The organism is Streptomyces sp. H39-C1, assembly GCF_027158125.1.
Taxonomy (GTDB): Bacteria; Actinomycetota; Actinomycetes; order Streptomycetales; family Streptomycetaceae; genus Actinacidiphila; species Actinacidiphila fildesensis.
In genome coordinates this window covers 1-115,343 of the sequence record NZ_JAPVLS010000022.1, presented here as the reverse complement: position 1 = coordinate 115,343, position 115,343 = coordinate 1, and the positions used below count along the sequence as shown (strand labels likewise).

Annotated in this window: 94 protein-coding genes and 3 pseudogenes (1 of these 97 running past the window's edge); 54 read left to right on the top strand and 43 right to left on the bottom strand. The window is 70.6% G+C overall.

Features of this window, described 5'->3' with window-relative positions:
• The 11 genes from O3W51_RS17170 to O3W51_RS17120 all read left to right on the top strand — a co-directional run.
• Nucleotides 1-1,144: the 3' portion of a class I adenylate-forming enzyme family protein gene (locus O3W51_RS17170; RefSeq protein ID WP_269286497.1), read on the top strand. The gene continues 509 nt to the left of window position 1, outside the view; the window shows 1,144 of its 1,653 coding nt (coding positions 510-1,653); its start codon lies off the left edge, out of view; its stop codon occupies nt 1,142-1,144.
• Nucleotides 1,141-2,430: a beta-ketoacyl-[acyl-carrier-protein] synthase family protein gene (locus O3W51_RS17165; protein WP_138356979.1), complete on the top strand. Its 1,290-nt coding sequence runs from the start codon at nt 1,141-1,143 to the stop codon at nt 2,428-2,430. Before O3W51_RS17170 ends, O3W51_RS17165 begins: the two co-directional genes overlap by 4 nt.
• A complete protein-coding gene (locus tag O3W51_RS17160) occupies nt 2,423-2,929 on the top strand; it encodes an L-2-amino-thiazoline-4-carboxylic acid hydrolase (protein WP_138356980.1) in 507 nt (168 codons plus the stop codon). The genes O3W51_RS17165 and O3W51_RS17160 overlap by 8 nt, the downstream gene beginning before the upstream one ends.
• Nucleotides 2,930-2,984: 55 nt before the next feature.
• Nucleotides 2,985-4,055 carry a 4-hydroxyphenylpyruvate dioxygenase gene (hppD, locus tag O3W51_RS17155; RefSeq protein WP_138356981.1) on the top strand — a complete coding sequence of 357 codons (1,071 nt, stop codon included), beginning with the start codon at nt 2,985-2,987 and terminating at the stop codon, nt 4,053-4,055.
• 47 nt (nt 4,056-4,102) lie between these two features.
• Entirely contained in the window at nt 4,103-5,026 is a 924-nt protein-coding gene (locus O3W51_RS17150) for a phytanoyl-CoA dioxygenase family protein (RefSeq protein WP_138356982.1), read from the top strand.
• A gap of 7 nt (nt 5,027-5,033) precedes the next feature.
• Nucleotides 5,034-5,930: a prephenate dehydrogenase gene (locus O3W51_RS17145; protein ID WP_138356983.1), complete on the top strand. Its 897-nt coding sequence runs from the start codon at nt 5,034-5,036 to the stop codon at nt 5,928-5,930.
• Between the two features lie 82 nt (nt 5,931-6,012).
• Nucleotides 6,013-6,720 (top strand): 3-oxoacyl-ACP reductase FabG, encoded by a 708-nt coding sequence (fabG, locus tag O3W51_RS17140; RefSeq protein ID WP_138356984.1) that lies wholly within the window; start codon nt 6,013-6,015, stop codon nt 6,718-6,720.
• Nucleotides 6,721-6,828: 108 nt separating this feature from the next.
• The gene (locus tag O3W51_RS17135) at nt 6,829-8,088 is read left to right on the top strand and encodes an acyltransferase domain-containing protein (RefSeq protein ID WP_269286492.1); all 1,260 of its coding nucleotides are present in this window, start codon (nt 6,829-6,831) and stop codon (nt 8,086-8,088) included.
• A 99-nt stretch (nt 8,089-8,187) separates the two neighbouring features.
• Nucleotides 8,188-8,976, top strand: coding sequence for a DUF3050 domain-containing protein (locus O3W51_RS17130; RefSeq protein ID WP_138356986.1), 789 nt, complete (start codon nt 8,188-8,190; stop codon nt 8,974-8,976).
• 50 nt (nt 8,977-9,026) lie between these two features.
• A complete protein-coding gene (locus tag O3W51_RS17125) occupies nt 9,027-9,806 on the top strand; it encodes a maleylpyruvate isomerase family mycothiol-dependent enzyme (RefSeq protein ID WP_138356987.1) in 780 nt (259 codons plus the stop codon).
• 5 nt (nt 9,807-9,811) lie between these two features.
• Complete coding sequence (locus O3W51_RS17120) at nt 9,812-10,636, top strand: maleylpyruvate isomerase N-terminal domain-containing protein (RefSeq protein WP_269286488.1); 825 nt, start codon at nt 9,812-9,814, stop codon at nt 10,634-10,636.
• Between the two features lie 54 nt (nt 10,637-10,690).
• On the opposite strand, the gene O3W51_RS17115 is transcribed toward O3W51_RS17120, so the two are convergent.
• From O3W51_RS17115 to O3W51_RS17075, 9 genes are all read right to left on the bottom strand, one after another.
• Nucleotides 10,691-11,704 carry a helix-turn-helix domain-containing protein gene (locus O3W51_RS17115; protein ID WP_138356988.1) on the bottom strand — a complete coding sequence of 338 codons (1,014 nt, stop codon included), beginning with the start codon at nt 11,702-11,704 and terminating at the stop codon, nt 10,691-10,693.
• A 50-nt stretch (nt 11,705-11,754) separates the two neighbouring features.
• Nucleotides 11,755-12,873 (bottom strand): alpha-hydroxy acid oxidase, encoded by a 1,119-nt coding sequence (locus tag O3W51_RS17110; protein ID WP_269286484.1) that lies wholly within the window; start codon nt 12,871-12,873, stop codon nt 11,755-11,757.
• Nucleotides 12,874-13,074: 201 nt separating this feature from the next.
• Nucleotides 13,075-14,142 (bottom strand): methyltransferase, encoded by a 1,068-nt coding sequence (locus O3W51_RS17105; RefSeq protein ID WP_138356989.1) that lies wholly within the window; start codon nt 14,140-14,142, stop codon nt 13,075-13,077.
• The gene (locus tag O3W51_RS17100; protein ID WP_138356990.1) at nt 14,139-15,758 is read right to left on the bottom strand and encodes a DHA2 family efflux MFS transporter permease subunit; all 1,620 of its coding nucleotides are present in this window, start codon (nt 15,756-15,758) and stop codon (nt 14,139-14,141) included. Before O3W51_RS17100 ends, O3W51_RS17105 begins: the two co-directional genes overlap by 4 nt.
• A gap of 13 nt (nt 15,759-15,771) precedes the next feature.
• Nucleotides 15,772-17,451, bottom strand: coding sequence for a 2-succinyl-5-enolpyruvyl-6-hydroxy-3-cyclohexene-1-carboxylic-acid synthase (menD, locus tag O3W51_RS17095; RefSeq protein WP_138356991.1), 1,680 nt, complete (start codon nt 17,449-17,451; stop codon nt 15,772-15,774).
• A gap of 106 nt (nt 17,452-17,557) precedes the next feature.
• Nucleotides 17,558-19,042, bottom strand: a complete 1,485-nt coding sequence (locus O3W51_RS17090) for a UbiD family decarboxylase (protein ID WP_138356992.1) — start codon at nt 19,040-19,042, stop codon at nt 17,558-17,560.
• Nucleotides 19,043-19,722: 680 nt separating this feature from the next.
• Nucleotides 19,723-21,306, bottom strand: coding sequence for an APC family permease (locus O3W51_RS17085; RefSeq protein ID WP_269286480.1), 1,584 nt, complete (start codon nt 21,304-21,306; stop codon nt 19,723-19,725).
• 194 nt (nt 21,307-21,500) lie between these two features.
• Nucleotides 21,501-22,331 carry an SGNH/GDSL hydrolase family protein gene (locus tag O3W51_RS17080; RefSeq protein WP_269286478.1) on the bottom strand — a complete coding sequence of 277 codons (831 nt, stop codon included), beginning with the start codon at nt 22,329-22,331 and terminating at the stop codon, nt 21,501-21,503.
• On the bottom strand, nt 22,318-22,887 hold the full coding sequence (locus O3W51_RS17075) for a PadR family transcriptional regulator (protein WP_269286476.1): 570 nt from the start codon (nt 22,885-22,887) through the stop codon (nt 22,318-22,320). Before O3W51_RS17075 ends, O3W51_RS17080 begins: the two co-directional genes overlap by 14 nt.
• A gap of 109 nt (nt 22,888-22,996) precedes the next feature.
• Here O3W51_RS17075 and O3W51_RS17070 point away from each other — a divergent pair, with 109 nt between their 5' ends.
• A complete protein-coding gene (locus O3W51_RS17070; RefSeq protein ID WP_138357007.1) occupies nt 22,997-23,434 on the top strand; it encodes a nuclear transport factor 2 family protein in 438 nt (145 codons plus the stop codon).
• A gap of 26 nt (nt 23,435-23,460) precedes the next feature.
• Here O3W51_RS17070 and O3W51_RS17065 read toward each other — a convergent pair whose 3' ends face one another.
• Nucleotides 23,461-26,373 carry an AfsR/SARP family transcriptional regulator gene (locus O3W51_RS17065; protein ID WP_269286474.1) on the bottom strand — a complete coding sequence of 971 codons (2,913 nt, stop codon included), beginning with the start codon at nt 26,371-26,373 and terminating at the stop codon, nt 23,461-23,463.
• 290 nt (nt 26,374-26,663) lie between these two features.
• Between O3W51_RS17065 and O3W51_RS17060 the strand changes: the two genes are divergently transcribed.
• From O3W51_RS17060 to O3W51_RS17050, 3 genes are read left to right on the top strand one after another with little or no spacing between them, the layout of a single operon-like run.
• Nucleotides 26,664-27,479: a hypothetical protein gene (locus O3W51_RS17060; RefSeq protein WP_269286472.1), complete on the top strand. Its 816-nt coding sequence runs from the start codon at nt 26,664-26,666 to the stop codon at nt 27,477-27,479.
• 17 nt (nt 27,480-27,496) lie between these two features.
• Nucleotides 27,497-29,728, top strand: coding sequence for a serine/threonine-protein kinase (locus O3W51_RS17055; protein ID WP_138359447.1), 2,232 nt, complete (start codon nt 27,497-27,499; stop codon nt 29,726-29,728).
• The gene (locus tag O3W51_RS17050) at nt 29,725-31,869 is read left to right on the top strand and encodes an outer membrane protein assembly factor BamB family protein (RefSeq protein WP_138359445.1); all 2,145 of its coding nucleotides are present in this window, start codon (nt 29,725-29,727) and stop codon (nt 31,867-31,869) included. The genes O3W51_RS17055 and O3W51_RS17050 overlap by 4 nt, the downstream gene beginning before the upstream one ends.
• 42 nt (nt 31,870-31,911) lie before the next feature.
• Here the strand turns inward: O3W51_RS17050 and O3W51_RS17045 are convergent, their stop codons facing one another.
• A complete protein-coding gene (locus O3W51_RS17045) occupies nt 31,912-33,330 on the bottom strand; it encodes a family 2B encapsulin nanocompartment shell protein (protein WP_187144764.1) in 1,419 nt (472 codons plus the stop codon).
• Between the two features lie 384 nt (nt 33,331-33,714).
• Here O3W51_RS17045 and O3W51_RS17040 point away from each other — a divergent pair, with 384 nt between their 5' ends.
• Complete coding sequence (locus O3W51_RS17040; protein WP_269286467.1) at nt 33,715-34,902, top strand: family 2 encapsulin nanocompartment cargo protein terpene cyclase; 1,188 nt, start codon at nt 33,715-33,717, stop codon at nt 34,900-34,902.
• A 142-nt stretch (nt 34,903-35,044) separates the two neighbouring features.
• Nucleotides 35,045-35,911 (top strand): geranyl diphosphate 2-C-methyltransferase, encoded by an 867-nt coding sequence (locus tag O3W51_RS17035; protein ID WP_138355513.1) that lies wholly within the window; start codon nt 35,045-35,047, stop codon nt 35,909-35,911.
• 93 nt (nt 35,912-36,004) lie between these two features.
• Here the strand turns inward: O3W51_RS17035 and O3W51_RS17030 are convergent, their stop codons facing one another.
• From O3W51_RS17030 to O3W51_RS17015, 4 genes are read right to left on the bottom strand one after another with little or no spacing between them, the layout of a single operon-like run.
• Entirely contained in the window at nt 36,005-37,018 is a 1,014-nt protein-coding gene (locus tag O3W51_RS17030; RefSeq protein ID WP_138355512.1) for a GNAT family N-acetyltransferase, read from the bottom strand.
• A complete protein-coding gene (locus tag O3W51_RS17025; protein ID WP_138355511.1) occupies nt 37,015-38,289 on the bottom strand; it encodes an MFS transporter in 1,275 nt (424 codons plus the stop codon). The genes O3W51_RS17030 and O3W51_RS17025 overlap by 4 nt, the downstream gene beginning before the upstream one ends.
• On the bottom strand, nt 38,286-39,542 hold the full coding sequence (locus O3W51_RS17020) for an ATP-grasp domain-containing protein (RefSeq protein ID WP_138355510.1): 1,257 nt from the start codon (nt 39,540-39,542) through the stop codon (nt 38,286-38,288). The genes O3W51_RS17025 and O3W51_RS17020 overlap by 4 nt, the downstream gene beginning before the upstream one ends.
• A 3-nt stretch (nt 39,543-39,545) precedes the next feature.
• Entirely contained in the window at nt 39,546-40,799 is a 1,254-nt protein-coding gene (locus tag O3W51_RS17015; protein WP_138355509.1) for an ATP-grasp domain-containing protein, read from the bottom strand.
• 218 nt (nt 40,800-41,017) lie between these two features.
• On the opposite strand from O3W51_RS17015, the gene O3W51_RS17010 reads away from it, so the two are divergent.
• The 3 genes from O3W51_RS17010 (at nt 41,018) to O3W51_RS17000 (ending at nt 45,193) form a co-directional block, all read left to right on the top strand.
• On the top strand, nt 41,018-42,487 hold the full coding sequence (locus tag O3W51_RS17010; RefSeq protein WP_198358064.1) for a coproporphyrinogen-III oxidase family protein: 1,470 nt from the start codon (nt 41,018-41,020) through the stop codon (nt 42,485-42,487).
• The gene (locus O3W51_RS17005; RefSeq protein ID WP_269286460.1) at nt 42,484-43,551 is read left to right on the top strand and encodes a DUF1152 domain-containing protein; all 1,068 of its coding nucleotides are present in this window, start codon (nt 42,484-42,486) and stop codon (nt 43,549-43,551) included. Before O3W51_RS17010 ends, O3W51_RS17005 begins: the two co-directional genes overlap by 4 nt.
• Before the next feature lie 226 nt (nt 43,552-43,777).
• Nucleotides 43,778-45,193: a cytochrome P450 gene (locus O3W51_RS17000; protein WP_138355506.1), complete on the top strand. Its 1,416-nt coding sequence runs from the start codon at nt 43,778-43,780 to the stop codon at nt 45,191-45,193.
• A gap of 16 nt (nt 45,194-45,209) precedes the next feature.
• Here O3W51_RS17000 and O3W51_RS16995 read toward each other — a convergent pair.
• Both O3W51_RS16995 and O3W51_RS16990 read right to left on the bottom strand, forming a co-directional pair.
• A pseudogene (locus O3W51_RS16995) lies at nt 45,210-45,374 on the bottom strand (M24 family metallopeptidase); the annotation flags it as partial.
• Between the two features lie 103 nt (nt 45,375-45,477).
• Nucleotides 45,478-46,779: a hypothetical protein gene (locus tag O3W51_RS16990; protein WP_244809003.1), complete on the bottom strand. Its 1,302-nt coding sequence runs from the start codon at nt 46,777-46,779 to the stop codon at nt 45,478-45,480.
• Between the two features lie 460 nt (nt 46,780-47,239).
• Between O3W51_RS16990 and O3W51_RS16985 the strand changes: the two genes are divergently transcribed.
• The 11 genes from O3W51_RS16985 to O3W51_RS16935 all read left to right on the top strand — a co-directional run bounded on the left by O3W51_RS16985 (nt 47,240) and on the right by O3W51_RS16935 (nt 66,781).
• Entirely contained in the window at nt 47,240-48,430 is a 1,191-nt protein-coding gene (locus tag O3W51_RS16985; protein ID WP_138355505.1) for an MFS transporter, read from the top strand.
• Between the two features lie 551 nt (nt 48,431-48,981).
• Nucleotides 48,982-51,804, top strand: coding sequence for an ATP-binding protein (locus O3W51_RS16980; RefSeq protein ID WP_138355504.1), 2,823 nt, complete (start codon nt 48,982-48,984; stop codon nt 51,802-51,804).
• Between the two features lie 444 nt (nt 51,805-52,248).
• Nucleotides 52,249-52,467, top strand: coding sequence for a type A2 lantipeptide (locus O3W51_RS16975; protein ID WP_164296912.1), 219 nt, complete (start codon nt 52,249-52,251; stop codon nt 52,465-52,467).
• 149 nt (nt 52,468-52,616) lie between these two features.
• On the top strand, nt 52,617-53,423 hold the full coding sequence (locus tag O3W51_RS16970; RefSeq protein WP_138355502.1) for an HlyD family efflux transporter periplasmic adaptor subunit: 807 nt from the start codon (nt 52,617-52,619) through the stop codon (nt 53,421-53,423).
• 53 nt (nt 53,424-53,476) lie between these two features.
• Nucleotides 53,477-55,705 carry an NHLP family bacteriocin export ABC transporter peptidase/permease/ATPase subunit gene (locus tag O3W51_RS16965; RefSeq protein WP_198358071.1) on the top strand — a complete coding sequence of 743 codons (2,229 nt, stop codon included), beginning with the start codon at nt 53,477-53,479 and terminating at the stop codon, nt 55,703-55,705.
• Nucleotide 55,706: 1 nt separating this feature from the next.
• Nucleotides 55,707-58,622 (top strand): NHLP bacteriocin export ABC transporter permease/ATPase subunit, encoded by a 2,916-nt coding sequence (locus tag O3W51_RS16960; protein ID WP_198358061.1) that lies wholly within the window; start codon nt 55,707-55,709, stop codon nt 58,620-58,622.
• A gap of 99 nt (nt 58,623-58,721) precedes the next feature.
• The gene (locus tag O3W51_RS16955) at nt 58,722-60,341 is read left to right on the top strand and encodes an APC family permease (protein ID WP_438817426.1); all 1,620 of its coding nucleotides are present in this window, start codon (nt 58,722-58,724) and stop codon (nt 60,339-60,341) included.
• 183 nt (nt 60,342-60,524) lie between these two features.
• The gene (locus O3W51_RS16950) at nt 60,525-62,747 is read left to right on the top strand and encodes an RICIN domain-containing protein (protein ID WP_138355500.1); all 2,223 of its coding nucleotides are present in this window, start codon (nt 60,525-60,527) and stop codon (nt 62,745-62,747) included.
• An 874-nt stretch (nt 62,748-63,621) separates the two neighbouring features.
• Nucleotides 63,622-64,890 (top strand): ABC transporter substrate-binding protein, encoded by a 1,269-nt coding sequence (locus tag O3W51_RS16945; RefSeq protein WP_232485512.1) that lies wholly within the window; start codon nt 63,622-63,624, stop codon nt 64,888-64,890.
• Nucleotides 64,887-65,870 carry a carbohydrate ABC transporter permease gene (locus O3W51_RS16940; protein WP_138355498.1) on the top strand — a complete coding sequence of 328 codons (984 nt, stop codon included), beginning with the start codon at nt 64,887-64,889 and terminating at the stop codon, nt 65,868-65,870. Before O3W51_RS16945 ends, O3W51_RS16940 begins: the two co-directional genes overlap by 4 nt.
• A complete protein-coding gene (locus O3W51_RS16935; protein WP_138355497.1) occupies nt 65,867-66,781 on the top strand; it encodes a carbohydrate ABC transporter permease in 915 nt (304 codons plus the stop codon). The genes O3W51_RS16940 and O3W51_RS16935 overlap by 4 nt, the downstream gene beginning before the upstream one ends.
• 55 nt (nt 66,782-66,836) lie before the next feature.
• Here O3W51_RS16935 and O3W51_RS16930 read toward each other — a convergent pair whose 3' ends face one another.
• Together O3W51_RS16930 and O3W51_RS16925 are read right to left on the bottom strand one after the other, a co-directional pair.
• Nucleotides 66,837-68,483: an amidohydrolase gene (locus O3W51_RS16930; protein ID WP_198358059.1), complete on the bottom strand. Its 1,647-nt coding sequence runs from the start codon at nt 68,481-68,483 to the stop codon at nt 66,837-66,839.
• Nucleotides 68,484-68,542: 59 nt separating this feature from the next.
• On the bottom strand, nt 68,543-70,027 hold the full coding sequence (locus tag O3W51_RS16925; protein WP_203218425.1) for an APC family permease: 1,485 nt from the start codon (nt 70,025-70,027) through the stop codon (nt 68,543-68,545).
• A gap of 102 nt (nt 70,028-70,129) precedes the next feature.
• On the opposite strand from O3W51_RS16925, the gene O3W51_RS16920 reads away from it, so the two are divergent.
• Together O3W51_RS16920 and O3W51_RS16915 are read left to right on the top strand one after the other, a co-directional pair.
• Nucleotides 70,130-70,873, top strand: coding sequence for a TetR/AcrR family transcriptional regulator (locus O3W51_RS16920; RefSeq protein ID WP_138355494.1), 744 nt, complete (start codon nt 70,130-70,132; stop codon nt 70,871-70,873).
• A complete protein-coding gene (locus O3W51_RS16915) occupies nt 70,870-71,418 on the top strand; it encodes a putative glycolipid-binding domain-containing protein (RefSeq protein WP_138355493.1) in 549 nt (182 codons plus the stop codon). Before O3W51_RS16920 ends, O3W51_RS16915 begins: the two co-directional genes overlap by 4 nt.
• A 63-nt stretch (nt 71,419-71,481) precedes the next feature.
• On the opposite strand, the gene O3W51_RS16910 is transcribed toward O3W51_RS16915, so the two are convergent.
• A complete protein-coding gene (locus tag O3W51_RS16910) occupies nt 71,482-72,363 on the bottom strand; it encodes a YegS/Rv2252/BmrU family lipid kinase (RefSeq protein ID WP_138355492.1) in 882 nt (293 codons plus the stop codon).
• 31 nt (nt 72,364-72,394) lie between these two features.
• A complete protein-coding gene (locus O3W51_RS16905; protein WP_269286505.1) occupies nt 72,395-73,990 on the bottom strand; it encodes an FAD-binding oxidoreductase in 1,596 nt (531 codons plus the stop codon).
• A 74-nt stretch (nt 73,991-74,064) separates the two neighbouring features.
• Here O3W51_RS16905 and O3W51_RS16900 point away from each other — a divergent pair, with 74 nt between their 5' ends.
• Both O3W51_RS16900 and O3W51_RS16895 read left to right on the top strand, forming a co-directional pair.
• Complete coding sequence (locus O3W51_RS16900; RefSeq protein ID WP_138355491.1) at nt 74,065-74,664, top strand: TetR/AcrR family transcriptional regulator; 600 nt, start codon at nt 74,065-74,067, stop codon at nt 74,662-74,664.
• A complete protein-coding gene (locus O3W51_RS16895) occupies nt 74,661-76,265 on the top strand; it encodes a glycerol-3-phosphate dehydrogenase/oxidase (protein ID WP_269286447.1) in 1,605 nt (534 codons plus the stop codon). Before O3W51_RS16900 ends, O3W51_RS16895 begins: the two co-directional genes overlap by 4 nt.
• A 593-nt stretch (nt 76,266-76,858) precedes the next feature.
• On the opposite strand, the gene O3W51_RS16890 is transcribed toward O3W51_RS16895, so the two are convergent.
• Nucleotides 76,859-77,539 carry a TetR/AcrR family transcriptional regulator gene (locus O3W51_RS16890; protein ID WP_269286445.1) on the bottom strand — a complete coding sequence of 227 codons (681 nt, stop codon included), beginning with the start codon at nt 77,537-77,539 and terminating at the stop codon, nt 76,859-76,861.
• A 124-nt stretch (nt 77,540-77,663) separates the two neighbouring features.
• Between O3W51_RS16890 and O3W51_RS16885 the strand changes: the two genes are divergently transcribed.
• The 3 genes from O3W51_RS16885 (at nt 77,664) to O3W51_RS16875 (ending at nt 83,165) form a co-directional block, all read left to right on the top strand.
• Nucleotides 77,664-78,326, top strand: a complete 663-nt coding sequence (locus tag O3W51_RS16885; RefSeq protein ID WP_138355489.1) for an O-methyltransferase — start codon at nt 77,664-77,666, stop codon at nt 78,324-78,326.
• Between the two features lie 253 nt (nt 78,327-78,579).
• The gene (locus O3W51_RS16880; protein WP_269286443.1) at nt 78,580-79,974 is read left to right on the top strand and encodes an MFS transporter; all 1,395 of its coding nucleotides are present in this window, start codon (nt 78,580-78,582) and stop codon (nt 79,972-79,974) included.
• A gap of 92 nt (nt 79,975-80,066) precedes the next feature.
• Nucleotides 80,067-83,165: a hypothetical protein gene (locus O3W51_RS16875; RefSeq protein WP_138355487.1), complete on the top strand. Its 3,099-nt coding sequence runs from the start codon at nt 80,067-80,069 to the stop codon at nt 83,163-83,165.
• Nucleotides 83,166-83,222: 57 nt separating this feature from the next.
• Here O3W51_RS16875 and O3W51_RS16870 read toward each other — a convergent pair whose 3' ends face one another.
• The 5 genes from O3W51_RS16870 to O3W51_RS16850 all read right to left on the bottom strand — a co-directional run bounded on the left by O3W51_RS16870 (nt 83,223) and on the right by O3W51_RS16850 (nt 88,824).
• A complete protein-coding gene (locus O3W51_RS16870; protein ID WP_269286441.1) occupies nt 83,223-84,428 on the bottom strand; it encodes an MFS transporter in 1,206 nt (401 codons plus the stop codon).
• 83 nt (nt 84,429-84,511) lie between these two features.
• The gene (locus O3W51_RS16865; protein WP_269286439.1) at nt 84,512-85,009 is read right to left on the bottom strand and encodes a GNAT family N-acetyltransferase; all 498 of its coding nucleotides are present in this window, start codon (nt 85,007-85,009) and stop codon (nt 84,512-84,514) included.
• Nucleotides 85,010-85,012: 3 nt separating this feature from the next.
• Nucleotides 85,013-86,350, bottom strand: a complete 1,338-nt coding sequence (locus O3W51_RS16860) for a DUF6271 family protein (RefSeq protein ID WP_269286504.1) — start codon at nt 86,348-86,350, stop codon at nt 85,013-85,015.
• 14 nt (nt 86,351-86,364) lie between these two features.
• Nucleotides 86,365-87,471: a phytanoyl-CoA dioxygenase family protein gene (locus tag O3W51_RS16855; protein WP_269286437.1), complete on the bottom strand. Its 1,107-nt coding sequence runs from the start codon at nt 87,469-87,471 to the stop codon at nt 86,365-86,367.
• A 123-nt stretch (nt 87,472-87,594) separates the two neighbouring features.
• The gene (locus O3W51_RS16850) at nt 87,595-88,824 is read right to left on the bottom strand and encodes a type III PLP-dependent enzyme (protein ID WP_269286434.1); all 1,230 of its coding nucleotides are present in this window, start codon (nt 88,822-88,824) and stop codon (nt 87,595-87,597) included.
• 811 nt (nt 88,825-89,635) lie between these two features.
• Between O3W51_RS16850 and O3W51_RS16845 the strand changes: the two genes are divergently transcribed.
• Entirely contained in the window at nt 89,636-90,103 is a 468-nt protein-coding gene (locus O3W51_RS16845) for a hypothetical protein (protein ID WP_138355482.1), read from the top strand.
• Nucleotides 90,104-90,423: 320 nt separating this feature from the next.
• Nucleotides 90,424-91,242, top strand: coding sequence for a substrate-binding periplasmic protein (locus O3W51_RS16840; protein ID WP_269286432.1), 819 nt, complete (start codon nt 90,424-90,426; stop codon nt 91,240-91,242).
• 76 nt (nt 91,243-91,318) lie between these two features.
• On the opposite strand, the gene O3W51_RS16835 is transcribed toward O3W51_RS16840, so the two are convergent.
• The 6 genes and pseudogenes from O3W51_RS16835 to O3W51_RS48855 form a co-directional block, all read right to left on the bottom strand.
• Complete coding sequence (locus O3W51_RS16835) at nt 91,319-92,743, bottom strand: serine/threonine-protein kinase (protein WP_138355480.1); 1,425 nt, start codon at nt 92,741-92,743, stop codon at nt 91,319-91,321.
• A gap of 328 nt (nt 92,744-93,071) precedes the next feature.
• On the bottom strand, nt 93,072-93,449 hold the full coding sequence (locus O3W51_RS16830; protein ID WP_138355479.1) for a hypothetical protein: 378 nt from the start codon (nt 93,447-93,449) through the stop codon (nt 93,072-93,074).
• Nucleotides 93,446-93,961 (bottom strand): DUF317 domain-containing protein, encoded by a 516-nt coding sequence (locus O3W51_RS16825; RefSeq protein ID WP_138355478.1) that lies wholly within the window; start codon nt 93,959-93,961, stop codon nt 93,446-93,448. Before O3W51_RS16825 ends, O3W51_RS16830 begins: the two co-directional genes overlap by 4 nt.
• Before the next feature lie 146 nt (nt 93,962-94,107).
• The gene (locus O3W51_RS16820) at nt 94,108-95,094 is read right to left on the bottom strand and encodes an IS481 family transposase (RefSeq protein ID WP_198358053.1); all 987 of its coding nucleotides are present in this window, start codon (nt 95,092-95,094) and stop codon (nt 94,108-94,110) included.
• Nucleotides 95,095-95,275: 181 nt separating this feature from the next.
• Complete coding sequence (locus O3W51_RS16815; protein WP_269286428.1) at nt 95,276-95,497, bottom strand: hypothetical protein; 222 nt, start codon at nt 95,495-95,497, stop codon at nt 95,276-95,278.
• 101 nt (nt 95,498-95,598) lie between these two features.
• Nucleotides 95,599-95,760: pseudogene (locus O3W51_RS48855) on the bottom strand (DUF317 domain-containing protein); the annotation flags it as partial.
• Between the two features lie 33 nt (nt 95,761-95,793).
• Between O3W51_RS48855 and O3W51_RS16810 the strand changes: the two are divergent.
• Together O3W51_RS16810 and O3W51_RS16805 are read left to right on the top strand one after the other, a co-directional pair.
• A complete protein-coding gene (locus O3W51_RS16810; RefSeq protein ID WP_269286426.1) occupies nt 95,794-96,393 on the top strand; it encodes a hypothetical protein in 600 nt (199 codons plus the stop codon).
• Between the two features lie 57 nt (nt 96,394-96,450).
• Nucleotides 96,451-97,077, top strand: a complete 627-nt coding sequence (locus O3W51_RS16805; RefSeq protein WP_138355474.1) for a DUF6000 family protein — start codon at nt 96,451-96,453, stop codon at nt 97,075-97,077.
• Nucleotides 97,078-97,085: 8 nt separating this feature from the next.
• Here O3W51_RS16805 and O3W51_RS16800 read toward each other — a convergent pair whose 3' ends face one another.
• Entirely contained in the window at nt 97,086-97,490 is a 405-nt protein-coding gene (locus tag O3W51_RS16800) for a hypothetical protein (protein WP_138355473.1), read from the bottom strand.
• Nucleotides 97,491-97,623: 133 nt separating this feature from the next.
• On the opposite strand from O3W51_RS16800, the gene O3W51_RS16795 reads away from it, so the two are divergent.
• Both O3W51_RS16795 and O3W51_RS16790 read left to right on the top strand, forming a co-directional pair.
• Nucleotides 97,624-98,238, top strand: coding sequence for a flavin reductase family protein (locus tag O3W51_RS16795; RefSeq protein WP_198358051.1), 615 nt, complete (start codon nt 97,624-97,626; stop codon nt 98,236-98,238).
• A gap of 136 nt (nt 98,239-98,374) precedes the next feature.
• The gene (locus tag O3W51_RS16790; protein WP_138355471.1) at nt 98,375-99,577 is read left to right on the top strand and encodes a CapA family protein; all 1,203 of its coding nucleotides are present in this window, start codon (nt 98,375-98,377) and stop codon (nt 99,575-99,577) included.
• 50 nt (nt 99,578-99,627) lie between these two features.
• Here O3W51_RS16790 and O3W51_RS16785 read toward each other — a convergent pair whose 3' ends face one another.
• Nucleotides 99,628-100,371 carry an alpha/beta hydrolase gene (locus O3W51_RS16785; protein ID WP_269286423.1) on the bottom strand — a complete coding sequence of 248 codons (744 nt, stop codon included), beginning with the start codon at nt 100,369-100,371 and terminating at the stop codon, nt 99,628-99,630.
• Nucleotides 100,372-100,554: 183 nt separating this feature from the next.
• On the opposite strand from O3W51_RS16785, the gene O3W51_RS16780 reads away from it, so the two are divergent.
• The 3 genes from O3W51_RS16780 (at nt 100,555) to O3W51_RS16770 (ending at nt 103,600) form a co-directional block, all read left to right on the top strand.
• Complete coding sequence (locus O3W51_RS16780; RefSeq protein WP_198358049.1) at nt 100,555-101,457, top strand: hypothetical protein; 903 nt, start codon at nt 100,555-100,557, stop codon at nt 101,455-101,457.
• Between the two features lie 110 nt (nt 101,458-101,567).
• Nucleotides 101,568-102,224: an ArsR/SmtB family transcription factor gene (locus O3W51_RS16775; RefSeq protein WP_198358048.1), complete on the top strand. Its 657-nt coding sequence runs from the start codon at nt 101,568-101,570 to the stop codon at nt 102,222-102,224.
• Nucleotides 102,221-103,600: an MFS transporter gene (locus O3W51_RS16770; protein WP_138355468.1), complete on the top strand. Its 1,380-nt coding sequence runs from the start codon at nt 102,221-102,223 to the stop codon at nt 103,598-103,600. The genes O3W51_RS16775 and O3W51_RS16770 overlap by 4 nt, the downstream gene beginning before the upstream one ends.
• 16 nt (nt 103,601-103,616) lie before the next feature.
• Here O3W51_RS16770 and O3W51_RS16765 read toward each other — a convergent pair whose 3' ends face one another.
• Nucleotides 103,617-104,021, bottom strand: coding sequence for a winged helix-turn-helix transcriptional regulator (locus O3W51_RS16765; protein WP_138355467.1), 405 nt, complete (start codon nt 104,019-104,021; stop codon nt 103,617-103,619).
• 137 nt (nt 104,022-104,158) lie between these two features.
• Here O3W51_RS16765 and O3W51_RS16760 point away from each other — a divergent pair, with 137 nt between their 5' ends.
• Entirely contained in the window at nt 104,159-105,133 is a 975-nt protein-coding gene (locus O3W51_RS16760; RefSeq protein WP_232485523.1) for an NADP-dependent oxidoreductase, read from the top strand.
• A gap of 48 nt (nt 105,134-105,181) precedes the next feature.
• On the opposite strand, the gene O3W51_RS16755 is transcribed toward O3W51_RS16760, so the two are convergent.
• From O3W51_RS16755 to O3W51_RS16745, 3 genes are all read right to left on the bottom strand, one after another.
• Nucleotides 105,182-105,943 (bottom strand): hypothetical protein, encoded by a 762-nt coding sequence (locus tag O3W51_RS16755; RefSeq protein ID WP_138355519.1) that lies wholly within the window; start codon nt 105,941-105,943, stop codon nt 105,182-105,184.
• A gap of 174 nt (nt 105,944-106,117) precedes the next feature.
• A complete protein-coding gene (locus tag O3W51_RS16750) occupies nt 106,118-106,492 on the bottom strand; it encodes a hypothetical protein (protein WP_138355466.1) in 375 nt (124 codons plus the stop codon).
• 234 nt (nt 106,493-106,726) lie between these two features.
• Nucleotides 106,727-106,885 (bottom strand): hypothetical protein, encoded by a 159-nt coding sequence (locus O3W51_RS16745; RefSeq protein WP_164297396.1) that lies wholly within the window; start codon nt 106,883-106,885, stop codon nt 106,727-106,729.
• A 116-nt stretch (nt 106,886-107,001) separates the two neighbouring features.
• On the opposite strand from O3W51_RS16745, the gene O3W51_RS16740 reads away from it, so the two are divergent.
• The 3 genes from O3W51_RS16740 (at nt 107,002) to O3W51_RS16730 (ending at nt 109,746) form a co-directional block, all read left to right on the top strand.
• Complete coding sequence (locus O3W51_RS16740) at nt 107,002-107,658, top strand: HAD family hydrolase (RefSeq protein ID WP_244809000.1); 657 nt, start codon at nt 107,002-107,004, stop codon at nt 107,656-107,658.
• Between the two features lie 241 nt (nt 107,659-107,899).
• Nucleotides 107,900-108,721, top strand: a complete 822-nt coding sequence (locus O3W51_RS16735; protein WP_138355465.1) for a hypothetical protein — start codon at nt 107,900-107,902, stop codon at nt 108,719-108,721.
• 155 nt (nt 108,722-108,876) lie between these two features.
• Nucleotides 108,877-109,746, top strand: a complete 870-nt coding sequence (locus O3W51_RS16730; protein ID WP_138355464.1) for a pentapeptide repeat-containing protein — start codon at nt 108,877-108,879, stop codon at nt 109,744-109,746.
• 44 nt (nt 109,747-109,790) lie between these two features.
• Here O3W51_RS16730 and O3W51_RS16725 read toward each other — a convergent pair whose 3' ends face one another.
• From O3W51_RS16725 to O3W51_RS16710, 4 genes and pseudogenes are all read right to left on the bottom strand, one after another.
• Nucleotides 109,791-110,258: a PPOX class F420-dependent oxidoreductase gene (locus O3W51_RS16725; protein ID WP_138355517.1), complete on the bottom strand. Its 468-nt coding sequence runs from the start codon at nt 110,256-110,258 to the stop codon at nt 109,791-109,793.
• A 378-nt stretch (nt 110,259-110,636) separates the two neighbouring features.
• On the bottom strand, nt 110,637-110,795 hold the full coding sequence (locus O3W51_RS16720) for a hypothetical protein (RefSeq protein ID WP_187144761.1): 159 nt from the start codon (nt 110,793-110,795) through the stop codon (nt 110,637-110,639).
• 157 nt (nt 110,796-110,952) lie between these two features.
• Nucleotides 110,953-111,468, bottom strand: a pseudogene (locus O3W51_RS16715) (undecaprenyl-diphosphate phosphatase); the annotation flags it as partial.
• Nucleotides 111,469-111,626: 158 nt separating this feature from the next.
• Nucleotides 111,627-112,334 carry a TVP38/TMEM64 family protein gene (locus O3W51_RS16710; RefSeq protein ID WP_138355462.1) on the bottom strand — a complete coding sequence of 236 codons (708 nt, stop codon included), beginning with the start codon at nt 112,332-112,334 and terminating at the stop codon, nt 111,627-111,629.
• A gap of 428 nt (nt 112,335-112,762) precedes the next feature.
• Here O3W51_RS16710 and tuf point away from each other — a divergent pair, with 428 nt between their 5' ends.
• The 3 genes from tuf to O3W51_RS16695 all read left to right on the top strand — a co-directional run.
• Nucleotides 112,763-113,935 carry an elongation factor Tu gene (gene tuf, locus O3W51_RS16705; protein WP_138355461.1) on the top strand — a complete coding sequence of 391 codons (1,173 nt, stop codon included), beginning with the start codon at nt 112,763-112,765 and terminating at the stop codon, nt 113,933-113,935.
• Nucleotides 113,936-114,099: 164 nt separating this feature from the next.
• Nucleotides 114,100-114,942 carry a patatin-like phospholipase family protein gene (locus tag O3W51_RS16700; RefSeq protein ID WP_138355460.1) on the top strand — a complete coding sequence of 281 codons (843 nt, stop codon included), beginning with the start codon at nt 114,100-114,102 and terminating at the stop codon, nt 114,940-114,942.
• Nucleotides 114,943-114,968: 26 nt separating this feature from the next.
• Nucleotides 114,969-115,343 (top strand): spermidine synthase (locus O3W51_RS16695; RefSeq protein ID WP_443048292.1); only part of this gene is annotated, 375 nt, incomplete at its 3' end.

Sequence of the window (115,343 nt, the reverse complement as noted above, 5' to 3'; positions counted from 1 at the left end):
CGACGCCGCCGTCATCACCCACTCCTCCGGGACCACCGGGCTGCCCAAGCCGGTGATCGCCACCCACGCCAGTCTGTTCGCCGCCTCCCGGCACCGGCTTTCGCTGCCCAAGCCGCGCACCATCGACCGGATGCTCAGCGCTCTGCCCGCCAACCACGCGGCGATGGTGATCGCGGTGACGCTGGCGCTGTGCAGCGGCACCGAGTTGATGCTCGTGTCGGAGCAGGACGGTCTGAAGGTCCTGGAAGCGGTGGACCGCTGGAAGCCGTCGTGCGTCTTCGGTTTCGCGGCCACCTGGCCGCAGCTGGTCAACCGGGACCTGGGCGCGTACGACCTGGACAGCGTGCAGATGTGGTGGAACACCGGGGACGCCGCGCACGAGGCGCACATCAGGAAGCTGGTCGCGGTCGGCCACCGGCTGGTCGCCCAGCGCGGCGGCGGGATCGCCCGCAAGGAGGGCGCCACCTTCATGGACGGCCTGGGCTCCAGCGAGATGGGCCACTCGATGTTCTTCATCACGCACACCGCCGAGACCGGCCGCTACAACCGGTGCATCGGCAAGCCGCACGCGTTCGCCGAGGTGGCCGTCCTCGACGAGCTGGGCGAGCCGCTGCCGCCCGGCCGGATCGGTGAGCTGGGCGTGAACGCCCCCACCGTGTCGCCGGGGTACTGGAACGACTCGGCCACCACCTACCGCACCCGCAGGGCCGGCTACTTCCTCACCGGGGACCTCGTCTACCGGGACGAGGCCGGCTACTACTACCACGTCGACCGGGTCGTGGACACGGTCGCGCTGTCCGGCGGGCGCTATCTGCACACCGCGCAGTCGGAGGAACAGATCCTGGCCCGCTGCCCGGAGGTGTCCGACTGCACCGTCATCGCGGTGCCGGGCCCGGACGGTGCGGTGACCACCGAGGTGCTGGTGAGTATCCTCCCCGGCGCGAAGGCGCCAGGGGATCTGGACGAGCAGGTGCGGGCCGCGCTCGACGAGCATGTCGCGGCCACCGTACGGAGCGTCGTGGTGGTCGACGACGAGGACATCCCGCACGGGCCGACCGGCAAGGTCCGCAAGGTCATTCTGCGCGAGCGCTACAGCCAGGCGAAGGCAATGCCCGTGATCGAGCAGGGAGTTGAGACGGTATGAGCGTACGGTCGGAATCGGGTGTGGTCGTCACCGGCATCGGTGTGGTCAGTTCCCTGGGGCGGGACCTCGTGGACACCTTCGACGCCCTGTGCGAGGGGCGCTCGCAGCTCTCCCGGCCCACCCCGGAACTGGGGGAGCAGTCCCTGGTCGAGGTGGTCTCACAGGCACCCGACATCGACCCGGCCGAGGTGCTGAAGCCGCCGATCGACCCGGGCGTCGACCGCTTCCTGATCCTCGCGCTCGCCGCGGCGGAGCAGGCGATGGCGGACTCCGGGCTGCGGGTCGGCGAGAACGCGGACCCGGAGCGGGTCGCGGTGATCACCTCCACCGCCGGCGGACCGCTGCGGACGTACGAGGAGCAGGCCGCGGCGCGCCGCGAGCGCGGCCGCAGCGCGGTCAGCCCGTATCTGTGCCCGGGGATGATCCCCAACATGTCGGCCGCCCGGATCGCCATCAAGTACGGCATCCGCGGCTACAGCCTGCTGCTGTCCACCGCCTGTGCGGGCGGCGGCCAGGCCGTCGCCGAGGCGTTCCGGCTGATCCGCGAGGGTGAGGCGGACGTGGTGGTGTGCGGCGGCTCCGACGCGCCGCTGCATCCCACGGTCGCGGCCGCCTTCGTCAACGCCCGTTCGCTGGCGAACGGTTACGACGACCCGACGAAGGCGAGCCGGCCGTTCGACCAGGACCGCAACGGCTATGTGCTCGGCGAGGGCGCCGCGATGTTCATCCTGGAGCGGGCGGAGCACGCGGACGCCCGCGGCGCCGCCGGATACGCCGACGTCATCGGCTGGGGCGCGACCACCGACGGGTACCACGTGACCAAGCCCCGTCCGGACGGCTCGGGCGCCGCGGCCTGCATGCGGAAGGCCGTCGCGCGGGCCGGGCTGCGGCCCGAGGACATCGGTTACGTCAACGCGCACGCCACCAGCACCGGGCTCGGCGACATCGCCGAGGCGCGGGCGATCCGGGCGGTGTTCGGCGACGAGACCCCGCCGGTCAGCTCCACCAAGTCGGTCACCGGCCATCTGATGGGCGCCTCCGGGGCGTTCGAGGCCGCCGCCACCGTGCTGGCCGTCGCGCACGGCACGCTGCCGCCGACGTTCAATTTGGACCAGGTCGGCCGGGGCTGCGAGCTCAACCACGTGCGCGGAAAGGCGTACCGGACCGAGGTGCGGGCGGCGCTCTCCAACTCCTTCGGGTTCGGCGGCCACAACATCTCGCTGGCCATCGGCACCCCCACCACCCGGGGCCGGCGCCTCGCCGACGGAACGCGCAGCGATGGCTGAGCGGGCAGGCGACCTGCCGCTGCACAAGTTCTGGTGGCTGCACGACGCCCGCTGGTACCAGGGAGTGATGAAGCGGTACGGGCAGGAGGCCGCCAACGAGATCAACGCGGAGGCGATGCTCTTCGTGGCCCGCCGCGTCGCCCGCTGGTACACCGCCCGGCACGACGTCGACTTCGAGAAGCTGCCGATGGACGAGTTCGTCGACCGGTTCAAGGAGATCCCCCGGGTCATGTGGCCCGAGGACATGACCAACTACCAGCACCACGCGGTTGGTCCCGACACCTTCGAGACCGTGGTCACCGAGCACTTCGCGCTGAAGATGCTCAAGGCCGCCCGGTCCTTCGACAGCTACCGGTGCCCCTGCCTGGAGATGCGGGCCGGCTGGTTCGAGGGCATGGGGCTCACCGTCGAGGACAGCCGCAGCGAGTGCATGACCAGCGGCTCGGAGGTCTGCCGCTTCCGCGCGACCGTGCGTCGCACCGACCCGGATCCGGCCTGAACGCACGCGCGAACGCGCCCTGCCGGAACGTCCCGTCCAAGGGAGATCCACACCCATGATCGCAGGTATTGACCACGTCGAGTTCTTCGTGGGCGACGCCCAGCAGTCGTCCTTCTATCTCTGCGGTGCCTTCGGCTTCCGGCTGTGCGCCGAGGGCGGCCCGGAGACCGGCCTCACCGGGCACCGCTCGCTGCTGCTGCGCCAGGGCGGGGTCCGCCTCGTGCTCACCTCGGCGCTCACCGCGACCGCCGAGGCGGCCGGATACGTCAGCCGGCACGGCGACGGTGCGGCGGTGATCGCCTTCGGCACCGATGACGCCAGGGCCGAGTTCCACGCCGCCGTCGAGCAGGGCGCGGCCCCCGTGCGGGAGCCGGCCGTGTACGCGGACGCCGGAGCCCGGGTGGTGGTCGCCGAGGTCGCAGGGTTCGGCGATGTCGTCCACCGCTTCGTGGAACGGCACGGCGACCCGGACGCGTTCCTGCCGGGCCGGATGCAGACCCTGGCCCCGGACCCGGAGGACGGGGAGTCGCTGTTCGAGCTGATCGACCACGTCGCGGTGTGCGTGCCGGCCGGGGAGCTGGACCGGACGGTCGCCCACTACGAGAAGGCCTTCGGCTTCGCCCAGGTCTTCGAGGAGCACATCGAGGTGGGCGAGCAGGCGATGAACTCCAAGGTGGTGCAGTCCCCTTCGGGCGGCGTCACCTTCACGATCCTGGAGCCCGACACCACCCGCAGGCCCGGCCAGATCGACGACTTCATCGGCCGGCACGGCGGCGCCGGAGTGCAGCACCTGGCCTTCCTGGCGCCGGACATCTTCACCGCCGTGGACCGGCTGCAGCAGCGCGGAGCCCGCTTCCTGGCCACCCCGGACGGCTACTACGACGGCGTCGCGGGACGGGTCGGGGCCACCACGGTCGACGCGGCGGAACTGCGCCGCACCAACGTCCTGATCGACCGGGACCACTGGGGCGAGATCCTGCAGATCTTCACCCAGTCCATGCACGTGCGGCGCACCTACTTCATGGAGGTCATCGAGCGGCGCGGGGCGCGCAGCTTCGGCAGCGGCAACATCAGGGCGCTCTACGAGGCCGTGGAACGTGACGGTTCGAGCGCCGCGGCAGTCTGAGCGCCGCGGATCCGAGCGGGAGAACAGGACAGCGGGGAAGGCAGTTCATGGACGCGGGACAGACGGAATTCAAGCTCACCGACAAGGAAGCGGCACTGCTGCCGACGGACGACGAAGTACGGCAGTACGCCGAGCGCGGCTGGTATCTGTCGCGCAAGCTGTTCACCGACGACGAGATCGACGTACTGACCTCGGCGAGCGACCGGTACTACGCGGGCCACCGGGACCGCACGCTGCCGGTCCGGCCGGCCAGGCTGGCGTACTGGACCCCCGAGGACGGGCCGGTCCAGCGGCACAACGACTACATCCACTACGAGGACGACCGGATCGCGGCGATCCTGCGCAAGCCGCTGCTCGGGGCGGTCGCGGCCCGGCTCGCCGAGGCCGACGAGATCCGGGTCTTCCAGGCCACGATGATCTACAAGCCGCCGCGGCCCGACGAGCGCACCAACCTGGTGCCCTGGCACTTCGACAAGCACTACTGGGCCACCTGCACTTCGGAGCGCATGCTCACCGCCTTCATCCCGTTCCACGACTGCGGAACCGGGATGGGCACCATCACGATGATCGACGGGAGCCACCGCTGGCGCGAGGCCGCCGTCGTCGACAGTGCCACCCGACACTTCGCCGAACGCGACCGCTCGGAACTGGACCGGATGCTGGCCGAGAACGCCACGTACAACAGCACCCAGGTCACCAAGGTCCCGATGGAGATCCCCAAGGGCCATGTGAGCTTCCACCACTGCCGGACGTACCACGGCAGCGGACCCAACCTCAGCGACCGGCCGCGCCGGGCGATCTCGCTGCATCTGCAGGACGGCGCCAACCAGCACCGGCCGTTCCAGCTGTCCGACGGCTCACCGGTCGAGTACAACCACGACGTCCTCGTCCGCCGTACGCCCGCGGGCGAACCCGACTACTCCGACCCCGCGTTCTGCCCGGTCGTCTGGCGTTCCGGCACGGGACGCTGAGCCGCCGATGCGAACGGTGGCGGTGGTGGGCGGCGGGCTGATCGGCACCTCGATCGGTATGGATCTGCACGGGTGCGGGGTGCGGGTGCATGTCATCGACCGTGACCCGGTGACCCAGACGGTGGCCGCGGAACGCTGCCGGGGGTACGAGGGCGCACCACCGGAACCCGCCGACCTGGCGGTGATCGCGGTGCCGCCGGGCGCGGTCGCTCCGGTGCTGCGCGAGTGGCAGTCCCGCGGCCTGGCCCGCTGCTACACGGACGTGGCCAGCGCCAAGGAGTCCGTGCACCGGGCCGCCACGGCGGCGGGCTGTGCGCTGGACGCCTTCGTCGGCGGCCACCCCATGGCGGGGAGCGAGCGGCCGGGACCGTACGCGGCGCGCGCCGGGCTCTTCACGGGCCGGCCCTGGGTGCTCACCCCGGACCGGCACACCGGGACAGCCGCACTGTCCGCGGCCCTCGCGCTGGTCGAGGCGTGCGGGGCGCGGCTGGTGGTGATGGGCCGCGCCGAGCACGACCGGGCGGTCGCGACGACCTCGCACGCGCCGCACGTGGTAGCGAGCGCACTGGCCTCGGCGGTGGGCGCGGCTCCGCAGGAAGTGGTCGAACTGTGCGGGGCGGGGATCCGGGACGCGACCAGGATCGCCGCGGGCGAGACCGGACTGTGGAGCGACATCCTCGGCAGCAACGCGAGTGCGGTCGCGGCGGCACTGGAGCCGCTGATCACCGAACTCACCGCCGCCCTGGTCCAGTTGCGGGAGGTCGCGGGCGCTCCGCCCGGATCCCCGCCGAGGGCGCTGGCCGGGCTGCTGGACCGCGGCGGGGAAGGCCGCGCCCGCATCATGACGGCCCAGCCGGCCGCGGCCCCCGCGCCGCCACCGGTCGCGGTCCCTTCCTACGCCTAGCCGCGTCCTGCGCGCGGTCCCGTCCCGAGCCCGGTCCCGTCCTACGCCCAGCCATGAACGACGAGCGGAGAGGAGACAGCAGATGAGCCGGTCGGTCCTGGTCACCGGGGGCAATCGCGGTATCGGTCTGGCGGTCGCCAACGCCTTCCTGGCGCAGGGCGACCGGGTCGCGGTGACCTGTCGCGAATCCCCGCCGCCGGACGGAAAGCTGTTGGCCGTGCGGTGCGATGTGACCGACTCCGGGCAGATCGACGCGGCCTTCGACGCGGCCGAGCGCGCCCACGGGCCGGTCGAGGTACTGGTCTCCAACGCCGGGATCATCGACGACGTCCTGCTGCTGCGGATGCGCGAGGAGCAGTTCACCCGGGTCGTGGACACCAACCTCACCGGCGCCTACCGGGTCGCCCGGCGGGCCGCGCGCGGCATGGTGCGCGGCGGCTGGGGACGGATCGTGCTCATCTCCTCGGTGGCCGCCGTGCGCGGGGCTCCCGGGCAGGCCAACTACGCGGCGAGCAAGGCCGGTCTGGGCGGGCTGGCACGGGCCGTCGCGCGCGAGCTGGGCTCCCGGGCGATCACCGCCAACGTGGTACTGCCCGGTTTCATCCCCACCGACATCAACGCGGACCTGCCGGAGAAGGTCCGCCGGGAGGCGCTCGCCCAGATCCCGGCGGGCCGCTACGGGCGGCCGGAGGAGGTCGCGGCGGCCGTCACGTTCCTCGCGTCGGATGCCGCCGGCTACATCACGGGGGCCCTGCTGCCGGTGGACGGCGGACTCGGCATGGGCCACTGACACCGCAGGTCACGTCGGACCGGATCACGTCAGGCCGCAACAGGTCACGTCGGACCGGATCACGTCACGTCAGCTCTTGGAAACCGCAGACGACCGGGGGAGGACCCCTTGCACGCCACCCGCACCGTTCCCTGTCCGCTCGGCGCCCAGTCGCCCGACGCGCTCGGCGCACTGGCCCGCGAGCTCGTCGCGAAGCTCACCGCCGACCCGGGGGTGTCCCCGGCCCAGGCGGCGCGCGGTCTGGCCGGCAGCCCCGCCGGGCCGCACCGCGCCGTGGTGCTCGCGGAGGACCAGGCCGGGCTGCTCGACGGCCTGTCCGCGCTGGCCGCCGGCCGGCCCGCCGACCACCTCGTCACCGGACAGGCCGTTACCGACGCCGGAACGGCCTTCGTCTTCCCCGGCCAGGGCTCCCAGTGGCCGGGCATGGCGACGGAGCTGTACGCGAAGTCGGAGGTCTTCCACGACCGGCTCGACGCCGTGGCCGCCGAACTGGGCCGGTGGAACGACTGGAACCTCCTCGACGCCATGGCGGGCGCGGAGGGCGCGCCGGGTTTTGAACGGGTCGACGTGGTGCAGCCCGCGCTGTTCGCGATGATGGTGTCGCTGGCCGCGCAGTGGGAGTCGTACGGTGTCGTCCCGACGGCCGTGATCGGTCACTCGCAGGGCGAGATCGCCGCCGCGCACGTCGCCGGGATCCTCAGCCTCCAGGACGCCGTACGCATCGTGGTGATGCGCGGGCGCGTCCTGCGGAAGCTGACCGGGCGCGGCGGGATGCTCTCGGTGCCGATGCCGTACGAGTGGGTCGAGCGGTACGTGGCGGAGCACTCGGCGCGGCTGGCGCTCGCCGCCGAGAACGGCCCCGGCAACCTGGTCGTCTCCGGCGATGTGCCCGCCCTGGAGGAACTGGTCCAGCGGTGCGCGGAGGAAGGCGTCCGGGCCCGGATGGTGAAGGTCGACTACCCCTCCCACTCGCCGCAGATCGACGAGATCCGCGACGAGCTGCTCGCCGGCATCGCCGGCGTGGCCCCCGGCCCCGGCCGGATCCCCTACTACTCGTCGGTGGCCGCGGGCCGTATCGACGGCACCGAACTGGATGCCGACTACTGGTTCCGGAACCTGCGCCGCACGGTGCGCTTCGAGTCCGCGGTGCGCGCCGCGGCGGACGACGGCCATCTGCGGTTCGTGGAGAGCAGCCCGCACCCCGTGCTGGTGCGGGGAGTGCAGCGCACGCTCCGCGACGTGCCGGACGGCCGGGTGATCGAGTCGGTGCGGCGCGGTGAGGGCGGCCCCGACCGGTTCCTGCGCTCGGCGGCCGAGGCGTACACGCACGGTGCGGACGTCGCCTGGCCCGGCGCGCTGTTCAGCTGAATCCGTGGATCCGGAAGAGCCCGGATCCCCGGCGCCCACATGCTCCGGGAACCCAAGAGTCACGGCGGTCTCACGAGTTGTCCCACTCTGGAGGAACAGATGTCACGCTACGACTGGGAAATCGACAACCCCGGCATCGCCCGCCTTGAGCAGGCCGTGGAAGGCGCCCGCAGCCGGGTGGTCGGCCACCCCGTCTACCACAGCCTGGACAGCCTGGGCGCGGTGGTCACGTTCATGGAGCACCACGTCTTCGCCGTCTGGGACTTCATGTCCCTGCTGAAGTCGCTGCAGCGGAACCTGACCTGCGTCTCCGTGCCGTGGATCCCGAGCGGCCCGGCCGCGAGCCGGCGGCTCATCAACGACATCGTGCTGGTCGAGGAGAGCGACGAGATCGGCGAGGGCTTCATCAGCCACTTCGAGCTCTATCTGCAGGGCATGGCCGAGGCGGGCGCCGACACCGGGCCGATCGACTCCCTGGTGGCGCTGCTGCGCGAGGGCAAGCCGGTGCTGCCGTCCCTGAAGGAGGCGGGCGCGCCCGCCTCGTCCATCGAATTCGCCACGAAGACCTGGGAGTTCATCGAGAACTCCCCGGTGCACTGCCAGGCGGCGGCCTTCGCCTTCGGCCGCGAGGATCTGATTCCGGACATGTTCGACAAGGTGGTCGCCGTCAACCGCGACCAGGGCAACCGGCTCGGTTCCTTTGTCGACTATCTGGAACGGCACATCGAGGTGGACGGCGAGGAACACACCCCGATGGCCATGCAGATGCTCGCCGATCTGTGCGGCGACGACCAGGACAAGTGGGCGGAGTGCGAGGAGGCCATCAACGGGGCACTCGACGCCCGGGTCCGGCTGTGGGACGGCATCCTCGCGGAAGTCCGTGCCTGACAGCCATCATTGAGGTCACGTCACTTCAGCCAGCAGCGACGGAACTTCACATGACTCCCGCTGAATCCCACCAGGAGGACGACGTGCCGACGCAAGCGACAGAGGCATTATGGGCGGACCGCAGCGCACTTCTCGATCTCTGCGCGGGCCTGTGCGAGGCGGACTGGAAGACGGAGAGCGGCTGCCCCGGCTGGTCCGTACAGGATGTCGTGGCGCACATGGGCGCACTGTTCACCTCGGTGGTCGCTCCGGGGACGCTGCCCGACACCGCGGGCCTCGCGACCGAGCGGGCGCAGGACGTCCATGTGGAGTTCCGGCGCTCCTGGTCGGCCGCCCAGGTCGTACGGGACTACGCGTCGGTCAGCACCCAGGCCATCGGGGCGCTGGAGCGCCTCGCGGCCGTCGACCGGCAGCTGGACCTCGGTGACCTCGGGACGCATCCGGCGGCGCTGCTGCCCAACGCCTTCGCCTTCGACCACTACACCCACATCCGCGCCGACCTGTTCGCTCCGCGCGGCCCGCTGACCGGGACGCCGCCACCCTCCGACGAGCTGCGGCTCACGGCCGCGATCGACTGGATCGAGGCGGCCCTGCCGCAGCAGAACCGGGAGCTGCTCGCCGGGCTCTCGGGCTCGGCCGACCTGGTGCTCGACGGGCCCGGCGGCCGCACCATCAAGCTGGGGGCCGGCGGCCGGACGCTGCGGGTCGCCGGCGACACCACCTCGTTCGTCCGCTGGATCACCCAGCGCGGCAGCTGGGAGGAACTGGACGTCACCGCGTACGGCGATCCGGAGCAGGCGGCGCTGCTGCGCCGGCTGCGGGTGTGGTGACGCGGATGTTCCCCGACTTCACCACGACCCCGGAAGACCTGCGGCGGGCCGCGGCCCGCACGGCCGCGCTGCTGCGGACCGTGCCGGAGCCCGGCGCGCCCGTGCCGGGCCTGGCGTGGACCATCGGTGAGACCGCCGCCCATCTCGTCGTGGAGCTCCAGCACTACGCGGGCTTCGCCGGCGGCGAACTGGACGCCCGCACCGTGCTGGACGTCCTGCCCACCGGGCCGGGAGTGACCCCGGGCGAGCTGAACGCCGCCGCCAATACCCATCTGCTCGCCGGGTTCCCCGAGCGGGACCCGAAGGTGCTCGCGGACCTGCTGGAGTCGGCGGCCGCCGACGTCGGTGCGGCGGCCGGCCGCCGCCGCCCGGACGAACCCGTCCTCACCACCAACGGCCTGCACATGACCGTGCCGGTGATGGCGGCGACCCTGCTCGGCGAACAGGTCGTCCACGGCCTGGACATCGCCCGCGCCCGGCGGACGCCCTGGCCGGTGGACCGCCGGGACGCGCTGCTGATCGTCGAGGGCGTGCTCGCCATGGCCCCGGAGTACGTCGACCGGAAGCGGGCCGCCGGGATGCACATCGCGTACGAGCTGCGCTTCCGCGGCGGCCCGGGATACCGGTTCGCGGTGGACGACGGGACGGCCGAGGTGACCCCGGCGGGCGCCCGCGCGGACTGCCGGATCACCGCCGACCCGGCGGCCTTCGTGCTGATGGGCTACGGCCGGGTCGGACAGTGGGGTCAGGTGCTGCGCGGCCGGATCGTCGCCGGGGGACGGAAGCCCTGGCTCGCCTCGGCGTTCGGGTCGCTGCTCACCCCCGTCTGACCGTACGGCCGGGCGCGACGGCGGGACCGGTGGCTCGAGGTCGGAGGGCGGGGGTCAGAAGAGCTCCACGCCGGGAAGGTGCGGGCCTGGCTGGACGGGCAGTTGCGCGACCAGGGTGGTGATCCGCATGGACGGGTGCAGGGCGGCGTGCGCGCCGGCCGTACTCAGCGCGAGGGGGGAGCGGCGGCAGATTTTGATCAACTCGGCCGTCGCCTCCTCCTCGGCCACCACCCTGCTGTGGCCGAGCAGCACCTCCAGCGAGGCCCGGGCGTCCTGGAAGGAGAGCACATCGAGGCTGACCGGGTGCGCCCCGTGATGAGCCACCAGGCTGACGAGCTTGCGGCGGCTGGTCACCAGCGTCAGACACCCCGCGGCGCCCGGCAGCAGCGGCGACACCTGTTCCGCGGACTGCGCGTCGTCCAGCACCAGCAGCATCCGCTTGCCGGCCAGCAGGCTCCGCAGCAGCGCCGACCGCGCGGGCAGCCCGGCGGGCACCTGGTCCGGCTGCACGCCGAGCGAGTCGAGGAAGTCCGCGATCGCCTCGTCCGGCCCCAGCCGGGCGGGCGTGCTGCCGCGCAGGTTCACATAGAGCTGGCCGTCCGGAAAGCGGTCGGCGTGCTGATGGGCCCAGCGCACGGCGAGGGCGGTCTTGCCCACCCCCAGCGGGCCGTCGATCACGGCGAGACCGGCGTGCCGGCCCTGGTGTTCGAGCAGCGCGGTGAGCGAGCGCAGCTCGCGGTCCCGGCCGGCGAAGTGGCGGGCCGCCATGGGTATCTGCTGCGGGACCACCACCTGGGCGACGGGCTTGCCGGGCGGCCCGGGCACCGCCGCGGGGTCCCCGTCGGGGGCTCGCCCGGAGGCGAGCCGCGCCATGTCGCTCGGATCTAACTCCAGTGCGGTGGTGAGGAGTTGCAGGGAGCGGGGATGGGGTTTGCGGGTCCTCCCGCGTTCCAGGTCACTGATCATGCGGACGCTCAGCCCGGTACGCCGGGCCAGGTCCTCCTGAGTGAGGCCCATGGCCTCCCGGCGCTGGACGAGAAGTTCGGTCGAGTCACTGCTGATGTGCACGGTGTTCCCCCGTTGTGAAAGTACTGGTCCGCTGGCGGATGGCGCTGTTCCTAGGCGGGGCGTCCGCCGGGCGGCCGGTCGTGCGGATGGAGCAGCGTCCGGTCGACCGGGTTGAGTTCCGGCAGACCGCAGAGCAGCATCGCCTCGGCCAGCTCGTCGCGCAGCAGGCCGAGTACCGCCGCCACCCCGGTGGACCCGCCGCAGGTGAGACCCCACAGCGCGGGCCGTCCGATCAGGACGGTGTCGGCGCCCAGCGCCAGCGCTTTGAGGACGTCGGAGCCGTGGCGGAAGGCGCCGTCCACGAGCACCGCGCACCGTCCGCGCACTTCGGCGGCGATCTCGGGCAGCGCCGCCACCGCCGTGACGGCGCCGGGCAGTTGGCGGCCGCCGTGGTTGGAGACGACGACGCCGTCCATGCCGTGCTCGACCGCGAGCCGGGCGTCCTGGGCGGTCAGTACGCCCTTGAGGAGCAGCGGCAGTTTGGTGCGCCCGCGCAGCCAGGCCAGGTCGGCCCAGCCCACCGAGGTGTCGAACTGCTCGGCGGAGTGTGCCGCGAGCGCCGACGTACCGGCGACGGCGCGATGGGTGGTGGTCATGACCGAGGAGTCCAGGTTGACCGCACGTACGTCCGCGGGGACCGAGAACGCGTTGCGCAGGTCCCGCGGTCTGCGGGCGACCACCGGGGCGTCCACCGTGAGCACCAGCGCGCCGAATCCGGCCTCCTCGGCGCTCGCGACGAGCTTCTCCAACTGGTCGCGGCGGCGCAGCCAGTACAGCTGCAGCCACAGCGGTCCGGACGCCGCGCCGGCCATCTCCTGCAGTGTCCGGTTGGCGAAGATGCTGGCGATGAACAGGGCGCCGGCGGAACCCGCCCCCTGGGCGGTGGCCACCTCGCCCTCGGGGTGGAACAGCCGGTGGTGCGCCATCGGCGCCACTCCGAGCGGCACCCGCAGCGGGCGTCCCAGCAAAGTGGTGCCGAGGTCGGGCCCGGCGGTACCGGTGAGGACCCGAGGATGCAGTCCCAGCCGGTCGAGTACGGCCTGGTTGGCATGGACGGCGGATTCATCGCCGCTGCCTCCGGCCAGATAGTCCCACACCGGCGGGGAAAGGCGCCGGCGAGCCTCTTCTTCGAAATCCCTGACGTGCAATAACGCGCGTTCTTGGGTCACGAGTTGCAGTCTCTCAGTACTTGGTTCGGATGCGGGTAATATCTTTTCCAACTCACGGTGTCACCGTCCGGAAGTCCTGGCTTTCTGCGCCGGGAGGAAAACGCGGAAGCCGCCGCGGTGCGGGCGGCGGTTCGGCGATCGATGAATTGCGGTGAGTTCCGGTGGGTTTCTCAGGACATCACGGGCAGTACTCCTCACGCGTCAGACGGCAATGACCTCGATGGCGCCTTCCCCGTTGGGGTCGGTGGCCGGGGCCGGATGGACGGCGGTGACCTCGAAGCCCGCTTTCTCGGCGAGCGCGCGGTACTCCGGTCCCGTCCTGTTGCGGCCCTCGACCATCGCCAGCATCAGCAGGTCGTACACCTTGGCCTGGCTGGGGCCGGGTCCTGAGGGGATGATCTTCTCCAGGATCACCAGGCGGCCGCCTGCCGGCAGGGCCGCGCGGGTGGTGCGCAGAATGGCCAGGGCCTTCTCGTCGGTCCAGTTGTGCAGACAGCGGGAGAGCAGATAGAGGTCGCCGCCGGTGGGGACCTCCTCGAAGAAGCTGCCCTCCACCAGCGTCGTCCGGTCGGTGAGGCCCGCTGCTTCCAGCCGCTGCCGGGCCTGGCTCACCGCCTCGGGCAGTTCGAGAAGCACTCCGTGCAGTTCCGGGCGGTCCGTGAGCACCTCGGCCAGCAGGTTCCCGTTGCCGCCGCCGATGTCCACGACCGTGCGGACACCGTCGAGTGAGCACTGCGCGAACGCGGCGGGCACCGCGCCGCGGCTGCCCAGCGCCGCGTTGAAGGTGCGGGCGACCTCCTTGTGCTCCTGCAGATACGTGTACATCGGCATGCCGTGCACCTCGTCGAAGGCGGGCGTTCCGGTGCGTACGGCGTGCACGAGCGCGCCGAACGAGCGGAACACCTCCTCGCCGAGCATGATCGCGCTGTTCCGCATCGAGTTGGGCACATCCGAGCGGAGCAGGGCGGAGACCGGAGTGAGCGAGAACCTGTCCTGCTCGTCCTGTTCGAAGATCCCGACCGAGGCGAGCGCCCGCAGAATGCGGTGCACCCCGTCCGGATGCGCATCGCATTCCGCGGCTATCTCCGCCGCCGCTTTGGGGCCTTCGGCCAGGACGTCGGAAATTCCGAGCACCGCGGCCGTATAACAGGCCTGTGCCACCCAGGATCCGGTGAGCGCACCGAGCAGTGTGCGGCTCGCGGCCGCCCTTTCCTGATCCGACGTCGATTCCTCGTCCACCGGGCCGTGCGTCCGGTCATTGCCACTCATTGCGTCATCGCTTTCTTTCGGTCTTCCTTTTCGACGGCGGGCCTTACGGCCGGCCTCTTGACGGCCAGACAGGTGAGGGCGGCGAGCGCGGTCACGGCCACGGGCAGGGCGATCGTCGCGTGCATCGCGTCGATGAATCCGTGGGCCAGGGCCTGTCGCCCGGCCTCCCTGAGTTGACCGGCCAACTCGGCGGGCACCCCGGCCGGCGGCCCGGGTGCGCTGCCCGCCCCGACTTCGAGGCCGCGTTCGGCGGTGGAGCGCAGCCCCGACATGAAGGAGGCGCGGTACTGCTCCGGCAGCGCCAGGGAGCGGCTGTTCGCCTGGTCGCCGATCGACGCGACGAGCCGGTTCTGCAGCAGCGCACCGACCGCCGCGGTGCCGATGACCGCGCCGAACTGCCGGTTGGAGTTGAAGACCCCGGAGGCCGCCCCGCTGAGTTCGGGCCGTACCCCGCGCATCGCGATGGTCGGCATCGGCGCGAACGTCCCGCCCATGCCGGCTCCGGCGACGAGCAGCGGGGGCAGGAAGTGGTACCAGCGGGAGTCCGGTTGGGCGATCGCGGCCATCCACCCCATCCCGGCCGCGAACAGCAGCAGCCCGGAGACCAGGATGTAGCGGCCGTCGATCCGGTCGGTCAGCCGCCCCGCCAACGGCGCCAGGACCATCGACACCATCGCGGCGGGCGCCAGGGTGAGCCCCGCCCGCAGCGCGCTCATCCCGGCCACCGACTGCAGATAGAGGTTGAAGAGCAGCAGGAAGCCGAGCATGCCGATGTTGACCGCACCGCCGACGACGTTCATCAGCGCGTAGTCGCGGTCCCGGAACAGGGCGAACGGGATCAGCGGATCCCGTTCCTGCGAGCGGGCTTGCAACCCGAGGAAGACGGCGAGGAGTACCACTCCGACGCCGAGCACCAGCGGAATGCTGATGAACGAGACCACCGTTCCCCAGTCGTAGCGCTGCCCCTCGACCAGCCCGTAGCAGAGCGCCAGCAGCGCCAGCGTGATCAGCAGCACGCCGAGCGGGTCGAGCCGGCGCGATCTGCTCTCGCGGACCTCGGTGACGACCGCGAACGTTCCGGCCAGCACGACGATCGCGATCGGCAGATTGATGAAGAAGATCCACCGCCAGCCGAACGCGGTGACGAGCAGACCGCCCACCGTCGGCCCGGCGATCGCGGCGATGCCCGCCACCGCGCCCCAGATCCCGAAGGCGGTACCGCGCCGCTCGGGCGGGAAGCTGTGGGTGAGGATGGTCAGGGTCTGCGGCATCAGGATCGCCGCCCCCAGCCCCTGCACCGCCCGGAACGCGATCAGCTGACCCGGATCGGTGGCGAACCCGCAAGCCATCGAGGCGAGCGTGAACAGGACGACGCCGGCCGCGAAGGTGCTGCGCGGGCCCCACAGGTCGCCGATGCGTCCCGCGGTGATCAGCAGCGCCGCGAGCACCAGGGTGTAGCCGTTGATGACCCACAGGATCTGATCGAGCGAGGCACCCAGGTCATCGACCACGTCCGGGATGGCGATGTTGACGATCGTCAGGTCGAGCAGCGTCATGAAGTAGCCGAGCGAGATGACGATCAGCGTGGCCCACGGGTTGCCGCGCAGGTTCCTCATGGCAGCCCCGCCTTCACTCCGCCTCGGGTGCGGGACCGGTCAGCGACTCGCTGATCGCCTGGCCGACGGCGCCCGCCAGGAAGCGGTGGAACTCGGCGTTGCCCCGCCGGTCGGTGACGACCTCGACGAGCCGGGGGCCTGGCGCCCGGACCGCGTCCAGCAGCTCCGTCATCGAACCGGCTCTGGTGTACGGCCAGTCGGCGGCGCGGGCGACGGCGTCGAGCCGCACGTTGTGCGGCGTGCCGAAGAACGTCTCGAAGCCGTCGATGGGTTCGCTCTGCGGGGTCATCGAGAAGATCCCGCCGCCGTTGTTGTTGACCACGACGATCACCAGGTCCGGCCGGGCCGGAGCCGCCCCGGTGATCAGCCCGTTCTGGTCGTGCAGCAGGGACAGGTCACCCAGCAGGGCGTACGCGCGCCCCGACGTCTCGGCCTCATGGGCCAGTGCGGCGCCGATCGCGCTGGACACCGCCCCGTCGATCCCGCTCAGCCCCCGGTTGGCCAGGACGCGCAGATCGCCGCGCGGCCGCAGGGTCCGCTCGACATCGCGTACCGGCATGCTGGACGCGGCGAACAGCAGCGATCCGGGTGGCAGCGCGGCCGCCAGGTCACGGGCGATCCGGGGCTCGGTGACCCCGCCCGCGTCGAGCGTGCTGTCGAGCGCCTCCAGGGCCGCCTTGTCCGCGTCCCGCCACAGCCGCAGCCAGTCCGGATCCGTCTTCTCCTGCACGGGCTTCCCGAGCCGGGAGATCACCTTGGTCGCGGTGCGCGCCGGATCGGCCCAGTCCTCCGCCGGATCCACGACGATCAACTCCTTGACGGAGCCGAGGTAGTTGAGCAGTGCCAGGTTCACCCCGGCCCGGCCGACGGCGACCACCGCCTCGGGGTGCGCCACGGCGCGGAACCCGGGGTGCGACAGCAGATAGCCGTACGTCGTGATCGCGTTGCCGCCCTGGCGGGCACCGCTCTGCGGTTCGGCCAGCAGCGGCCAGCCGGCCTGCTCGGCGAAGGCCACGGCGCCGGCCGGGTCCACCGCGGCGTCGCCGACCACGACCACCCCGCGCGCCGGGACCTCCAGCGCCTGCGGTTCGGGCAGGCTGCGCACCACGCGTATCCTCGGGCGCGGTTCCTGGTTCGCGACGCCCGCCCGACCGGCCTCGGCGTCGGCGGTGTTCTCCAGCGGGTCGGGCAGCATCAGATTGAGCTGGACGGGCCCTCCGGCCGCGGCCGCGACGGTACGGGAGAGCACCGAACGCCAGTACCCGGTGGTCGCCTCGTCGCCGGGGACGGACTCCAGCTCGGCGAAGAACCCGGTCGAGGTGCCGAACATCCGCACCTGGTCGGTCGTCTGGTTGGCGCCCGTGCCGCGCCAGACCGGTTTGCGGTCGGTGGTGATCACGACGAGCGGCACCCGGGCGTGCCGCGCCTCGAGGACCGCCGGGTGCAGGTTGGCCGCCGCGGTGCCGGAGGTGCAGGCGACCGCGACCGGGCGGCCACTGGCCCGGGCGAGCCCGAGCGCGAGGAATCCGGCGGAGCGTTCGTCGATCCGTACGTGCAGCCGCAGGCCCGGGTGCCGGTACAGGGCGGAGGCGAGCAGCCCCGAGTGCAGTCCGGGGGAGATCACCGCCTCCGTGACCCCGCACTGCGCCAGTTCGTCGGCCACGGTGGCGGTGAGCTGGTCGGAAAGGTTCATGGTGTCCCGGTCTCCAGATCGGATCGATACGGCGAGGGGCTGTTCGTGGCAGCGGCCGGTCGGGCGGGCCGGTTTCCGGTGCGGCGGCCGGCCGTCGCGGGACCGGTCAGCTGCCCGGCCGGTCCCACAGGGCGCGCGCCCGCCGCTTGATGTGCTCGGGGAAGTTCTGCTCGAAGGCGGTGCTCACGGGCCGCTTGTCCGCGTCCGGGGAGAGCAGGCAGTCGTACGCCATCTTCGGGCCGCTCAGGCTCTGCATCTCGGCGGCGGAGTAGATGATGTGCAGCGGGGTGAACAGCTGGTCCTCGATGAGGACCTGCCCCTGCACCGGATGGCAGCGGGTGGCGAACCCCCAGGCCAGATCGCGCAGATCGGTGGGGTCGAGGTCGTCGTCGAGCACCAGGATCCGGGTGATCCAGAAACCCACCTTGGGCCGGAGCACCACATTCGCGATGGCCCGGGTCAGCATGCGGGTCGTGGTGTGGATGCCGCCGCCCCACTGCCGCCAGCCGCGCGGCACGGTGATCGCGGCGAGCGTGCACGAGCCTTCCGGGATCAGCCACGCGGCGGTCACCGGCAGCCCGGCACCGCGCAGATTGCGCAGCACCTCGGCGGCGTGCGTGGGGCCCACCACGGTGTGGACCTCCTCGACCGGCTTGCCCGCCGAGACCACCGGCAGGATCGGGTCGTCCCGGTGGGTGATCGCGGAGATATGGAAGACCGGCCGCTGTCGGGGCTGCCCGGATATGTAGCCGAAGAACTCGCCCATCGGCCCCTCCGGCAGGGTCTCGTCGAGCGAGACATGGCCCTCGACGACGATCTCCGCGGAGGCCGGCACCTGCAGATCGACGGTGCGGCAGCGCGTCACCTCCAGCGGTTCGCCGAAGTAGCCGCCGAGGTACCCGGACTCGTCACGGCCGGAGGGCAGCGCCATCCCGCCCGCGAACGGGATCGCCGGTTCGCTGCCCTGGACCAGCGCGGCGGGCATGGGTTCGCCGCGCTCCTTCCACATCGCGTAGATCTTCCCGATGTCCTGCGGCGGGTTGATCATGACGACCAGCGTCCGGCTGTCGGCCGCCATCACCCGCGTGATGGCCCAGTTGGTCCACGAGCCGTCCGGGCTGCGCACGATGATGACGCCCCAGGTGTTGAGGTAGCGCCCGGCGTCGCCCGCGTGCACCAGCGGCACCGGGAACGCGTCCAGCGTGGCCTCGTCGCCGAGCAGCACGTTCTGCTGGCAGGGTGCGTCGGTGATCTCCACCGGCGGGATGGGTTCGGCGTCGAGCGCGGCCGTGAGCTGGTCCACGATGGCCAGCGGATGGGTCCCGGGCTCCAGCCCCAGCGACAGCGCGACCCGTGCCCAGCGTGCCTCGGGCAGCGAGCTCAGTGCTCCCGGTGCTCCGAGGATCCGATAGCCCGGCGGGTGTCCGGCGAGCCGGTTGAACAGGGGGGCGGGCAGTTGGTTCTCCACGGCGTAACGGATCACCGCGCCGGCCTCGAGTTCGGTACTCACCTCGTCGTCGATTTCGCGTAAGTCGCCTATTTCCCGCAGTTCCTCAAGATATGCCCGAAGACTGGTCAAGTGCTTCTTCATTCGGAGCTGGCACCTCGTGTAAACCGGTTGATGAACCGGCAGGAGAGCCGGTATGGGATGGCGTGTCAATGCGTGCGGATACCACTGATGAAGGCAAGGGGAAAGGAGGGCCGGCCGGTGCTGTCGTCATCGCCCGGGCGGCCGAATATGAGCCCCGCGTCCCCGGGGAGTCCCTCTCCGGGAGGGCCGCCCGCGCCCGAGGGGCCGTGCAGGGCCTGTGCAGAGTCTGTGAAGGTCGGGAGGGGTGGCCGGCGGCACTGGAGGACGTCAATTCGGAATATTGAATTCCGCTCATCTCTCAGGCTTGCTCCTCCCGTGAACAGCTTCGGCGGGTCGGCGGTGTGGCGGGCGGGAGAACGCATTAGCGTTTTCCTGACGCCTACTGCTCAGGTACTTCGCGCGAGTCATGTCTTTGAGGCGAGCTGTGTTCAAGTGGCACTTGAGGGCAACACTAGCCTGCGCCCGGAGCCGGTTCAAGGGCGGCCAATTTTACGCAGGTAAAGTGCCGGAAAGCCGCGCGAAGACCCCCGAGAACGGTTGGGCGAGTTCTCGCCAATTCCGTTCGTACGGTGCGTGGCGGCAGGCGAACCACTGGGTGAACCGTGCCCCACAAGGCCCGGCCACGGCTCCTGGACAGCCGGACCGCTGTCCTGCCGGGCCGGCGCCGATCGGCGGAATCCCTACCGCGGTTCCCGCTCCGGGAGGGGACCGTCGCCGGGTTGATGGGCGGAGACGGCGATGGTCTCCTTGCGGAAGAACGCGGGGCGGATCACCCGGTAGACGAGCATCAGAATGCCGCCGAGCACCAGCGCGCCGATACCGGTGACGAAGACTCCGCCGAACGTCCAGTGCGGCGGGAACGGCAGGGTCCACGAGGTGCTGCCGTAGTCCGAGGCGGAGTACACCACGCAGGCGTTGATGAAGAAGTACAGCAACAGGACGCCGCCGATCCCCGGCATGATCCCCTTGCCCCACAGATCGCGCGGGCTCCGGGTCAGCACCTTGCGGTAGTACCAGACACAGGCGAACCCGGTGAGCCCGTAGTAGAAGGCGATCATCAGGCCCACCGAACCGATGGAGTCGGCCAGCACGTTCTCACTGACGCGGGTCAGCATCACGTAGAAGGCGATGGAGGCCAGTCCCATGCCCACCGTCGACCAGGTCGGGGTGAGGAACCGGGGGTGCATCCGGGCGAACCGGTCCGGGATCGCCTTGAACGCGGCCATCGAGAGCGTGGTGCGCGCCGTCGGCAGGATGGTGGTCTGGGTGGAGGCCGCGGCCGAGGTGAGCACCATGAAGATCAGGAGTTTGGTGGCGAAGCCGCCCCAGCCCCCGGTACCGAAGACCTCGTTCCCGAGGCTGGACAGCACGTCCCCGGAGTTGTCGGGGTTGGCGAGCCCGATGCCCTTGTCCCCGACCCCGGCGAAGGCCTGCGCGGACACGGTGACCACGACGTAGACGAGCAGCAGGATGACGGTGGACATGACCGCGGCCCGGCCCGGGGTGCGGCCGCGGTCCTTGGTCTCCTCGTTGACCGACACGGCCGTGTCCCAGCCCCAGTAGATGAAGATTCCGGCGAGGATGCCCTTGGTGAGGGCGTCCAGCGAGTCGATCTTGGCGGGGTTGAACCACGACCACGAGATCTCCGTCGCCACGCTCGGCGCCGTTCCCCCGTACACCTTGACCAGCGCGGTGATGGCCAGCAGGAAGAGCACCACGATCTCGATGGTGAGCAGCACCTTCTGCAGGTTGGCCGAGAGCTCGATGCCGATGTAGCAGATCAGCGTCATCACGGCGATCCACAGCACGCCGACCACGGTGACCCACGTGGTGTTCTGGGCCAGCCCGTCGGCGCCGATGAGCTGGAAGCCGTAGGCCCCGGCGATCTGGGCCAGATTCGCCATGACGATGATGTCGGCGGCGATGATGCCCCAGCCGCCCATCCAGCCGGTCCGCGGGCCGAAGGCCCTGGAGGCCCAGGTGAAGGTGGTGCCGCAGTCCGGGTCCGCCTCGTTGAGCTGCTTGTACGCGTAGGCGATCAGGAACATCGGGATGAAGGCCAGGATGATCACGATCGGTGACTGGAACCCGACGACCGCGACGATGACCCCGAGGGTCGCCGCGAGACTATAGGCGGGCGCCGTCGAGGCCAGGCCGATCACCATGCTGGAGAACAGCCCCAGCGCGCCGTCCTTGAGCCCCTTCTCCGTCGATCCAGGTCCCGACGGAGGCCGGGCCGCGGGAGGGACAACAGGTACACCCATAACGGCCGCCTCCGGTCAAAGAAGCACACCCCACGCATTTCCACAATGGACCGCTTCCCCGCAGGTCCGCAACCCAAAGGCGCTAGGCCGGGTCTGACAAATACCGGCGTCCGCCCGAAGAGCGTGCGTGCCAGGCGCCCCGGGCTGGGGGCACCTCCCAGCCGTAGCTGGGGGAGGGATTTGCCAGACCCGGCCTAGGCCGGGTCCGAGGGCGCTTCGCGTCGGCCGGTGTCCGCCGGGGCGTCGTGCGGGGCGCTCAGCGGCAGCAGCCGGGGGCGTTTCGCCGTGCGGCCGTCGCCGGAGGACCGGCCGCGCAGCCGGCGTCCGAGCCAGGGGCCGAGGAACGCGGTCGCCCAGCGCAGTTCGGCCGCCGCGGTCTGCCGCCGGGTGGGGGCCGCCTGGGGCGGCAGCGGGTGGGTCCACGCGTCGCTGCTGCCCGGCAGCCGGACGGCGTCGGCGATGGCCGCTGCGATCCGCTCGTGGCCGAGGGGGCTGGCGTGGAGCCGGTCCACGGTCCACATGCGCGGGTCGGTGGTGACGGGAGGCGCGGCGGTTTCGGCGACCGAGACGCCGTGCCGGGCGGCCGCGGTGCGGATCCGGTCGTTGAGGTCGAGGACGCGGGACGCGAGGGGCCGGGCGAGCGGTGCGATCTTCCCGATGTCGGGGAAGGTGAGGGTGACCACGTGGGCTCCGGCGGCGGTGAGCGCGGCGAACATCTCCTCCAGCTGCCCGGCCACCTCCGCGGCGTCGAACCGGGGCCTGAGCAGGTCGTTGACCCCGGCGACCACGGTGGCCAGGTCGGGGCGCAGAGCCAGGGCGGGCTCCAGCTGTTCGGCGCGGACCTGGCCGGCGACGCGTCCTCGTACGGCCAGATTCGCGTACTGAAGGCCGGGGTTGACGGCCCTGAGGTGCTCCGCGAACCGGTCGGCGAAGCCCCGCAGGCCGACGGTGTCGTCCCCGTCGCCGAGCCCTTCGGTCTGACTGTCACCCAGCGCGACGTAGCGCAGGTATTCACCGTTCGGCATGGGTCGACTCCCTATCCCGCAGCACGGCTGCGATCCGCAGGCACCAGTCCCGGTGGTCCTGCTCGAAGGCCAGGCCGCGCAGGCAGGTCAGATAGGGCCCGATCCGCTCGCCGTGGCGCAGGAACTCCTCCTCGTCGGCGTCGCCGCGCAGCTGGTGCAGCAGTTTGCCGAGGAGCTCGATCTTGGCCTCGGCCGCGGCGGCGCGCTCCTGGAGCTGTTCGAGCACGGGCGCGGTGCCGACGCGGTCGACGGCCTGGACCTTGACGAGGAGGTCGTCGCGGATCACCGAGGGCTTGGACGGGGCCGCGGCGAAGGCCTCCAGTTCGGCGAGGCCGGCGTCGGTGACGTGGAACATGCGCTTGTTGGGCCGGGACTCCTGGACCACCTGCCGGCCCGCGACCAGTCCTTCCTTCTCCAGCTTCGTCAGCTCGGCGTAGAGCTGCTGGGGCAGGGCGTGCCAGAAGTTCCCGACGCCGATGTCGAACGCCTTCGCCAGCTGGTATCCGCTGTACTCGCCGTCCAGCAGCGCCGCCAGCACGGCATGTCGCAAAGCCATCGAAGCGGCCCCTTCCCTTTCTCCGTCCGGCACCGCATCCTACCCAAGAACATGATTAGTCATATCCTTGAGTATCCGAGCTCGGGGCACCTGCGTATCTGGAGGGGTCATGGAGACTGCCGAACGCTTCCGTACCGCCGTGGAGAAGCGCGATCTCGCCGCACTGGACGACCTGTTCACCGACGACATCCGCTTCTACAGCCCGGTGAAGTTCACGCCCTTCGAGGGCAAGGCCATGGTGTTGGGGCTCTTCGGCGTGCTGCTGCGCACCTTCGAGGACTTCCGCTACGTCGGACGGTTCGACGGCACGGCCGAGACCAGTACCGACGGCGCAGAGGCCCCGTCGGAGATCCTCGTCTTCCGGGCCACCGTGGACGGCAAGGAGATCCACGGCATCGACATGCTCCAGTTCGACGAGGCCGGCCGGGTCAAGGAGTTCACGGTGATGGTCCGTCCCCAGTCCGCCGTACAGGCCCTGGGCCAGGCGGTCCTCGCCGGCCTGGTCGCCGACGGCCTGGTCCCCGGGGGCGCCGCCCCGACCTCCTGACGCCCGGCCCCCTGACGCCCCGCCGTTCAGCAGTCCCGCAGGCCGGCCAGGGCCATGCCGTGTTCCCGGGGGTGGTCCATGGCCCCGGCCATGGCGAGGGCGGTCCGGAACTGCTGCTCCGCCTCGGTGCGGCGGCCCGCTGCCGCGTAGGTGCTCCCGAGGCGGCTGCGGACCTCCATCTCCAGCGCCGTGCTGGTGTGCTCGTTGAGGGTGGAGAGGGCTTCGTGGTGGAGGGCGACGGCCGAGGGCAGATCGCCCTCGCCGTGCTCCGCGGCGCCGAGCCGCGACAGGCTCACCGCGCGCAGCGGCAGGTCCCCGACCTCCCGGGCCAGTTCTGCCGCCCGCCGGAGCAGGCCTCTGGCCTCCGCGTGCCGTCCGAGGTCGAGATGGACCTCGGCGGCGTGACACAGGGTCTTGCTGATCATCCTGGGCCGGTCGATCTTCTCGGCGAACGCGAGGGAGGTGGCGAAGTACGCGAGCGCGTCCTCGTAGTGCCCCTGATGGTGGTGGATGGCGCCGAGGTTGCAGGTCGACATCCCGCCCAGCCAGTCGTCGTCGAGCCGGGCCGCCAGCTCCACCACCTCACTCAGGTGGGCGACCGCCTCCCCGGTGCGGTCCAGCGACCGCTCCGAGGCGCCCATCCCGGCCAGCGCCCGCGCCTGTTCCCGCAGATCGCCCAGGCGGCGGGCGATGCGCAGTGCGTCGGTGAACCAGGCGTGCGCCTGCCGGAACCGCCCCTGGTAGATGTCGACGATGCCCATACAGCTCCGCAGGGAGGAGGGCATCCGCCGGTCATCGGCCGTGTCCGCGCAGGTCAGCGCGAGTTCCAGGGCCGACCGGCACTCGTGGTAGCGGCCCTGGCGGACCAGATGGTCGACCAGGCCCTCGGCGATCCAGCAGGCGTGGTCGGCCTCCCCGGCGGTCACCGCGCAGGCCACCACATCGACCAGTTGGCAGGCCGCGGCGTCCAACCAGGCAGCGGCGGCCTGCCAGTCGGCGAACGGCGAGCCGGTGACGTCCGGTCCCGTCGGGAAGCCCTCGGGGCCCCAGTCGCTGGCGATCCGGCCGGCGGCCGTGTAGAGGTGCAGCACGGCGGAGCGGGCGGCCGCGGACTCCTCGGGCTCCGCGGCGGCGAGCCGCAGCGTGTGGTCCCGCACCAGGTCGTGCAGCCGGTAGCGGCCCGGCCGCGGCTGCTGCAGCAGACTCGCGTCGACCAGTTGCTCCAGGACGTCCTCGGCGTCCTCGCGGGAGCAGCCCAGCATGACGGCCGGGGTGAGCGCGTCGAACCCGGCCGTCGGCGACAGTCCCAGAGCGCGGAAACCGCGCTGCAGCCCGGGCGCGAGCTGGTCGTAGGACATCCGGAAGGCCGCCTCCACGCTGCGGTCCTCGGCCCGCAGTTCACCGAGGCGGCGCTCGTCGTCCGACAGCCGGTCCACCAGGTGGGCCAGCGTCCAGGACCGGCGGTTCTGCAGCCGGGCCCCGGTGATCCGCAGCGCCAGCGGCAGTCCGCCGCAGCGCCGGGCGAGTTCCCGCGCGGCCTCCGGCTCCCGGTCCGCGCGCGCCTCGCCGAGGAGGTGCCGGAGCAGCGCGACCCCCTCGCCCGTGCCGAGCGGCTCCACGGTGAGCCGCAGGTCGGCGTCGAGCCCGGACAGCCGCTGCCGGCCCACCACCAGCACCCTGCTGCCCGGCCCGGCGGGCAGCAGCGGGCGCACCAGCTCGGCGCTGGGAGCGTCGTCCACGACCAGCAGCAGCCGCAGCGAACTCGTCGCCGCACGCCAGGCCGTCACCAGCTCGTCCAGCTCGTCCGGCAGTTCACCGTCGGCGCTCCCGACCGCGCGCAGCAGCCGGTGCAGCGTCCGCTGCGGTCCTGTGCTCTCCTGGCCGGTGCCGTACGCGTGCAGGTCCACGAACAGGCAGCCGTCCGGGTACTGGTCGCGGAGCGTCCAGGCGGCGCGGACCACCAGCGCGGTCTTGCCGACACCCGCCGTGCCGTCCACGGCCGCCACGGACACGGCCCCGGCGGACGCGGGCGCGGTGAGCAGGGCGAGTTCGGCCTCGCGGCCGACCAGGCAGGCGGTGTCCCCGGGCAGTTCGTTCCGCTGCGGCGCGGGGCGCGCGGGCGCCGACCCGGCCGCGCGCTGCCGCACCACCCGGCCGAGCAGCAGCCCGTCGTCCCGGCGCAGGACGCCCTGGTGCACCCGACGCAGTTCCTCGCCGGGCTCCACCCCCAGCTCGTCGAGGAGCCGGTCCCGTGTCTCCCCGTAGACGGCCAGCGCCTCGACCTGCCGGTCGCTGCCGTACAGCGCGCGCATCCGCAGCGCGGCGAGCGGTTCGTCGTACGGCCGGGCCGCGGCCGGCACCACGAGGCCGTCCAGGGCGTCCGTGTACCGGCCGAGCAGCACCAGACACTCCAGCCGCTCCCGTTCGAGCGTGCGCCGGTGCTGCGCCAGCCGCTGCCGTTCGGCGTCCGCGAACGGCCCCAGCAGACCGGTCAGCGGCTCGCCGCGGAACAACCCGAGAGCCAGGGCGAAGTTGTCGAGGGCGGCCGCGGGATCGCCGGCGGCCTGCGCGCGCCGGGCGCCGCCGGCCCGCTCGGCCAGTTCGTCGACGTCCCTCCGTGCCCCGCCGGCCACGAAGCGGTAGCCGCCGCGCTCGCTGCGGATCAACGACTCGGCAGGACCGGCATCCCGCGTGTCCAGCAGCTTCCGCAGCGGATAGACGTAACTCGGCAGGACCCGATGGCCCGTTCCCGGAGGATCGGCCCCCCAGACGTCGTCGAGCAGCTGCTGGTGGGTGACGAGGGTGCCCGGCCGCAGGACCAGCGCGGCCAGCACTTCCTGCCGCCGTACCGGACCGAGTTCGAGCGGTGCGTCGCCCCTGGTGGCTCTGACCGGCCCGAGCAGGTCGATCTGTAGCCACCCCGTTGAATCTGCGCCCACCCCGTAGTCCTCCGCGTCCCCCGATTCAGCAAGATTTCATCAGCATTGCAGCGCCTCGCGGAAGACTTTGGCAAGTGCGTGGGATACCGGTGCGCCTTCGTCCCGGACCCGGCCCACGGGACTGGCCTGCGCCGTTCCCTATGCCGAGAACCGGACGGAAAGCGAACTGCCCCGTGAGTGAGACCCCGCAGAACCCCATGGACCCCCGGCAGGGCCCTTACCGGACCGACCCCACCCAGCCGCTCGGGCAGGGGACGCCGGCAGGGCAGGGGATGCCGGGAGGGCAGGGGATGCCGGGAGGGCCGGGCTGGGGACCGGCGGCGCAGCCCCCGGGGCAGCTGCCGCCGCCGGTCCCGGCCCAGCCGCCGGGCGCGCCCTCGGCCTGGTCGCAGCACCTCCCGCCGACCCCGCCGCAGTACGGACCGCCGAACGGGGGGCGGCCGGGCGGGAGTGGGAAGCCCTGGCTGATCGGCGGCGCCGTGCTCGTCGTGGCCGCGATCGTCGGCGTGATCATCGCCACATCCGGGGGCGATGACAAGAACGCCGCGTCGGGGAGTCCGTCCGGTGCCCCGGGCGGCGGCAAGCTTCCGTCGCGGGCCCCGGCGGGACGGACGTTCACCCACGTCCCCGATGGGTGCCGGCTGATCAAGGCGGCCACCATCGCGAGCATCGCGCCCGGAACCGAGTGCAAGCCGTCGCAGTTCGACAACACGACCATGGCAGCGATGATCACCAAGATGCCGAGCTGGGACACTCCCTCCGGTTCCGGCGGCCGGCTGCTGCATCTGCGGGTGCACCTCACGGTCAGCCCCGGAGCGAAGGGCATGTACGACATGGACAAGTCGACCGCTCTCAACGCCCTGAAGGACATGCGCACGACCACCGATTCCCGGTCGCTCACCGGTCTCGGCGAAGAGGCCTACGTCGTCCACGCCGTCGACAAGGACATGGGGGGCCTGGCAGAGGCAACGGTGATCGTCCACGAGGGCAACGCCGCGTTCTCCGTGAGTTTCGGCTATGACACCTCGGACTCCGGCCCACGCCAGCAACAGTCCGAGGACGCCGCCGTCGCCGCCGCCCGCGACGTACTCGGCTCCCTCAGCTGACCCTCCGTCACGACACCGTGCAGACACCGGCGTACGGCGCCAACGACCCCACCGCCCCGCGACAGCGCACCACCATCCAGGAACAGGGGCAGGAACAGCGGCAACCGCAGTCGCAGAGCCCAGGCCGGATCGGCCCCTACGAGGTCCTCCAACTCCTGGGCGAGGGCGGTATGGGCAGGGTCTTCCTGGCCAGATCACCGGGATCGCGGCTGGTCGCGCTGAAGGTGATCCGGCCCGAGTACACCGAGGCGCCGGACTTCCGCGGGCGCTTCCGGCGCGAGGCCGACGCCGCCCGGAAGGTGAGCGGGTTCTTCACCCCGCCGGTGCTCGACGCCGACGCGGGCGCCGAGCAGCCGTGGCTGGCCACCGCCTACATCCCCGCGCCGTCCCTGCACGACGCCGTGGCGCGCTTCGGCCCGCTGCCCGAGCCGGCCCTGCGGACCCTCGGCGCCGGACTCGCCGAGGCGCTGCTGACGATCCACGCCGCCGGCATCGTCCACCGCGACCTCAAACCGGGGAACGTGCTCCTGGCCCACGACGGGCCCCGTGTCATCGACTTCGGGATCAGCCGGGTGGCGGAGGCGACCCAGGTGACCCGGACGAACGCTGTGATGGGAACGCCCGGATTCATGGCTCCGGAGCAGATCGCGTCGAGCCGCGAGACCGGACCGGCGGCCGATGTCTTCTCCCTCGGCTGCGTCCTGGCGTTCGCGGCCACCGGCGGGGGTCCCTTCGGCACCGGGAGCACGCCCGGGATCCTCTACCGGGCCGTCCACGCCCCGGCGCGACTGGACGGGGTACCCGACGCTCTGCGTCCCCTGGTCGCGGCCTGTCTGGACAAGGAGCCCGCCCGCAGGCCGTCCGTCACCGCGCTGCTGACCGCACTGGGTCCGGTCGAACCCTCCTCACTGCTCACCCCGGGCCTGCTGGCGGACATCGCCGCACGGGAAGCGAGCGCCGCCGCCCTGCTGGCCGTGCCTCCGATCCCCGTCGGCCCGCCGGACACGGCGGCCCCGGGCGGGCCGAGCCGCCGCCGCTTCCTGTGGATCGCCGCCGGCGGCACCGCCGTGGCCGCCGCGAGCGCCACGGCCCTGATCGACCGGAGGTCGAAGCCCGGCCGCTCCCCGGGCGGCGCCCCCGGCAGCGCGGGCACCACGATCCGGCCCGGCGCCAAGGTGGCGGCGGGACCGAAGCCGCAGTGGTCGATGCCGCTGCAGCAACTGCAGGCCGGCGCGCACCTGGAGCTCCTCGGGGGCACCCTCGTGCACTGGGACAAGACCACCGCGACCGGCTACGACTCCGCGACCGGACAGAAGCGCTGGACGGCCGACCCCCGGGTGCCGTCCGACGTCTCCGGCAAGCTCGAGTGGCTCGGCGTGCGGGGATCGACGCTGTTCGCCTCGGCCTGGGGCGGCGAGCGCGGCCATCTGCTCGGCGTGGACGGCGGCGGCACCCTGCGGTTCACCCACGCGGTCACCGGGCCGGAGGACGGGGACTCCTACGCCGACTCCATTCACGACGTCTTCTTCGTCGCCCGCTCGGTCGCCCTGATCGGAACCAGCGGCGACAGGGCCTACCAGGTGCGCGCCGTGGACCTCGTCACCGGGAAGCTGCTGTGGTCCCACAAGGTGAAGGGCAGCGACTTCCACGCCTACTCCGACGGGGTCGGCTGCTTTCTGCACGACGGCAGTGACGTCCACGGAGTGGATCTGCGGAGCGGCGCGGTGCGGTGGACGGTCCGTGACGTCGTCAGGCCCGGCGACTACCCGGGCCTGGCCAGCGACGGTAAGGCACTGCTCCTCACCAGCGTCAAGGTGCAGGCGTTCCGCGCTTCGGACGGCCACCGCCTGTGGACCGCAGTCAACTCGACGACCACGCTCAACCCCACCACGGTCCTGGGACAGCGGGCCTACGTGGTCGCCGAGGGCCAGGGCACCGTCTTCGCCCTCGACACGGGCAGCGGCGACCAGGTGTGGCACACCGCGAGTCCGCTGACCCTCGACCCGCAGAACTCGCTGAACCCGGGCCCCGCCGTCTCCACGTCCCTGGTGGCGGTCCCGCTGTTCGCCGCAGGCGACACCCCGGGCTTCCTCGTCCTGCGCGCCTCCGACGGCAAGCTGCTCTGGGCGCACCAGCCCTCCGGCGCCGAATCCGCGAGCAAGAACGCGTGGTTGCTGCAGGCCGTCGGCAGCACCGTCTACGCCGCGTCCGACACCACCCTCTACGCGTTCCGGAGCGACACCTCATGACCAGCCCGATGGCCACGCCGGCCACCCCGGCCCCCGGCTCCGCCCCGCACATCGGGCCGTACCGGGTGATCCGGGAACTCGGCGCGGGCGGCATGGGCCGGGTGTACCTGGCCGCCTCGCGCAGCGGGCGCGCCGTCGCCGTCAAGGTCGTCCGTCCCGAGCTGACCTCCGATCCCGGCTTCCGGCGGCGCTTCACGGCAGAGGTGGACGCCGCCCGCGCGGTCGGCGGCGCCTTCACCGCGCCCGTCGTCGACGCCGACCCCGAAGGACCGCAGCCCTGGCTGGCCACCGAGTACATCCCCGGCCCCTCGCTCAGCGAAGCGATCCAGGCCCATGGGCCCATGCCGGAAGCCACCCTGCGCGTGCTCGGCGCCGGTCTGGCCGAGGCGTTGGCCGCCATCCACCGCGTGGGGCTGATCCACCGCGACCTCAAGCCGTCCAACATCCTGCTGGCCCGCGACGGGCCCCGGGTCATCGACTTCGGCATCAGCCGGGCCGTCGACGGGACGGTGCTCACCGCGGACGGCCAGATCATCGGGTCACCCGGCTACATGTCGCCCGAGCAGTCGACGGGGGCCGAACTCACCCCCGCCAGCGATGTGTTCTCGCTCGGCAGCGTGCTGGCCTTCGCCGGTACCGGAGCCCCGCCCTTCGGTACCGGCGCGGCGCACGCGCTGCTCTACCGCACATCCCACGAGGAACCACGGCTGGAGGGCGTGCCCTACGCACTGCTCGGCATCCTCACCGCCTGCCTCGACAAGGACCCGGCCCGGCGCCCACCCGTCGGGCAACTGCAGGTGTGGCTGCGTACGGTGACCACCGCGGGCTGGCTCGGCGCGGTCGAGCTGCAGGTGAACGCGTCGGAGCGGTACCTCCACGAAGCGGTGAGGGCGCCCCTGTTCAGCAGGCGCCGGCTGCTGGCCGGCGGCGGGGTGCTCGCCGTGGCCGCGGCCGCCGGAGGCACCGCGCTGCTGCTCCGCTCAGGCGGCCGGGGCGCGACCGCCACTCCCGAACTGTCCTGGAGCGCGGACCTCCCGCAGCCCGACATGGCCCTGCGGGCGGTCACGCCGTCCGCGCTGCTCTGCGCCGGGAAGACCTCGGGCGCCTGCTACGACCGGAGCACCGGCAACGCGCTCTGGAAGGACCTGAGCGGCCAGAACACGGCCGCCATCGCGGACGACAGACACGTCTACACGGTACGGACCGACGGAAAGATCCACGCGCTCGACGTCCGGTCCGGGAAACAGCTGTGGGAACGGCCCGCGACCGCGACCGGCGCACCGCACCTGGAGTTCGCCAATGGTTCGCTGCTCGTGGCCATGGTCGACAGCGGGCACTTCCAGGGCCTCGACGCGTCGACCGGCGCCGAGCGGTGGAAGTCGCCGGAAGGTGACGGCATCGCGGTCACCGGCACCACCCGGGCGGGCGGCCTGGTCCTCTGGGGCAGCACCTCGCAGACGTCCACGACCGCGAGTCTCCGCGGATACACCACCGTCGCTCCGGACACAGGCGCCCGGCTGTGGGCGAAGGACCTCGTCGCCCTCTACCCGCCGTCCGAGGGCGATGTGCTCTACGCCCTCGACGGCGCCATGAACCTGCTCGCCCTCAAGCCCGCCGACGGCGCCACCCTCTGGAGCCGCGCCACCAGCCTGCCGCCCACGAACAGCCAAATCCTCGCCTATGACGGGTCCTTGGAGCTGCACCAGGGAACTCTGTACTGCTACCCGGGCACCGATGCCTCGGGAGCGGTCAGCGGACTGCTCGCGGCCTTCGACCCGTCGACGGGAAAGACCCTGTGGAGTGTGCAGACGGCCGCCCGCGGAAACCGGGGCTACGACCGGTCCGGCGCGACCGTCTGCTACCTCGACTCGACCCTGCACGCCGTCGACGCGCTGACCGGAGCACCCCGCTGGACCGCGGGCTCCGGCCTCGGCACACTCCAGTTCCTGGGCTCCGCACGCGGCCTCTTCCTCGCCGCGGCACCGGGAGGCCTCTACGGTTTCCACGCCGGCACCGGAAAACAGGTCTGGCACTACCCGGTCAGCGGCGGATCCGGCTACTGGGCGGCGTTCCCCGTCGACGACCACCTCTACGTGAGCAGCTCAGGCAAACTCCTCTGCTTCTCGGTACCGGAGGCGTGACCGGGCCCGTGTGACGGGCGGGCCCGGCCACCGGGACAGTCCTCAGCGCCAGTTGGCGATGTTGACGTTCTCCAGGATGCCGAGGGCGTCGGGGACGAGTACCGCGGCGGAGTAGTAGGTGCTGACGAGGTAGCTGATGATGGCCTTCTCGCTCAGCCCCATGAACCGCACATTGAGTCCGGGTTCGTACTCGTCCGGGATGCCGGTCTGGCGCAGGCCGATGACGCCCTGGTTGTCCTCCCCGGTACGCACCGCGATGATCGAGCTGGTGCGGGCCTCACTGATCGGGATCTTTCCGCAGCTGAGGATGGGCACGCCGCGCCAGGCGAGCACGCTGCTGCCGTCGACTTCGGCGTTGCCGGGGTAGAGGCCTTTGCGGGTCCATTCGCGGCCGATGGCGGCGATGGTGCGGGGGTGGGCGAGCAGGAAGCGGGTGCCGCGGCGGCGGCTGATGAGTTCGTCGAGGTCGTCGGGGAGCGGGGGGCCGGCGTGCGGCTGGATCCGCTGGTCGTAGTCGGCCGCGTGCAGCAGTCCGAACTCGCGGTTGTTGATGAGTTCGTGTTCCTGGCGTTCGCGCAGGGCTTCGATGGTGAGTTTGAGCTGCTGCTCGATCTGGTTCATCGGTTCGTTGTAGAGGTCCGCGACGCGGCTGTGGACGCGCAGTACGGTCTGGGCGACGCTCAGCTCGTATTCGCGGGGTGCGACTTCGTAGTCGACGAACGTGCTCGGCAGGTCCGCTTCGCCCTTGTGGCCGGAGGCCAGTTCGATGGCGGCCTCGCCGCGTTTGTTGACGCGTTGGCGGGGGATGGCGCGGTAGGCCTCGATGTGGGCGCGCAGGGCGGGGGACTGGTCGGCGAGGGTCTGGAAGTCCTGTCGGGACAGTGCCAGCACGGTGGTGGTGGTCGCGGCGCGGGCGGTGAAGTCCCAGGGTGTTTCCGGGTCGAGCAGGCCCTGTTCGCCGAAGTGGGCGCCGTCGGCGAGGACGCCGAGACGATTCTGCTCGCCGAATTCGCCCTCGCTGAGCTTTTCGACCTTGCCGTGGGCGAGGAGGAACAGGGTGTCGACGGGCTGGCCGGCTTCGGCCAGGAGCTCGCCGGGGGCGAACTCGCGCTGGGTGAAGCGGTCGGCGAGCGCGGTGAGGACCGCGGTGTCCTCGAAGGAGCGCAGCAGGGCGAGTTCGCCGAGTTCGGCGGGGACGACCCGTACCTGTGATCCGGTTTTGACGAAGGTCACCTTGCCGTCGCCGACGGAGTAGGTCAGCCGGCGGTTGACCCGGTAGGTGCCGGCCGTGACTTCTACCCAGGGCAGCATGCGCAGCAGCCAGCGGGAGGAGATTCCCGCCATCTGAGGTGCGGACTTGGTGGTGGTCGCCAGATTCCGGGCAGCAGCCGTATCAAGGCTCGTATGGGAAGGGCTGTTTCCCTGAGCGGGCGCGGATTCCGGACGGGCTTCGATCGACATGGATGGAGTCCTTTGCCGTGGCGTTCTTTTATGTCCGTGGATTGCTTTTCCACACGAAGTACGGCGTCAGTTCCTGAATGCGTATGCCATGGTGACTCGGAGGAATTCCTGTCGCCGGGGCCGGCGGCCGACCTGGTGCCGTCTTCGGCCCAACTCTCTTGATTGCAGGGGAACTCGCCGGTTGAAGTATTGCTGATCTTCCTCCGCCGCGCTATCACTCGATCGAGTGAGTGTCAGATGCAGCCATGACGGTAATGATTCAGCCCAGGCGCTGCGCCCACATGGCTCAGAATCAACTTATTCATTGGGTTACCGCGAAGGATTCCGGCGTGGCGCGTGAACGGCATCGAACCTATCGCCACGTCAGGCAGGGAGAGCCACGCAATGACCACCACCGGCCGGGGTCAGCCCCCGGCCGAAGCGCTGGAACGAGTCCTCGCCGGGCCGACCGGTCTGGGAAGCGCCGCCAGCCGCTTCGCACGTCCGCCCCACTCCCCGGCCCGCCCGGCACAGCCACCGGCAACGGCGCCGGCCCACCCGGCACCGGCGACGGCACAGCCACCCGCACTGGCCCCGGCCCCAACGCCTACGTCGGCACCTGCACCTGCGCGGATCGAGGGCCTGCACTGCCCGCCCGCGGTCCGCGACGACCGAACGCTCGCCGACCTGATCAATGAGCAACTTCTCCAATGGGCCGACGACGTGGACCTGTTCCGGTCCCCGGACCTGCGCGCCGGTCTGCTGAAGTTCGACCCGGGCCGTTCCGTCGTGCTGTGCCACCCCGACGCCCCCACCACCGGCCACCTTCTGACCGCCGCCAAGCTCCTGGCCGGCGAGAACGCGGTGGACGACTACTTCTGCGAACCCGAGTTGGGCGGCACACCCGACGGTCTCGGCGCCCGTCTCGCGGTCGCCCAGTCCGCGATCGACCCCAGCCACATGCCCGCCCCCTACGACGCCGACTGGCGGGCGGCCCTGGCCGCGCATCCGGCGCTGCGCGCCATGCACTCGGCCATGGAGTCCTTCACCCAGCTCGCCACCCCCGCACAGTCCCACCGGTACCGCCATGAGATCGCCAGCCTGTACCTCGGCTACGAGGCCGAAGCCGCCTGCGTCCAGGAGGAACGCACCCCCCGGGTATGGGAGTACCTGGTGCAGCGCCAGCTCAACTCCTTCCGCCCGTGCCTGGCGATCACGGACGCGATCGGCGGTTACGAACTGCCCGCGGAGCTGTTCGCCCTGCCGTCCGTGCAGCGCGCGACCGCGCTCGCCTCCACCGCGTCCACGGTCCTCAACGACCTGTACTCCCTGCGCAAGGAACAGGCGTCGGGCCGCTTCCACTACAGCCTGCCGACCGTCATCGCGGAGGAGGAGGACTGCGCGATCGAGGACGCCTTCACGAAGGCCATCGAAGTGCACAACGAGCTGGTGCGCGCGTTCGAGACCGAGGCCGCCGCGCTCACGGCTCATCCGGTCGCCGCCCGGTACGTGGCCGGGCTCTCGAACTGGATGGGCGGCAACCACGAATGGCACGCCGGCCACGTCGGCGGCCGGTATGCCACCTCGCCCTGAGAGCGGAACCCGCCCCGACGAACGACGCCGCACTCCCGCATGCGTCCTGCCCAGCCTGCCCGGCCCCTGAGCCGAGCCGCTGAGCCCAGACCTTGAGCTCAGCCCCTGAAGTGACCTGACGATCAAAGGAGCAAGCCCGCACATGACCATCGACCACATCACCGCCCCCGCCCCTCTCCTCAACACCAGCCCTTACCAGCGGTCCGTCGCCGCCTACTGGAACGCTGAGAAGAACCCGGTCAACCTGCGCCTGGGCGACGTGGACGGCATCTATCACCACCACTACGGGATCGGTGACGTCGACTGGTCGGTCCTCGACGCGTCGGAGGACATGCGCGAGAACCTGGTCACCAAGGAACTCCACCGACTGGAGTGCAACCAGACCGAGTTCCTGCTCGACCAGTTCGGCGCGATCGGTCCCGAGGACCGGCTGCTGGACGCCGGATCGGGCCGCGGCGGGGGCAGCATCGTGGCGAACCAGCGGTTCGGGTGCTCCGTCGACGGGGTGTCCATCTCCCAGTCCCAGGTCGACTTCGCCAACGACCAGGCCGTCAAGCGGGGTGTGGACGACAAGGTGCGGTTCCACCTCAAGAACATGCTGAGCACCGGCTTCGACTCGGGTACCTTCCGCGGGATCTGGAACAACGAGAGCACCATGTACGTCGATCTGGCGCAGCTGTTCGCCGAGCACTCCCGGCTGCTGGCACGCGGCGGGCGGTACGTCACCATCACCGGCTGCTACAACGACACCTATGGACTGCCCTCCCGGGCGGTGAGTCAGATCAACGCGCACTACATCTGCGACATCCACCCCCGCAGCACGTACTTCAAGGAGATGGCGGCCAACCGCCTCGTCCCGATCAGCGTCGTGGACCTCACCTCCGCGACGATCCCGTACTGGGAGCTGCGCGCCAAGTCGTCGCTGGTCACCGGCATCGAGGACCCGTTCCTCACCGCCTACAAGGACGGCAGTTTCCAGTACCTCCTCATCGCCGCCGACCGCGTCTGATCACTCAGGCCCTCACTGCCCCTCTGCCGGACCGTCGCGCGACGGTCCGGCAGAGGTCCTTCCGTACGGACAGCCGCGTCCAGGGATCCCCGGTCAGCGTGGCGGGTCGGCCAGCGCCCACAGCGGCGACGTGTGTGCTCCACGGGCGCGCTTGGCGGCCAGGGACTTCATCCCGGCGTGGAGATGTGTGCAGCCGTGCCGGTACGCGTCCTCGATCGGCAGGTAGTAGGCGAGGTTGAAGTACTCGAACGCGTCCCCGGTGTGCTGGGGATCATGGCCGACGGCCCGCAGCCACGCGGTGTTCCCGAAGTGGTAGACGAGGGAGAAGGCGACCATGGTCGCGCCGTCGTAGGCCGCGGTGACCTGGGCGTCCTCGCCCATGGCCTGGGCCTGGCGGCGCATGACGCCGGTCATGGCCGCGGTGTCGGTGACATGGCCGTGGCGGCACTGCAGGATCGCCAGCAGCCGTCCGGCGTCGTCCACGCAGTTCGCGAGCGGTTCGGTGCGCACGGTCAGGGCCCGGGCGTCGAACGCGCGGCGTTCGCCGCGGATGCCGCTGCGCCGCTTGGCCGGGAGCGCGGCGAGGTAGTCGTCGAAGCCCGTGCCGGGCAGCGAGATGGTGGCGTCGTCCTCGATCCGGCGCGGCGCCGTGCCATAGGCATCGCCGAGTTCCGTGGCGGCCCGGTCGGTGAGGTAGGGCCACCAGTGCCAGGTGCTCTGCCGGGCGGCGTGCTCACGTGCGGCGTCGCGCAGCATCGTCAGGCAGCCGGCACGTTGCCGGTCGTCCAACCCGGGGGCCAGCAAAGGGGCGTTGTGGTACCCGCGCCTGGCTCCGGCGATGACGCGCGGAGCTTCGTCCTGCCCCACGTCCAGATGGTGCTCCGGCCGGTAGTTGGTATTGGGCTCGTCGTGCACCAGGTACAGGGGGGCGGCGGCGGTCAGCCGGCCGTGCGGGTCCCGGACGAGGAGGTAGGTGCAGGTCGCGCTGGGGTCGGTCTCCTCGCCCGCCAGCCAGCGGTGGGAGAGGTAGAAGCTCGTGTCGCGGGCGAGGTGGTCCCACTCGGCGGCGGGGACGGCGGCCAGCGTGGGGACGGATTCGAGGTTCACCGAGTGCGCTTTCGACGGGGGCGGCTGGACGGGAACGCTGACCCCGAGGGGACCAACGGGAGGACGGCCAGGGCGGCGAGGACGCAGAGGATCGCCTCGAAGGCCCACGGCAACAGCGACGAACGGTGCAGCAGCACGGTGAAGAGCACGGGCGCCGCCGCGCCGCCGACGGACCACGACATCTGGAACAGCGCCTGGTGGGATCCCCGGGCGGCCGCCGGACCGAGCGTGGTGGACAGTTCCGCCATGGCCGGTGAGCAGAGGATCTCCCCGACGGTGAACAGCACGATGCCGACCGCCAGCGCGGGCCAGGCCAGTGGGCGCAGGCCCGGCAGGGCCGGTGCGGCGAACGCGGCCATCGACAGGGCGAGCACGGCGTAGGCGACGGAGACCGCGTGCCGGGCGGCGCGCGGGGCCAGGTGTGCGGTCACCGCTGTCGCGGTGAGGGCGACGGCCACGGTGTTGACGAGCAGCAGCACGCTGGCGGACCAGGCGGACAGCCGTAGAGCGCTCGTGGCGTAGAGCGCGAGCAGGACCGACAGGATCGCCTGGGCGAACACGTAGGGCAGGTTGCACAGGACCAGGGCCAGGTAGCGGCGGTCGATGGACCATGTCGTGCGTCCAGGAGGTGCGTTGGGGCGTCCGGACGCCACGTTGAGGGTCGCGAACAAGGTGGCGGCGAGGCAGTAGCTCGCCGCGTCGGCGACCACCAGAGCGGTCAGTGCTCCGGTGCCCCACAGGGCGAGGGCCGCGGCGGCGATCGCGGCTCCGGCGGCGAGACCCGTGTTGCGCAGCGAGGAGGTGAACGCGAACCAGGTACGCGGTTCGTCCCCCGCCGCCACCAGCAGGGTCAGCGACCGCTGGCTGGTGTAGTAGCCGTTGATGCCCGCCTGGACCGTGAAGTACGCGGCCGCGATCTGCCACGGCCGTTCCGCGACGAGAAAGCCGCCGAAGCCCGCCGCGCAGACCAGATTGGAGGCGACGGCGAGGTACTTCGGCCCGGCGCGGTCCATGATCCGGCCCGCGAGGGCGGTGAGCGGGAGGGCGGCCAACTGGCCCGTGCTCGCCGCCGCGCCCGCCGTCGCGGCCGGGATGTGCCGGACGGTGATGAAGAACAGCAGCCCCAGCGGCAGCAGCAGCCCGTTGCCGATGGAGTCGATGACGTGGGCGACGACGAACCGGCCTCGTCCGCGCAGCTCGGGCAGACCGGCGACACCGGCGATCCGGGCGGCCCGGCCGCGGCCCGCACGGCGGCCGGTCGCTCCGGTCACAGGCCGCACAGCAGAGCGCGGACCTTGCCCATCATGACGGGGGCGAGGATGCCCGAGTGGGAGTTGATCGTGTCGAGTTCCTTGACGGTGCGCTGCTCGTCACCTTCCTCACAGGTGAAGGTGACGATGTCGCCGTGGCTGGTGCCGTCGATGACCAACTCGTGCGCGGTGACCAGGCCGAGGCGGTCGCGGAGTTCGTCCGCCGCCTGTCCGACGGGCCGGTCGGCCAGGAACTCGATCGCCCAGCGCTTGCGCCGGGTGTCGGGTCGCGCGGCGTCCGGGTACCGGCCGCGTGCCATGTCGGCGAGCGTCGCGAAGGTGTTGGTGCCGGAGGCGGCGCAGGACAAGGTGGTGGCTCCGCCGATGCGCGGATTGATCTCCAGGACGACGTAGCGGCCGTTGACGTGGATCATGTCGACGTTGACCGAGCCGTACACGCCGAGGCTCTCGCACAGCCCGACGAGACGCTCGGCGACCGGGGCGAAGTCGGCGTCCGCCTGCGGGCGCGGTCCGCACCAGCGTAGGTCGGCGAAGGTGAACGCGGCCCCGCCGCCCGCCTGTCCGGTCCAGCACAACGGCAGGACGCTGTAGTTCCCGGGCGCGCCGACGATGTCGACGGAACACAGCTCGCCGGTCAGACACTCCTCCAGCACGGCGCTGACCGGGGGCGGGTCGGCGAGATAGGCGTCGAGCGCGGCGCGGTCCGGAAGGAAGCGGATGCCCATGCTGGTGGAGTCCCACAGCGGTTTGGAGAGCAGCGGGTAGCCGATCTCACCGGCGGCGACGAGCAGGCTCTGACGGTAGGCGGGCACGGGCAGACCGCGCCCGGCCGTCAGATCGCTGTCCGCCCGGATCCCTCGGGCGACATCGAGTCCTGCGGCGATGAGGGCCTGCTTCGTCTCCCACTTGTCGCAGAGCAGCCAGGTGGCGGCCAGCGGGGTCATCACGGTGGGGATGCCGCGTGCGTCCAGGAATGCTTTGGCGGTCGCGTCGCGCAATGCGTTCTCGCAGGGCAGCGAGACGGAGACGGCGGTGTCCGCTCCCCACGCGCTCACGGCGTCGGCCAGTTCCAGGGGTGTCACCGCGGGGTCGAGGTGCTCACCCCCGGCGGGGAAGTCGGCCGGGCCGCACGTGCCGTGGGTGTAAAACAGCCGGGATTCGATGCCGTCGGCGGTCAGTTCGCGGACGGCCTGCTGGATGTAGGGGTCGGCGCGCTGGATGTCGACGGAGCGCAGGAACGCGATCTTGTGCACGGGTCAGGCCACCTCGATAGTCGTCTGGGATATCGCCCGGTCGGCCAGCAGTTCGGCCTGGGCGGAGTTCGGGGCTGTCGCGATGACATGGCCGATCCGGCAGGAGTTGTCGACCGGGGCGCGCAGCGGATCGCCGGGTCGTACGGTGAACTCGCTGTACACACCTGGGAGGTCGGCGGTGCGCAGGGTGCGCAGAATGCCCGCTCGGGGCGGGACGAGGAAACGGATCGCGCAGGCGGCATCCCGCAGGGCCGTCGTCTCCGGGGCCTGGCCGAGGACCACGCGCAGATAGGCCCGGGCCTCGCTGATGCCGGTGGCGTGCTCCACCACTTCGCAGATGTTCCCGCCGGGCAGCCGTGCCCCCGTCTCGATGACGACGGGGCGGCCGCTCCCGGGGGGAACCTTCAGTTCGGTGTGGGCGACGCCGTTGCGTATCCCCACCGCGAGCGCGGCGCGGGCGGCGACGGCCTGGATCTCGTGCGCGGCGGCGTGGGGGAGCGGTGCGGGGCAGGTGTGCCCGATCTCGATCCGATACGCGTCCACGGTGGTGTGCTTGCGGACCACCGGCAACGGGAACGGCCGGCCGTCCTGGACGACCGTGTCGGCGCTGTACTCGGGGCCGTCGACGTACTCCTGCACGATGACGCGGGGGTCGAGCGACAGGCCGTGCGGGGCCGCGACGGTGTACTGCTGGGCGGCGTCGACGGCCGCCCGGACCTCGTCAGGACCCCCGACGACGCTCACGCCCCAGGAACCGCCCTGCTCGGCCGGTTTGATCACCAGAGGGAAGGCGAGATCCGCGGCGCCGATGAGGTCGAGTGCCTCGTCGCCGGTCCCGGCGACGACGGTGCGGGGAACGGAGACGCCGGCGTGTTCCAGCGCGGCGGCCATGGCGATCTTGTTCCGGGATGCCGCGGCCCGGTCGGGGTCGTTGCCGGGGAGGCCGAGGCGGTGCGCGAGCCGGGTGGCGAGCGGAGTGAGCAACTCCCAGCAGGCGGCCACCGCGTCGACGCCCTCGGCCCGGCAGTAGGCCTCCATCTCGTCCAGGGCGCGGTCGGGGTCGGCGAGATCGGTGCGGCAGACACCCGCGAGCTCCGCGCGCAGACCGGCCGGGTAGCTGTCGTAGATGTCCTTGTGCGTACCCGCGTGGACGACCGCGCCGAGGTCCCGGGCGGCCGCGGTGAGAAAGCGGCCGGAACTGCCGAGCGGCTCGACGACGAAGATCTTTGCTGTGGCGTTCCCCCAGGTGCGGTGCATTGGACCACTAAAACCGGGATGCGGTCCGGCGGTCCATCGGGACGTCGTCCGAAAGATCGTGCTCGTCCGACCGGGGTTGTTGGAGATACCTATGAACAACTCGCCAGTAGGGCAGGCCAAGTTGGGCCATGCCGCCTATGGAGGAACCGGTCGCCGGTGAGGTGGAGTGGAGCGCACAAGGTCAACTTCGATGACCTCACGCCCAGGAGAGGGAATCCGTGAGCAATCCGACCGACCAGCTCGCCGACTGCATAGCCCAAGGTGTGATTCCGCCCTACAACTACTCCTATCCGCCGCGGTCCACCTATCGCCCGCTGGCTCCCGGCCAGTGGGATCTACAGGAACTGTGGGCACAGGATCTGACGAAATATCAGGTACCCGAGCTCAATCTGTACCTGCACGTGCCCTTCTGCCGCTACAAATGCGGCTTCTGCAATCTCTACACCGTTATCTCCACCGATCAGGACCTCTACGACGCCTATACCGACGCGCTGTGCACCCAGATCCGTGACCACGCCGAGATCATCCAGGCGCGCCGCCTGCGGACCGTCTACATCGGCGGCGGCACCCCGGCGCTGCTGTCCCTGCGGCACTTCGAGCAGATATTCGCCACGATCGCCGAGGTCTACCCCAACTGGCGCAGCACCGTCGAAGAGGTCGCCGTCGAGGCCACGCCGGACTCGATCGTCGCCGACCCGGACGGCTTCGAGGGGCTGATACGCCTCGGGCTGACCCGGGCGAACATCGGCATCCAGTCGCTGGTGCCCCAGGAGATCCGCGAGGCCGGGCGCGGCCAGGCCGGGCAGGACGTGATCCGCGAGGCGATCCGGATCGTCCAGGACAAGGGGCTGCCGGACCTGTCCACGGACCTCATCATGGGGTTCGCCGGACAGACCGACGAGAGCTGGCGGCACTCGGTCGACGAGCTCGCGGCGCTGGCGCCCACCACGATCAGCACCTACTTCCTCACGGTGCGGCCCGACGCCTGGTTCTCGAGGACCGGCGCCTACCAATACATGTGGAAGCCGGAACTGTACGACCGCTACGACTACGCCCGCGAGGTCTTCACCGAGCACGGCTATGTGCAGGAAGGCTCCGTCCGGTACAAGACACCGGGCCGGGGCGGCTATGTGCAGAAGGTGCTGACGTTCCACGGGGTGCCGCTGCTCGGGCTCGGGGTGGGAGCCCGCTCCTACACCGGCGTGCTCGACTACATGACCGGTTCGGTCAAGCCGTCGATGAGTGAGGTCGCCGACTACATCACGCAGGCCAGGAACCACTCCCTGGTGCCGACCACCGGGTTCGCGCTGACCCCGGAGGAGATCGTCCGCAAGCGGCTGGTCCTGGACAGCTTCGACCTGGATCTGGGCGAGTTGGACGCCATCGGGCTCGCCGGGCTGCGCGACCGCATCGACCCCGTTCTGGAGGCGGCGGAGGCCAACGGGCTGATCCACCGTGTCGGACCGCGCAGGATCCAGCTCACGCCCAAGGGGTTCAAGTACCGCGACATCCTGTCGTGGTCGTTCTTCTCCGACCGGGTCATCGAACTCGACCGCGAGCACTACGAGAACCTCCACGACAGGAACAGCCGCGCGAAGAAGAACATGGGCACTCCCGTGCGGATCACCGGCGTCACCACGCAGGAGAACTTGCAGGAGAAGAACGAGCAGCGGGAGAAGTCCGCTTGAGCGACCTGCTGATCGCCGCGGGAGGCGGCGGAGATCCCGTCGGCACCGCCATCGTGCACGCCGCCACCTCCCGCGACCCGCACGCGGTCATCGCGACCTACGCATGGGAACGGCTCGAGGTCGACCCCACGCCCGGCCCGCTGGGGCCGGCCGCCTTCACCGGGTGGGGAGAGAGCGCCGGCGGACACCGGTTCACCGGGCGGACGACCGCCGTTCCACCGGCCGGCTCCACCTTGCCGCGCCTGTCGGAGAGCCTCGGTCCGTCGCTCCTCCTGCTCGATCCGTACCAGGGGGTGCCGGGACTCGCCCGGCAGATCCGCCGTGCGGCCGACGCCTCCGGCTGCGGGCAGGTCAGGATCGTGGACATCGGAGGCGACATCCTCACCCACGGCGACGAACCCACTCTGCAGAGCCCGCTTCCCGACGCACTGACGCTGGCCGCCTGCGCCACCGCCGGGGTCACGGCGAGCGTCCATGTCGCGGGTCCCGGCTTGGACGGTGAGATCCCGGAAGGGGTTCTCCTCCCTCGGCTCACCGGCGGACACCTGACGCCGACGGACCAGGACGTCCGGGCCGCGGCAGCGGCACTCGCCTGGCATCCCTCGGAAGCCTCCGCCCTGTTCGCCGCGGCGGCCACCGGCCGGCGCGGCACGGTACGGACGGTGGGCGACGAGGTCCGGCTCACCCCGGCGAGCGGGCAGGTCCACCACCTCACCCTGGACCAGGCGCTCGCCCACAACCCGCTGGCCCGGGCCCTGTACCAGGAACAGCCAGGAAGCCTGGAGGACGCGGAACGCCTCGCTCTGCGGACGTGCGGCTTCTCGGAACTGGCCCGCGAACGCGAGGCTGCCGAACGCCTTTCGGCCACCGCGCCCGCCTCGCGAGCGGTCCCCGTACCCACCAGCAGGGACCAAGTCCTGTACATGCTCTGGCAGTCCGCACCGGGAGCCGGCTGCGTCACCTTCCGGTACGCGGCGCGCGTTCTCGGCCTCTCCTGGCGGGACATCCCACGGCTGCGCGAACTCACTAAGGCCGACGGACCGTTGCTGCCCCTCGTGATGTGAACCGTCAGGGGTTCCTCCTCCTTCGAGTGCTCTGCGGCCCGGCGACGTAACTTCGGTTTCCTTGGAGAGTTCTCACCTCGTCCGACCGATCCGCAGTCGGTCCGAAGGCTCCCGCCGCGAGGAACCGTATGTCCCAGCACCACCGCACCGCCCCCCGGACCCGCAGTGCCGAGCACGCGGCACCGCGGACGGCAATGTCGCCGGCTCCGGCCCGCCGCGTGCTCGCGTGACCGGCGCGGCACACGGCGGGCACCAGGAGGCGAAGGCCTACACGACGGGCACGGCGCCCGGCAGGTGGTGGCTCCTGGGCCACGCGCCGCGCATCATGAAGGATCCGCTGGCGTTCCTGACCTCGCTGTCCGCCCACGCGGACCTGGTCCGCATCGGCATCGGTCCGTGGCACGGCCTGGTCGTGTGCCATCCGGACCTGGTGCACCGGGTGCTGATGGACGACCGGACCTTCGACAAGGCCGGACCGATCTACGAGCAGAGCAAGCGCACTCTGGGAGAGGGCCTGGTGACCTGTCCCCACCAGGCTCACCGGCGCCAGCGACGCCTGCTGCAGCCCGCCTTCCGGCGCGATCGCCTGCCGGCCTACGCCGCGACGATGACCGGGCACATCGACACCATGACCCGCTCATGGACGGACGGGCAGACCATCGACGCCTTCTCGTGCATGCACGCGAACTCGGCGCGGGTGGCCACCGCGACGCTGTTCGCCGCCGGGCCGGACGAAGCGGCGATCGCGGAGATGGTGCGGTGCATCGACATCATCGTCAAAGCCGGGTTCTGGAACATGTTCGCGCCGCTCGGCAGGCAGCTGGCCCCGTGGAGCCGGCGCTGCGCGCGGGCCCAGGCCACACTGAACGCGACGATCGACGGGATCATCAGCGACTACCGCCGACGCGGCCAGCGCCACGAGGACATGCTGTCCCTGCTGTTGGAGGCCAGGGACGACGACAGGGACGGGGACCGGGATGGCTCGGACGAGGACGGCACGGACGGCCTGGCCCTGTCCGAGATCCATGACCAGGTCATGTCCTTCCTCATGGCGGGCATCGACACCACCGGATCGACCATGGCCTGGGCCTGCCACCTCCTGGCCGGCAACCCCGGGATCCAGGAGCGCGTACGCGCCGAGGTCCACACCGTCCTGCGCGGCAGAGCGGCCGAGTGGCACGACCTGCCGCGGCTGGAGCTGACCGGCCGCGTCATCTCCGAGGCGCTGCGTCTGTACCCGCCAGGCTGGCTCTTCACCCGCAATGTGACTCAGGACAGCCGACTCGGCGACACGGTCCTTCCCAGGGGTACCACGGTGATCTTCAGCCCCTATCAGATGCACCGTCAGGAAGGACTGTTCCCCGACCCCGAGCGGTTCGACCCCGACCGCTGGCTCACCACCCCCGCGAGCCGGTTGCCGCGCGGGGCGTACATCCCCTTCTCCGCCGGCGCCCGGCAGTGCATCGGCAACGACTTCGGACTCACCGAGGCCACCCTCACCCTGGCAACCGTCATCGACCGGTGGCACCTGAACCCCCTGCCCGGCTCCCCTGTCCGCCCGGTCCCCGGCCTGGCCCTGCGCCCCACCCCGATTCCGCTGCGCCTGCACCGCACGAGCCACGACGCATCGACCGGCGCATGAGGGAGGACCACCGGCGTCACGCCAGGTCGAGCAGCTGCTCGTAGAAACCGCCGAAACCGTGCTGCTCGTCGATCAGATGGATCTCCAGGATCCAGTGGCAGCGCCGGCCCGCGCGGTCGGTGCGGCGGATCGGGGTGTCGTTGTCCGGGGCGATGTACGACTCGGCCTTGGCGCCACAGATGCGAGTCGGGTGATCTGTTCGTTCCTCCGGAAGGACTGCCAGGCTTCGGGCCAGTGGTCGGGCCAGGCTTCGGGCCAGTGGTCGGGCCAGGCGTGGGACGGACTCAGCCTGCTCGATGCCCGGCGTCGTCCGGGCGCGCGCCGGTGGTGCGGCCGGTCGCGGCCAGCAGGGCGAGTACGGCGAGTACGGCGAGGAGGATGAGCACCAGCAGCAGGACGGTGAGCACCGTGGGGTGGTTCCAGAGGGCGAAGATCAGCGCGAGCAGCAGCAGCACGCCGGTGGTGAGCCACTTCCGGTAGCGCACCGTGAAGGTGCCGGCCTGGCCGGTACGCACTCCGTGGGCGGCGCCCCAGCGCGCGGCGGAGTCCGCTGTGCGTTCGGCCGCGCCACGGACGGCACGCGGCAGCCGCCCCATGCCGGACAGGTAGGCACCGAGCGCGACGACCACGCCGAGGACCAGCGCGGTGCGGATGCTGACCTTCAGGAAGTGCAGGAGGGTGTCGAAGACCGCTGCGGCCGCGGGGGACTGGACCTGTGCGGGCAGGTGGTCGAGGTAGTAGTGCCGGGCGGCGGCGAGGCCGATGGCGAAGATCAGGCAGATGCCGGCGGCGCCGAGCATGACGGTCACCAGTGCGCGGCGGCGTCGGCGGGCGAGCAGCACCCCGGCGGTGCCGAGCAGGGCGGTGAGCACGGGCAGCCAGTTCCCGACGACGTCGAGCAGATGGGCCGCACCGCGGACCTTGGCGATCTTGTCGGACTGCAGGAGCACCATCTGCTTGTCGACGTCGGGGATCTTCGCAGCCGGTGCGAGGCCGGAGTCGACGAGTTCCTGCTTGACGCTGTCCACGGCGGCGCCGACATCAAGGGTGACGGTGCCGTCGTCGACGCCGACCGCACCGCGCCCTTCGCCGGTGAGGGCGTGCACGATGGAGGAGTGGGCACGCCGGTTGGTGTTGGTCCAGATGGTGGCGAACTTGTCGCTCCGCACGAACTTGCCCGCCACCTTTTCGACGACCTGCTGTGCGGCGTCGTCGATCTTGGGACCGAGCGCCTTGAGAGCATCGCCGGCGCGGGGCGGCAGGCCCTGGGATTCCAGCCAGGCGGCCAGGTCGGAGGCGACCTGCTTGCCGTCGACCCGGACGCCCACGGCCTCGCCGATCCGGTTCACGGCGGCGTCCTGGATCGCCGGGTTCTCCGCGAGCGGGGCGACCGTGGAGACGTACCGGTCGGTGTCCAGCGCGATGTCGTGGACCCAGACGGCGATCAGTGAGACCGGCACGAGGATGCAGGTGAGCGTGATCAGCACGATCGAGAGGGTGCTCTTCACGATCCGTCCGGCGCGCGAGCCCCCCGTCCGGTCGGCTGCCCGCGGATCGGGCATGGGCGTCGCGGGCGGGGTGCTCATAGCGCTCCAAAGGCAAGTGCGGCCAGCCTGCCGCTACCTACCATTGGCAGGCCGGGCCACCGTCCCCGCATCCGGGGCTAGGCCTCCCGGGCGACTGGCCGTCCCGGAGGAAGCGGGCGCGGGGGAGTGCGGCCGGTCGGTGCTCGCGTCGGCGTTGGGGAGCAGGATCACGGTCGCCGCGAGAACGGCCGCCGCGGTGCCGGCGATGATTTCGGACCGCTTGTTCGCCTGTCGGTGGCTCATCTCGCTGACCTCCAGCTGGATCACGAAGAACGCCCACGGGTATCCGGCACGGTGCTGCCCCGCAACACCGTCGACGGTTGCTACGTGGTCCTACGCGGCCGGTCCGCACGGGACTCACGACCACTCACTCTTTGACAACCGCCGAGTGGTGCGGCGGCGCGGCGTGTCGGTCTTGCCGCGCAGGCCCGGGGCGGGGCGCGCGGTTACCGTCGGTGGCATGGTCGGTGATCGCCAAGGGTGGCGCCTGTGTTTCCTCGGCGGGGCGGTGTTCGCCGTGTGCATGGCCGGCACCACGTTGCCGACCCCTCTCTACGGTCTCTACCAGGAGAAGTTCGGGTTCTCCGAGCTGACGGTGACGGTCGTGTACGCCGTCTACGCCCTCGGGGTCATCGGTGTGCTGCTGCTGGCGGGCAATGCCTCGGACGTCGTGGGCCGGCGGCCGGTGCTGCTGGCGGGCCTGGGATTCGCGGTGGCGAGCGCCGTCTCCTTCCTGTGCGCCGTGGGGCTGGGCTGGCTCTATGCCGGCCGGCTGTTCTCGGGACTCTCCGCCGGCCTGTTCACCGGGGCCGCCACGGCCTACGTGATGGAGCTGGCACCGGAGGGTGGCACCTCCCGGGCCACGTTCGTGGCGACGGCCGCCAATATGGGTGGACTCGGCTGCGGCCCGCTGCTCGCCGGAGTGCTCGCGCAGTACGCCGCCTGGCCGCTGTACCTGCCGTTCATCGTGCACCTCCTGCTGGTGGCGGTCTCGGCGGCCGCGCTGCTGCGCCTTCCCGAGACCGTACGAGAGCGGCGACCGCTGGCCGCTGTACGGCCGCAGCGGCCGGGACTGCCGCAACAGGTGCGCGCGGTGTTCGGGCCGGCGGCGATCGCCTCGTTCGTGGGGTTCGCCCTGTTCGGGGTGTTCACATCGGTCAGCCCCGCTTTCCTCTCGCAGTCCCTGGGCGTGGACAACCACGCAGTGAGCGGGCTGGTCGTCGCGCTGGCCTTCTTCTCGTCGACCGCAGGTCAGCTCGCGGTCGGCCGGGTCGGGGTGGAGCGATCGCTGCCGCTGGGCTGCGCCGGGCTCTTCGCCGGGCTGGCGCTGCTCGCCGGCGCGTTGCGGTGGGACCTGCTCCTGCTCGTGGCGCTGAGCGCGATCGTCGGTGGTGCCGGGCAGGGGCTGGCGTTCCGCGGGGCGCTGTCCGCGGTGGCCGCGGCGTCTCCCGCCGACCGGCGCGCGTCGGTGATCTCGACGCTGTTCGTGGTGGCGTACGCGGGTATCTCGGTGCCGGTGATCGGGGTGGGGGTGCTGACCGGTCCGATCGGTCTGGAGGGTGCGGGGCTGGTGTTCATCGCGTGCATGGCGGTCCTGGTCTCGACCGCGGCCGTCTATCTGCTCCGGCGGCCGGAACGGGCGACGACGTGAGCGCGGGCCCGAAGTCGGTCCGCCCATCGGCCTGATGGGGGCTGTGGGTCGGGTGCGGGGGAGCGGTAGCCCGCTCGCGGTGTCCCGATCGAACACTTGAGGCATGGCGAACCCGAACGATGGCCGATACGGTCTGGGGGCCCGACCGAACCGGACGGCCCGATTCCGGCCGCCGGCTCCCGCGGGATCCCGGGACCACTACAGTGGCCCGCCGGGCCTCGCCCGATCCGATCCGTCCCCTCTGATGTGCGGTGTGTGAACATGGCGCGACCCGGCGATCGTCCGTCGTGCTCCCATGGATGGCCGGCCGCGGTCGGGATGCTCGCTCTCAACTGCCGAAGACCCGACGAGGAACGTCCGCACCAGGTTGGTCCCTCAAACGAGCAGGGCCGGGGGTGACGGCGTGGCCGACCGGGCAGAGCAGGAGGCAGTCGTCCCCCGGCGGGGCGGGAGCCGCACGGCGTGAGCGCCGACGCGGCACGCCGTCCCTGCCGGGCCCGCTCGTCGGCACGTCCGCGTCATGACGCCCGGCCGCAGGAAATGGGTAGTCCATGAACACGGCCACGTCAGGTCCGGTCGGCCGCGACACGGAGATCGCCGAGGTCGAGGCGATGCTGGCCGGAGCGGCCGAAGAGGCCGGCCGCGTAGTGGTGGTCAGCGCCGGTGCCGGGACGGGGAAGACGGCTCTGCTCGACGACGCGGTCCGCCGCGCCCGGCGGAGCGGCTTCACCGTGCTGACCGCCCGGGGCAGCTCGGCCGAACGCGACCTGTCCTTCGGACTGGTGAGCAGACTGTTCGAGCCCGTGCTGCCGGACCTCGTGGAAGCCGGCCTGGTCACCTGTGCCGGCTCCGTGTCCCGGGCCCGGGAGCTGCCGGTCACCAGGCCCGCGGGCGAGGCGTCGCTGACCGAGCTCTACGCCCTGCACCGTGGGCTCGCGCATCTGGCGTCCCGGGCTCCGGTACTCGTGGCGGTGGACGACCTGCAGTGGCTGGACCGGCAGTCGCTGCGCTGGCTGAGCACCCTCCCGCAACGTGTCGAACATGCCCGGATCGCGGTGCTGCTGACGGTATGCCCCGGTGAGCCCTGCACGGATGCCGCGGCCCTCGACGAGCTGCTGGCCGTCAGCACGGTGGAGCTGCACCCGGCGAGTCTCGGCGCCCCGGCCGTGGCGACGCTCGTCGAACGCGCCCTGGCCGCCCCGCCGGACGCGTCGTTCGTCGCCTCGTTCCTGCGCGAGACCGGCGGCAACCCGCTGTGCGTGACCGAGCTGACCGAGGTCCTGAAGGACCGGGCGGTCACGCCCACCGCCGGCCCGGCAGCCGTGCTCGGCGATATCGCGGTACCCCGGCTCGCCTCCCGGCTGCACGCCCGGCTGCGCCGAATATCGCCGTACGCGCTCGATGTCGCCAGAGCCGTCGCCGTCCTCGGCGACGATGCGGACGTGAGCCGCGTCGCCGCCGTCTGCGGTGTCGAGCCGCCGGTGGTCATGGAGGTCACGACGGCGCTCGGGCGGGCGGGACTGCTGCGTGTGGAGGACCGGTTCCTGTCCTTCGCGCAGCCGCTGCTGCGCGGCACGGTGATCCAGCACCTGCCGTTCGCGGAACTGCGGACCCTGCGTGGCGCGGCGGCCCGGATCCTGCGGGACACCGGCGCCCCGGAGGACCGGGTGGTCGAACAGCTCATGGCGACCCCCGCACCGGCCGAACCGTGGGTGGTCGCCGTGCTGCGCGATGCCGCCGAATCCGCCCTCGGCCGGGGCGAGCCCGACATGGCCGTCGCGTATCTGACCAGGGCGCTGGGCGAGCCGGTCCCGGACGAGGACCGCGTACCGCTCCTGAGGGCGCTGGGCCGGGCCGAGGGGTATCTGGACTTCGGCGCGGCGATCCGCCATCTGACCGCGGTCTCCTCCCCTCCGGCCGAGCCGGAGGGCCGGCCGGGTGTGGTGCGGGAGCTGGCGGAGCTGCTCGCCATGACAGGACGCCACGAGGCCGCCGTCGAACTCGTCCGCACGCAGGCGGGTTCCGGCTCCACCGACATGGCGCTCTGCTCGGTGGAGCTGCGGTTCGACTGCGAGGCGACCGCCGAGTCGGCGGCCAGGCAACTGCACCGTCTGCCCAGGCCGGCCCCCCAGGGCGGCGCGGCCGACGGGCGCTATCTGAGCCTGCTCGCCCTGCGGACCGGGTGGGCGGGCAGGTCCCGCTCCCGCGCCGTGGCCCTCGCCCAGCAGGCGTTGATGGTCCTGCCCCTCACCCCCGACGCGATGCGGCCCATCCTGCGCAGCGTCCTGGTGCTGGCCCAGGCCGGCCGGGCCGAGGAGGCCCACGAATTCTGCGACGCGATGGTCGGTCACGCCGAACGCTGGCAGCACCGGCCCGCCCTCGCCGCGGCCCGGTCGCTGCGCGGTGTCGTCGCCCACCGGCTCGGCCGGCTGCCCGCCGCGGCCGAGGATGCCCGGATCGCGTTCGAGATGCTCATCGGCTGCGGGGCACCACGGCGAACGGGCGCGGCGGTGGAACTCCTGGCCCGGCGGGTGGAGATCCTGGTCGACCTGGGCGCGTACGACGAGGCGGAGAGCCTGGTCGAACTGTCGGACCTGTGCGGCGATCTGCCGAAGACCTGGGGCGGCACCGCCCTGTTGCTCGCCCGGGGCCGGCTGCGGGCCGTCGCGGGACACCCGGCCGAGGGGCTCCGGGACCTGCTGGCCGCCGGCCGCCGGCTGCCGTCCTGGAACGTGCTGAACCCCGCCGTCGCAGCGTGGCAGACCGAGAGCGCGGCGGCCCTGCTGATGCTCGGTGAGACCGCCGGGGCGCGCCGCAAGGCCACGGAGGCGGTCGAACTGGCCCGCCGATGGGGTGCGCCCGGTCCGCTGGGGGTCGCGCTCCGGACGCTGGGGGCCGCTGTCGGCGGGCCGCAGGGGCTGGCCGCGCTGGAGGAGTCGGTCTCCGTTCTGCAGCGCTCCGCCGACCGGTTCGAGCTCGCACGGTCCCTGGCCGAGTACGGCACGGCCCTCAGCCGCGACAAGCGTCCGGTGCCGGCCAGACGGGCGCTGCGTGCCGCGCTCGACCTGGCGGAGGAGTGCGGCTGCGAGGACCTGGCGACCCGCTCCCGTATCGAGTTGTCCGCGTCGGGCGGCCGCCCGCCGAAGTCCTCGCACACGGACGGAGTCGCCGCGCTGACGGCCGCCGAACTGCGTACCGCCATGCTCGCCGCCGAGGGCAAGTCCAACCGGGAGCTCGCCGAGGTCCTGTCGGTGGGGCAGCGCACCGTCGAGATCCATCTCACCAACGCCTACCGGAAACTCGGCATCGGCGGACGCGACCGGCTTCCCGCGGTCCTGCAGGGCATGCCCACGGCACTCGCCGACTCCCGGTGAACCGGCGGCGACCATCCGTGACACCCCGCCGCCCCCGGTGATCCTGCACAGCGCGCACGCGGAAAACGCACAGCGGCCCGGCGGGATCACGCCGCTCCGGACGGGCGCCGAACCCTAAACGCGGATATGTCCGTTCAGGATCGACGGCAGGACCGGCCCGTGCGAATGGCCCGTTTCCGGCATGTGAAGAAGTCGTCGGCATTCGGTGGGCAATGCCGTCGGTGCACGTCTCGCGGTACCGAAACGCCGACCGAAACACTGTGACGGGCAAGGTGGCCCGGCGGCGCGTTGACGTGGTTGTGTCTTGCGACATACGGGAGTTGCGAAACGGATTTCCGAATTATTCGGGCATCGGACGACCGTTGAACCGGCCGGACCGGCTTTCCGCCGAACCGGCCGACACTATTCATGAACCCCCCACCGCTATGAAGGGAACCGCAAGTCATGCGCAACGACTTCACCCCCCAGGTCGAGACCCGCGAAATTGCCGACAGCGACCTGGACAACGTCTCCGGCGGTGTCGGCGTCGGTGTCGGCGTCGACGGTCTGTCGGCCAGCTCCATCGTGGGCACCGTCGAGTCGGTCCTGCCGGTCTCGCTGCCGCTCTCGACGGTCACCGGTCTTCTCCCGGCGCAGGTCAACGGTCTGGCCGCCGGTCTCTGACCGTCAGGTTCGCCACGAGACGTCATAGCGTCAGCAAGACCCGGCCCAGCGGTGCTTCTGACGCATCGTAAGGCTGGACATAGGCCCCGGAACCCCTCGTTCCGGGGCCTATGAATGCCGCACCCGAATGCAGTTGAAGGAATACTTCCGTGCAGTTCCGCCAAAAGGCGCTGTCCAAGCTGCAATCGCCAGAGGACCTCGACGTACCGGTGCTTCTCGCTCGGCCGCAGGGCTGGCTCGTGCTGACCGTCACAGCGGTCGTCATGGCCGTCGGCTGCTTCTGGGCGGTGACGGGCACGGTGTCGTCCAAGCTGAACGCACCCGGAATCCTGACGCATGCGGAAGGCAGTTACCTTCTGCAGAGTCCGGTCGCCGGCCAGATCACCGCCACCCTCGCCAAAGAGGGCGACACGCTGCCGGCGGGCGCTCCGTTGCTGACCGTACGCACGGACCGGAAGGCCGAGACCGTTCGCACGGTGGCGGCGGGCCGGGTGACCGCGATCATGGCCAGGACCGGCGCCGTCGTCGCCACCGGCGCGGACCTGGCGACGGTGGAGCACATGGACAGGCCCGACGACCCACTGGTGGCGGTGTTGTACGCGCCGGGCGGCAGCGCGCCGACGATCCCGGTGGGCGCTTCGGTGGAGCTGACCGTCCAGTCGGTGCCGGCGCAGCGGTTCGGTGTACTGCGGGGCCGCGTTCTGGCGATCGGCCGGATTCCCGAGACCCGGCAGCAGATCAGCAACTTCCTCGGGGACCGCCAGCTGGGCGAGCAGTTCTCGGCGCAGGGCCCGCCGGTGGCGGTCATGGTCCAGCTGGAACGGTCGGCCGGCACCACATCCGGCTTCACCTGGTCGTCGGCGCACGGACCGCCGTACCCGATCGATTCCACGACATTGGTCAGCGGCGCCATCCACCTGACCGCGCAGCATCCGATCGATTGGGTCCTTCCGTGAGCGCGCAGCACCGCCCGACCCCGGCAGGCCGCGGTCGGCACCGCCCCGAGCCGATGCGTGCGCCGGGACCGACGCCGGCGCCCAATCCGCGGAAGCAGCAGAAGTCGAGGAGGCCGAGGAGGCCGAAGAGCCGGAAACCCGTCCGCAGTCCCACCGTTCTGCAGATGGAAGCCGTGGAGTGCGGTGCCGCCTCGCTCGCCATGGTGCTCGGCCACCACGGCCGGCACGTCCCTCTCGAAGAACTCCGCATCGCCTGCGGTGTGTCCCGTGACGGCTCCCGGGCCAGCAACGTGCTGAAGGCGGCCCGCAGGTACGGTCTGGACGCCAAGGGCATGCAGATGGAGCCCGCCGCCCTCGCGGAGGTGCGGGCGCCGGCCGTCCTGTTCTGGGAGTTCAACCACTTCGTCGTCTTCGACGGGATGGGACGGCGGTTCGGCCGCCGGGGGATCCACCTCAACGATCCGGCCCGGGGCCGCCGTTTCGTGTCGTGGGAGGAGTTCGACTCCAGCTTCACCGGCGTCGTGCTGACCTTCGAGCCCGGCGGCAGGTTCCGCCGCGGCGGCCGCAAGCCCGGGGTGATGAGCGCCCTGCCGGCCCGGTTGCGCGGCACCACGGGCACGATGGCGGCAGCGCTGATCGCCAGCTTCCTGCTCGTCGTCGTCGGAGCGTCGGCGCCGGCCCTCAGCCGTACGTACATCGACCTGTTCCTGTTCGGCAATCAGACGTCGCTGCTGCCGGTGCTCTTCGGGTCGATGGCTGCCATGGTCGTGCTGACCGTCGTGCTGACCGCCGTTCAGCAGGCGAACCTGCTGCGCGGCCGCATCATCTCGTCCACCTTCGGCAGCGCCCGGTTCATGCGGCATCTGCTCAGGCTGCCGGTCACGTTCTTCGCCCAGCGCAACCCGGCCGACCTCGTCCAGCGCCTGCAGTCCAACGACACGGTGGCCGAGACCCTGGCCAGGGACCTCGCCGCCGCCGGGGTGGATGCCGTGGTCGTGGTGCTCTACGCGGTCCTGCTGTGGACCTACGATCCGCAACTGACGGTCGTCGGCGTGCTGATCGCGCTGCTCAACGTCGCGGCGATGCGCGTGGTGGTACGGATCCGCGCCACCGGTACGCAGAAGCTGCGTGCCGACAGCGCCCGGCTGACCAACACCTCGTACGGCGGGCTCCAGCTCATCGAGACGATGAAGGCGACCGGCGCCGAGAACGGCTACTTCCGCCGCTGGGCCGGCCAGCACGCCACGACCCTGGACGGGCAGCAGCGGCTCGGCGTGCCCAGCGCGGTACTCGCCGTCGTCGCGCCCACCCTCGCGGCGCTCAACAGCGCACTGATCCTGTGGATCGGCGGGCTGCGGGCGGTGGAGGGCCACATCTCCATCGGTCTGCTCGTCGCCTTCCAGGCGCTGGTGACCAGCTTCACCGCACCGGTCACCCGGCTCAACGGGGTGGCCGGCCGGATCCAGGACTTCGCGGCCGACGTGGCCCGGCTCAAGGACGTCGAGAGCTTCCCGGTGGACGGCCTGTACTCCCGCAGCGAGCCGGCCGCGAGCACCCGCAGGCTCAAGGGGCACGTGACACTGGAGAACGTCACCTTCGGCTACAGCCCGCTCGACAAACCGCTGCTCACCGACTTCTCGCTGTCGGTCGGCCCCGGCCGGCAGGTCGCGCTGGTCGGCGGCTCCGGCAGCGGCAAGTCCACGGTGTCCCGGCTGATCTCGGGTCTCTACAACCCGTGGGAGGGCGCGATCCGCATCGACGGGCAGCGGCTCGACGAGATCTCCCGCAGCGCGCTGTCCGCCTCGGTCTCCTTCGTCGATCAGGACGTCTTCCTCTTCGAGGGCACCGTCCGGGACAACGTCGCGCTGTGGGATCCGTCGATACCGGACGACGACGTCATCGCCGCGCTCAAGGACGCCGCCATCCACGACACGGTCGCCCGGCGTCCCGGCGGCATCCACAGCCGGGTCGAGCAGGACGGCCGCAACTTCTCCGGAGGCCAGCGGCAGCGGCTGGAGATCGCCCGGGCCCTGGTCCGCCGCCCCAGCGTCCTGGTCCTCGACGAGGTGACCAGCGCCCTGGACGCCGAGACCGAGCAGGTGATCATCGACAATCTGCGGCGGCGGGGCTGTGCCTGCGTGGTGATCGCGCACCGGCTGAGCACGGTGCGCGACAGCGACGAGATCGTCGTGCTCGACCACGGCACGGTCGTGGAGCGCGGTCGGCACGAGGACCTGATCGCGGCCGGGGGGCCGTACGCCGAGCTCGTCAGGGAGCACTGAGATGACATCCGTCCAGAACCCCGTGATCGCCGACGCCGTGCCGGGCGCCGTGCCCGGCGATGTGGTGGTCGGTGCCCTCGGCGGTCTGGGACAGCCCGTCGACTGCGCCGGCGCCCGCAGCATGAGCCTCGAGGGGCCCCATGTGCTGTGGCTCGTCGTGGGCGGGGCGATGGACCTGTTCGCGGTCGACGCCGGAAACCAGGGGCACTGGCACTTCCTCGGCCGGCTCGAAACGGGAACCCTGGTGCTCGGACCGGCGGAAGGCCCGCGCCACACCCTCGTCGGACGGCCCCTGCAAGGGTGCGAACTGCGCCGGATCCAGCTGCGGGAACTGTTCGGGCCCGGGTACGGCGGAGGCGGGTACGCCGGATACCCGGACCAGCAGGCGTACAGCGGCTACGAAGTGCCCCTCAGCCCGCTGGAGGACGCGTTCGCCCGCGGGGTCGGACGCAGCCTGCGCGTCCTGTTCGAGGCGCCCCACGACGGTCAGCCGGGCCATGGACCGGGAACGGCGGAGCCGGCCGCGGAGTACGAAGCGGCCGACGACAACATCCTGTGGATGCCGGTGGCCCCCGGCAGCGTGCAGTACGGCGCCGCGTTCAGCAGCGAGGCGGCCGCCGACCTGCTCATCGACGGTGCGATGTGGCAGCGGGTGGTCAATCAGCAGTCCCGGCTGCTGTTCGCGCTGGACCGCTGGATCGAACGCATCGAGCGCGCCCATGAGAACCGGACAGCGGCCGGCATCGAGGCCGGCCGGACGGTGCGCGCGCAGGCGGACCAGGCGCTGCTGGCCTCCATCGACAGGCCGGGAGGCAGGGCCCCGTCCCACCCGGCCGAGGGCACCGACGACGCCACACTCGCCGCCTGCCGCAGAGTCGCCGACGCGGCCGGGATCACCGTCTCGGCGCCCGTGGAGGGCGGCTCGGCGAACGGACGGTCGAGCCCGGTCGAGCGCATCGCGGTGAGCTCGGGCTTCCGCACCCGCACGGTCCGACTCGACGGCCGCTGGTGGCGGGAGAACTCCGGCCCCCTGCTGGGCCACCGGGCCGGTACGGGCGCCCCGGTCGCGCTGCTGTGGCGGCGCGGCAGATACGAGGCGGTGGATCCGGTCACCGGCGAGCGGACGCGCATCGGGAGTACGGGCGGGGGCGCGGCCGCGGCCGCGTTCCAGCCCCGCGCCGTCATGTTCTACCGTCCGCTGCCCGACCAGCCCATAGCCGCCTGGCGGCTGCTCCGCTTCAGTCTGCGCGGCACCCGGGCTGACCTGCGCAACCTGATCCTGGGCGGTCTGGTCGCGGTCGGACTGGGCGCGCTGGTGCCCATCGCGACGGGACAGGTGCTCGGCGTCTACGTACCGAACGCCGAGAACAGCCTCATCGTCCAGACCTCGCTGGCGATCGTCGCCACCACCATCGTCTCGGCCGCCTTCATGCTGCTGGAGAACATCTCCATCCTGCGCATGGAAGGGCGCATCGAGTCCACACTCCAGCCGGCCGTCTGGGACCGGCTGCTGCGCCTGCCGACGAAGTTCTTCGCCGGGCGCTCCACCGGAGAGCTGGCCAGCGCCGCCATGGGCATCAGTGCCATCCGCCGCGTGCTGTCCGGCATCAGCTCGGTGGCCGTGCAGGCGGGCACCGTCGGCGCCGTGAACCTCGCTCTGCTGCTCTGGTACAGCCCCATGCTGGCCCTGCTGGCGATGGCGATGCTCACCGTGATCGGCGCGGTGTTCCTCGGCCTGGGGCTGTGGCAACTGCGGTGGCAGCGCCGGCTGATCGCGCTCGGCAACAAGCTCAACAACCAGGCGTTCCAGACGCTGCGCGGACTGCCCAAACTGCGTGTCGCCGCGGCGGAGAGCTTCGCCTACGCGTCCTGGGCCCGCGAGTTCGCCCGCAGCCGCGAGCTGCAGCAGCGCGTGGGCCGGATCAAGAACCTGATCACGGTCGTCAACGCGGTCTATCTGCCGCTCTGCACCCTCGTCATGTTCATGCTGCTCGCAGGTCCGGCCCGCGGGACCCTGTCGGCCAGCAGCTTCCTCACCTTCAACACCGCAGTGACCATGCTGCTGACATCGGTGACCCAGCTGACCGGCGCACTCATCTCCGCCGTCTCCGTCCTGCCGCTGTTCGAGCAGATCAAACCGCTGCTCGACGAGGTGCCCGAGGTCGGCGGCGGCACCATACAGCCGGGCGTCCTGTCCGGCGAGATCGAGGTCAAGCAGCTGTCGTTCCGGTACGCCGACGACGCGCCACTGGTGCTCGACAACGTGTCGTTCCGGATCCTGCCGGGCGAGTTCGTCGCGATCGTCGGGTCCAGCGGCTGCGGCAAGTCGACGCTGCTCCGGCTGCTCATCGGCTTCGACCGGCCGGTCTCCGGCAGCGTGCTCTACGACGGTCAGGACCTGACGGCCCTCGACCCGGCGGCCGTGCGCCGCCAGTGCGGGGTCGTCCTGCAGAACGCGCAGCCGTTCACCGGCTCGATCCTGGACTGCATCTGCGGTTCCGAGACGTTCTCCCTGGAAGAGGCCTGGGAGGCGGCCGCGATGGCGGGCCTGACCGAGGACATCAAGGCCATGCCGATGGGCATGCACACCGTCCTCTCCGACGGCGGCGGCACCGTCTCCGGCGGCCAGCGGCAGCGCCTGATGATCGCCCAGGCCCTGATCCGCCACCCGCGCATCCTGTTCTTCGACGAAGCCACCAGCGCCCTCGACAACGAGACCCAGCGCGTCGTGACCGAGAGCACCCGCAAACTGCGCTCGACACGCGTCGTCATCGCCCACCGGCTGTCCACCGTCATGGACGCCGACCGCGTGATCGTCATGTCGGAGGGCCGGGTCCTCCAGCAGGGTCCACCCGCGGAACTCCTCGCCGACACCGGCGGCATGTTCCATGAGCTGGTGCGCCGTCAGATGCGCTGAACGAGCCACGCGCCCGCCGGGGAGCGCTCCTCTGCGGTCCGCGGCGCCCGGCGTGACACGCTGGGGAACCCAGCGTTCCCCGTCCCATGAGGAGGTGCGGTGCACGTGCCGCAGAGCGAGCCGCAGCGTGCTCCGGACGCCCCCACGGTACTGAGCGAGGAACGCCGGCTCCGCAAGGAGCTCGGGTTCTGGAGCCTGGCGGCGATCGGGTTCTCCAACATCCTCGGCTCCGGCTGGCTGTTCGCGGCCATGTTCGCCGCGCAGACCGCAGGGCCCGCCTCGTTGCTGTCCTGGGTCGCGGCGGGCGTGCTGTGCGGCCTGGTGGCGCTGGTGATGGTGGAGCTCGGCGCCACCCGCCCCGAGGGCGGCGGAACCGTGCGCTGGCCGCTCTACGCGAGCGGCCGGCTGGTGGGCACCGTGATCGGCTGGTCGGTCCTGCTGTCGGTCGGCGGCACGGCGGCGGAGATCAGCGCGATCATGCAGTACGCCGCGCACTACCTCCCCGGCCTCTACGACAACGGCCGGCTGACCGCGTCCGGCCTGGCCGTGGCCTCGGGACTGAGCATCCTGCTGACCGCGCTCAACTGGTTCGCGGTACGCACCTTCGCGCGGCTGAACAACCTGGTGTCGCTGTTCAAGGTCGTCGTGCCCGTCGTCACCGTGGTGGCGCTGTTCCTCTCCGGCACGCACTCCGGGCGGCTCACCGACCACGGCGGCTTCGCACCGTACGGCTACGCGGCCTGTCTGACCGCGCTCGCCAGCGGCGGCATCGTGTACTCCGTCAACGGCTTCCAGGCGCCGCTCGACTTCTCCGGCGAGGCCCGCAACCCCCGGCGCAATGTGCCGGGCGCGGTACTCACCGGCATCGGGCTGGCCGTGCTGGTCTACCTGGGACTGCAGCTCGCCTTCCTCTTCACGGTGCCGGACTCGCTGCTCGGCCACGGATGGCAGGGCGTGAACTTCGAGTCACCGTTCGGGCAGCTCGCCCTGGTGCTCAACCTGCACTGGCTGGCCACCCTGCTCTACGCCGACGCGGTGGTCTCGCCCGGCGGCTCGGCCTACGTCGGGGTCGCGATCGACGCCCGGCACACCTACGCCCTGGCCAAGAACGGCCTGCTGCCGCGCTTCTTCATGCGGATCGACGCCCGCTCCGGCATGGCCCACCGGGCGCTGCTGCTCAACCTCGTCGTGATCGTCCTGTTCATGCTGCCGTTCGGCGGCTGGCAGGACATCGTCAGCGTGATGGGCGACATGTATCTGCTCATCTACGCGGCGTCCGCGGTCGCCGTCGCCGTGTTCCGGGCGCGGGACAGGGAGCAGGGGGTGACCCGCAAGGACGGCCAGGTACCCGGGGTGCGCTGGATCGCGCCGATCAGCTTCGTGGTGGCCACCGAATTCGTCTACTGGTCGGGCTGGCACGATCTGCGCCTCGCGCTGCCGCTGGTTCTCGCCGGTGTGCCGCTGTTCCTGCTGCTGCGCCGCGACGCCGCCGGGCGGCCGGTGCGCGAGGAGCTGCGGGACGGCGCCTGGCTGGTCTGCCAGCTGGCCGCGCTGACGTTGCTGTCCTGGCTGGGCACCTTCGGCGGCTCGGGCCGGCTGCCCGCGCCGTACGACACGATCGTGGTCGGTGCCGTCGCGCTCGCCGTGTTCGGCTGGGCCGTGCGCTCCGGGACGGCGCACCTCCGGGTGGAACCGGCCCCGCCCGTCCCGGTCACCTGACCGGGGCCCGTGCTGGGGCATTCCGTGATGAACGGGGCCCACCCGGTGAGGAAAACCCAAGTGGAGGCGAACAAAAACACATGTACTCCGGCTCGCGCAGGCGGTGGGATCAGGGCGACCCCCCGCTTGCCCTGATCCGGCCCCCACCGCCGGACCAGCACACCCGGACGGAAAGGACTATCTGTGTCCCGTCCCCGAAGAGTCCTCGCGGCGCTCGCCGTGACCCTCCCGCTGCTCACCGCCGGCCTGCTCGCACCGGGAACGGCGTCGGCGCTCCCGCCCGGCGCCACGTACACGGTCTCCGTCGGCTCGAAGGCCTCCTACGCCCATCCGACCGACACCTCCGCGGTCCCCTACATCGACAAGGACGGCGCGTTCTACTTCCAGCAGTCCGCCGCCCTGTACGGTGCCACGGACCCCCGCTACTGGGACTTCTTCACCGGTACGAACTTCGACGACGCCTCGCGGTCGAGTGCTATCAGCAACGCGGTGAACCCGGCCAACTCCAGCGACAAGAACAACGACACGACCTGGCGCTGCAACAACAGCCCGACCGGAGTGACGGCGACCGCCGCGCCCTCGGGCTCGGGGTACGCGCAGAAGAACTACTGCGACCTGACCGGGGTGTGGGTCGATCCGGACACCGGTGACTGGTACGGCCTGGTGCACAACGAGTTCACCCCGCAGCCGTTCGGCGACGGCCTGCACTACGACGCGATCGACTACGCGCGCTCGACGAACCAGGGCAAGGTCTGGAACATCCTGGGCCACGCGATCACCTCGCCGTACAGCACCGCACGGGCCGACACCACGGCCTTCCCGAACCAGACGTACGACTACGGTGACGGCGACCAGCGGCTCTTCGTCGACACGGCGTCCGGCTACTTCTACATCACCTACGGCTCGCGCATCGTGGACAAGAACGGCGGCTGGAAGGCGTTCTACGCCCATGCCGCCCGCGCTCCCATCTCGTCCAAGATGGCGCCCGGCTCCTGGCAGAAGTGGTACAACGGCTCCTGGTCGCAGCCCGGACAGGGCGGCCTGGAGAGCAACGAGGTGCCGGTGACCTCCGCCGGCGGCACCGGATACACCCCCGCGTCGGCCGAGTACGATCCGGCCAACACCGGCACCGTGGACCAGCAGGTCGCGGCAGGCAAGATGCCGCCGACCTCGCCGCTGTTCGTCATGGACATCACCTACAACGCCTATCTGGGCCTGTACATCGGTGAACCGCAGGCGGTCGACCAGAGTGGCAACGCCCCACAGCAGATCTACGCCACCGACGACCTCTCCACCCAGAAGTGGACGCTGATCGGCGACACCGGCAGCCACCACACCGCCTCGTGGTACCGGTGGTTCCTGGACAGCGCGAACAGGACCAGTTCGACGATCGTCGGCAAGAACTTCCGCTCGTACTGCTCCTTCGGATGCTCCGGCGGCGCTTCCGGCGAGTACGTCAACCTCACGATCGACTCGTCCGCCCCGGCACCGTCACCGGTCGACCCGGCGAAGACCTACACGATCGGCAGCGGGTCCGGCCGCGTCCTCGCCCAGGCCACCGGCAGCTCGGCCACCACCTCGGTCACGGCCGCGACCGGGTCAAGTCTCGAATCGTGGAGCTTCACCGGCAACGGCGACGGCTCCTACCGCATCACCAACGCCGCCACCGGCCAACTGCTCGGGGTGAACTCCGCTGCGACGGCCAACCGTGCCTGGGCCACCAAGCCGACCGCCACCACGGTGGGGTCCGGCGGTCCCACCGTCGGCCAGCAGTGGTTCCTCATCAAGAACGTGAACTCCGCGGGCGCGCAGACCGGCACATACCGCATCGTCAACCGGTACAGCGGTCTCGTCCTCGGCATGTCGTCCGACACCGGCCGGCTCGCCGAGACCACCCCGGCCCGCACCTGGACCAACGGCACGGGCAACCCGGTCGGCGGCTCCCGTACCGCCGCCGAGCAGGTCCTGACCCTGACCGCCACCACGGCCGCGAGCAACCTGAACGGCACGCACACCATCTCCGTGTCCGGCAAGGCTCTCGATGATCCCGACTGGCACACGGAGCCCGGCGTCCAGCTCGACACCTGGTCGCTGAACGGCGGAAAGAACCAGAACTGGGTCTTCACCCAGCAGTCCGACGGCTCCTACACCCTCGTCAACGCCCACTCCAACCTGTGCGCCGACGACGACGGAGGCGCCACGGCACCGGGCACGGCAGTGGTCCAGTGGACCTGCACCGGCGGTGCCAACCAGAAATGGCGGGTGACGAAGCTGGCCTCCGGCGCCTACTCGATCACCAACGTCCACAGCGGACTCCTGCTGACGACCTCGTCGACCTCCGACGGTGGCACGGTCACCCAGCAGACGGACACCGATCTGCCGCGGCAGCACTGGACCATCGCCTGACCCCGCACCGAGTTAGCCATCGGCCGGCATCGCACTGAGCCAGGGAAGCGCACCCGATCGGTACCACCGATCTCGGGTGCGCTTTGCTCATGTTCCAACAAAATGCTGCGGAACTCAACGGGCGGCGCCGAGGGCGGAAGCCGGGGGTCCCGGCCCGGTGCGGGCTCTCCACGGGTGGCGGCGGCGCGGACCGGGGCCGAGGTGCCGTCGGCGTGCCCTCCGGGGTGCCGCGTTCGGCGGCCGGCTCCGTGCCGGGGGTCGTGCTCGGCGTGACGCCCTTGGGTAACGGACGAACGCAACGATGGCCCGCTCCTGAGGAAGGCCGGATCGCCCTGCCGGAACGTCGGCGGAAGACGGGTCCGGCCTCGACACATCGGCCGTGCGCCCTGGCCGGCCCGGATGCCCAGGGGTGGCGACCGCGATCCATGGTGCATCTTGAAGCAACGTATGTGAACTTGTTTGACCGGTCAGGGCGTGTCCTGACCCCCTTTCCCGTCCCCCGTGAGTGCTCCGGGGAAGGCCGGATGTCGATTTCCGCAGTCCGGAGCGGCTCGTACCGCTACATCACGGTCCCACAACACCACCGGGTCGGAGCGTTGACGCCCCTGGGTAAGGGGGCGTAGAACTACCCCTGCGAGCGAGGTCCCGGTTAATCCTGTTGAATTTTGTTCGAAACCATCAGGTGCTAGGAGGTCCCCAGCGGGACCCCCCTTCCGTCTCTTCGCCGCACCGCATCCCATGCACCGCATCGTGACCGCAGACCACAGCAGACCGCAGACCACAGACCACCCATGGAGGCACCATGTCGGATGTCGGCTCGCCGGGCAGCAACAATCCGGGGTCATCGCCGAGTCGCCGCACCCTGCTCAGGGGAATGGCCGGCATCGCAGGTCTCTCCGTCGCGGGCGGACTGCTCTCGGCCTGTGACAGCTCCTCGTCCACACCGAGCGACAGCGGTTCGGCCGGGGGTCAGGTGACCTTCGGCTCCAACTACTCGGACCCCGCAGCGAAGACCGCGTTCGCGGCGCTGGCGGGCGCGGCCACCAAGGCGTCCGGTTCACCGATCAAGATCAACACGGTCGACCACAACACCTTCCAGACCAACATCACCAGCTATCTGCAGGGCACGCCGGACGACCTGTTCACCTGGTTCGCCGGCTACCGCATGCAGTACTTCGCGGCCCAGGGCCTCGCGCTGCCGATCGACGACGTCTGGGAGAAGATCGGCGGCAACTTCGGCCCCGCCGCCAAGAAGCTGTCGACCGGTCTGGACGGCCACCAGTACCTGGTGCCGATGTACAACTACCCCTGGGTGGTCTTCTACAACAAGAGCGTGTTCAGCGCGAAGGGCTACACCGTCCCCACCAACTGGGACCAGTACCTCGCCCTGGCCAAGAAGATGAAGACCGACGGCATGATCCCGATCGCCTTCGCCGACAAGGACGGCTGGCCCGCGCTGGGCACCTTCGACATCCTCAACATGAGGATCAACGGCTACGACTACCACATGAAGCTGATGAAGCACGAGATCCCCTGGACCGACCCGGGGGTGACCCAGGTGTTCGATCACTGGGCCCAGCTCATGCCGTACGTACAGAGCGGCGCCAACGGCCGGATCTGGCAGGACGCCGCCAAGGCCCTGGAGACCAAGCAGGCCGGCATGATGTTCCAGGGCACCAACCAGGTCGCCGCGCAGTACGTCACCGACAAGGCGAACCTCGACGACCTGGACTTCTTCGTCTTCCCCGAGATCAACCCGGCCTACGGCACGGACTACATGGACGCGCCCACCGACGGCTTCATGCTCAGCAAGAAGGCCAAGAACACCGTCGCCGCCAAGAAGATCCTGGAGTACATCGGCACCGGCGCGGCCGAAGCCGAGTTCCTCAAGACCGACCAGTGGGACGTCGGCCTGGCCACCGGACTGAAGGTGCCGTCCTACAACGCGATCCAGACGAAGTCGGTCGCCGAGATCGCCAAGTGCAAGGCCGTCGCCCAGTACATGGACCGCGACGCGGACCCCGCCATGTCCAACGCGATGATCTCCATCATCCAGAAGTTCATCGCCGACCCGAGTTCCGGCAACATCGCCTCGTTGCAGAAGAGCGCGGAGAGCCAGGCAAAGGCCATCTACACCTCATGACGACCACCCAAGCGCGACCCCCGGCGGCGAAGCAGCGCCGCCGGGGCGGCGTGCGCAAACTCTCCGGACGCGACAAGCTCGTCGTCGCACTGCTCCTCGGCATCCCGCTGCTGATAGAACTGGTCTTCATCTGGTTCCCGGCACTGGGCACCGTCCTGCTGTCGTTCACCAAGTGGAACGGCGTCGGCAGCCTCGGCACCAAGTCGTGCCTGCCCAACGTGCCCTCGATCATGAACAACGGCTGCCTGTACGGGGTGCAGAACTACCACCAGGCCGCCACGATCTACCCCGAGTTCTGGCCCGCCGTCCAGCACAACCTCATCTGGCTGGCCGTCTTCATCCTCTTCGCGACCCCGCTGGGCATGCTGTTCGCCGTCGTCATCGACTACGGCATCAAGGGCAGCCGGATGTACCAGAGCATCCTCTTCCTCCCCGTGATGCTCTCCCTCGCGCTGATCGGCATCATCTGGGAGTTCATGTACTCCCAGAACTTCGGGCTGATCAACACGGTCATCGGACGCAACGGCGACAGCAACGCCATCGACTGGCTCGGCGATCCACACCTCAACCTCTGGGCCGTCCTGGTCGAGGCGACGTGGCGTCAGTCCGGCTATGTGATGGTCCTGTACCTCGCCGGACTCAAGGCGGTGGACCCGACGCTGCGGGAGGCCGCCAAGGTCGACGGGGCCAACGCCTGGCAGACGTTCTGGCGCGTGGTCTTCCCGGTGATGAAGCCGATCAACATCGTCATCATGGTCGTCACCGTCATCGAGTCGCTGCGCGCGTTCGACCTCGTCTACATCACCAACAAGGGAATCAACGGCCTGGAACTGCTCTCGGTGCTGGTCACCTCCAACATCGTCGGCGAGACCCAGCGGGTGGGCTTCGGATCGGCGCTGGGCGTGGTGCTCCTGGTGATCTCACTGGTCCCGATCAGCATCTTCCTGTTCCAGACGTTCCGCCGTGAGGACACCCCATGACCACCGACACCCTGCCCCGCGTCACAGCGCAGCAGAGCTCCGGCGAACGGCCGAAGTCCCGCCCCTGGGGGCAGGTCAGCGCTCAGCTGTTCCTCGTCAGCGCCTCGGTGCTGTGGCTGCTCCCGATACTGTTCGCCCTGTACATCGCGCTGCGGCCGTACGCCGAGACGCAGAAGTACGGCTATGTCTCACTGCCGCACCACCTCACGCTGAAGAACTTCTCGCAGGCGTGGACGCAGTCGGACATGCTGCACTACTTCCTGAACTCGGTGCTGATCACGGTTCCGGCGGTGGTGGTCGCCCTCGCGCTCTCCACCGGGGTCGCCTTCATACTGACCCGGGTCAACGTGAAGCTGAACGTCGCCCTGCTCATCCTGTTCACCGCGGGAAACCTGCTCCCGCAGCAGGTCATCATCACCCCCCTGTACCGGCTCTTCCTGAAGGTCCCGCTGCCGGAATTCCTCAGCGAGAGCGGTCTGCTGTACAACTCGGCCTTCGGCCTGATCCTCATCAACGTGGCGTTCCAGCAGGGCTTCTGCGTCTTCGTGCTGAGCAACTACATGAAGTCGATCCCGGAGGAGATGTACGAGGCGGCGCTGGTCGACGGCGCCGGCCTGTGGACCCGGTTCTGGAAGCTCACCGTGCCGCTGTGCCGCCCCGCGCTGGCAGCCCTCGCCACCTTGCTGACCACCTGGATCTACAACGACTTCTTCTGGGCGATCACCCTGATGTCGTCGGGTGACAAACGACCGGTCACCTCCGCACTGGCCAACCTGCAGGGCCAGTTCGTCAGCGATCAGAACCTGATCGCGGCCGCGGCACTGATCGCGGCCGTGCCCACCCTGGTGGTCTACGTCCTGCTGCAGAAGCAGTTCATCGCGGGCCTGTCCCTGGGATCGAGCAAGGGCTGAGCGCAGCACCGCAAGTGCTCCCCGAAAGACGGCCGGTCACCCGGCCGTCGGTCCGTCAGCGGGCGTTCGGCGCCGCGTGGACGCGCTCGCCGCCGACATAGGTCAGTGCCACGGTGGTGTCACCGATGGCCTCCGGCGGGCCGTCGAAGGGATCACGGTCCAGGACCACCAGGTCGGCCAGCGCGCCGACGCGGATCGTGCCCGTGTCGTCCAGGTGGTTCACGTAGGCGGAACCCGCTGTGTACGCCGTCAGCGCGGTGCCCAGGTCGAGACGCTGCCCGGGCAGGAAGGCCGGGCGGTCCTCGCCGTGGCCGACGCGGTTGACCGCGACATGGATGCCCTGCATCGGGTCGGGGCTGCTCACCGGCCAGTCGCTGCCGGCCGCCAGCGTGGCACCGGCCCGCAGCAGGTCGCCGAACGGGTACTGCCAGGAGGCCAGTTCACCTCCCAGGAACGGGATGGTGAGCTCGTCCATCTGCGGTTCGTGGGTGGCCCAGAGCGGCTGCAGGTTGGCGACCGCGCCGAGGCGGGCGAAGCGCGGGACGTCGTCGGGGTGGACCACCTGCAGATGGGCGAGGTGGTGCCGGTTGTCGCGGCGGCCGTTGGCGGCGAGGGCCGCCTCGACGGCGTCCAGCGCCTCGCGCACGGCGCGGTCGCCCAACGCGTGGAAGTGGACCTGGAAGCCCAGGGCGTCCAGCTCCACGACATGGTCGCGCAGCGCCGCCGGGTCGACGAAGCTGAGGCCGCTGTTGGCGGTGGCGCAGCCGCAGGAGTCCAGATAGGGCGCCGTCATCGCGGCCGTGAAGTTCTCGGTGATGCCGTCCAGCATGATCTTCACCGAATCGGCCCTGAAGCGCCCGGCACGCAGCTGCTCGCGACGCTCGACCAGCTCGGCGATCTGCTCCGCGCCGCGTGAGCGGTCCCACCACAGGGCGCCGTTGACGCGGGCGGTGAGACGGCCGTCGGCGGCGGCGGTGAAGTAGGCGTCGGAGGGGTCGGGCTGACCGTTGAAGACGCCGAGGATGGCGTCCTGCCAACTGGTGATGCCGAGGCCGTGCAGCACCTGCTGGGCGCGGAGCAGTCCGGCGAGGCGGTCGGCCGCGGTGGTCTTCGGGACCAGGCGCGCGACGAGCCCGGTCGCCCCCTCCTGCAGCATGCCGCCGGGGGCGCCGTCGGCCTCGCGCTCGATCCGGCCGTCGGAGGGGTCGGCGCTGTCGGCGGTGAGCCCGGCGAGCTCCAGGGCGCGGGTGTTGGCCCACGCACCGTGATGGTCGCGGTTGAAGAGGAACACCGGCCGGTCGGCGACGACGGCGTCGATGAGGTGGCGGGTCGGCACCCCGCCCTCGAAACTCTCCAGGGACCAGCCGCTGCCGGTGATCCATTCTCGCTCCGGGTACGCCTCGGCGTAGGCCGCGATCCGGCGCTGGTACTCGGCAAGGCTGGTGGTGCCCGTCAGATCGCACTCGCCCAGCTCGACGCCCGCGTAGACCGCGTGGACGTGGGCGTCCTGGAAACCGGGGATCAGCAGCCGCCCGGCGAGGTCCACCACCTCGGTCTTCGGACCGACCAGTTCGCGCACTTCGTCGTGCCCGACGGCGACGATGCGCCCGCCGCGGACGGCCACGGTCGTGGCGCGGCTGCGGGCCGGATCCGTGGTGAGGGCGGGGCCGCCGGTGAAGACGAGGTCTGCGGCGTGGGTCATGGACTGCTCCATATGTCGTTTCGGTGGGGCGGAGGGCGTCAGGTCGTCGGGTGGGTGGTTCAGATGGTCGCGGAGGTTGGGACCGTGGTGGGCTCGGCGGAGAGCAGGTCCGCCGCGCCGGCATCGGTGGCCTGGCCGGCGGCGAAGTAGGGCGACTTGCGGCCCCACTTGGCCCAGCCGGCGACCAGCAGCCCGGAGAGGATCATCAGCACCGGCATCTGCAGCAGGAACCAGCCGTTGTCCGCCCGCAGTGCGAAGTGGTCGGCTGAGGTGGCGTACCCCCAGCACATGTACCCGGCGAGGGCGAACAGGACCAGTGCGCTGAGCACCGGCAGCACGACCGCCCGCACGCCCTCCCAGAGGGTGTTGCGCAGCAGCCCGCGGAAGCGCACGGCGGCGGCGACGGCGGTCAGACCGTAGGAGAGCGCGACGACGATGCCGATGGCACTGACCGAGGCGCTGATCAGCTCGCTGACCTTCGGGATGACCAGGGAGAGCGCCGCGACCACGGCGGCGATCGCACCGAGGAGCAGCGTTCCCGCCGCGGGCGTCCCGTACTTCGGGTGGATGCGGGTCCAGACCGGGCCGACGGTGCGGTCGCGGCCCATGGCGAACAGCCCGCGCACCGTGGGGATCACTCCGGCCTGCAGCGAGGCCACGGCGGAGAAGGTCAGCGCGACCAGGGGCAGTGCCGCGAGCGGCTGGTGGGCCAGCTGGTTGCCGAAGTAGGTCAGCCCCTGCGCACCGTTGTCGACGAGCTGGCCGGAGGAGAGGACCCGCTGGAAGGCCACCGCGCCGAGAAGGAACAGACCGAGCATGGTGAACACCGTGATCAGGCCGCTGCGGGAGGCGTCACGCGGGTCGCGCACCTCCTCGCTGACGCTGAAGGCGGCGTCGAAGCCCCAGTAGCAGAACACCGCCACCACCATGCCCTGGGCCAGCGCGGCGAGCGAGGGGATCGTGAAGGGGTTGAACCAGTCGAGGCTGAACGGCTGGGTGCCGGCGAAGAGGCCGTACCCGCAGAAGCCCAGCAGCACCAAGTACTCGAAGCCCAGGAGATGGCGCTGCAAGCGCGCGGCGACGTCGGCCCCGGTGACGGCGGCGAGCGTGGCGGCCACCAGCACCGTCATCCCGAGCAGCGTCGATTGCAGCGTGCTGTCGGGATTCAGGGTCAGTCCGGCCAGGCGGTGCAGTCCCGCCTGGCCGGCGAGCTGGATCAGGGCCGATCCGGTCACGGTCGTGGTGTAGGCGAGGAAGACGACGGTTCCGACGACGTTCACCCAGCCGGAGAGGAACCCCAGCCAGGGGCTGACCGAGCGGCCGACCCAGACGTAGCTGTTGCCGCAGTTGGGCTCGACCCGGTTGAGCCGGGAGTAGGCCGCGGCGATCCCCAGGATCGGCAGGAAGGCGAGCAGCATGATGATCGGCAGATGCAAGCCGACGATCCCGGTGAGCAGCCCCATCCCGAGGCCGATGCTGGTGGTCGCGGCGGTGGTGGACGCGGCGATGACCACGCCGTCCAGTACGCCGAGCGACCGTCTCATGTCTGTTGCCATCGGGCCACCGCTTCGCTCGGGACTGGGTTGGAGCGACATGCAATCCTGCGGGCTCTTAACACGTCAATGGTGTTGACATAAGCTCCGGCCATGACCGACCGGCAGATCCCCGGGACCGCGCGGCCGCGCCGCCGCCCCACGAAGCAGGGCACGGTGCTGTCCGAAGCACTGATCGTCGAGACCGCGCTGCGGCTGATCCGCCAGCACGGATCGGCCGCGCTGACCGTACGGCGGCTGGGCGCGGCACTGGGCGCGGACCCCAGCGCGCTCTACCGGTACTTCCGCAACACCGACGACCTGCTGCTCGCCGTCGCCGACGAGCTGATCGGCCAGGCCTTCGCCGGCTGGGCCCCGGTCGGCGACTGGCGCGCCGACCTGCGCGAACTGGGCCTGCGGATCCACTCCGCCTATCTCGAGCACCCGCAGGCCGCGATGCTGGCGGCCTACCGGGTCACCGGACGGCCGCACGAGGCCTTCGCCATCGAGTCGATCCTGGGCGTACTGCGCCGCGGCGGTTTCCCGGACCCCGAGGCGGTCCGGATGTACCACACCTTCGTCGACACAGGCCTGGCCTACGCGGCCCTGGACGCCGCCAGCGCCGCGCTCCCGCCGCAGGCCCGGGAGGCCGAGCGGCAGGTCTGGGAGCGGACCTACGCCTCCCTGCCGAGCACCACCCACCCCCACATCGCCGCCACCACGCGCCTGCTGCAGGCCGAAATGGGCCGCAGCGCCTACACCAAAACCCTGGACCTCGTCCTGGACGCGGCAGCGGCCCGCCTCGACACCCTGACGACCGGCAGGCCGTCACCGCCTCTCGCTAGCATGGAACGATGACCACATCTCATGTCCTGACCTGGGCGGTCAGCGAGAGCGACGGTTACGAGACAGCGTGGATCGAGGTCGACGACACCTCACTGCGGGCACGTGGCCGCGTGGTCGGCACAGTGCCCGAGCCCTACTGGATCACGTACGAACTCGACACCACGGAAGACTTCGTGACCCGCCGACTGCGGGCCACCTCCGAAATGGCGAGCAGGACCGTCGAGTTGGACCTGCGTGGCACCCAGGACGGACGATGGACGGTGAACGGTGAACCGGCGCCCGACCTGGGCAGCGCGCTCGACTGCGACCTCGGCCTGTCCCCGCTGACCAACACCATGCCGGTGCTGCGCCATGCCCTGCACCGCGTCCCGGGCGAGCAGGACTTCCTGATGGCCTGGATCCGTGTCCCGGACCTCACGGTCCAGCCCAACCGACAGACCTACACCCACCTCGGCGCGAACCGCGTGCGCTACGCCTCGGGCACGTACCGGGCGGATCTCACTCTGGACGCCGACGGTCTCGTCGTCACGTACCCGGGTTTGGCTCAGCGCAGGTGAGTGCCTCCTGCTCCGCCGACCGCCCTGGATCGCAGGAGCTCGCACCGATGCGTCAGCGACGCATCAGCACAGGACGCGAAGCGCCCCGGGCTGAACCCTTGCCGTCATGGGGAGGATGTTGTCGACCTCGCCGTCCGCGCCGAAGGGGATTTCGCGGTCCGCCACGATGCGGACTTCCTTGCCACGGAGGACCTCGATCTCGGGGCGGTTGATGTGCGCGCCGGTCTTGAGTTCGTTCATGATGGTGAAGAAGAGGCGCTTGGGCGCTTCGCGGATGATGACGACGTCCAGCAGCCCGTCGTCGAGGCGCGCGTCCGGGGCGATGAGGCGGCCGAAGCCGTAGTAGGCGGAGTTGGCCGCCACGACCGTGTAGCCGCGTCGCTCGCGGGAGACGCCGTCCACGGTGATGCTGAAGTCGGCAGCCCACCAGGTGGCCACCGCGCGCAGGCCGCCCGCGTAGTAGGAGGCGGAACCCCGCAGGAGGCGTGAGGTGTTGGCGTGACGGTTGGCCAGCGCGTCGACGCCCGCGTAGACGCTGCCCAGGACGACGGTTCTGGTGTGGGCCGCCGACTCGACCGCGATCGTGTCGATGCGGCGCGGTGTGCCCTTCAGGAGCAGTTTGGCCAGCGCCGGGGGCTCGTTGGGAAGACCGAGGGCTCGTGCGAAGTCGTTTCCGCGGCCGGCGGGGACGATTCCGAGGACGGCGTCGGTGCCGCTGAGGGCGCCGCCGACGCAGCCCACTATTCCGTCGCCGCCGACGGCGAGGACGATGTGCCCCTGCTCGGCTGCCTTCAGCGCGATTTCCCGCGCGTGTTCCAAGCTGTGGCTGTACTGCGTGTCGAGCTGCGCTCCCGCTTGCCGGAGCAGGCGGGCCAGCGGGAGCAGGGCTGCTGTTCCGGTGGCGCCCCCGGCGGTGGGGTTGACGACCGCTGTGAACTGTCGCATGAGAGTGCCTCCGAAAGGCATGAGTGACCAGTCAGCGGATGGGAAGCAGGATGCCGGGGTTGAGGATGCCCGCGGGGTCGAGGGCCGCCTTGACGGCCTGCAGGACGTGCACCCCGAGCGGGCCGATCTCCTGGGTGTACCAGTCGCGATGATCGGTCCCCACGCCGTGGTGGTGAGTGATGGTGCCGCCGGCCGTGAGGATGGCGTCGTTGGCGGCGCGCTTGGCCGGTGCCCAGTGGGCGACCGGATCCTCGCCCTGGGCCGAGACCACGGTGAAGTAGAGGGACGCGCCGGTCTCGTAGACGTGGGAGATGTGGCACATGACGAGCGGCGGGGTTCCCGCCGCGGTCAGGGTGTCGTTGAGCGCCTTGCGCACGGCTTCGTAGAGGGCCGGGATGCGGGACCAGAAGGCCGCGGTCTCCAGGGTCTCGGCGAACGCACCCGCGTCGAGCAGCGAGTCGCGGAGGTAGGGCGCGGAGTAGCGGCCATGGGCCCACTTCTCGCCGGCCGCGTCCACGAGTTCGCCTCCGCAGGAGCGCAGGACGGCGGCTGCCTGGGCGCGCCTGTTCTCCGTGTCCTCGGCGGTGCCCTCGTACCCGGCGACGGCCATGACGCCGGCGGGCTGGGCGGCGGCCGGCTGTCCGCCGATGCTGTCCGGCTGAGCCAGTCCGACCAGCGTCTCCGTCTCGTCCGAGAGGCGCAGCACGGTGGGCAGCGGGCCGTCCTGGGCGAGTCGGCGCAGTGCGGTTGCGCCGGCCTCGAAGGTGGCGAATCTCCAGCCCTCGTACACCTTGACCACGGGGACCGGTCGGATGCGTACGGTCACCGAGGTGATGACGCCGAACGCGCCCTCGGAACCCAGGATCAGCTGGCGGAGGTCCGGGCCGGCGGCGGACCGGGGCGCACGGCCCACTTCCAGGGTGCCTTCAGGCGTGGCCACCGTCAGGCCCAGCACCATCTCGTCGAACCGGCCGTAGCCGGCCGACGCCTGCCCGCTGGAGCGGGCCGCGGCGAATCCACCGATGGTCGCCCACTCGTAGGACTGCGGGAAATGCCCCAGGGTGAAGCCGTGTGCGGCGAGCAGTGCCTCCGCCTGCGGTGCGCGGAGCCCGGACTGCAGGGTCGCGGTGCGGGAGACCTCGTCGACGGAGACCAGGCCGTCCAGGCGGCGCAGGTCCAGCGCGACGAAGGGGCCCGGTCCGGTGGGAGCAAGTCCACCGACCACCGATGTGCCGCCGCCGAAGGGGACCACCGCCACGCCGTGCTCGGCGCAGACCCGCAGAACGTCGAGGACGTCCTGGTGGGATCCCGGCAGCAGCACGGCATCCGGTAGGTCGTCGACCTCGCCGGCGCGGATCCGCAGGAGGTCGGGGGTGGACTTGCCACGGGTGTGCCGGATCCGGGTCTCCGCGTCGGTCCGCAGCTGGGCCGGGTCGCCGAGGCAGTCGGCGAGAGCCCGGCGGGCCTCGGCACCGAGGCCGGACTCCGGCACGACGATGTCGCCGAGCACGGTTGCCTCGGTGCTTCGAGGCTTGACGCCGAGCAGGTCTCGCAGCAGGCCGAGCGCTGAGTCGGGCAGCGGTGCCGCCTTGGCCGGGTCGCCCCAGCCACTCCACAACATGTCCACCATCAGTGCTTCCTTACCGATCGGATCCGCGGGCGCTGTGTTCCTCGGCCCCCGCTGGCATTACACTGTGACAGATGACGCCCATTCGTCACAAGCACTCGGACAGCAGCGCTGTACTCGACGCGGCACGCGACTGCGTTCTGGCCGTCGGCGTTCGCCGGACCACCCTGACCGACGTGGCCCGGCGTGCCGGGGTCTCGCGTATGACGCTGTACCGCAAGTGGCCGGACGTACGGACACTCGTGGGCGACCTGATGACCCGCGAGTGGGTCGCCGTCGCAACGGACGCCCTGCCCGGGCACGACCCCTCGGCTCCCACCCTCGTGCGGCTGGTCGACGGCCTGACGGCCGGCGTACGGGCGTTCCGCGCCCATCCGCTCTTCCACAAGATCATCGACGTCGATCCCGAACTGCTGCTCCCGTATGTGCTCGACCGCCGGGGGGCCAGTCAGGACGCACTGCTGGAGCTCCTCGTCGCGGCCCTGCGGGAAGGGCACGCCGACGGATCCGTCCGTGCGGACCACCCGGTCCGGCAGGCCCGTTCCCTGCTGCTCATCGCCCAGGCCTTCACACTTTCGTTGCGCACGATGTCCGACGAGACCGACCCCGACCTGACCGCGGCAGCTTTCGACGATGAACTGCGGACGATCCTGGAGAGGACCCTCACGCCATGAGCTCCCACCCGCTGCCCCGTCCGGCCCGAGCCTCCTCCTCCCTGAACGCCGGGCGCCGATCCCGGGAACTGGCCGAGGTCGCCGACGGCATGAAAGTCGACGTCCTGGTCGTCGGGCTCGGTGCGACCGGCGCCGGCGTCGCCCTCGACGCTGCGTCCCGCGGCCTGTCGGTGGCCGCGATCGACGCCCACGACCTCGCTTTCGGGACATCCCGGTGGAGCTCGAAGCTGATCCACGGCGGCCTGCGCTACCTCGCCTCCGGCCAGCTGGACGTGGCCTACGAAAGCGCGGTCGAGCGGGGGGTGCTGATGGAGCGCACCGCCCCGCACCTCGTCCATGCCCAGCCCTTCGTTCTGCCGCTGACACCGTTGGTCACACGGCAGCAGGCCGCACTGACCTGGGCCGGATTCAGAGCGGGCGACCTGCTCCGCGCATCGGCCGGCACCTCCCGCCGCGCCCTGCCCGCCCCCCGCCATCTGTCCGCGGTGGAGACCCGGCATCTCGCCCCCGCTCTGCGCCAGTCCGGGCTGCGGGGCGGACTTCTGTCCTGGGACGGCCAACTGAGCGACGACGCCCGGTTGGTGACCGCTCTCGCCCGCACCGCCGCGACCCGCGGCGCAAGGATCCTGACCCGTGTCCGTGCGCTGGAGCTCACCGGCGCCGGAGCCAGGGTGCGGGACGAACTGACCGGTGAGGAAACGCAGATACGGGCCCGCGCCGTGATCAACGCGGCAGGAGTATGGGCAGGCGGTCTCGTCGAGGAGGTACGACTGCGCCCGTCCCGCGGAACCCATCTCGTGCTGCGATCCCAGGACCTCGGCATGATGACCGCCGGGATGCACATCCCGATTCCCGGCGAGAGCAACCGCTTCGCCCTCGTGCTGCCGCAGGGCGACGGACGCGTCTACGTCGGACTGACCGACGAGCCCATCGAGGGACCGGTTCCGGATGTCCCGGACGTGCCCGAGACGGACGTCGGCTTCCTGCTCGACGTCCTGGGATCAGCTCTCGAGGTGTCCCTCGACCGTACGCATGTCGTGGGCGCGTTCGCCGGCCTGCGTCCGCTGCTCGACATCACCACCTCGGAGCCGGGCTCCCACGGACCGGATCGCACCGCCGACATCTCCCGCCGACACGCGGTGCTGACCTCGCCCCAGGGCGTCACGACGATCGTCGGCGGCAAGCTCACCACGTACCGGCGGATGGCCCAGGACGCGGTGGACGCCGCCGTCATCACCCGCCGCCTCGCCGCCGGACCGTGCCGCACCGCATCCATTCCGCTGGTCGGAGCGGCGCCGCCGCGAACCCTGACGACGCTCGACGCCCCCGCCCGCCTGATCGAGCGCTACGGAATCGAGGCACCGGCGGTCCACGCCCTGGGCGCCGCTGAACCCGAACTCCGCACCCCCGTCGCCCCCGGCCACACCGTCACAGCAGCCGAGTTGGTCTGGGCGGTGCTCCACGAAGGAGCACTGGACGCGTCCGACCTCCTGGATCGCCGTACTCGCACCGGCCTGGTTCCTTCCGACCGGGAGGCGGCCATGGGCGCGGCGAACGAAGCACTCGCCAGGGGCAACGCGCCGGATCGGCTCTCCACCTGAGGGTCGGTCACCACGGGCCTGGGCGTGGACTCACGCGCAGGTGTCGTGGACGGGCGAGCACGCGGGGGGACGCGCCCGGCCAATTCGTGGCGACTACTATGAGGTATCAGTCGATCACAAGAGGTAATGGAGGCGGCGTGATGCTGGGTCTGGTTCCTGGAGCGAAAGCCGAGTCAGGGATGCGCAGCCTGGGGCTCGATGAGATCGCCTCGCGGCCCACGGCTCTCAAGTGCATGGGCCGCAGCTACAGTGCCGCACGGTCCGACGGTGCGGTGGTCATCCAGGACGTCACCGACATCACGCGTCCGCTCCCTCTGGGTAGAGCCGAACCCCGCTCGGGAAATCTGTGGAGCGTCCGCACTCCCCGGGGCCTGTTGGCCGCCTGCACCGATGAGACCCTGCACGCGATCGCGGCGCTGAGGGAAGCCAACTGGCCGCCCCGTGACCCCTGTCCGCAAGGGGGTCGGGGGTTGGGAACCGTCTAGCGGAGGCTGTGTTCTGCAGCCTCAGCCCGTGCTGTCCGCGCGGTCCGCTCAGTGCGCGCGGTGTCAGTGCGGGCGGTGTCAGTGCGGGCGGTGTCAGTGCGCGCAGAGTCAGTGCGCGCGGTGAAGGAAGGCGTCCACGAGCCGGTCGGTGAAGGCGCGGTCGATCGGTTCGCCGGCCACCAGGAAGCGGTAGTAGACGGGGCCCACGATTTGGTCCGTCTCGGCTGCGACGTCCAGGCCGGCGGGCAGGTCGCCGCGGTCCACGGCGCGGTCCAGGGGGAGGCGGTCGCGGCGGCGCTGTTCGTCCAGGTACCGGCCCTGGAGGTCGGCGGCGAAGACCGGGTCGAGTTGTGCCTGGGCCATCAGTGCCTTGAGGACGGCTCCGGAATCGGACCGGCTGAGGAAAGCGGCGAGCCAGCTCAGGTGGTCGCGCAGATCGCGGGCGACGTCGCCGTGGTCCGGCGGGGCGGGTTCCTCGGTCACGTCCTGGAGGAAAGCCTCCATGAGGATGTCGGTCTTGGTGTTCCACCAGCGGTAGATCGTCTGCTTGGCCACGCCGGCACGCGCCGCGATGCCTTCCACCGTGACGCCCGCGAACCCCTTCTCGGCGAGCAGGTCGTCGACCGCTTCCAGTACCGACTGCCGGGCCTTCGCGCTCCTCCCGTGACGGTTCCCGTGGTGGCCCCGGCCCGCGGTGCCGACGGAGCTGTCCGGTGCGGCGCCCTTTGCAACTCGGCCCGCCAGGTCATTGCCCGTCAGGTCATTGCCCGCCACGCCACTGCTCGTCACGACGGTGTCCTCCTCGGCGGTGCTCTCCTCGGCGGTTTCTGCCGAACCTGCTGTGCCGCCTGTGCTTCGCCCCAGGATAGACCTCGCCCTAGACGCAACGCAACGGTGCGTCTAGCCTAGAACCATGACGCACACCAGCACCCTTACCGACCCCCGTGTCGAGGCCGCCCTGCGCCGGATGTTCGCGGAGGCGGCGCAGGACGACGCGACCGTGGCCCGCATCATGGCCGGGCGGCACGGCGACCGCGGATGGCCGACACCGCAGGAGCACGCCGACGCCGTGGCCGAGGTCTACATGCCGATCTCCGCAGCGGGTGGCCAACTGCTCTACAACCTGGTCAGGGCGATCCGGCCGGCCACCGTCGTCGAGTTCGGCATGTCCTTCGGGATCTCCACGCTGTACTTGGCGGCCGCAGTCCGGGACAACGGCACCGGGCGCGTCGTCACCACGGAACTGAGCGAGGCCAAGATCGCGGCAGCTCGCCTCACCTTCTCCGGGACCGGCCTGGAGGACGTGGTGACCGTGCTGGAGGGCGACGCCCGCGACACCCTCGGCCGGCTCGGCGTCCCCGCCGACTTCGTCCTGCTCGACGGCTGGAAGGACCTCTGTCTTCCCGTACTGGGGCTACTGGAACCGCACTTGAAGCCCGGCACCCTCGTCGTGGCCGATGACGTCGACCTGCCCGCCCTGGGCCCGTACCTGGAGTACGTGCGCACGCCGGCGAACGGCTACCAGAGCGTGACCTTCCCCGTCGAGGACGGCATGGAGATCAGCTGCCGCCTCTGAACGGCGGTTGAGCGGACAACCACCGGGCCGATAGCCGCCGGCGGTACCCCGCTGTCATCATCACGTCCCACGGGACGGATCATGGTCCCGGCCAACGGAATCCGCCGAACCGGGCCCCGTACAGGCCGAACCCGGCCCCTGCACAGGCCGACCCGGGCCCCGTACAGGCCGACCCGCTCACCGGGTGATCGCGGCGCTCACCCGTTCCGCCGCGATCCCGCGGTGGGCCGATCCCGAGAGGAGGAGACCGAGGATGTGTGCCGCCTGCGGAATCTCCACCCACATATCCGAGCGGGAAGCGACCGCGCCCGACGCGGAGCTCGCCGTACCGTCGCTTGCAGCACCATCGGTCGCGGCACCACCACCCCCGGCGAACACGTCCCGCCGGTTCGCCGCCCTGCGCAACCGTGACTGCCGGCCCTACCTCCTCGGCTCGATGCTGGCGATGATGGCCGACAACATCGAACACGTCATCACGTACTGGGTGCTCTGGCAGACGTTCCACTCACCGGCGCTGACCGGCTTTCAGGTGATCAGCCACTGGGTGCCGTTCCTGCTGCTCTCGATGTGGTTCGGCTCGCTGGCCGACCGCTACGACTGCCGCCGCGTCATCCAGGTGGCCCAGGTGGTCTTCATGGGCGTCTCCGCCGCCTGGGGAATCCTGTTCCTCACCGGCACGCTGCACATGTGGGAGGCGTGCGTGCTGCTCGTCCTGCACGGCCTGGCCGGATCACTGTGGGGTCCGGGCGAGCAGTTGATGCTCCACGACTTCGTCGGCCCGTCGGAACTGCCCAGTGCGGTGCGCCTGAACGCGACGTTCCGCAGCCTGGGTGTGCTGTTCGGGCCGGTGATCGGGTCGGCGTTGCTGCTGGGGCTCGGCCCGACCGCCGGCATCTTCGCCAACATCGCCTTCTACCTGCCGCTCACGCTCTTCCTCTTCCGCACCAAGTTCACCGGCCACACCCGGGACCGGCACAGCCGCCCCCGGGTCGGAGCCCTCGAATCACTGCGTGTACTCCGGGAAGTCGGATCCAACCCCACCCTGGTCAGCATGATCATCCTGGCCGGCCTGGGCTCGTTCTTCGTCGGCTCGTCCATACAGTCCTCAATGCCGATCTTCGCCCACGACCTGGGGGCCGGCGGCGCGGGCACCGCCTACGGTGTCCTGCTCTTCGCCAACGGCGCCGGCGGCGTCATCGGCGGCATCGTGCTGGAAGCCACCGGCTGGGTCAGGCCCCGTGTGGCCGCCGCCGTCCTCAGCACCGTCCTCTACAGCGTGACCAGCATCCTCTTCGCGCTCACCACCAGCTACCCCCTCGCCCTGGCGCTCCTGTTGGTCGGCGGCGTCGCCAACCTCGCCTCGATGTCGATCGGCCAGACCGTCGTTCAACTGCTCGCACCGGCCGCCGACCGCGGCCGGGTCCTCGGCGTCTACGGCATGTCCGCGAACGGCCTGCGCGCCGGCAGCGGCTTCACCGTCGGCCTCCTGGGCGCCGTCATCGGCGTCCGCACGTCACTGGCGTACAGCGCCACCGCACTGTGCCTCGGCACAGCCGCCGCCGGACTCCACGCACTGCGCGCACCGCGCACATCGGGTGGACGCGCTACCGCGCACGAGGACCACAGCGAGACCGCGCCACGTCCGTGACGTCTCTCGGTGTTTCATCCTTGATTCCACCGTTTTCGCCGCCAGACTGAGGCCATCGGACAGCCGAGCGCGACGACGACCAAGAGGTGCCCATGGCCCTGTTCACCTGGATTCGGGCCGCGTGGCGAAGGGGGTGGCTGCCCGGCGCGGTGGTTCTCCTGCTCCTGCTCATCGTCGCGGTGCTCCAGCTGGACAGTGCTCTCGGGAGGATCGAGGCGCCCGGCTATCCGGCGGCCACCTTGGGCTCGCAATTCCGGATCGACACCCTGTCCGGAGACGTACGCAACGACCGGCGGACGGCCTGGTGCGTGTGGACCCAGGACATCCCGAACGCGGAGGACGCCGCCACCGCCCGCGCAGCGAACGGCGATCCGGGTCCGTTCGACCGGGTGAGCGAGTGCGTGAAGGCCTTCGAGAACGCCTCGGCGCACGACCACATCAAGGCGGGTCCCTTCGGTGCCAAGGCCCGGCTGCTGATGCGGACGTATGTCGTCCTGGACCTTTGCCTGGTTGCTCTGTACACGTTCTTGTTCGTCCGGGTCATGTCGTATCTGCGGCGGATCCCGCCCTCTGTCGCCGATGCGAACGTCTCGACGGCCACCGCACTGGAAAGGGCCACCGCCCGTCCATGGCTGTGGGTGCTGGTGGCGCTACTGGTGGGATCGGAACTCGTCGAGGACGCCTGTCAGTTCGCGCTGTCCCTCAAGTCGTTGACCCCATACCGTATCGATCTCCTCAACGACATCGCGGGCTTCGCGGCGATCGTCAAGTGGGCGGCCGTCTTCCTGGCGGTGCTGCTCCTGGCGATGTTGACCGTCCACAGCAGGGTCTGCCGGGGCTGGTATCGCTGGAAGGACGTGGTCCCGGTCCGCCTCCAGTTGGCCGTCACGGCCGTCCTGCTGATCCTGTTGACCGGGGCGGGCACCGACCAGGTGCAGGACGCCCTGCTCGGCCTGCTGGATCACTGTGGCACCGCGGTGTGGACTCCGGTGGCCGTACTCGTCTTCTCGCTGCTGCTCTGGCGCAGCGTGCACCGCACTGTCCTGACCGATGACGAGGGCCGGCCGCCCGTGCGCCAGCTGACCATCCTGGTCCTTGCCTTCGCCCTGGCCTGTCTGGGCTTGCTCCTGGGGGCGAGTTGGCACAGGCTGTGGGCCCCGGCAGCCCTGCTCGGGTTGGTCTTCGTCCTGTCTCTGCTGGCGGGTGCGAGGCTGCGGCGGCCCAGCGGCGGTGAGCCCGGGCTCACCGCCGCGAGAGCGGACGCGGACGACCGGGCCGGGATCCCCGAAGGCGAACGGCGGGACGCACTGCGGCGAACGGCCCGCCGCGTTGCTGCACTACCGTTCGTCGTTCTCGGGGTGTTCGCCGTTCGGGCGGCCGTGGCCACCGCGGTGGTCGGCCCGCGCCGCTCTGCCGCGATCGCGCTGATCGTGGTCGGCGCGGGGAGCGTCGTGCTCGGCATCGCGATGCCGAGCATCCTGAACGGGTTCGAGGGCGGAAACCAAGGCTGGGCCCAACCGCCTGACGCGGGCAACGGCCGGTCAGGACTGTACTTCCTGCTCGCTGGAGGGTGCGCGGTCTTCGCGGTGGTGTGCCTCTCCACGCTGACCTGGGGACGGAGCGGGTTCCTGCCCTCCCATGTCGGACCCCTCGCGGTCGTGACACTCTTCCTGAGTCTCGCGCTGGTCGTGCTGAACGAAATGCAGCGCTGGGCGGAGCTGAACACGCCGGTGGCCGGGTTCCGGGCCCTCGGCCTGTCCCGCACTCCGGCCTTCACCCTCCTCCTCGCCTGGTTCGTGCTCGCCGCAGTCCTCGACACGACGGGCAACCACGATGTGCGGGTGAGAGAAAGCAGGGCCCCGCTGGCCCCCTCGCGGGAATTGGCCGGACAGTTCGAGAAGTGGCTGGCCGCCAACTGCGCGAACGCCCCGCAGGCAGGCCGTCTGCCGCTGGTGGTCGTTGCCGCGTCCGGCGGCGGCATCCGCGCCGCGTACTGGACGAGCGGGGTTCTGGACAAGCTGTTCCCGCCGACGCCGGTCGAGCCGCCCAAGGGCTCCGGGTGCGCCCGGACGGACGGCCGCGCGCCGGTGTTCGCGGTCAGCGGCATCTCCGGCGGAAGCCTCGGCGCGGTCTCCTGGCTGTCCCGCCCCCGGAAGGCCGACCCCCACAGTCACGAGCGGGTCTTCGGCACCGACCACCTCTCCGGGGCGCTGGCCTGGATGACGTTCGTGGACCTGCCGCGCTCGTTCATCGGATTCCCCGGCAAGGACCGGGCTGCCGTGATGGAGGAGTCCTGGGAGCGCAGCCAGGGGGAGCTGGCAGGCTCCTTCTACGCCACCTGGCAGCAGCCGGGGACCGCCTGGACCCCGCTCGCCCTCCTCAACGGCACGGCCGTCGAGAGCGGTTGCCGGGTCCTCACGGCCCCCGTCCAGCTGGGGGCCTTCGACCGGCCGATCGGTCCGACCTCCTGCACCCGGCGCCCTGAGGAAACCAGCTCCAGCGACCTGAGTCCCGGCGAGCGGAACGATGGCGGGCCCACCCTCATCGATGTCCGAGGTGGATTCCTCTGCGCCCCGCAGGAGATCAACCGCTCCACCGCGGCGATGCTGTCGGCACGCTTTCCGTACATCACTCCTTCCGGCCGGCTCACCGCCGGAAAATGTGGGACGGATGCCTCGATGTCGGTGGTCGACGGCGGCTACGTGGAGGGCACCGGCAGCCTGACGGCCATCGACCTCCATCAGGAGCTCAAGGAGCTGGTGGACTGCGGCAACGCGATGGTGTACCACCAGAGGAAGCCCGCTGCCTGCCCGTTGAGCGCACCGCCGGCCCACAAGGTCAGGCTGGTGTTCGTACAGATCGACAACGGCTACAACAGCGTGGCCGCAACGGCGGCGCCCGGACGCCCCCATGAGTTGTCGGTCCCTGTCCAGAGCCTGCGGCAGGCCGCCGCCACCAAGGACGCGAACGCCCGCCAGCGTGTCTACGAGGCCTTCGGCTGCCGCAACTACCTGCGGTTCGCGAATGTCCGGGGCCCCGGAGCTCAGGCTCCGCTCGGATGGGTGATGTCCTTGACCGCCCGTGCGGACCTCGACCGGCAGCTGAAGACCGTGGCGGATTCCGGAGGGGGTGCGCACACGCTGGCGGGACGCCTCCGGGCAGCGGATGCCCGTTGCCCGGAGGGTGATTGAGAGGCGGCTTCGACGATGTCGCAGGGTCGCAGTGCCGGGCCGCGCGGTGGGAGCCGGTCAGGCGGGGACCAAGGCGGACCAGCGGATCCGGGTGGCGCACAGGGAGACCAGTGCCGCCGAGACGGCGATGGCGCCCATGCCCCACGTCAGACTGCTGCCGCTCGCGATGAAGCCGATCACGGGCGGTCCGGCCAGCAGGCCGATCGTCCCCATCGCGGCGACCAGGGCCAACGCGTCCGGCCCCTGCCGGGCCGCGGCGACGTAGACGCACGGTGTGACGGCCGCGACGCCCAGGCCCACGCAGGCGAACCCCAGGAGCGCGGGGAGCACACCGCCGGCCAGCAGGGCGACCGCCAGGCCGGCGCCCGCAAGTGCGCTGCCGGCCACGACGATCCGTCCGTCGCCCCAGCGGGCGCGCCAGCCGTCGGCGAAGATCCGGGCGAGCACCATCATTCCGGAGACCACGGCGATCCCCAGCGGTGTCACCTTCGGTCCCGCCTCGGCGATGTCCTTCAGGTAGAGGGAGGACCAGTCGTTCATCGCACCTTCGGTCACGGTGCCGAACACCATGGCGAGGCCCATCCAGATGGTCACCCGGGTCGGCAGGACCAGCCGGCGCTTCGGCTGCTCCTCTTGCTCCGACGCGGAGTCCGCCGCCTGCTCCGCCGCCTTCTCCGGCGTGGCGTCCGGCTGCTGGTCCTGCGGCAGCAGCCCGGACTGCGTCAGGCCCACCGCGAGCAGCAACAGCAGGACGGCCGCCGTGAAGTGCACCGCCAAGGACGAGGTGAACAGGTTCACGCCGACGGCGAGCAGCGCCGCGGAGAGCGAGCCCGCGCTGAACGTGGCATGGAACCTGGCCATCACGGTCCGCCCGTACTGGACTTCGAGCGCGGCTCCCTGCGCGTTCATCGCGACGTTGAGGAAGCCCACCGCCACGCCGTCGAGGCAGATGACCAGCAGGGTGACCGGGTAGTTCGGCGTCACCGCCAGGACCAGCAGGATCAGGCCCAGGGCGAGGGCGGACAGCAGCGACACCAGCCGGGAGCCCAGCCGCTTCATCGCCGGCGGAACCAGCGGGAACGAGATCACCGCCCCCGCACCACCTGCCATCAGCAGCAGGCCGACCTGCGCCGCGCTCAGGTCGAGGTCCGTCTTCAGCGCGGGCAGCCGTGAGACCCAGGTGGCGTACTGGAACCCGAGAAAGAGGAACAGCGCCGCGATGGCCAACTGCGCTCTGCGGAAGGGGTCGTGCATGCGAATCATGAGTGAATCAGCCTACTTCGTCCGACGATGGTGATCCGCGCGGCGGATCCGCTGGGTACTTCTGTCCCGGTCCTGGGCGCGCTCTACAGCGCCTTGGACATGTAGACGGCCTCCGTGCCGTAGCTCTCGGGGAGGCCGACCTCCGCGTGGGCGGCGTAGCCGAGGCGACGCCAGAGGACATGGCTGCGCTGGACGGCCACCATGGAGATCCGGTCGAATCCCTGCGACCGCGCCTCCTGCTCGATCTGGCGCACGAAGTGCGGTGACAGGCCCCTGGCGCGGAGTGCCTCGGTGATCACGAAGTCGTGCGCGTGCAGATTCGCCGACTTGTGGTCGGATGCTTCTGCCGACGTGAGGTCCGGGCACTGGCCCGGCGGGTAGGGGAGGGCCAGCAGATAGCCCCCGAACTGCCCGTCGTGCTCGAGTACGAAGCAGGTGGTGGGTGATACGCGGCCCCTGGACCGCAGCACCTCCCGTCCTTCGGACAGACCGCTCTCGGCGTAGGCGCGCGCTTCCAGCGCCACGACCTCGTCCCAGTCGGTGTCTGCCAGCCGGCGGAGGCGGATGGTGTCGTCGGCCACTCGTCAGGCCCTTCCGATGGATGGACCGTTGGATGGAGCGATGGTTTGACCGATGGCCCTGCTCGCCGCCACCAGTGGACGCCACGCGTCGATCAACAGCGCGAAGTGCTCCATGTCGACCTGGGCCCGGTCGAGCAGGTCCTGCCGCAGCGGCATCAGATGATCGGCGAACTCGGCGTACCTGCCGCCGAGTTGACGGTAGCGGCGGTCGATGACATCCAGCCGCCGGATGTTCTCCGCACGGTCCTCGCTGGTGGATCGCCGCACGAAGCCGGCGATCGTGTCGGCCCGCACATGGTGCTGCGGGTCGAGCAGTGCCGGACCGGCTTCCTCGAGGTCGAAGTAGACGGGATGGAGGTAGAGCATCGACAGCAGGAACTTCACGAACCGCATCTGGTAGGCGGTGAATCCGCTGTCGGTCCGCCGCTCCGCGGTGTAGAAGTTGACGATGTGGCGGTTGTGCACGACTGCGGGCAGCGGGGCGTGGCGGACGACGTGCAGCAGGAAGTAGTCACTGCCGATGGTGTCGGTCGCGGGCGGCAGCGGGACGCGCTCGTACAGCTCGCGGTCGAAGCCGATGTTGCACATGTCCAACCGCCAGATGTCCGGGACGTCCAGCACCGACCGGTCGACGCTGAACGGCTCGGTGCCGGCGCCGATGAACGACTCCTGGACCAGGCCCTGAACCTCCTCCGCCGGCCACTCGGGTGGCGCCCACAGGCTGACCACGTCGTGGTAGATCCCGGGGTCGGCCTCCTTGATCTCGCTGACGTCGACCGACAGTTCACCCACGAACGAGCCACCGACCATCGATACCGGCTTTCGGCCGTGCACCGGGTCCAGAGTGTTCTCGGTGACGCCGTCGGCCGCGTCGGCTCCCGTTCTTCCGAGTGAGAGCAGCTCGTGGTGGACCGGGAAGACCGGCGTGCCGTCCAGGGTCTGGTAGCCGCTGTCCGAGTCCCGGCGGTGGATCGACTCGCAGCCGAGTGCGGCGGCGAGCAGGAAGGCCCGGTTGGTGCAGGCTCCGTAGGAGACGGCGTCCGGCAGCATCAGGTCGAGCAGCAGCTCGGGTTCGGCATGACCGGAGCGCTCGATCACCTCCCGCAGGAAGTCACGCTGCCGCCCCTCGTCGAGGTGGTGCACGATCACGTTCGGCACCGCGGGGAGCTCGTCGACGGCCTTTGCGTGATCGGCGAACGTCGAGACCTCGGAGGAGTCGAGGATCAGCAGGTGGACCTCGACGCCGAACTCCCCGGCGGCGTCGGCGGCCTCCTCGCCGACGTCCGCGATGGCCGGGGTGCAGGCCCGGTTGGTGGGAAGGGTCAGGCAGATCCTGCGCAGAGCGGTACGACGACTCACTGTGCGGACTCCGCTCCGTGCCGGGCGGTTCCGTGACCTGAGGTTCCGTGCCCTGAGGTTCCGCGATCTGACGTTGCGTGCCCGGAGGTTCCGTGCCAGGAGGTGAGGCCCAGCAGCTTCTCTCCGAGTTCGTTGAGTTCGGCGGCCTTGTACCGGAGCGACTCGTGCGTGACGGCGTCGCCGACCAGGGTTCCGTTCCAGTCCGGAGTGCTGAGGGTCTCCCAGGAGCTGATCCGGGAGCGGCGTATCTGCTCGCTCTCCTCCAGGGCGGGCATCATCGAGACGTACTGGACCGCCCGGACGCCGCGTTCTGAGGTGTTGCGGGCGACGCCGTGCGCCAGGGCGCCGTTCCAGATCAGCAGGTCGCCGACGGACAACTCCGGTCGGACCACGGGGTATTCGTCCCGGTCGACGGCGGGCCGGATCGGATCGCGGCCGGCCGGCTGGCCGAGCTTCCACTCGTCGAACCGGCGGAACAGCTCGGGGTTGCACTGGAAGCCGCCGTGGTCCGGCTGGGTGTCGGTGAGCGCGATGATGCCCTGGACCCGCTGCGGTATGACACCGAGCGTGCTGTCGATGTCCCAGTGGAGTTCGATGTCGAAGCCCTCTTCGGTGGGTTCGATGAGCGCGCGGTCGCGGTTCTTGATGTTGGGCGGGTTGAGGTTGAGACGGTCGAGGGTGACCCAGAGCTCCTCGCAGTCCCACACGTCGGCGAAGGCGTCGTAGACGCGCTGGGTCTGCCGGCTGTCCCAGATCAGCTGGTGGTGGTACGCCTCGACGAAGCCGTAGACGTGCAGATGGCGGTCCAGCTCGTCACGGTAGGGCCGCTGCTCGTACCAGCTGTCCGGACGGTGCGGGTCGAGGCCCTGGAAGTCCCAGGCGAAGTCCAGCAGGCGGCTGGCGGACTCGGCGGGGATCGCCTCCTTGACCACGACATACCCGTAGGTCCGCCAGAAGGCGAAGTCCGCTTCGGAGAGCACGCGCAGGGGCTGCTCCTTACGGAGGTCCCTGAGCGGGGTCGGCGCCAGGTACGTCTCACCGTCCGCACTGAAATACGGGCGGCGGGAGGCGGCTCGGTGAAGATGCTGATCGGGGGCGGGCATGTATGAACTCCAGAAACCGGGTGGGTCAGGTGGGTGTAGGGCACGCGCACTCCGCGCCGGTGACGGCGAACAGTGCGAGCGTGCCCGCGGGGGATCAGGCCGGCGGACTCGCCTCGTCGTCCGTCACCGCGGACTCGCCTCGTCATCCCTCGCCGCGGGTCTTTCGGGCTCACCGGACGTCCAACCGCACGGCAGCGGATCGAAGCCGTTGAACCCCTGGGTCATGTAACTGGTCGCGTAGGCGCCGCTGGAGAGGATCCACACCGGATCTCCGGAGGCGACCGCCCTCGGCACCTGGACACGACTGTGTTCCTGGGCGTAGGCGTCGTCGCTGTCACAGCTGGGGCCCGCGACGACGGCCGGAACGTACTCCCCGTCCGGGTGGGACGGAAAGACCAGCCGGTACTGCAGCTCGTCCATCTCGTAGAGGCCGTTGAACTTCCCGCAGCTCAGGTAGAGCCAGTACTCGCGGCCGCCGTCGAGCTGCCGGCGCGACGTCAGGCGCAGGACGTGCGCCTTGATCGCGCCCTGGTCGGCGACCAGGTAGCGGCCCGGCTCCATGACGAAGTCCAGCTCGGAGCCCGAGATCTCCCGCAGCCGCTGCATGCCCTCCCGGATCACCACGAACATCTTGTCCAGCGGCGGGTCGAGCGGGTTGCCCCGCCGGTCCAGATAGCCGAGGGCGGGCAGGCCGCCGCCGAGGTTGACGTGGTCCAGCACGATGCCGCTCTGCCGCAGGCTCACCAGCAGGTCGCCGAGGTGATCGAAGGCTTCCCGCCAGGCGCCGGACGTCATCTGCTGCGAGCCGACGTGCACCGACAGGCCGGCCGGCGTCAGGCCGGCCGCCCGCGCGGCTTCCAGGACGAGCACCGCATCGTCGGCTGAGCAACCGAACTTCCGGCTGAGCCCCCAGAGCGCACCCTCCCCGGTGGTGGCCAGCCGGCAGAACACCCGGGCGCCGGGAGCGTGGGCTGCGATTGCGGCAACGTCCTCCAGGCTGTCCGTGGCGAAGTCCCTGACACCCAGGCGGTACGCCTCCGCGATGTTCCGGTCGGACTTGACGGTGTTGCCGTAGTGGATCCGACCCGGCGGCAGGCCGGTCCTGACCGCCTGGGCGATCTCGTTGGGGCTCGCGGCATCGAAGCCGGCACCCTGGGCCACCAGATGGGCCAACACCTCGTCGACGGGGCACGCCTTCATGGCGAACCGGATGTCGACACCCGGCAGTTCCTCGGTCAGGGACCTGTACCGCTCGCCGATCCCGGCGAGGTCGAAGATGATCCGGTCCTCGGACGCGGTGGCGAGGGCGGCACGCAGAGCTGCGCTGATCGGGGCCGGTCCCGTGCTGCTCATCGCTGCACCCGGCCGATGCCCGTGGCTCCGGTGCTCGTGGCTCCGGCCGTCCGGGCCGGTGGTCCAGCCCCTCGGATTCCGCTCGCCGCCAGGACGCGACATGCTCTCGTTCCCTGCGGAGGCAGACACCTGCGCAAGGTCCCGGACCGCCGCCTGGACGGCTTTCTTGGGGCAAGTGCGCGCGATGCCCTGCGGGAGGGGTGGAGGTGGTATCGGTCGGACTCGGTCATGCGGTCCTTCCAGGCTCGGATCTTCGGTGGCGGGGCGGATCGAGGGCACAGCGAATCCAGGATTGGCTGCCGACAGGCAGCTCGCTGCGGGCGTGTTGGTTTCACTACCTTCATGGGCCCGCGGAGCTCATGGCGGTCGGAGGGCGGCGGACCGCACCCCTCGCGAGGATGAACACGCGCACGGACCCTGGGCACAACATTGGACTAGACCAGCTTGGGGAGTCAACCCTTTCCAGTCGACAACTCGCCTCCACGGACGCCAATCCGCATTTAACTCGCGGGCGCTGGCCGAGACTTGACGCTGCGTTATGTCTGCTGGTCAGTCGGTTAGCACGATGGGTGTCATCCAGGCGTTACCGCCCCACCCGATCCTGCTGCGGATCGGTCGCCGCTTCGGGCGGGGTCGGCCGTGGACGGGCCGATCGGGACCGGTTCTCGCCGCACGGCTGAGCTCCTCCGACGCCGGCGGCGCGGCCGGCCAGGCAAGTCCGGAGATATTTCACCATGTCGCTTTGGTGCACCCCGCGAACCCCTAATGTCCTCAATGGAGCGGGAAGTGGAAAATTCCGCGAGGGGGCTGAGTGGACACGACCTTACTGATCACGCTGGGCGCCGGTGGCGGATCGCTGCGCGGCCTGGTCGACGCGTACAGCCAGACGATCGCCTGGCAGACCGCGCGCCGCGAGCAGCGCAAGGCCTCTTCCGAACTCAGCCCCGATCCGGTCCTCGACCCGACGCCCGAGGTCGTGCCACGCCCCCTGCCCCGTTTCGCCGAGTACTTCGACCCGGTGCCCGATGCGGTCGCGATCGCCTGTCACATGGTGCTGGGCGCCGCCTGCGCCGCGATGTTCGGGCTGACGGGGCAGATCACCGGCGCCTACGCGGCGGTCGCGGTCGGGCTCTCCGCCCCCGCCCTGCTGACGCAGTTGGGCCAGGTGCAGAGCGTCAACGACGCGGTCGCCGGGCCGCAGCGGACGGCCCTTGAGCCGGATCGTCCACAGCTGGCCGGTGTCCCGGACGAGGGACCGCGGCAGGAGCGCACTCCTTGACGGCCGAGGGAAGCAGGGGAAGTACCGGCAAGCGCACGGCCGCCGCCGTGTTGGGCCGGAACCACCGGGGCGCCGCCACGGCAGGGCCCCGGCCGCACGGCGGCTACAGCGTCGTCCGTCGTTGCGTCGCCGCGATCCTGGGGATGTCGCTGCCCCTTGCGGAACCCGCACGGCAGCTTCCTGCGCCAGCCGCGGTCCGGGGCCGGGGCCGGGGCCGGGTCCGGGTCGGGCCGGAGGCCACGGGCCGCGACATCTTGCCCACCGTGGTCCTGGCCCCGGGTCCCGCGCACAGGCGTCCCGGTCGTCGGTCCGTCGTCGTGATGCTGGCAAGTGTCGCCACCGCGGCCTGCGTCGCGGTCGGCTTGTCCCTGTCGCCCATCGGCGACTCCGCCCCCCGGGACCCCGAGGACTCCTACCGGCTTCACCAGCAGCTGCCGGCATCGATCCAGGCCAGAGGCTTCATCGTGGTCGGAGTGGATCCCGCACAGCCTCCGTTCGCCTTCACCTCGCAGGGCAGGCTCGTCGGCTTCGACACCGATCTCGCCCAGCTCCTCGGCGCGCAGCTCAGAGTGTCGTTCCGGTTCCTGCGGGCCCCTTCTGCCCAGCTGATCTCCGGGGTCACCGAGGGGCGATACGACGTCGTCATGACGAAGGGCGCCACTGAAGAGCGTCGCAAGTCCGTCACCTTCGTCAATTACCTCAGCTTCGGGTCGTCGATCAGTGTGCCCAAGGACAACCCCCGGAACGTCAGGTCACTCTCTACAGCGTGCGGCAATATTGCCGTCATCGGCGGCAGCACCGGCGCGGAACTCCTCCGGAACAACCGCCCGTCCTGCGCCACGCTCATGCAGTTCGCCGACGCCTCGGCGGCCCTGGCGGCTGTGCACGAAGGCAGGGCGGACGCCGCGATCACCGACTTCCCGTCGGCCGCCCACGCCGCCAAGGGCCCCGGCAGCACGACCGAGATCGCCGGCGAGCAGCTCGCCGTCGGCCCTGCCGGCATGGCGGTCCGACTGAGAGATACCGAGCTCAGCAACACTCTGCTGGACGCCCTTGTCGTCGTCTACAACAACGGGAGCTACTCCAGATTGCTCGAGAAATGGGGCTTGGAGGACGCTTTCCTGACCCCCACGCTGTAAGCCGTGCCGGCTGAATCCAGGAGACCCACGGGACGGCTCTGTCCGCCGACCTGTCGACCCGTCGGCCAGTCCTTCGTCAGGTGGAGCGGCTGCCGGGGATCTTCCACCACAGGAGCCAGGCGCCGGTGCCGTAGAGCAGCAGGTTGATCACCATCTCGCTCGGGACCTCGCTCAAGCCGGTTTCTGTCTCGCCGTGGAACAGCGCCGGCACGACAACTTGCTTGACGGCGAAGTAAAGGGCCAGATCGAACAGGACGAAGACCAGCCAGGCCACTGCCGGGTGCCACCGGGGCCGGGGCACCGCGTTGATGAGTGAGAACGCGCCGGTGATCGCCAGAACCGTGGGCAGGAACTCCGACGGCACCGTGTCGAGATAGTTCCACGGCAGTACGGAGCCGATGGCCCACAACAGCGCCATGCAGCCGATGAAACGCAGCACCACCGCCCCGAAGGGGCTGACCGCCGAGCCTGCCCGGGCCCCGGTCGGTGCTCCGGCGGCGGCCGTCGGCTGGAAGTGGAGGCCAGGGCCGGCGGGCCGCAAGGACTGGGCCGGCGGCCGGCCGCCGACCGACGGTGCGTGGGACGGCTGCGGAGGGAGCCACGCCCCGGCGGGCGCAGGCGCCGCCGAAGACACGACCGCGGTCGGTGTCGGTGTCGGGATCGGAGCAAGCACGGCTGCTCCCGTTCGTGCCACCTCGTCGAGCGCGGAAAGCGCCTGCTCGGCCGTGGGACGGCGGGCCGGGTCCTTCGTCATCAGCGCGGCAAGCAGCGGCTGCAGCGCGCCCGCTCGCACCGGCGGGCGCGGTTCCTTGGTGACGACGGCTATGACGAGCGCACTGAAGGTGTCCCCGTGGAATGCCGGTGCGCCCTCGACGGCGCTGTAGAGCGTTGCGCCCAGCGACCACAGGTCACCTGCGGGGGCCGGCGGCTTGCCTTCCAGCTGCTCGGGGGACATGTAGGCCGGGGTGCCGATGACCGCGCCGGTGCGGGTGAGGGCTGTGGTCGCGTCGGCCATGTGCGCGATGCCGAAGTCGGTGATGATCACCCTGTCGCCCATCAACAGAACGTTGTCCGGCTTGAGGTCACGATGGATGATGCCCGCCGCGTGGGCCAGTTGGAGCGCCTTCAGCATCGCCGCGCCGATCTCGGCGACCCGCTGAACCGGCAGCGCGCCGTCCTGGGCGATCAGCGCCGCCAGCGACGTACCGGTGACGAGTTCCATGACGATGACGGGCGCGCCCTCGTGCTCGACCACGTCGTGCACGGTGATGATCCCGGGGTGGTTGAGCCTCGCCGCGGCGCGCGCCTCGCGCGCCACGCGCTGGAGGAAGTGGTCGCGCTCCCCACTGCTGAGGCCCTGCGGGAGCAGCACCTCCTTCACTGCCACGTCCCGCTCGAGAGCCTTGTCCCGCCCCCGCCACACCCGGCCCATACCGCCCTGACCGATCAGCTCGACAAGCTGGTACCGGCCCCCGATCAGCGCCCCGCTCACTGCTTCCACGGGAAGCCACCCTAGCGGGATCCCCCACCGGGCAAAGGTGCTTTCGATCACCGCTGACGATGCCCCGGGCCCGGTGCTCGATACGCCCGCAGCAGTTGCGACGCACGGCTGAATCTCTGGTCCGCCAACTCCCCGGTGTTCTGGGAGTACGTGGACGAGGGTGAGAAGCGGGACGATGCCGCGACCGAGGGGATCGGCCTGTAAGCGGCCGGAGAAGCCCGGGCGGGATATCCCGCTCGCCTTGCTGTTGGCCGTCTGAGCATGCGGTACGACACAGGCGACCGCAGCCCAGGGGGCTGGGTGCGGTCGCCTTTCGACGGTACGGCCCTCAGCCCAGGACCCGCCAGGGCTCCCTGCCGTCCTTGTCGGGACCAGATCGTGCCACCGCTGCACGGTCGAACTGCTCGTACGCCTCCTGCAGATACTCGGCCGACAGATGGGATCCACCTGCCAGAGACTCGAAGCTCTGACCGTGGGCGAGCGCCTTCTCGACCGCTTCGTGCAGGTTGATCTGGGCACGCCGGTTGGCCTCGGCCAGGTTCGCGATCAGGTCCACCCAGCGGCCGTCGCGCAGGCTGGCGGCCGCATGGTCGGTGATCATGCCAGCGGCCATGGCCAGGTCGGCATCCAGCAACTTCAGGTCCTCGGGAAGGGGCTTCTTCTTGCCGGAAGTCTTGGTGAGCCACCGCTCTTGGCGACCGGTCATCTCGGCTGTGTGGTCGAGTTGGCTGCGGCGTAGGTGCACCTCGGCCAAGCCGTCCGGGAGCGAAAGGACACGTCGGTCGTGCCGAAATGGTGGCTCCAGCCTGCCGCTGCCAGCCGTGTGCCCACATCGAGCGCGGCCAGCGTGCTGTTGCCGTAGTAGAGGTAGGCGTCGGGCCCCTCGGTGTAGGCGGCGGCGAGCGCGGTGGTGAACCCGGCGACGATCTCGGTCGGGGTGCTGTCCTGGTAGGTGACCAACCAGCGCGGCATCGCGAAGGGATCGGAGAACGCCGTGATCTTCCACAGGGCGTCATCATCGCCTTCGGGCAGGTAACTCAGGCGGACGGTTTGGTCCGGGGCGTTGACATACACGTTGCCCAGATCATCGTGATTCAGCTTCCAACCCAGGTCGAGCAGGGGCCGCAAGGCGGGACCACCAGTGAACGTCGATCCGGCGAGGTAGCGGGGGGTGACGTGGTACTCGCGCCACCGCTCAGAGTCCTGCTGATCGGACATGACATCTCCGTAAAGGACGTGGTCAGTGGCGGCGTGACGGTGCGGGCAGGGGCAGACTCGCGGCGGCGGCCGATGCTGCGAGTTCGGCCACACGGGGCCCTGGGGCGTTCGGGGTGCGAGCTAGGTGTGCAACTGCCGGAGCTTGGTTACACCGGGGCCTGAGTCTTCTGCTTGAGGCGTTCGTAGGGTGTCTGGCCGCCGAGGGCGCCGTGGGGGCGGTGGTAGTTGTAGTAGTCCTCCCGCTCTCGCAGCTTGTCGTTGAAGACGCCTGTGTCGTCGATGACGACGCCGTCGAGCATTCGGTAGAACTCCTCGGCGTCGATGCGGTGGGAGCGTTCGACCTTGCCGTTGAGGTGGGGTGATGCGGGTTTGATGTAGCTGTGGGCGATGCCTTTATCGAGGGCGTTCCAGTGGAAGGCGGACTGGAACTCTGCGCCGTTGTCGGTCTGGATGACCTCGACGCGGAACGGCAGGCGCTCGAGGACGTAGTCGAGGAACTGGACGGCGGTCTTCTGGTCGCACCGTGGGTAGATACGCAGGACCCGCAGCCGGGTGCAGTCATCGATGGCGGTGAACTGGTAGAACTTCGCCCGGCGCCGCCGTTTCGGAAGAGTCCCGGTTACCGGCGCTGTGGCCGGGGCCTGCTCAGGGAGGCCGAGCGGTTCGATGAACTTCACGTCGATCTGGACTCGGTTGCCGGGTAGCTGCTTCGCGTATCGGGTGTAGCGCTTGTCGTGCCGTTTGTAGCGTTGGGAGGCCGGCAGCCGGCTCATCCCGAGCTTCTTGAGGATGCGGTAGACGGCTGAGCAGGCGATATCGACGTCGTGGTAGCGCTTGAGGTACATCTTGATCTTCATCGGACCGAAGTGGTAATGCTGCCGCAAGTAGACGATCTTGTTGACGACGTCGGCCTCGGTGGCGTGAGGGCAGTGGTGCGGTTTGCTGGAGCGGTCGCGCAGGCCGTTGAGACCTTCGTCCTGGTAGCGGCGCTGCCACTTGTAGAAGCAGGAGCGGCTGATGCCGTAGTAGCGGCAGGTCAGCGCAACGTTTCCTGTGACTTCTTCGGCGTGTCGCAGGACCGCCAGGCGGTGCTGAGCTTGGCGGTCCTGCTGCTGTTGCGGTGAAGGGGGCATGGCAGATCTCCGTCAAGGTCGGAGACCCATGTGTAACCAACGTCCGGCAGTTTTATAGCTAGGGCGGATGACCGGCGCGGGTCGGGTGCCTCTTCGACGGGTTGGACATCGACGCACGGCAGGTGCCGTTCGGGGATCTCACCCCTGGTGCGTTCGACCGGGTCTGCGCTGGTGAGGGCCACTACGGCTGCCCGCACCAGGTGCAGGGGGGGGTGGCGCTGGTGAAGCTGGCATGCCAGCTCTCAGGGTTTGCCTGGTCGAGGCCGCCGTACATCGCCCACTGGGCAGGTTCGGCTCCTTCGAGCTCGGCGTATGCGTCGAGGTGGTTCTTGCGCAGGACGAAGGCCGCGTGTTCGTCCGGGAGGTCTGGTACAGGTGCCGGGCGGCGTCTGTGGTCTCCCATCCACGGACGGCCAGCACGCGGGCGGGGCTGTTCGGGGACTGGTAGTGAGTGCCGCCGGACAGGAAGTCCCGATGACGACTGGGCAGTCCCTTGGCGAGGGCGGTAGCGAAGGCGGCAGTGATCTCGGCTGGGGTATTGCGGCTGAAGGTTGCTGACCAGAGCGGCATGCCGAACGGCTCGCGGTACTTCACGGCCTTCCACTCGCGATAACTGCCCTCCGGCAGGCGGGCGATCTGGGCGTGCTGGCGTGGGCTGGTGAACATTCGGCCGCTGTCGGTGGCTGCTGTGGCCCAACGGTGCGCGGACAAGGTCTCGTAGATCTGTGCGGTGTCCCCGCGACCGGCGAGGTAGACGGGGCAGACCCGCAGAACGGCGTCGGGCGCGAGATCGCCCAGAGCGGACGCGGCCGTGGCACCCAACTCGCCGAGAAGGGTGCTCGGGTCCAGACCATCATGAAGGTCCTCGGCCACAAGAGCCCCGGCATGTCGATGACCTACACGCACATCTCCGACCCCACCGTCCTGGCCGACTACCAGGCCGTGCTCCAGCCCGGCGCCACCATCGCCGGCCCCCTCGCCGACACCCTGCGTTCCGGGCAACTCGACCAGGACGCGCTGGACTGGCTCAAGACCAACTTTTACAAGACTGAACTCGAGCTTGGACGCTGCCTTCGCTTGCCCCAGGAGGGCCCTTGCGAGTGCGACCTCTACCTCAGCTGCGCGAAGTTCGTCACCACACCCCAGTATGCGACACGCCTGCGTGAACGCCTCTGCGTCGAGCGGCAACTGATCACGGACGCAACGGACCGCGGATGGGAGCGGGAGATTGATCGCCACCAGCGCGTCGCCGACCGCATCACCAGCCTCCTCGACGACCTCGGCGAACCACACGACTGACCAGTGCGACTGAGAAAAACACTGGTCGAGCGGCTTCGCCCAGGACAGGATGCGGCTATGCGTTACCCCAACGAGGACCCCGAGCTGCTCGCTCTTGTCCACCGCTACGTCAGGCCAAACCGGCGCTACCTCAAACTCGGCGGCCCTCTCACGCGCATGACCGAGCCTGAACGCACCAAGTTCACACGGGAGCTCGGCGAAGCCGCCGGCGATATCACGCCCCGCGAGCTGACCATCCTGCTTGAAGGCACGTGGCGCGAACGCAAAACCGCCGCCTGGCTCATCGCCGTCGCCCGCAGAACTGAGTTCCGCGAACGCCTCGGCGAAATGCTGCTCGCCAGCGAGGTCTGCTTCGCAGGCTCGGCCTACTGCGTCACCTTCGCCACGTTCGCGACTCCCGCCGACGCGGATCTGCTGGCTGCCTACCTCGATCGCTACCTGCGACGCCCCGACCTCTACTACGACCAGCCGACCGCCATGGGCGCGCTCCTCCACCTCGACGCCAAGCTCCGTGCCGACCAAGCAGCCCGGTTCCTGACCGCGGACGGCCTCTGGCATCAGTGGATCGACGGACCGCCCCGCAAGGAGCACCACGGCACGCCAGATAGCTATCGCGAGAACATCAGCCAGCTCTGCGTCTTCGCCGATGAGAGCGCCGAGCACCGCCTGGAAAGGAACCGATGACGTCGTCCTCAGAGGGATGACACCTGATCGAGGGAACCCACCGCCCCACAACTCAAGGTTGTGCCGTCGATGACACCGCTGGCGAGGTCGGCCAGGAGCTGGCGGAACTGGGGGCGAATGACGATCCAGTCGATCGTGCCGTCCTCCCGCACGACCTTGCGCTTCTTGAAGGCCGAGGTGTCGTTCTCCTTGTAGACCTTCGCGAATTTCCCCCAACGCAGATGGCCGCGTGTGTCGGCGGCGTCCTCGCTCTGGCGGTCGACGCCCGCCTCCAGGCCGAACCGGTCCGAGGAGATGCGAAGGTACGCGCCGGGGCGCTTGGGCACGTACGCGGACAACTGGTCGTACAGGTTGAGGGTGACGCTACCCTTGCAGGCCTGCGAGGGAATCTCGAAGTCGTCCCAGGGGAACAATGTGGATATAGCGGTTCGGCTCCGGGTGCTCGTGTCGTTCCGACACCGGGCACTTTCCGTCGAACACAGGGGCTTGGCCGCGCCGTGATCCAGGGTTGAGGTTCACGGCTGCGTTGTATGGATACTGGCTGGCATGCGCATCGACCTTGATCCTGCAGTCGTGGACCGGACCGCCTTCTACAAGCTCCTGACCTCGGTGGTTGTGCCTCGGCCGATCGCTTGGGTGTCGACCGTCAGCCCGGACGGCCTGACCGACAATCTCGCGCCGCACAGCTTCTTCACCGTGGCCTGTGTCAGTCCGCCGATCGTGCAGTTCACGTCGGTCGGGCGGAAGGACTCGTTGCGCAATATCGAGGGGACGGGGGAGTTCGTTGTGAACTTTGCGCCGGAGCATCTCTTCGAGCAGATCAATGCGACGGCGACGGACTTTCCGGCCGGGGTGAGTGAGTTCGATGCGGTGGGGATCGCTCGGGAGCCGAGTCTGCGGGTGAAGCCGCCGCGGGTGGCGGCGTCGCCGGTGGCGTTGGAGTGCGAGATGCACAGCATGCTGCGGATGGGGGACTCGACGGTGGTGTTCGGGCGGGTCGTGCATGCGGCGGTGTCCGAGGCGGTGCTGGTCGACGGTCATCCTGAGGTGCGGAAGCTGCAGCCGTTGTCGCGGTTGGGGAAGGACGAGTGGGGTGCGCTCGGGGAGATCCTGGAGATCTCCCGGATCCGGTTCGAGGACTGGCCAGGTGCCTGCGGCTGAGCGTGCGTCACATGGATCGCCCGTAGCCCGGTTGGGCTGACGCGGTTGCCTCCCATGGGTGACTGCTGTCGCAGATCCCACAGATGCGTGGTGGGATCAAACGACAGTCGGATTTCCTGATGATGGAGTCGCGTCGATGACGATCCGCACACGACACGGGGCACTGGCCATGGCCGCCGCTCTGCTCGGAACCGTTGCTGTCAGTGCCTGTGGCGGTGCTGCCGGGCCGCAGGCCGGGCCGGTATCGAAGGGGGATGTCGGGCAGGCGGGCTCGTCCGGTGCCGCGTCGCAGCTCAAGGGGTTCACGCTTGTCGCCTCCGGGGACGTCCTGCCCCATGCGGTGATCATCCGTCAGGCGCAGAAGGATGCCGGAGGACACGGCTACGACTTCCACAAGATGCTCGCGGGCGTGAAGCCGGTGGTCAGCACGGCAGATTTGGCGGTCTGTCATATGGAGACCGTGTACGGCGGGAAGGACGGTCCCTTCACCGGCTATCCGACGTTCAAGTCGCCGCCGCAGGTCGCCCAGGCGCTCAAGGACACCGGGTACGACTCCTGCTCCACGGCCTCCAACCACACGCTGGACGACGGTGCGGACGGGGTGCAGCACACGCTCGACGCCATGGACGCGGTCGGGGTCCGGCACGCCGGATCGGCCCGTACCGCCGCCGAGGCCGGCAAGCCGGCGCTGCTGAAGGCGGGGAGTGCCACCGTCGCGCAGCTCGCCTATACCTACGACACCAACGGGTTCCCGCAGCCCGAGGGTCACCCGTGGGCGGTCAATCTCATCGATCCCGACCGGATCATCGCCGACGCGCGGGCCGCCCGGAAGGCCGGGGCGGACGTGGTGCTGGTGAGTCTGCACTGGGGAACCGAGTGGCAGGACGATCCGGACGAGATGCAGCTGACCGTCGCCAAGCAGCTCACCGCGGCGCGGACCGGCGGGCGCCCGGACATCGATCTGATCCTGGGCACCCATGCCCACATTCCGCAGGCGTACGAGAAGGTCAACGGCACCTGGGTCGTCTACGGGATGGGCGACCAGGTCGCCGGGGAGATGTTCAACTACGACGACAAGCAGGACCCGCGCGGCAACATGGGGTCCATCGCCCGGTTCACCTTCGCCCCGCCCGCGACGGCCGGACAGCGGTGGACCGTGCGCAAGGCAGAGTTCATTCCGCAACTGATGGACCTCGGAGCGCCGTACCGCGTCGTGACCCTCAATGACGTGCTGCGCCAGAACCCGCACCGCGCCGACTACCTCAGGGCTCGTGATCACATCCGCACCATGGTCCTGAGCCGTGGCGGTGCCGCCGCCGGGCTCACCATGGTCCCCTGACTGCGTCTCGGGAGTCTGGGGCCAGTAGCCAGTAGCCAATAGCCAGGGGATCAGGAGACGGCGATCCCGGCGGCGCGGGCCAGCAGGTGGGCGGTCCGCGTTCCGGCATCGACGGCGTGAGCGCCCGTACTGGGCAGGCAGCGCTGGTGTTCCACGCTGTACTCGGTCAGGACGATGCCGGCGTGGTCGGTCGCGAGCTCTTCGAGCGGCGCCGGCCAGCCGCGTTCCTCCAGCGCGTCGCGCAGCTCACGTGACTGCTCGATGTCCGTGATCGGATCGGTGGTGCCGTGCACCAGGTGGACCGGAATCGGCGGCACCGGGTCACCGGCCCGGGATGCGTCCTCGATCGGGACGGTGCCCGTGGTCGGCGCCGCGGAGCGGTACCCGCCGGCGATGCCCACGACGGCTCGCGGCCGCCAGCCGTCGAGCGCGGCGGGGTTGAGGGCGACGCCCAGTACGGCGTTGGCGCCCAGCGACCAGCCCGCCAGAACCATCCGCTCCGCGTCCCCGCCGAAGCGGGCCGCGTTCTCGCGCACGAACGCCACCGATTCGGCCAACTGCGTCCGGCCGCCGTCAGGAGCGTCGGGACGCCAGTCCGGTACGAAGGTGACGACTCCGAGCCGCGCGGCGCTCCGGGCGAGCGGCGCGAGCACGTCCCGTTCATCGGGGCCGCGACCGTGCCAGAGCAGCACCACGGGTGCAGCCGACGACGAGGGCGCGGGACAGTGGACATCCATGCGCCGGCCACTGGTCCCGTAGCCGAGCTCGGTCACCACATCAACGTCCGCCGTCACGGCGCTACCCCCGCATCGTCACATCACTGGCTACGAACCCCATGATCCGTTCCTGTCGGCCCACGGTACCTGGAACCGCCGTTACCCGACTCACGTCGAAGGGATACGCCGCCGGGGCGTGGTCATGGAGGAACCGTCATGCGCAGCCGTGCCGCTCTTGTCAGTTCAGCTCTGTTGTTAGGTGTGTCTCTCACGGTCGCGGGGTGTGGCGCCGAGGGGGTGCGGACGGCGTCGGACGCGCCCGCCGGCAAGGACGTGCTGGTGACCGAGGGCGCCGGGCGTCCGGACGGAGCGGGCGCGCGGAGGGCGGCCGAAGTGGCCAAGGCTTGGGCGGGATCGGCGGCGGAACGCGCGTGGCGCGAGGGATACCGACCGCTCGACCGGGCGGAGTGGCTTCCGCCGGACGCGTTCCGCAGCGGGGAGGACAAGGCCGCGTTCGCCAGCGGGCACCTCGACCTCGCCACGCAGCTCCCGGCGTCCGGGCCCGATGGCCCGGAGGGAACGGTGACGTGGCCGGACGGATCGTCGGCGAAGCGACCGTTGTTGTCGGCGCGTCAGGTATTCGACGGGATCGTGCGGAACAAGTCGGCGTGTCAGGGAGCGGATTGCAACGGGCGGCTGCGGGTGACCGGAGTCAAGGCGGCCACCCGAACGCTGGCGACGAGTCGCGGCCGGGCCACCCTCCCCGTCTGGGAGTTCACGATCGAGGGCTACGCTCAGCCGTTCGCCTATCCGGCCGTGGCCCCCGATCAGCCGCCGCGGTCGGACCGTCCAGCGCCTCGCATCGACGGTGTGAGCTCGGCGGGGGGCTGGAACGGACTCTCGTCCGACGGCCTCGTCCTCAACGTCGGGGTGTCGCACGGGTCGTGCGTGAAGGCCCTGCCCGGCCAGGTGTACGAGACGAAGGACGTCGTCGTCCTCATCGGCCGTGTCGGGCAGTTGCCCAAGGGCACGATGTGCAACGCGGATCTGCGAGTGACGCCCGTGCAGTTCCGCTTGTCGCGCCCACTGGGCACCCGGACCGTGCTCGACGCCGTGACCGGGGACCCCATGGTGCTGATGACGCCAGGGGCGGTGGCCCGGTAGTCGGCCTTGCGAACGGCCGGTGCCGCGGGGAGCACGGCTGAGCAAATAGGCAGAGGCTTCTCTGCAGATATCCCTTTGCAGAGAAGCCTCTGCAACCTATGATTGCGGCCATGGCCGATGAATCCGCACGTCCATCGCACCCGTCCGAGGCCGCGCCCGAGTCCGGGTCCCCTTCCGAATCCGCGTCCGATCCGGAGAAGACCGTCCGGCACATCGACGCCCGCAGCCTTCGCGGGCTCGCGCATCCGCTGCGCATGCGGATGCTCGAACTGCTGAACCTCGACGGGCCCGCCACGTCGACCGGGCTCGCCGAACGGCTGGGTGAGAACACCGGCACCGTCAGCTGGCATCTGCGTCAGCTCGCCGAGCACGGTTTCATCGAGGAGGTGGTGGGGCGGGGCACCAAGCGCGAGCGCTGGTGGCAGGCGGTCAAGGAGCGGCGCACGCTCGACACCACGCAGTTCCGCTACGACCCCGACACCCGGGGCGCGCTCTCCGTCTACATGCACGAACTGATCCAGCAGACGTTCTCCCGGGTCGCCGACTACCTCGCCGACGACTGGGAGGGCCCATGGCAGGGCATCGGCACGCTCGTCGACCGGTCCGATCTGCGGCTGACGCCTGCTCAGCTGTCCGTGCTCAACGCGGAGTTGATGTCCGTCATCGACCGGCACACCCCGGCTCCCGACGCGGAGCGCGGCGAGGACGCGCTGCCCGTCATCGTTCAGCTCCAGTCGTTCCCCCGCAAGGAGCGTGGCGGCGCATGAACCAGGGCACGGACAACGGTCTGCGCGAAAACAGGCGCTCCGACGAAGACACGCGCCCGGACGACGAGCTTCATTCGGACGGCACCACGCGCTCCGACGACGGCATACGCGGTGGGCTGCTGCGCCGGCACCGCGACTTCCGGCTGCTGTGGTGCGGTGAGACGGCCGGCAAGTTCGGCGCGTCCGTCACCGGAGTGACGATGCCACTCGTCGCCGTCACCACGCTGCACGCAACCACCTTCCAGGTCGGCGTGCTGACAGCCGCCACCTGGCTTCCATGGCTGATCATCGGCCTTCCCGTCGGCGTCTGGGTGGACCGGATGCGGCGCCGCCCGATCATGCTCATAGCGGCGGCGGTCTCCCTGCTCCTCTACCTCAGCATCCCGGTCGCCGCATGGTCCGGTGCGCTGAGCATCGGGCTGCTGCTCGCCGTCGCCCTGCTGACGGGTACGGCCGTGGTCTTCTTCCAGACCGCCTACACGGCCTACCTTCCCAGCATCCTGGCGCCGGCCGACCAACCCGAAGGCAACGCCAAGCTGCACGGGAGTGCGTCGGCCGCGCAGATCGCGGGTCTCGGATCCGGCGGTCTGATCGCCCAGTTGGCGGGCGCGGTCAACGGGATGTTCGCCAACGCCGCGACGTTTCTCGTCTCGCTGCTCTGCCTGTCGGGCATCCGGCACCGCGAACCGCGCCCCGTCAGGACCGAACGTCCGCCCAGGGCGCTGCTCAAGGAGGTCGGGGAGGGGCTTCGGCTGGCCACCCGCGATCCCTGGATCCGCAGCCTGACGCTCTTCGGAGCGACCTCCAACCTCGCGCTGATGGGCTTCCAGTCGATCCTGGTGGTCTTCCTGGTGCGGGAGGTCGGCGTGGGCTCCGGTACGGTCGGCGCGCTGATCGCGGCCGCCGGCAGCGGTGGGGTCGCCGGTGCGTTCGCCGCCCGCCGGGTCGCCGCCCGTGTCGGTACGGCGCGCGCCACGCTGCTGTTCGAGCTGGGGTTCGCGGTGTTCGCGCTGCTCATCCCGCTCACCGTCGGCGGTGCGGGGGTGCTGCTCTACGTGGCGGGCGGCTTCTGCGTCTCCGCCGGGGTGGTGGCGGGCAATGTCATCAAAGCGGGCTTCCAGCAGAGCTATTGCCCGCCGGAGCTGCTCGGCCGACTCACCGCTAGCACGTCGTTCATCAACTTCGGTACGATCCCGCTGGGGGCGCTGCTCGGCGGCACGCTGGGTACCGTACTCGGCCTCCGTGCCGCCATGTGGATCACGACGGCAGGGGTCCCGCTCGCCGGTCTGATCCTGGTCTTCTCGCCGGTGCGCAGTACCCGCGACCTGCCGACTTCACCGCTGTCCGGCACCCGATCCGCCGCGCTCCCGCACTGATCCGCCCCGTGGTTCGTCAGGCGTCGGCACGGCTGTCGTAGGACTCGCGCGCCGCGTCGACCGCCTCGATGTGCTGCTCGGCCCAGTCCTTCACCGCGCGCATCACGGGCAGCAGAGTCTCACCGAGTGGTGTCAGTTCGTAGTCGACGCGGATCGGCACGGTCGGCGTGACGGTCCGGCTGACGAGACCGTCGCGTTCGAGGGCGCGCAGCGTCTGGGTGAGCATCTTCTGGCTGACGCCCGCGACACGGCGCGCGAGATCGCCGTACCGCATCGGGCCGTCGGCGAGTGCGCTGAGCAGCAGGCTGACCCACTTGTCGCTGATGCGGTCGAGCAGCCGCCGCGCCGGGCAGGTGGCGAGGTAGGCGTCGTACTCCTGCCGGGCCTCGGCCCGGACCTCGGCGGCGGTTCGTGTCGGCATGGTGCGTCCCTCAGGGTGCGTTGGGCACTCACAAGTGCGTACTTCCTGAAGGAGAGTAGCTCTCTCTAGGTTGGTGATAGAGGCCCTGCGCGGGCCGTTTCCTCGTCATTGATCTACGGAGGTTCGCCGTGCGCGCACTGATCGCCCGATTTACCGACGGCTCCGACGGCTCCGATGGTTCCGGCGGTTCCGGTGGCTCTCACGGGACGCTTGAGGTCGTCGACGCGCCGGTGCCAAAGGTCGGCGCCGGGCAGCTGCGGATCGCGGTCGAGGCCGCCGCCGTCAATCCCGTCGATCTCCTCGTGTCGGCCGGGGCGCCGGTCGCCGCCGGGCTCGTCGGTGCCCGGCCGACCTTCGGCCTCGGCTGGGACGTTGCCGGGACGGTCGACGCCGTGGGCCCCGGCGTGACGGCGTTCGCGCCCGGCGACCGGGTCATCGGACTCCAGGACCGGCTGGACGTCCGCACCGGCGCCCAGGCGGAGTTCGTCGTCCTCGACGCGGACGCCGTCGCCTCCGCTCCCGCCGGGATTCCGCCCGAGGCCGCGGCGACCCTGCCGCTCAACGCACTGACCGCGGATCTGGCGCTCGACGTGCTCGGCGCGCTCGGTCTGACATCCGGCGGAACACTGCTGGTCACCGGGGCGGCCGGGGCCCTGGGCGGGTACGCCGTCGAGTTGGCGGCACTCCGGGGGCTGCGGGTCGTCGCGGTCGCGGGTGCGGCGGACGAATTCTCGGTCCGGGCGCTGGGGGCCGCGTACTTCGCCGAACGGGGACCAGAACTGGCCGACCGGGTCAGGGAGTTGGTACCGGGCGGGGCCGACGCCGCACTGGACGCGGCGATGCTGCGGGCCGATGCCCTGGACGCGGTGCGTGGCGGCGGCGCGTTCGCCTCCGTCAACGCGGGCGCCGCGCCGGTGCCTCTGCGCGGAATCAATGTCCGCGACGTATGGGTGCGGGCGGACGGCGCGCGGCTCGCCGAACTGGCCCGGCTCGCGGAGACGGGCGCGCTCACCCCGCGCGTCGCGGGGGTGCTGCCGCTGGAGCGCGCGGCCGAGGCGCACGCGCGGATGTCGGAGGGCGGAGTACGGGGCCGGTGGGTGCTGGTGCCGTAGGGCGCGCGGCGACGTCCGCTCTCCACCCTTTCGTGTTCCGCCCTCCCGTCAGTACTTCAGGACCGCCCACACCAGCGCGCCGGCGACGGCCGCGGCGTAGCAGCCCGCTGCCGTGACGACCGCCCGGTACCGGGCGGTCGGACTCCAGGAAGTCAGCGACAACAGCCAGGCCAGCGCCGGGAGAACCAGGATGGCGTGCAGGCTGACGCCGTGCAGCGGCTTGACGGACGCGGTGCTGCGGTAGCCGGCTGCCTGGTGGCCGGTGCGGGTCAGGACGACGCCGCGCGCGATCATCGCCGCGCCCGACAGGAGTCCGATGAGCAGGATGGCGAAACCGGTGCGCAGCGCGAGCGGCATACCGGTCGGCCCCTCGGGGCGTCGGGTGAACGAGACGACCGCGAACGCGGAGAGGATGACGACGAGCAGCGCGCCGCCGACGGCGAGGGACATGGACACCGAGGTGTTGAAAGGTGACTTCATGTTGAAGTGCGACGGCACGCCGCGCCACGCCTGGAGCGTGATGCCGCCGACCTCCAGTACGCAGTCGGCCGCGAACAGGGTGAGCAGCACGGCGCGGGTGCGTGCGGCCATCCGCAGATACGACGTCACGCAGGTGATCGCGATCAGCGTCAGACCGAAGGAGAGCCCGAAGGTGAAGGGCTTCCGCCAGGAGACCGGCCCCTCCCACGGACCCCCGTCGACGGCGAACACCCCCAGGTGCACCAGCCCGGAGACGATGAGAACGGCGCCGGTCACGTAACAGAGCCGTTCGCTCCTCCTCGCCACCCGCCACCCTTCTCCCCGCCGCATCGCGGGCGGCGCTCCGGTCGCTCCCGGCGGGTTCGTGCGCGTCGCAGGGTCGGGCTGGGGCACTGCCGCTCGAGCGTGCATGGGACAACTCCTGGCGGAACGTGGGAGGGGGCCGGGTGGGCCGGAGGCCGGGTGAGCTGGGAGACAGGGCGAGCCGGGAGACAGGGCGCGATGTCAGAAGCGGACCGTGGACTCCGTGCGGCGGCTCATCCGCAGTACGGAGACGGCGCCGGCTATGACGATGCCCAGCAGAGCGGCGAGCTGCACCACCGTCGAGGCGATGAGGAGGCCGTTGCCCGACCCGAGGTGATCGCCCGTGTTCGGCGTCGTGAACGATCCGATGCCGATGAACAGGCCGACGGCCGTCGCGATCGCGGCGGTCCAGAGGCGCGGACGCCAGGCCAGCAGCCCGGCCGCGACCACCGGAATGACGGCGCCGGGCGGCACGACCGGGTAGTCCGCGCCCGCTGCTATCTGTACGGGAATCGACGCCGCCATCAGGACCAGCAGGGCGAGGGTGATCTTGACGGGTCCGCGATGGGTTTCCATACCCCAAGAATCCCGAGCGGCCGTCCGGGTGTCGTCGTCCGGCCGAAGGCACCCGATCTACGCCCGGGGGAGTAGTGGGGGCGGACCAGGACAGGGTGGACCCAAGACAGGGTGCACCAAGACAGACCGGATCAAGGCAGGGTGGACCGTGGCCTTTCCATGGGTCCGACGGTCCGACGGTTCAGATGGATGGGCTGGGCGGATGGACGGGAAATGGATGGCCGGGAGCGCTGGTTACGCGGCGTTCGCGCGTTCGGCGCGGCGCGCCGTCAGATAGGCGTCCCGGAGGCGGGCGAGTTCCGTGAGTTCGGCGGGTGTCCAGGATCGGTCGCCGTGCGCCTGGACATAGGCGCGCAGTCGATCATTCGCATGGGTCGAGAGTGTGCCGCGCATGCGATAAGACTATGGGTCCTCAGCGGCGATCGGAATCCAGCTGCCAGGAACGGCATATGCGACCTCGGAACGGCGCGGCATTCCGGGCCCGGCCGGAACCCTCGTACGCTGACAAGGTGATCGAGGCAATGGTGTTCGATATCGGCGAGACTCTCATCAGTGATACCCGGTACTGGGAGTCATGGGCCGACTGGCTCGGAATTCCGCGGCATACGATGTCCGCCCTGGTCGGCGCCGTTGTGTCCCAAGGCCGCGACAACGCGGACGCGTTGCGGCTCATTCGTCCCGGGCTCGATCTCCCGGCCGCCCACGCTGCCCGCCGGACCGCTGGCCGCGGCGAGTTCCTCGACGAATCCGATCTCTACCCGGATGTGCGTCCGGCGCTGGGCGGGTTGCGGAAGCTCGGCATCCGGGTGCTGGTCGCGGGTAACCAATCGGCGTGCGCCGGTGAGCTGTTGCGCGGTCTGGACCTGCCTGCCGACGTGATCGCGACGTCCGAGGAGTGGGGTGTCGCCAAGCCCAGCCCGGAATTCTTCGCCCGGGTCGTCGAGTTGGCGCAGGCCGAGCCGCACGAGATCGTCTATGTCGGGGACCATCCGGCCAACGACGTCTTCCCGGCGAAGCACGCCGGACTGCGGGTCGCGCATCTGCGGCGCGGGCCGTGGGGACATCTGTGGGCGGACGATCCGGAGACGGTCCGGGTGGCCGACTGGCGCATCGGTTCCCTGACCGATCTGAGTTCGATCGTCTCGACCTGGAACGTCTCTGCCTAGAACCTGCAACCGACCCCTGGCCCAACATTCCAGTTAACACCACGGCGGCTGCGAGGGAACGATATTCGCCGGAGGGCGGGAAATCGATGCCGTCGATCTGGGATTGTGCAGCGGGACCTTCTGGGCAGGATCTGTGGGTGGCGCGTTAATTCGTGGAGTGGTGATCGCCGGATCCGGTGCACCGTTCGAATTTCTGTCGCGCACAAGTACGTATGTTCGGCTCGTAGTTCGTAGGAGCGAGATGGCAGCAGCGCAGTGGAATCGGCTGATGGACCACGTCATGGCGGTCCCGGAGCGGACCTACGAAGGTTGGAACAGTCGCGACGGCTGGGACAACCACACCGAATTCGGGGTGGAGTTCGGCGAGGACGGGTACTCCTGGTGCGTCATGTGGGAATGGGACATGTACCACGACATGGGGCTCGACGCGATCGTGCCCAAGGTCGACAACGTCTCGGCCTTCACCGCCTGGGCGCAGCAGCGCGGCCAGTGGAGCGAGTATCCGAGCATCGGTGCCTGGGTGAACCTCGGCAACGGCGCCCACACCGAGATCGTGACGGGCTTCGACGCCGTCAACATCCGCACCAAGGGCGGTAACTCGATCAAGGAGGGTGCCGCCGACAACGGGCAGGGCAACGGTGTCTGGTCGCACACCACCGCCCGCCGTTCGTCCCGCGTCGTCGGGTACTTCGCCCCGCGTTTCCCGGACGGCGTGTGCCCGCCCACCGCCGACCCCAGCGATCACCGCGGCGGCAAGGCCGTCGCCTCGTACCACTGGACACCACCGTCGACACCGGGAGCGCCCGCGTTTCCCGGGCGGCAGTACTTCGTACTGGGGGCGAGCAGCGACTACGCCCTGCAGCTGCAGACGTGGCTGCAGCGCGGCGACTGGGGGCCGCCGTACAAGGTCGGCCCCAGCCGCACCATGTCCCAGCTGGACCTGATCAAGGTCAAGGCGCTGCAGCAGCACTACCTCTCCGTCCTGGGCCCGGCCGACGGGCTCACCGGTCCCAGGACGTGGCAGTACGCGTACGAGGTCGCCTACGGCCTCCGGGCGAAGTGATCCGAGCGTTCTCGGTGGAGGCGGCTGTGCGGGACGAGGTCGGATAATGTGCGAGGTGAGAGTGCCGGACCCAGTCGTTCAGCGATGCGGAGACGCAGCCACCGTGCCGGCGGCCGCGGTCGGCACCGCCGCTGCGTACCAGGAGACCGAGCACGTTGTCTGAGAACCGCGAACGTACACAGGCCGAGCCGGAGCCCGGTTCGGGGCCGGAGGCCGGCCCCGGTGGCGGGCCGGCCGCTCTGCGCGCCGACTGCGGGAGCTGCTTCGCGCTGTGCTGCGTCGTGCCGGCGTTCTCCGCCTCCGTCGACTTCGCGATCAACAAGAACGCCGGCCAGGCCTGCCCCAACCTGCAGCAGGACTTCCGCTGCGGCATGCACACCCGCCTCAGGGACAAGGGCTTCCGGGGCTGCACCGTCTACGACTGCTTCGGCGCCGGGCAGAAGGTCTCGCAGGTCACCTTCGGTGGCCAGGACTGGCGGCAGGCACCGCGCACGGCGAAGCAGATGTTCCAGGTCTTCCCCGTCATGCGGGATCTGCATGAGCTGCTCTGGTACCTGACCGAGGCGCTGACGCTGCGGCCGGCCCGCTCGCTGCACGCGGAGCTCGGGGCCGCGCTGGAGGAGACCGAACGCCTCACCCGGTACAACCCCGAGCTCCTCGTGGAGCTGGACGTTCCGGCCCACCGCAGCGACGTGAACGCCCTGCTGCTGCGGGCCAGCGAACTCGTGCGTGCCGAGGTCCGGGGCAAGAAGAAGGACCGCAGAGGAGCCGACCTCATCGGCGCCCGGCTCAAGGGCGCCGACCTGAGGGGCGCCAACCTGCGCGGGGCGTATCTCATCGGGGCCGACCTCTCGGGCGCCGATCTGCGGACGGCCGACGTGATCGGCGCCGACTTCCGGGACGCGGACCTGCGCGGCGCCGACCTCACCGGGGCCATCTTCCTCATCCAGTCCCAACTGGACGCGGCGCGCGGGGACGCCGGAACGAAGCTGCCGCCCGCGCTCAGCCACCCGGAACGCTGGTAGGCCCCACGCCGCACTGCCTGCCTCGGACGAGGCTCAGGCCCGTCCTATCCGGTCACGTCGAGAGCGGTGCCGTAGAGCCGGTCGACCTTGAGCCGGATGACGAGCCGCTGCTCCGCTACGAGCTGTGCGAGGAACGGCCCCTCGTCCGCCGGACGGGCCGAGGCCGGCAGCATGGCGAGCAGCTCGCGCCCGACGGCATCGCCCGCCTCGGTCGTGATCTCCGAGACCTCGGCCTCGCCCTCCGCGACGGCGAACGACCAGTGGTCCTCGCTGGAGACGTGCAGCGCGGCCCGTGAATCGTTCCTGAGCTGGCGCACCTTGACGCGGTCGGCGGTGGTCGAGAAGCGGACGATCTGGGACTCGGGATCCCAGTGGTAGAGCATGGTCGTCAGATGCGGGTGCCCGCTGCGCTTGTTGGTGGCCAGGACCCCGAACTGATGCGTGGCGAGCAGCGCGGAGAGCGCGTCGTCCGCCAGGACCCGGGGGCCCGGGCCGCTCTTCTCGTCGGTCATGTGGACTCCCCAACTTCCGGCGTACGGAGGCTCGTGATCGGAGAAGGTCCTGCGGTCCTCGTGGTCCAGACCTCCCATGGCCAGCTCAACGAGCGGCACCCGTCAAGGATGTGCCGGATCTGCGGGGCCCGTCAAAGGGGCCGGCGCCGGGTGCGCCTTCCGTCCTATTTCTCCTCTCCGTCCTGTCCGCCGAGGACGGAGGTGGGATCGCCGGTGTACCAGAGGTTGTCGATGTGGGGTGTGTTGACGCCCGCGGGCTGTCCCATCGCGTAGGCCCCGCAGACAGAAGCCGCCCACACCGGCTGGCGGTGTGGGCGGCGGGACGGTCGTCGGGTGCGGGGCGGCCGGTGGACGGCGGCCCGGCAGGAGGGTCAGTCGCTACGCGGCTTTCCGGTAATGGGCGCGCTGCGCTGCCAGGAACGCGGACCGCAGGCGTTCGAGCTCGGCGAGCTCGGCCGGGGTCCAGGCACGGGAACCGTGCGCGTGAAGGTAGGCGCGGAGGGCGTCGTTCGCCTCGGCCACAGGTGTTGCATGCATACCGATCAGGTTACGGTGCGCCGGTGGCCGCTCCGACCAATCCAGCAGGAATTGCGTGTGCGAATGGTCACGCTGCGGAAGGTCGCCCGGTCGGAGCGGCGCCCCGCGGCCGGTGGCCCGGGCCGGGGCCCGTGCGGCGCGGACCTCACGGATCCGGTTACTCGAACGCGGCGGCCTTGACGTCCAGCACACCGGCTCCCACCAGTGCGAAGAGCACGACGCCGAGCACGACGCGGTAGATCACGAAGGGCATGAAGCTCTTGGTGGAGATGTACCGCATGAACCAGGCGATGACGGCGTATCCGACGCCGAACGCGATGACGGTGGCGAGGATCGTCGGTCCCCAGGAGAGATGTGAGTCACCACCGACGTCCTTGAGCTCGAAGACCCCGGACGCCAGGACCGCGGGGATGGCGAGCAGGAAGGAGTACCGGGCCGCGGCCTCGCGGGTGTAGCCGAGGAAGAGGCCGCCGCTGATGGTGGCGCCGGAGCGGGAGACGCCCGGGATCAGGGCCATCGCCTGGCAGAGGCCGTAGACCAGGCCGTCGCGGGTGGTGAGGTCGCGCAGCGTCTTGCGGGGCGGTGCGGCGCGGTGCCGACCGCCCTGGTCGGCGGGGCCGCCGCGGGCGGCGAGGCGGTCGGTGACGCCGAGGACCAGGCCCATGACGATCAGGTCGTCGGGCGGTGGAGAGCGGTGCCGGGACGTCGGTCCGCGTGGGACACGTTCGCCGGTGCCGGAACGTCGGTCCGTGCTGAAGCGTCAGCCGGTGCCGGAACAGCTGGAACGGCTGGGACGGCAGCCTGTGCTGGACATCGGCCGGTGCAGGAAGGTCAGGCGGCCGACCTGGAGCTCTGGGTACGGCGGGCCCGGACGGCGACCAGGACGGCACCCAGGCCGGTCACCGCGATGAACCCCATGGCCAGCAGGAAGGCCGGTGAGGTCGGTGACGACGCGCGGCTGCCCGCTATGACGTAGGCGGCCGTGTTGGGGATACTGCCGATCGCGGTGGCGAGCAGGAACGGGCCCAGGCGCATGTGCGAGACGGCCGCCGAGTAGTTGGCGGCGGCGAAGGGCACACCGGGGAAGAGTCGGATCGCGAGCATGCTGCGGAAGCCGTGCCGGCTCAACTGCCGGTCCACCGAGGTGATCAGGCGCCCGCGCAGCAGGGGTCTGAGCGCGTCGCGGCCGAGCACCCGGCCCAGACAGAAGGACAGCCCGGCGCCCAGTACGGTGCCGGCCAGTGAGGAGAGCAGCCCGGCCTGCGTCCCGAACAGCGCGCCGGCCGCGACGTTGAGCAGCGGGCGGGGCACGAAGGCGAACGCGCACACCCCGTACGCGGCCGCGAAGAGCACCACCGCGCCGCCGCCCGACAGCTGGGGCCAGCCGTCCATGACCAGGTGCTGCGGCTGCCAGACCAGCACGGCCGTGGCCGCACCCGTCAGCAGCGCGACCAGCAGGGCCAGCCGCGCCCACGGCGAGAGCAGCGCACGGGTGCACCGTACGGCGGGGCCGTCGGACGTCGGGAGGCGGTCGAGCATCCAGGGAGCCTAACCGAGACCGGTGAACGTGCGGAGCGAGCGGGGGTCCCCGCAGGGTTCCCGCACGGTCCCGCACCGTCCCCGCAGGGTTCCCGCACCGTCCCCGCAGGCGGAAAACCGTTCGACGCCGGGCCGCCGGGTGACGGATCATCAACGCCATGAACCGGTATGCCTTCGCAGATACGTCCGCAGTCGCGGACGCGCTGGAGGCTGCCCTCGCTTCATTCCTCGACGGCGCCCGAAGCTGACCCTCCCCGGACATTCCGGCGGACCCCGCAGGGGGAGGGTCGGTCCGGCCCAGGGGGTCCCCGCGTTCCCGTGCGCGATCACCACGTCATCCGGTCACCAGGCCAGGCCGCCCGGCCGAGCCACCCGACCATGCCGTCGTGCCGCCGCGCGCAGAATTCCGAGGAAGAAGCGAACCAACCATGTCCAAGACGGCATACGTGCGCACCAAGCCGCACCTCAACATCGGCACGATGGGCCACGTCGACCACGGCAAGACGACGCTGACGGCCGCGATCACCAAGGTGCTCGCCGACCGGGGGACCGGCACCTTCGTACCGTTCGACCGGATCGACCGGGCGCCGGAGGAGGCCGCCCGCGGGATCACGATCACCATCTCGCACGTCGAGTACGAGACCGCCACCCGGCACTACGCGCACGTCGACATGCCCGGGCACGCCGACTACGTGAAGAACATGATCACCGGTGCGGCGCAGCTCGACGGGGCGATCCTGGTCGTCTCGGCGCTCGACGGCGTCATGCCGCAGACCGCCGAGCACGTACTGCTCGCCCGGCAGGTGGGGGTCGAGCACATCGTCGTGGCCCTCAACAAGGCCGACGCCGGTGACCCCGAGCTGACCGACCTGGTCGAGCTGGAGGTGCGCGACCTGCTCAGCGCGCACGGATATCCGGGGGAGTCGGCCGCGGTGGTGCGGGTGTCGGGGCTGCGGGCGCTGGAGGGCGACCCGCGGTGGACGGCGGCGGTCGGTGAGTTGCTGGACGCCGTCGACACCCAGGTGCCGATGCCGGTGCGCTACACCGACGCGCCGTTCCTGCTCTCGGTGGAGAACGTGCTGACCATCACCGGTCGGGGCACGGTCGTCACGGGCGCCGTCGAGCGGGGGACCGTGCGGGTCGGCGACCGCGTCGAGGTGCTCGGCGCGGACACGGCCTCGGTCGTGACCGGTCTGGAGACCTTCGGCAAGCCGATGGAGTCCGCGCAGGCGGGCGACAACGTGGCGCTGCTGCTGCGCGGGGTGCAGCGGGACGTCGTGCGGCGTGGCCACATCGTGGCGGCGCCGGGCAGCGTGACGCAGAGCACGCGCTTCACCGCGCGGGTGTACGTGGTGCCGGCCGCCGAGGGTGGGCGCCGTACCCCGGTCTCTACCGGCTACCGGCCGCAGTTCTACATCCGCACCGCGGACGTGGTCGGCGACGTGGACCTCGGTGTTGCCGGGATGGCGCTGCCGGGCGACACCGCCGAGATGACGGTGGAGCTGGGCAGGCCCGTACCGCTCGAGGTCGGGCTCGGCTTCGCGATCCGCGAGGGCGGCCGGACGGTCGGCGCGGGGACCGTTACCGCCATCGACGGCTAACCGGTAACGGTCGCCGGAGCCGTCCCGATCCGTGTCCCCCGCACCATCCGGTGCGGGGGACACGGCCCGTCGTCTGTTCGTCGCGTGACGCACACGGCACACTGCTCCTCACACCTGTTCCCGGGAGCGCATCGGCCGCGGCCCGTGGCGAGAGGATCCTGGGCATGAAGGGCACAGCGCTCGTACTGGGCAGCGGCGGACTGACCGGCGTCGGGTGGGAGATCGGCATGATCGCCGGTCTCGCGGCGGCCGGGGTGGATCTCGGCACGGCCGATCTGGTGGTCGGCACCTCCGCCGGATCCATCGTCGGGGCGCAGCTCACCTCCGGCCGGCTCGGGGTCGAGGAGCTGTACGAGCGCCAACTCGTCGATCCGCGGGGGGAGACCGTCGCCCGGATAAGCCGCCGGCTCATCTCCCGGTACGTCTGGGCCGCGGCGCGCTCGCACGACGTCCAGGGCTACCTCCTGCGCATGGGCCACATCGCGCGTACCGCCCGCACCGCCCCCGAGTCGGAGCGGCGGGCCGCCATCGCCGGGCGGCTGGTCTCGCACGACTGGCCGGAACAGCGGCTGCTGGTCACCGCGGTCGACGCGGAGAACGGCGAGTTCACCGTCTTCGACAGTGCCGCGGGCATCGGGGTCGTCGACGCGGTGAGCGCGAGCTGCGCCGTGCCCGGCGTCTGGCCGCCGATCACCGCGGGAGGGCGGCGCTGGATCGACGGCGGCGTGCGGTCCAGCGCCAACGCCGATCTCGCGGCGGGCTACGAGCGGGTGGTGGTCCTCGCGCCGGTGGCCCGTGGCGGCGGCCCCGTCCCGGCGCCCCGGACGCAGACCGCCGAGCTGACGGCGGCCGGCGCCCAGGTGGTGCTGATCACCCCGGACCAGGCGTCGCGGACCGCGTTCGGACGCAACGTGCTCGATCCGGCGCGGCGGGCCGGCGCCGCGCGGGCCGGCCGCGCCCAGAGCGCCGCGCACGCCGAGCAGGTCCGCGCCGTGTGGTGCGGCTGACCTGTCCGGCTTGGGACAATGACGCGGTGGATCCAGAACCGATACCGGTGACCCGTGCCGTGGACTTCGGCACCGCCAAGCTGCTGCCCGATGTGGACCGGGCGCGGGCCTGGCTGCTCACCGTGGACGGCGCGCCCCAGTCGTACGTGGACCTCGACGACCCGGTGTACCTGGAGTTCGAGTACGTGCGTCGGCTCGCCCACGCCGTGGACGCGGTCTTCGACGAGGGCCGGCCGCTGGACGTGGTGCATCTCGGCGGGGGTGCGCTGACCCTGCCGCGCCGGCTGTCCGTGACCCGTCCCGGATCGCGGCAGGACGTGGTGGAGGCCGACCGGGGACTCGTGGCGCTGGTGTCGGAACATCTGCCGCTGGACGATCCGGCGGTCGTCGTGCACACCGAC

What these genes read in the sequence shown, in the direction of transcription:
- O3W51_RS16875 (WP_138355487.1), top strand. Translation starts at nt 80,067, where the DNA reads ATGGCCCTGTTCACCTGGATTCGGGCCGCGTGGCGAAGGGGGTGGCTG.
- O3W51_RS16850 (WP_269286434.1), bottom strand. Translation starts at nt 88,824, where the DNA reads ATGAGCAGCACGGGACCGGCCCCGATCAGCGCAGCTCTGCGTGCCGCC.
- O3W51_RS17100 (WP_138356990.1), bottom strand. Translation starts at nt 15,758, where the DNA reads ATGAGGAACCTGCGCGGCAACCCGTGGGCCACGCTGATCGTCATCTCG.
- O3W51_RS16885 (WP_138355489.1), top strand. Translation starts at nt 77,664, where the DNA reads ATGACGCACACCAGCACCCTTACCGACCCCCGTGTCGAGGCCGCCCTG.
- O3W51_RS16935 (WP_138355497.1), top strand. Translation starts at nt 65,867, where the DNA reads ATGACCACCGACACCCTGCCCCGCGTCACAGCGCAGCAGAGCTCCGGC.
- tuf (WP_138355461.1), top strand. Translation starts at nt 112,763, where the DNA reads ATGTCCAAGACGGCATACGTGCGCACCAAGCCGCACCTCAACATCGGC.
- O3W51_RS16940 (WP_138355498.1), top strand. Translation starts at nt 64,887, where the DNA reads ATGACGACCACCCAAGCGCGACCCCCGGCGGCGAAGCAGCGCCGCCGG.
- O3W51_RS16765 (WP_138355467.1), bottom strand. Translation starts at nt 104,021, where the DNA reads ATGCCGACACGAACCGCCGCCGAGGTCCGGGCCGAGGCCCGGCAGGAG.
- O3W51_RS16965 (WP_198358071.1), top strand. Translation starts at nt 53,477, where the DNA reads ATGCGTGCGCCGGGACCGACGCCGGCGCCCAATCCGCGGAAGCAGCAG.
- O3W51_RS16710 (WP_138355462.1), bottom strand. Translation starts at nt 112,334, where the DNA reads ATGCTCGACCGCCTCCCGACGTCCGACGGCCCCGCCGTACGGTGCACC.
- O3W51_RS16840 (WP_269286432.1), top strand. Translation starts at nt 90,424, where the DNA reads ATGCTGGCAAGTGTCGCCACCGCGGCCTGCGTCGCGGTCGGCTTGTCC.
- O3W51_RS16985 (WP_138355505.1), top strand. Translation starts at nt 47,240, where the DNA reads ATGGTCGGTGATCGCCAAGGGTGGCGCCTGTGTTTCCTCGGCGGGGCG.
- O3W51_RS16900 (WP_138355491.1), top strand. Translation starts at nt 74,065, where the DNA reads ATGACGCCCATTCGTCACAAGCACTCGGACAGCAGCGCTGTACTCGAC.
- O3W51_RS17130 (WP_138356986.1), top strand. Translation starts at nt 8,188, where the DNA reads ATGTCACGCTACGACTGGGAAATCGACAACCCCGGCATCGCCCGCCTT.
- O3W51_RS16960 (WP_198358061.1), top strand. Translation starts at nt 55,707, where the DNA reads ATGACATCCGTCCAGAACCCCGTGATCGCCGACGCCGTGCCGGGCGCC.
- O3W51_RS17070 (WP_138357007.1), top strand. Translation starts at nt 22,997, where the DNA reads ATGGAGACTGCCGAACGCTTCCGTACCGCCGTGGAGAAGCGCGATCTC.
- O3W51_RS16755 (WP_138355519.1), bottom strand. Translation starts at nt 105,943, where the DNA reads ATGCGGCGGGGAGAAGGGTGGCGGGTGGCGAGGAGGAGCGAACGGCTC.
- O3W51_RS16720 (WP_187144761.1), bottom strand. Translation starts at nt 110,795, where the DNA reads ATGCATGCAACACCTGTGGCCGAGGCGAACGACGCCCTCCGCGCCTAC.
- O3W51_RS17040 (WP_269286467.1), top strand. Translation starts at nt 33,715, where the DNA reads ATGACCACCACCGGCCGGGGTCAGCCCCCGGCCGAAGCGCTGGAACGA.
- O3W51_RS16770 (WP_138355468.1), top strand. Translation starts at nt 102,221, where the DNA reads ATGAACCAGGGCACGGACAACGGTCTGCGCGAAAACAGGCGCTCCGAC.
- O3W51_RS17050 (WP_138359445.1), top strand. Translation starts at nt 29,725, where the DNA reads ATGACCAGCCCGATGGCCACGCCGGCCACCCCGGCCCCCGGCTCCGCC.
- O3W51_RS17035 (WP_138355513.1), top strand. Translation starts at nt 35,045, where the DNA reads ATGACCATCGACCACATCACCGCCCCCGCCCCTCTCCTCAACACCAGC.
- O3W51_RS17080 (WP_269286478.1), bottom strand. Translation starts at nt 22,331, where the DNA reads ATGCCGAACGGTGAATACCTGCGCTACGTCGCGCTGGGTGACAGTCAG.
- O3W51_RS16805 (WP_138355474.1), top strand. Translation starts at nt 96,451, where the DNA reads ATGCGTTACCCCAACGAGGACCCCGAGCTGCTCGCTCTTGTCCACCGC.
- O3W51_RS16815 (WP_269286428.1), bottom strand. Translation starts at nt 95,497, where the DNA reads ATGGGAGACCACAGACGCCGCCCGGCACCTGTACCAGACCTCCCGGAC.
- O3W51_RS16775 (WP_198358048.1), top strand. Translation starts at nt 101,568, where the DNA reads ATGGCCGATGAATCCGCACGTCCATCGCACCCGTCCGAGGCCGCGCCC.
- O3W51_RS16945 (WP_232485512.1), top strand. Translation starts at nt 63,622, where the DNA reads ATGGCCGGCATCGCAGGTCTCTCCGTCGCGGGCGGACTGCTCTCGGCC.
- O3W51_RS16880 (WP_269286443.1), top strand. Translation starts at nt 78,580, where the DNA reads ATGTGTGCCGCCTGCGGAATCTCCACCCACATATCCGAGCGGGAAGCG.
- O3W51_RS17090 (WP_138356992.1), bottom strand. Translation starts at nt 19,042, where the DNA reads ATGAAGAAGCACTTGACCAGTCTTCGGGCATATCTTGAGGAACTGCGG.
- O3W51_RS16870 (WP_269286441.1), bottom strand. Translation starts at nt 84,428, where the DNA reads ATGATTCGCATGCACGACCCCTTCCGCAGAGCGCAGTTGGCCATCGCG.
- O3W51_RS17120 (WP_269286488.1), top strand. Translation starts at nt 9,812, where the DNA reads ATGTTCCCCGACTTCACCACGACCCCGGAAGACCTGCGGCGGGCCGCG.
- hppD (WP_138356981.1), top strand. Translation starts at nt 2,985, where the DNA reads ATGATCGCAGGTATTGACCACGTCGAGTTCTTCGTGGGCGACGCCCAG.
- O3W51_RS17015 (WP_138355509.1), bottom strand. Translation starts at nt 40,799, where the DNA reads ATGCACCGCACCTGGGGGAACGCCACAGCAAAGATCTTCGTCGTCGAG.
- O3W51_RS17160 (WP_138356980.1), top strand. Translation starts at nt 2,423, where the DNA reads ATGGCTGAGCGGGCAGGCGACCTGCCGCTGCACAAGTTCTGGTGGCTG.
- O3W51_RS16745 (WP_164297396.1), bottom strand. Translation starts at nt 106,885, where the DNA reads ATGCGCGGCACACTCTCGACCCATGCGAATGATCGACTGCGCGCCTAT.
- O3W51_RS16820 (WP_198358053.1), bottom strand. Translation starts at nt 95,094, where the DNA reads ATGCCCCCTTCACCGCAACAGCAGCAGGACCGCCAAGCTCAGCACCGC.
- O3W51_RS16925 (WP_203218425.1), bottom strand. Translation starts at nt 70,027, where the DNA reads ATGAGACGGTCGCTCGGCGTACTGGACGGCGTGGTCATCGCCGCGTCC.
- menD (WP_138356991.1), bottom strand. Translation starts at nt 17,451, where the DNA reads ATGAACCTTTCCGACCAGCTCACCGCCACCGTGGCCGACGAACTGGCG.
- O3W51_RS17165 (WP_138356979.1), top strand. Translation starts at nt 1,141, where the DNA reads ATGAGCGTACGGTCGGAATCGGGTGTGGTCGTCACCGGCATCGGTGTG.
- O3W51_RS16700 (WP_138355460.1), top strand. Translation starts at nt 114,100, where the DNA reads ATGAAGGGCACAGCGCTCGTACTGGGCAGCGGCGGACTGACCGGCGTC.
- O3W51_RS17125 (WP_138356987.1), top strand. Translation starts at nt 9,027, where the DNA reads ATGACTCCCGCTGAATCCCACCAGGAGGACGACGTGCCGACGCAAGCG.
- O3W51_RS16920 (WP_138355494.1), top strand. Translation starts at nt 70,130, where the DNA reads ATGACCGACCGGCAGATCCCCGGGACCGCGCGGCCGCGCCGCCGCCCC.
- O3W51_RS16750 (WP_138355466.1), bottom strand. Translation starts at nt 106,492, where the DNA reads ATGGAAACCCATCGCGGACCCGTCAAGATCACCCTCGCCCTGCTGGTC.
- O3W51_RS17045 (WP_187144764.1), bottom strand. Translation starts at nt 33,330, where the DNA reads ATGTCGATCGAAGCCCGTCCGGAATCCGCGCCCGCTCAGGGAAACAGC.
- O3W51_RS17150 (WP_138356982.1), top strand. Translation starts at nt 4,103, where the DNA reads ATGGACGCGGGACAGACGGAATTCAAGCTCACCGACAAGGAAGCGGCA.
- O3W51_RS16855 (WP_269286437.1), bottom strand. Translation starts at nt 87,471, where the DNA reads ATGCCCGCCCCCGATCAGCATCTTCACCGAGCCGCCTCCCGCCGCCCG.
- O3W51_RS16895 (WP_269286447.1), top strand. Translation starts at nt 74,661, where the DNA reads ATGAGCTCCCACCCGCTGCCCCGTCCGGCCCGAGCCTCCTCCTCCCTG.
- O3W51_RS16725 (WP_138355517.1), bottom strand. Translation starts at nt 110,258, where the DNA reads ATGACCGACGAGAAGAGCGGCCCGGGCCCCCGGGTCCTGGCGGACGAC.
- O3W51_RS16915 (WP_138355493.1), top strand. Translation starts at nt 70,870, where the DNA reads ATGACCACATCTCATGTCCTGACCTGGGCGGTCAGCGAGAGCGACGGT.
- O3W51_RS17085 (WP_269286480.1), bottom strand. Translation starts at nt 21,306, where the DNA reads ATGGGTGTACCTGTTGTCCCTCCCGCGGCCCGGCCTCCGTCGGGACCT.
- O3W51_RS17060 (WP_269286472.1), top strand. Translation starts at nt 26,664, where the DNA reads ATGCCGGGAGGGCCGGGCTGGGGACCGGCGGCGCAGCCCCCGGGGCAG.
- fabG (WP_138356984.1), top strand. Translation starts at nt 6,013, where the DNA reads ATGAGCCGGTCGGTCCTGGTCACCGGGGGCAATCGCGGTATCGGTCTG.
- O3W51_RS16790 (WP_138355471.1), top strand. Translation starts at nt 98,375, where the DNA reads ATGACGATCCGCACACGACACGGGGCACTGGCCATGGCCGCCGCTCTG.
- O3W51_RS16735 (WP_138355465.1), top strand. Translation starts at nt 107,900, where the DNA reads ATGGCAGCAGCGCAGTGGAATCGGCTGATGGACCACGTCATGGCGGTC.
- O3W51_RS17075 (WP_269286476.1), bottom strand. Translation starts at nt 22,887, where the DNA reads ATGGCTTTGCGACATGCCGTGCTGGCGGCGCTGCTGGACGGCGAGTAC.
- O3W51_RS16975 (WP_164296912.1), top strand. Translation starts at nt 52,249, where the DNA reads ATGCGCAACGACTTCACCCCCCAGGTCGAGACCCGCGAAATTGCCGAC.
- O3W51_RS16795 (WP_198358051.1), top strand. Translation starts at nt 97,624, where the DNA reads ATGCGCATCGACCTTGATCCTGCAGTCGTGGACCGGACCGCCTTCTAC.
- O3W51_RS16990 (WP_244809003.1), bottom strand. Translation starts at nt 46,779, where the DNA reads ATGAGCACCCCGCCCGCGACGCCCATGCCCGATCCGCGGGCAGCCGAC.
- O3W51_RS16980 (WP_138355504.1), top strand. Translation starts at nt 48,982, where the DNA reads ATGAACACGGCCACGTCAGGTCCGGTCGGCCGCGACACGGAGATCGCC.
- O3W51_RS16930 (WP_198358059.1), bottom strand. Translation starts at nt 68,483, where the DNA reads ATGACCCACGCCGCAGACCTCGTCTTCACCGGCGGCCCCGCCCTCACC.
- O3W51_RS16910 (WP_138355492.1), bottom strand. Translation starts at nt 72,363, where the DNA reads ATGCGACAGTTCACAGCGGTCGTCAACCCCACCGCCGGGGGCGCCACC.
- O3W51_RS16825 (WP_138355478.1), bottom strand. Translation starts at nt 93,961, where the DNA reads ATGTCCGATCAGCAGGACTCTGAGCGGTGGCGCGAGTACCACGTCACC.
- O3W51_RS16830 (WP_138355479.1), bottom strand. Translation starts at nt 93,449, where the DNA reads ATGACCGGTCGCCAAGAGCGGTGGCTCACCAAGACTTCCGGCAAGAAG.
- O3W51_RS17145 (WP_138356983.1), top strand. Translation starts at nt 5,034, where the DNA reads ATGCGAACGGTGGCGGTGGTGGGCGGCGGGCTGATCGGCACCTCGATC.
- O3W51_RS17105 (WP_138356989.1), bottom strand. Translation starts at nt 14,142, where the DNA reads ATGAGTGGCAATGACCGGACGCACGGCCCGGTGGACGAGGAATCGACG.